Origin of the sequence: Hydrogenophaga pseudoflava NBRC 102511 (assembly GCF_001592285.1) — a bacterium.
GTDB classification, from domain to species: Bacteria; Pseudomonadota; Gammaproteobacteria; order Burkholderiales; family Burkholderiaceae_C; genus Hydrogenophaga; species Hydrogenophaga pseudoflava.
Genome location: NZ_BCWQ01000014.1, coordinates 53,732 through 160,671 on the forward strand (window position 1 = coordinate 53,732; position 106,940 = coordinate 160,671).

Annotated in this window: 103 protein-coding genes and 2 tRNA genes (1 of these 105 cut by a window edge); 48 read left to right on the forward strand and 57 right to left on the reverse strand. The window is 68.2% G+C overall.

The window, feature by feature from the left end; all coding sequences use genetic code 11:
• On the reverse strand, positions 1-76 hold the 5' end (the start) of the coding sequence (locus HPS01S_RS16875) for a glycoside hydrolase family 24 protein (RefSeq protein ID WP_079364527.1). 644 nt of this gene lie to the left of the window's left edge; only the first 76 of its 720 coding nucleotides appear in the window; the start codon lies at positions 74-76; its stop codon lies off the left edge, out of view.
• A gap of 39 nt (positions 77-115) precedes the next feature.
• On the opposite strand from HPS01S_RS16875, the gene HPS01S_RS16880 reads away from it, so the two are divergent.
• Entirely contained in the window at positions 116-1,111 is a 996-nt protein-coding gene (locus HPS01S_RS16880; protein ID WP_255284235.1) for a calcium/sodium antiporter, read from the forward strand.
• Positions 1,112-1,126: 15 nt separating this feature from the next.
• On the opposite strand, the gene HPS01S_RS16885 is transcribed toward HPS01S_RS16880, so the two are convergent.
• Positions 1,127-2,047, reverse strand: a complete 921-nt coding sequence (locus tag HPS01S_RS16885) for an SDR family oxidoreductase (RefSeq protein WP_066158594.1) — start codon at positions 2,045-2,047, stop codon at positions 1,127-1,129.
• An 89-nt stretch (positions 2,048-2,136) separates the two neighbouring features.
• Between HPS01S_RS16885 and HPS01S_RS16890 the strand changes: the two genes are divergently transcribed.
• Entirely contained in the window at positions 2,137-3,165 is a 1,029-nt protein-coding gene (locus tag HPS01S_RS16890; RefSeq protein WP_066158597.1) for a CDP-6-deoxy-delta-3,4-glucoseen reductase, read from the forward strand.
• On the forward strand, positions 3,162-4,136 hold the full coding sequence (locus HPS01S_RS16895; RefSeq protein ID WP_066158601.1) for a Bug family tripartite tricarboxylate transporter substrate binding protein: 975 nt from the start codon (positions 3,162-3,164) through the stop codon (positions 4,134-4,136). Before HPS01S_RS16890 ends, HPS01S_RS16895 begins: the two co-directional genes overlap by 4 nt.
• Here HPS01S_RS16895 and HPS01S_RS16900 read toward each other — a convergent pair whose 3' ends face one another.
• Genes HPS01S_RS16900 through HPS01S_RS16920 form a run of 5 tightly spaced genes read right to left on the reverse strand, consistent with a single transcriptional unit; the run spans position 4,137 to position 8,192 of the window.
• Positions 4,137-4,745, reverse strand: a complete 609-nt coding sequence (locus tag HPS01S_RS16900; protein ID WP_084397461.1) for an SCO family protein — start codon at positions 4,743-4,745, stop codon at positions 4,137-4,139.
• A gap of 14 nt (positions 4,746-4,759) precedes the next feature.
• On the reverse strand, positions 4,760-5,662 hold the full coding sequence (gene cyoE / locus HPS01S_RS16905; RefSeq protein WP_066158603.1) for a heme o synthase: 903 nt from the start codon (positions 5,660-5,662) through the stop codon (positions 4,760-4,762).
• On the reverse strand, positions 5,659-6,804 hold the full coding sequence (locus tag HPS01S_RS16910; RefSeq protein WP_066158604.1) for a COX15/CtaA family protein: 1,146 nt from the start codon (positions 6,802-6,804) through the stop codon (positions 5,659-5,661). The genes cyoE and HPS01S_RS16910 overlap by 4 nt, the downstream gene beginning before the upstream one ends.
• 1 nt (position 6,805) lies before the next feature.
• Positions 6,806-7,471 (reverse strand): SCO family protein, encoded by a 666-nt coding sequence (locus tag HPS01S_RS16915; RefSeq protein ID WP_066158606.1) that lies wholly within the window; start codon positions 7,469-7,471, stop codon positions 6,806-6,808.
• On the reverse strand, positions 7,452-8,192 hold the full coding sequence (locus tag HPS01S_RS16920; protein WP_066158608.1) for an SURF1 family protein: 741 nt from the start codon (positions 8,190-8,192) through the stop codon (positions 7,452-7,454). The genes HPS01S_RS16915 and HPS01S_RS16920 overlap by 20 nt, the downstream gene beginning before the upstream one ends.
• Before the next feature lie 40 nt (positions 8,193-8,232).
• On the opposite strand from HPS01S_RS16920, the gene HPS01S_RS16925 reads away from it, so the two are divergent.
• A complete protein-coding gene (locus HPS01S_RS16925; protein WP_066158612.1) occupies positions 8,233-8,466 on the forward strand; it encodes a twin transmembrane helix small protein in 234 nt (77 codons plus the stop codon).
• Positions 8,467-8,547: 81 nt separating this feature from the next.
• Here the strand turns inward: HPS01S_RS16925 and HPS01S_RS16930 are convergent, their stop codons facing one another.
• The 8 genes from HPS01S_RS16930 to HPS01S_RS16960 form a co-directional block, all read right to left on the reverse strand.
• On the reverse strand, positions 8,548-9,429 hold the full coding sequence (locus HPS01S_RS16930) for a cytochrome c oxidase subunit 3 (RefSeq protein WP_066158614.1): 882 nt from the start codon (positions 9,427-9,429) through the stop codon (positions 8,548-8,550).
• Positions 9,430-9,491: 62 nt separating this feature from the next.
• Positions 9,492-9,701, reverse strand: a complete 210-nt coding sequence (locus HPS01S_RS16935) for a DUF2970 domain-containing protein (RefSeq protein WP_066158616.1) — start codon at positions 9,699-9,701, stop codon at positions 9,492-9,494.
• The gene (locus tag HPS01S_RS16940; protein WP_066158618.1) at positions 9,698-10,309 is read right to left on the reverse strand and encodes a cytochrome c oxidase assembly protein; all 612 of its coding nucleotides are present in this window, start codon (positions 10,307-10,309) and stop codon (positions 9,698-9,700) included. The genes HPS01S_RS16935 and HPS01S_RS16940 overlap by 4 nt, the downstream gene beginning before the upstream one ends.
• A 21-nt stretch (positions 10,310-10,330) precedes the next feature.
• A complete protein-coding gene (locus HPS01S_RS22045) occupies positions 10,331-10,444 on the reverse strand; it encodes a cytochrome oxidase small assembly protein (protein WP_218008599.1) in 114 nt (37 codons plus the stop codon).
• A gap of 8 nt (positions 10,445-10,452) precedes the next feature.
• Positions 10,453-12,072, reverse strand: a complete 1,620-nt coding sequence (gene ctaD, locus HPS01S_RS16945; protein ID WP_066158620.1) for a cytochrome c oxidase subunit I — start codon at positions 12,070-12,072, stop codon at positions 10,453-10,455.
• A gap of 40 nt (positions 12,073-12,112) precedes the next feature.
• A complete protein-coding gene (gene coxB, locus HPS01S_RS16950) occupies positions 12,113-13,300 on the reverse strand; it encodes a cytochrome c oxidase subunit II (RefSeq protein WP_066158622.1) in 1,188 nt (395 codons plus the stop codon).
• Between the two features lie 88 nt (positions 13,301-13,388).
• The gene (locus HPS01S_RS16955; RefSeq protein ID WP_066158624.1) at positions 13,389-13,874 is read right to left on the reverse strand and encodes a DUF2244 domain-containing protein; all 486 of its coding nucleotides are present in this window, start codon (positions 13,872-13,874) and stop codon (positions 13,389-13,391) included.
• Positions 13,875-14,031: 157 nt separating this feature from the next.
• Entirely contained in the window at positions 14,032-14,937 is a 906-nt protein-coding gene (locus HPS01S_RS16960) for a hypothetical protein (RefSeq protein ID WP_066158625.1), read from the reverse strand.
• 288 nt (positions 14,938-15,225) lie between these two features.
• Between HPS01S_RS16960 and HPS01S_RS16965 the strand changes: the two genes are divergently transcribed.
• The 3 genes from HPS01S_RS16965 to HPS01S_RS16975 all read left to right on the forward strand — a co-directional run bounded on the left by HPS01S_RS16965 (position 15,226) and on the right by HPS01S_RS16975 (position 16,787).
• The gene (locus HPS01S_RS16965; RefSeq protein WP_255284236.1) at positions 15,226-15,741 is read left to right on the forward strand and encodes a ComF family protein; all 516 of its coding nucleotides are present in this window, start codon (positions 15,226-15,228) and stop codon (positions 15,739-15,741) included.
• A gap of 94 nt (positions 15,742-15,835) precedes the next feature.
• Positions 15,836-16,309, forward strand: coding sequence for a tRNA (uridine(34)/cytosine(34)/5-carboxymethylaminomethyluridine(34)-2'-O)-methyltransferase TrmL (gene trmL / locus HPS01S_RS16970; RefSeq protein ID WP_066158875.1), 474 nt, complete (start codon positions 15,836-15,838; stop codon positions 16,307-16,309).
• Between the two features lie 154 nt (positions 16,310-16,463).
• Positions 16,464-16,787 (forward strand): hypothetical protein, encoded by a 324-nt coding sequence (locus HPS01S_RS16975; protein ID WP_066158628.1) that lies wholly within the window; start codon positions 16,464-16,466, stop codon positions 16,785-16,787.
• Between the two features lie 7 nt (positions 16,788-16,794).
• Here the strand turns inward: HPS01S_RS16975 and HPS01S_RS16980 are convergent, their stop codons facing one another.
• The 4 genes from HPS01S_RS16980 to pcaF form a co-directional block, all read right to left on the reverse strand.
• Complete coding sequence (locus HPS01S_RS16980; RefSeq protein WP_066158631.1) at positions 16,795-17,250, reverse strand: MaoC family dehydratase; 456 nt, start codon at positions 17,248-17,250, stop codon at positions 16,795-16,797.
• A 66-nt stretch (positions 17,251-17,316) separates the two neighbouring features.
• Positions 17,317-17,934: an AAA family ATPase gene (locus tag HPS01S_RS16985; protein WP_066158633.1), complete on the reverse strand. Its 618-nt coding sequence runs from the start codon at positions 17,932-17,934 to the stop codon at positions 17,317-17,319.
• A gap of 30 nt (positions 17,935-17,964) precedes the next feature.
• Entirely contained in the window at positions 17,965-18,729 is a 765-nt protein-coding gene (locus HPS01S_RS16990; RefSeq protein WP_066158636.1) for a sulfite exporter TauE/SafE family protein, read from the reverse strand.
• A complete protein-coding gene (pcaF, locus tag HPS01S_RS16995; protein ID WP_066158639.1) occupies positions 18,726-19,928 on the reverse strand; it encodes a 3-oxoadipyl-CoA thiolase in 1,203 nt (400 codons plus the stop codon). Before pcaF ends, HPS01S_RS16990 begins: the two co-directional genes overlap by 4 nt.
• Before the next feature lie 38 nt (positions 19,929-19,966).
• On the opposite strand from pcaF, the gene HPS01S_RS17000 reads away from it, so the two are divergent.
• On the forward strand, positions 19,967-20,404 hold the full coding sequence (locus HPS01S_RS17000) for a DUF1841 family protein (RefSeq protein ID WP_066158643.1): 438 nt from the start codon (positions 19,967-19,969) through the stop codon (positions 20,402-20,404).
• Between the two features lie 47 nt (positions 20,405-20,451).
• Here HPS01S_RS17000 and HPS01S_RS17005 read toward each other — a convergent pair whose 3' ends face one another.
• On the reverse strand, positions 20,452-21,120 hold the full coding sequence (locus HPS01S_RS17005; protein WP_066158645.1) for a c-type cytochrome: 669 nt from the start codon (positions 21,118-21,120) through the stop codon (positions 20,452-20,454).
• A 127-nt stretch (positions 21,121-21,247) separates the two neighbouring features.
• Between HPS01S_RS17005 and HPS01S_RS17010 the strand changes: the two genes are divergently transcribed.
• The 5 genes from HPS01S_RS17010 (at position 21,248) to HPS01S_RS17030 (ending at position 29,268) form a co-directional block, all read left to right on the forward strand.
• The gene (locus HPS01S_RS17010; protein ID WP_066158648.1) at positions 21,248-22,102 is read left to right on the forward strand and encodes an AAA family ATPase; all 855 of its coding nucleotides are present in this window, start codon (positions 21,248-21,250) and stop codon (positions 22,100-22,102) included.
• A gap of 28 nt (positions 22,103-22,130) precedes the next feature.
• Positions 22,131-23,318, forward strand: a complete 1,188-nt coding sequence (locus HPS01S_RS17015; RefSeq protein ID WP_066158651.1) for a vWA domain-containing protein — start codon at positions 22,131-22,133, stop codon at positions 23,316-23,318.
• 6 nt (positions 23,319-23,324) lie between these two features.
• Entirely contained in the window at positions 23,325-25,253 is a 1,929-nt protein-coding gene (locus tag HPS01S_RS17020) for an autotransporter assembly complex protein TamA (protein ID WP_084397465.1), read from the forward strand.
• A complete protein-coding gene (locus tag HPS01S_RS17025) occupies positions 25,253-29,152 on the forward strand; it encodes a translocation/assembly module TamB domain-containing protein (RefSeq protein ID WP_066158657.1) in 3,900 nt (1,299 codons plus the stop codon). The genes HPS01S_RS17020 and HPS01S_RS17025 overlap by 1 nt, the downstream gene beginning before the upstream one ends.
• A gap of 41 nt (positions 29,153-29,193) precedes the next feature.
• Positions 29,194-29,268, forward strand: a tRNA-Arg gene (locus tag HPS01S_RS17030).
• 1 nt (position 29,269) lies between these two features.
• Here HPS01S_RS17030 and HPS01S_RS17035 read toward each other — a convergent pair.
• Positions 29,270-30,880: an ABC transporter permease gene (locus tag HPS01S_RS17035; protein WP_066158660.1), complete on the reverse strand. Its 1,611-nt coding sequence runs from the start codon at positions 30,878-30,880 to the stop codon at positions 29,270-29,272.
• A 34-nt stretch (positions 30,881-30,914) separates the two neighbouring features.
• Here HPS01S_RS17035 and HPS01S_RS17040 point away from each other — a divergent pair, with 34 nt between their 5' ends.
• Positions 30,915-32,021 (forward strand): ABC transporter ATP-binding protein, encoded by a 1,107-nt coding sequence (locus HPS01S_RS17040; RefSeq protein ID WP_066158666.1) that lies wholly within the window; start codon positions 30,915-30,917, stop codon positions 32,019-32,021.
• A 7-nt stretch (positions 32,022-32,028) separates the two neighbouring features.
• On the forward strand, positions 32,029-32,697 hold the full coding sequence (gene pcp, locus HPS01S_RS17045; RefSeq protein WP_066158669.1) for a pyroglutamyl-peptidase I: 669 nt from the start codon (positions 32,029-32,031) through the stop codon (positions 32,695-32,697).
• Positions 32,698-32,709: 12 nt separating this feature from the next.
• Here pcp and HPS01S_RS17050 read toward each other — a convergent pair whose 3' ends face one another.
• From HPS01S_RS17050 to HPS01S_RS17075, 6 genes are all read right to left on the reverse strand, one after another.
• A complete protein-coding gene (locus HPS01S_RS17050; RefSeq protein WP_218016608.1) occupies positions 32,710-34,095 on the reverse strand; it encodes a PepSY-associated TM helix domain-containing protein in 1,386 nt (461 codons plus the stop codon).
• Between the two features lie 17 nt (positions 34,096-34,112).
• Positions 34,113-34,748 (reverse strand): cyclic nucleotide-binding domain-containing protein, encoded by a 636-nt coding sequence (locus HPS01S_RS17055; RefSeq protein ID WP_066158674.1) that lies wholly within the window; start codon positions 34,746-34,748, stop codon positions 34,113-34,115.
• A gap of 81 nt (positions 34,749-34,829) precedes the next feature.
• Positions 34,830-35,237, reverse strand: a complete 408-nt coding sequence (locus HPS01S_RS17060) for a DUF2946 family protein (protein ID WP_066158678.1) — start codon at positions 35,235-35,237, stop codon at positions 34,830-34,832.
• 21 nt (positions 35,238-35,258) lie between these two features.
• Positions 35,259-35,738, reverse strand: coding sequence for a copper chaperone PCu(A)C (locus HPS01S_RS17065; RefSeq protein ID WP_066158680.1), 480 nt, complete (start codon positions 35,736-35,738; stop codon positions 35,259-35,261).
• A gap of 41 nt (positions 35,739-35,779) precedes the next feature.
• Positions 35,780-36,394, reverse strand: coding sequence for an SCO family protein (locus HPS01S_RS17070; protein WP_084397467.1), 615 nt, complete (start codon positions 36,392-36,394; stop codon positions 35,780-35,782).
• Positions 36,395-36,499: 105 nt separating this feature from the next.
• Complete coding sequence (locus tag HPS01S_RS17075) at positions 36,500-36,895, reverse strand: DUF2946 domain-containing protein (protein ID WP_066158686.1); 396 nt, start codon at positions 36,893-36,895, stop codon at positions 36,500-36,502.
• Positions 36,896-36,992: 97 nt separating this feature from the next.
• On the opposite strand from HPS01S_RS17075, the gene HPS01S_RS17080 reads away from it, so the two are divergent.
• On the forward strand, positions 36,993-37,637 hold the full coding sequence (locus HPS01S_RS17080; RefSeq protein WP_066158691.1) for a glutathione S-transferase family protein: 645 nt from the start codon (positions 36,993-36,995) through the stop codon (positions 37,635-37,637).
• Positions 37,638-37,646: 9 nt separating this feature from the next.
• On the opposite strand, the gene HPS01S_RS17085 is transcribed toward HPS01S_RS17080, so the two are convergent.
• Genes HPS01S_RS17085 through HPS01S_RS17115 form a run of 7 tightly spaced genes read right to left on the reverse strand, consistent with a single transcriptional unit; the run spans position 37,647 to position 43,320 of the window.
• Positions 37,647-38,399: a lysophospholipid acyltransferase family protein gene (locus HPS01S_RS17085; protein ID WP_066158699.1), complete on the reverse strand. Its 753-nt coding sequence runs from the start codon at positions 38,397-38,399 to the stop codon at positions 37,647-37,649.
• A complete protein-coding gene (locus tag HPS01S_RS17090) occupies positions 38,396-39,733 on the reverse strand; it encodes a dihydroorotase (RefSeq protein ID WP_066158702.1) in 1,338 nt (445 codons plus the stop codon). The genes HPS01S_RS17085 and HPS01S_RS17090 overlap by 4 nt, the downstream gene beginning before the upstream one ends.
• Complete coding sequence (gene hisC, locus HPS01S_RS17095) at positions 39,730-40,860, reverse strand: histidinol-phosphate transaminase (protein ID WP_066158709.1); 1,131 nt, start codon at positions 40,858-40,860, stop codon at positions 39,730-39,732. Before hisC ends, HPS01S_RS17090 begins: the two co-directional genes overlap by 4 nt.
• Positions 40,857-41,813, reverse strand: coding sequence for an aspartate carbamoyltransferase catalytic subunit (locus HPS01S_RS17100; RefSeq protein ID WP_066158712.1), 957 nt, complete (start codon positions 41,811-41,813; stop codon positions 40,857-40,859). Before HPS01S_RS17100 ends, hisC begins: the two co-directional genes overlap by 4 nt.
• Before the next feature lies 1 nt (position 41,814).
• Positions 41,815-42,327 carry a bifunctional pyr operon transcriptional regulator/uracil phosphoribosyltransferase PyrR gene (gene pyrR, locus HPS01S_RS17105; protein ID WP_066158878.1) on the reverse strand — a complete coding sequence of 171 codons (513 nt, stop codon included), beginning with the start codon at positions 42,325-42,327 and terminating at the stop codon, positions 41,815-41,817.
• Positions 42,327-42,746: a Holliday junction resolvase RuvX gene (gene ruvX / locus HPS01S_RS17110; RefSeq protein ID WP_066158714.1), complete on the reverse strand. Its 420-nt coding sequence runs from the start codon at positions 42,744-42,746 to the stop codon at positions 42,327-42,329. Before ruvX ends, pyrR begins: the two co-directional genes overlap by 1 nt.
• The gene (locus tag HPS01S_RS17115; RefSeq protein ID WP_066158717.1) at positions 42,730-43,320 is read right to left on the reverse strand and encodes a YqgE/AlgH family protein; all 591 of its coding nucleotides are present in this window, start codon (positions 43,318-43,320) and stop codon (positions 42,730-42,732) included. The genes ruvX and HPS01S_RS17115 overlap by 17 nt, the downstream gene beginning before the upstream one ends.
• 55 nt (positions 43,321-43,375) lie before the next feature.
• Between HPS01S_RS17115 and HPS01S_RS17120 the strand changes: the two genes are divergently transcribed.
• Positions 43,376-44,851, forward strand: a complete 1,476-nt coding sequence (locus HPS01S_RS17120; protein WP_066158720.1) for a cryptochrome/photolyase family protein — start codon at positions 43,376-43,378, stop codon at positions 44,849-44,851.
• Positions 44,852-44,869: 18 nt separating this feature from the next.
• Here the strand turns inward: HPS01S_RS17120 and HPS01S_RS17125 are convergent, their stop codons facing one another.
• The 6 genes from HPS01S_RS17125 to HPS01S_RS17150 all read right to left on the reverse strand — a co-directional run bounded on the left by HPS01S_RS17125 (position 44,870) and on the right by HPS01S_RS17150 (position 54,943).
• The gene (locus tag HPS01S_RS17125; RefSeq protein ID WP_066158722.1) at positions 44,870-50,989 is read right to left on the reverse strand and encodes a hybrid sensor histidine kinase/response regulator; all 6,120 of its coding nucleotides are present in this window, start codon (positions 50,987-50,989) and stop codon (positions 44,870-44,872) included.
• Between the two features lie 23 nt (positions 50,990-51,012).
• On the reverse strand, positions 51,013-53,268 hold the full coding sequence (locus HPS01S_RS17130; RefSeq protein WP_066158725.1) for a methyl-accepting chemotaxis protein: 2,256 nt from the start codon (positions 53,266-53,268) through the stop codon (positions 51,013-51,015).
• A 96-nt stretch (positions 53,269-53,364) separates the two neighbouring features.
• On the reverse strand, positions 53,365-53,904 hold the full coding sequence (locus HPS01S_RS17135; RefSeq protein WP_066158728.1) for a chemotaxis protein CheW: 540 nt from the start codon (positions 53,902-53,904) through the stop codon (positions 53,365-53,367).
• Between the two features lie 28 nt (positions 53,905-53,932).
• Entirely contained in the window at positions 53,933-54,298 is a 366-nt protein-coding gene (locus HPS01S_RS17140; protein ID WP_066158730.1) for a response regulator, read from the reverse strand.
• Positions 54,298-54,750, reverse strand: a complete 453-nt coding sequence (locus tag HPS01S_RS17145) for a response regulator (RefSeq protein ID WP_371836602.1) — start codon at positions 54,748-54,750, stop codon at positions 54,298-54,300. Before HPS01S_RS17145 ends, HPS01S_RS17140 begins: the two co-directional genes overlap by 1 nt.
• Before the next feature lie 19 nt (positions 54,751-54,769).
• Complete coding sequence (locus tag HPS01S_RS17150; RefSeq protein ID WP_066158881.1) at positions 54,770-54,943, reverse strand: rubredoxin; 174 nt, start codon at positions 54,941-54,943, stop codon at positions 54,770-54,772.
• 127 nt (positions 54,944-55,070) lie between these two features.
• Here HPS01S_RS17150 and thiD point away from each other — a divergent pair, with 127 nt between their 5' ends.
• Together thiD and hemL are read left to right on the forward strand one after the other, a co-directional pair.
• Positions 55,071-56,021: a bifunctional hydroxymethylpyrimidine kinase/phosphomethylpyrimidine kinase gene (gene thiD / locus HPS01S_RS17155; protein ID WP_066158735.1), complete on the forward strand. Its 951-nt coding sequence runs from the start codon at positions 55,071-55,073 to the stop codon at positions 56,019-56,021.
• A 7-nt stretch (positions 56,022-56,028) separates the two neighbouring features.
• The gene (hemL, locus tag HPS01S_RS17160) at positions 56,029-57,327 is read left to right on the forward strand and encodes a glutamate-1-semialdehyde 2,1-aminomutase (RefSeq protein WP_066158738.1); all 1,299 of its coding nucleotides are present in this window, start codon (positions 56,029-56,031) and stop codon (positions 57,325-57,327) included.
• A 28-nt stretch (positions 57,328-57,355) separates the two neighbouring features.
• Here hemL and HPS01S_RS17165 read toward each other — a convergent pair whose 3' ends face one another.
• The 7 genes from HPS01S_RS17165 to dusB form a co-directional block, all read right to left on the reverse strand.
• Positions 57,356-58,351: an SGNH/GDSL hydrolase family protein gene (locus tag HPS01S_RS17165; RefSeq protein WP_066158741.1), complete on the reverse strand. Its 996-nt coding sequence runs from the start codon at positions 58,349-58,351 to the stop codon at positions 57,356-57,358.
• Between the two features lie 4 nt (positions 58,352-58,355).
• Positions 58,356-60,191 carry a carbamoyltransferase family protein gene (locus tag HPS01S_RS17170; RefSeq protein WP_066158744.1) on the reverse strand — a complete coding sequence of 612 codons (1,836 nt, stop codon included), beginning with the start codon at positions 60,189-60,191 and terminating at the stop codon, positions 58,356-58,358.
• A 3-nt stretch (positions 60,192-60,194) separates the two neighbouring features.
• Positions 60,195-60,347 (reverse strand): DUF5989 family protein, encoded by a 153-nt coding sequence (locus tag HPS01S_RS21985; protein WP_165961648.1) that lies wholly within the window; start codon positions 60,345-60,347, stop codon positions 60,195-60,197.
• 8 nt (positions 60,348-60,355) lie between these two features.
• A complete protein-coding gene (locus HPS01S_RS17175; RefSeq protein ID WP_133155864.1) occupies positions 60,356-60,772 on the reverse strand; it encodes an SxtJ family membrane protein in 417 nt (138 codons plus the stop codon).
• 151 nt (positions 60,773-60,923) lie between these two features.
• The gene (purH, locus tag HPS01S_RS17180) at positions 60,924-62,522 is read right to left on the reverse strand and encodes a bifunctional phosphoribosylaminoimidazolecarboxamide formyltransferase/IMP cyclohydrolase (protein ID WP_066158747.1); all 1,599 of its coding nucleotides are present in this window, start codon (positions 62,520-62,522) and stop codon (positions 60,924-60,926) included.
• Positions 62,523-62,559: 37 nt separating this feature from the next.
• Positions 62,560-62,796, reverse strand: a complete 237-nt coding sequence (locus tag HPS01S_RS17185) for a helix-turn-helix domain-containing protein (protein WP_066158749.1) — start codon at positions 62,794-62,796, stop codon at positions 62,560-62,562.
• Entirely contained in the window at positions 62,793-63,833 is a 1,041-nt protein-coding gene (gene dusB / locus HPS01S_RS17190; protein WP_066158751.1) for a tRNA dihydrouridine synthase DusB, read from the reverse strand. Before dusB ends, HPS01S_RS17185 begins: the two co-directional genes overlap by 4 nt.
• A 143-nt stretch (positions 63,834-63,976) precedes the next feature.
• Between dusB and HPS01S_RS17195 the strand changes: the two genes are divergently transcribed.
• Both HPS01S_RS17195 and HPS01S_RS17200 read left to right on the forward strand, forming a co-directional pair.
• Positions 63,977-64,459, forward strand: coding sequence for a YqaA family protein (locus HPS01S_RS17195; protein ID WP_066158753.1), 483 nt, complete (start codon positions 63,977-63,979; stop codon positions 64,457-64,459).
• A gap of 33 nt (positions 64,460-64,492) precedes the next feature.
• Positions 64,493-65,665, forward strand: coding sequence for an MFS transporter (locus HPS01S_RS17200; RefSeq protein ID WP_066158757.1), 1,173 nt, complete (start codon positions 64,493-64,495; stop codon positions 65,663-65,665).
• Here HPS01S_RS17200 and HPS01S_RS17205 read toward each other — a convergent pair.
• Both HPS01S_RS17205 and ychF read right to left on the reverse strand, forming a co-directional pair.
• Positions 65,650-66,423, reverse strand: coding sequence for an RNA pseudouridine synthase (locus HPS01S_RS17205; RefSeq protein ID WP_066158760.1), 774 nt, complete (start codon positions 66,421-66,423; stop codon positions 65,650-65,652). The genes HPS01S_RS17200 and HPS01S_RS17205 overlap by 16 nt on opposite strands.
• Before the next feature lie 8 nt (positions 66,424-66,431).
• Complete coding sequence (gene ychF, locus HPS01S_RS17210) at positions 66,432-67,523, reverse strand: redox-regulated ATPase YchF (RefSeq protein WP_066158763.1); 1,092 nt, start codon at positions 67,521-67,523, stop codon at positions 66,432-66,434.
• Positions 67,524-67,589: 66 nt separating this feature from the next.
• Between ychF and HPS01S_RS17215 the strand changes: the two genes are divergently transcribed.
• From HPS01S_RS17215 to HPS01S_RS17230, 4 genes are all read left to right on the forward strand, one after another.
• A complete protein-coding gene (locus tag HPS01S_RS17215; protein WP_066158766.1) occupies positions 67,590-68,303 on the forward strand; it encodes a nucleotidyltransferase family protein in 714 nt (237 codons plus the stop codon).
• Between the two features lie 135 nt (positions 68,304-68,438).
• On the forward strand, positions 68,439-68,909 hold the full coding sequence (locus HPS01S_RS17220; protein WP_066158769.1) for a (2Fe-2S)-binding protein: 471 nt from the start codon (positions 68,439-68,441) through the stop codon (positions 68,907-68,909).
• Positions 68,906-70,969, forward strand: coding sequence for a xanthine dehydrogenase family protein molybdopterin-binding subunit (locus HPS01S_RS17225; protein WP_066158772.1), 2,064 nt, complete (start codon positions 68,906-68,908; stop codon positions 70,967-70,969). Before HPS01S_RS17220 ends, HPS01S_RS17225 begins: the two co-directional genes overlap by 4 nt.
• Positions 70,966-71,889, forward strand: a complete 924-nt coding sequence (locus HPS01S_RS17230) for a helix-turn-helix transcriptional regulator (protein WP_066158774.1) — start codon at positions 70,966-70,968, stop codon at positions 71,887-71,889. The genes HPS01S_RS17225 and HPS01S_RS17230 overlap by 4 nt, the downstream gene beginning before the upstream one ends.
• 17 nt (positions 71,890-71,906) lie before the next feature.
• Here the strand turns inward: HPS01S_RS17230 and HPS01S_RS17235 are convergent, their stop codons facing one another.
• Positions 71,907-72,812: an MOSC domain-containing protein gene (locus HPS01S_RS17235; RefSeq protein ID WP_066158777.1), complete on the reverse strand. Its 906-nt coding sequence runs from the start codon at positions 72,810-72,812 to the stop codon at positions 71,907-71,909.
• A gap of 33 nt (positions 72,813-72,845) precedes the next feature.
• Here HPS01S_RS17235 and HPS01S_RS17240 point away from each other — a divergent pair, with 33 nt between their 5' ends.
• From HPS01S_RS17240 to HPS01S_RS17255, 4 genes are read left to right on the forward strand one after another with little or no spacing between them, the layout of a single operon-like run.
• On the forward strand, positions 72,846-74,006 hold the full coding sequence (locus HPS01S_RS17240; protein WP_066158780.1) for an FAD-dependent monooxygenase: 1,161 nt from the start codon (positions 72,846-72,848) through the stop codon (positions 74,004-74,006).
• A gap of 44 nt (positions 74,007-74,050) precedes the next feature.
• Positions 74,051-74,764: a DsbC family protein gene (locus HPS01S_RS17245; protein ID WP_066158783.1), complete on the forward strand. Its 714-nt coding sequence runs from the start codon at positions 74,051-74,053 to the stop codon at positions 74,762-74,764.
• A gap of 29 nt (positions 74,765-74,793) precedes the next feature.
• Positions 74,794-75,267: a DUF3429 domain-containing protein gene (locus HPS01S_RS17250; protein WP_066158786.1), complete on the forward strand. Its 474-nt coding sequence runs from the start codon at positions 74,794-74,796 to the stop codon at positions 75,265-75,267.
• The gene (locus HPS01S_RS17255) at positions 75,264-77,075 is read left to right on the forward strand and encodes a M61 family metallopeptidase (RefSeq protein WP_066158789.1); all 1,812 of its coding nucleotides are present in this window, start codon (positions 75,264-75,266) and stop codon (positions 77,073-77,075) included. The genes HPS01S_RS17250 and HPS01S_RS17255 overlap by 4 nt, the downstream gene beginning before the upstream one ends.
• A gap of 16 nt (positions 77,076-77,091) precedes the next feature.
• Here the strand turns inward: HPS01S_RS17255 and HPS01S_RS17260 are convergent, their stop codons facing one another.
• Positions 77,092-77,652 (reverse strand): hypothetical protein, encoded by a 561-nt coding sequence (locus HPS01S_RS17260; protein ID WP_066158792.1) that lies wholly within the window; start codon positions 77,650-77,652, stop codon positions 77,092-77,094.
• 452 nt (positions 77,653-78,104) lie between these two features.
• Here HPS01S_RS17260 and HPS01S_RS17265 point away from each other — a divergent pair, with 452 nt between their 5' ends.
• Complete coding sequence (locus tag HPS01S_RS17265) at positions 78,105-80,072, forward strand: ELWxxDGT repeat protein (RefSeq protein ID WP_165961647.1); 1,968 nt, start codon at positions 78,105-78,107, stop codon at positions 80,070-80,072.
• Between the two features lie 129 nt (positions 80,073-80,201).
• On the opposite strand, the gene paaK is transcribed toward HPS01S_RS17265, so the two are convergent.
• Genes paaK through HPS01S_RS17280 form a run of 3 tightly spaced genes read right to left on the reverse strand, consistent with a single transcriptional unit; the run spans position 80,202 to position 82,743 of the window.
• Positions 80,202-81,497: a phenylacetate--CoA ligase PaaK gene (paaK, locus tag HPS01S_RS17270; protein ID WP_066158796.1), complete on the reverse strand. Its 1,296-nt coding sequence runs from the start codon at positions 81,495-81,497 to the stop codon at positions 80,202-80,204.
• Positions 81,494-81,934, reverse strand: a complete 441-nt coding sequence (gene paaI / locus HPS01S_RS17275; protein ID WP_079364478.1) for a hydroxyphenylacetyl-CoA thioesterase PaaI — start codon at positions 81,932-81,934, stop codon at positions 81,494-81,496. Before paaI ends, paaK begins: the two co-directional genes overlap by 4 nt.
• Before the next feature lie 2 nt (positions 81,935-81,936).
• Positions 81,937-82,743, reverse strand: coding sequence for an enoyl-CoA hydratase-related protein (locus HPS01S_RS17280; RefSeq protein WP_079364477.1), 807 nt, complete (start codon positions 82,741-82,743; stop codon positions 81,937-81,939).
• 152 nt (positions 82,744-82,895) lie between these two features.
• Here HPS01S_RS17280 and HPS01S_RS17285 point away from each other — a divergent pair, with 152 nt between their 5' ends.
• The 11 genes from HPS01S_RS17285 (at position 82,896) to mdoH (ending at position 95,043) form a co-directional block, all read left to right on the forward strand.
• Positions 82,896-83,684, forward strand: a complete 789-nt coding sequence (locus tag HPS01S_RS17285) for an enoyl-CoA hydratase (RefSeq protein WP_066158806.1) — start codon at positions 82,896-82,898, stop codon at positions 83,682-83,684.
• A gap of 76 nt (positions 83,685-83,760) precedes the next feature.
• On the forward strand, positions 83,761-85,179 hold the full coding sequence (locus HPS01S_RS17290) for a vWA domain-containing protein (RefSeq protein WP_066158808.1): 1,419 nt from the start codon (positions 83,761-83,763) through the stop codon (positions 85,177-85,179).
• 36 nt (positions 85,180-85,215) lie between these two features.
• Positions 85,216-85,292 (forward strand) — tRNA-Met (locus HPS01S_RS17295).
• 75 nt (positions 85,293-85,367) lie between these two features.
• On the forward strand, positions 85,368-85,928 hold the full coding sequence (locus HPS01S_RS17300) for a YaeQ family protein (protein ID WP_066158810.1): 561 nt from the start codon (positions 85,368-85,370) through the stop codon (positions 85,926-85,928).
• Between the two features lie 81 nt (positions 85,929-86,009).
• Complete coding sequence (locus HPS01S_RS17305; protein ID WP_066158813.1) at positions 86,010-86,369, forward strand: hypothetical protein; 360 nt, start codon at positions 86,010-86,012, stop codon at positions 86,367-86,369.
• Positions 86,370-86,490: 121 nt separating this feature from the next.
• The gene (gene miaB / locus HPS01S_RS17310; RefSeq protein ID WP_066158816.1) at positions 86,491-87,834 is read left to right on the forward strand and encodes a tRNA (N6-isopentenyl adenosine(37)-C2)-methylthiotransferase MiaB; all 1,344 of its coding nucleotides are present in this window, start codon (positions 86,491-86,493) and stop codon (positions 87,832-87,834) included.
• A 4-nt stretch (positions 87,835-87,838) separates the two neighbouring features.
• A complete protein-coding gene (locus HPS01S_RS17315) occupies positions 87,839-89,257 on the forward strand; it encodes a HAMP domain-containing sensor histidine kinase (RefSeq protein WP_066158819.1) in 1,419 nt (472 codons plus the stop codon).
• Positions 89,247-89,936: a hypothetical protein gene (locus HPS01S_RS17320; protein ID WP_066158822.1), complete on the forward strand. Its 690-nt coding sequence runs from the start codon at positions 89,247-89,249 to the stop codon at positions 89,934-89,936. The genes HPS01S_RS17315 and HPS01S_RS17320 overlap by 11 nt, the downstream gene beginning before the upstream one ends.
• Positions 89,933-91,330, forward strand: a complete 1,398-nt coding sequence (locus HPS01S_RS17325) for a sigma 54-interacting transcriptional regulator (protein WP_066158825.1) — start codon at positions 89,933-89,935, stop codon at positions 91,328-91,330. The genes HPS01S_RS17320 and HPS01S_RS17325 overlap by 4 nt, the downstream gene beginning before the upstream one ends.
• Before the next feature lie 189 nt (positions 91,331-91,519).
• A complete protein-coding gene (locus HPS01S_RS17330; RefSeq protein ID WP_084397473.1) occupies positions 91,520-93,088 on the forward strand; it encodes a glucan biosynthesis protein G in 1,569 nt (522 codons plus the stop codon).
• Positions 93,061-95,043 (forward strand): glucans biosynthesis glucosyltransferase MdoH, encoded by a 1,983-nt coding sequence (gene mdoH, locus HPS01S_RS17335; RefSeq protein WP_066158832.1) that lies wholly within the window; start codon positions 93,061-93,063, stop codon positions 95,041-95,043. The genes HPS01S_RS17330 and mdoH overlap by 28 nt, the downstream gene beginning before the upstream one ends.
• Before the next feature lie 49 nt (positions 95,044-95,092).
• Here the strand turns inward: mdoH and HPS01S_RS17340 are convergent, their stop codons facing one another.
• Complete coding sequence (locus HPS01S_RS17340; protein ID WP_066158834.1) at positions 95,093-95,719, reverse strand: hypothetical protein; 627 nt, start codon at positions 95,717-95,719, stop codon at positions 95,093-95,095.
• A gap of 46 nt (positions 95,720-95,765) precedes the next feature.
• Positions 95,766-97,136, reverse strand: a complete 1,371-nt coding sequence (gene ffh, locus HPS01S_RS17345) for a signal recognition particle protein (RefSeq protein ID WP_066158836.1) — start codon at positions 97,134-97,136, stop codon at positions 95,766-95,768.
• A 149-nt stretch (positions 97,137-97,285) separates the two neighbouring features.
• Here ffh and HPS01S_RS17350 point away from each other — a divergent pair, with 149 nt between their 5' ends.
• The 7 genes from HPS01S_RS17350 to HPS01S_RS17380 all read left to right on the forward strand — a co-directional run bounded on the left by HPS01S_RS17350 (position 97,286) and on the right by HPS01S_RS17380 (position 106,709).
• The gene (locus HPS01S_RS17350; RefSeq protein WP_066158837.1) at positions 97,286-98,089 is read left to right on the forward strand and encodes a cytochrome C assembly family protein; all 804 of its coding nucleotides are present in this window, start codon (positions 97,286-97,288) and stop codon (positions 98,087-98,089) included.
• Between the two features lie 4 nt (positions 98,090-98,093).
• Complete coding sequence (locus HPS01S_RS17355; protein ID WP_066158839.1) at positions 98,094-98,330, forward strand: PP0621 family protein; 237 nt, start codon at positions 98,094-98,096, stop codon at positions 98,328-98,330.
• Between the two features lie 27 nt (positions 98,331-98,357).
• Positions 98,358-100,151: a sensor histidine kinase gene (locus HPS01S_RS17360; RefSeq protein WP_084397475.1), complete on the forward strand. Its 1,794-nt coding sequence runs from the start codon at positions 98,358-98,360 to the stop codon at positions 100,149-100,151.
• A gap of 6 nt (positions 100,152-100,157) precedes the next feature.
• On the forward strand, positions 100,158-101,639 hold the full coding sequence (locus HPS01S_RS17365) for a sigma-54-dependent transcriptional regulator (protein ID WP_066158841.1): 1,482 nt from the start codon (positions 100,158-100,160) through the stop codon (positions 101,637-101,639).
• Positions 101,620-102,240: a 1,6-anhydro-N-acetylmuramyl-L-alanine amidase AmpD gene (gene ampD / locus HPS01S_RS17370; RefSeq protein ID WP_066158844.1), complete on the forward strand. Its 621-nt coding sequence runs from the start codon at positions 101,620-101,622 to the stop codon at positions 102,238-102,240. Before HPS01S_RS17365 ends, ampD begins: the two co-directional genes overlap by 20 nt.
• Before the next feature lie 332 nt (positions 102,241-102,572).
• Positions 102,573-105,419 carry a ribonucleoside-diphosphate reductase subunit alpha gene (locus HPS01S_RS17375; protein WP_255284237.1) on the forward strand — a complete coding sequence of 949 codons (2,847 nt, stop codon included), beginning with the start codon at positions 102,573-102,575 and terminating at the stop codon, positions 105,417-105,419.
• Between the two features lie 141 nt (positions 105,420-105,560).
• Entirely contained in the window at positions 105,561-106,709 is a 1,149-nt protein-coding gene (locus tag HPS01S_RS17380; RefSeq protein WP_066158849.1) for a ribonucleotide-diphosphate reductase subunit beta, read from the forward strand.
• Positions 106,710-106,724: 15 nt separating this feature from the next.
• On the opposite strand, the gene HPS01S_RS22050 is transcribed toward HPS01S_RS17380, so the two are convergent.
• Positions 106,725-106,940, reverse strand: a 216-nt coding sequence (locus tag HPS01S_RS22050; protein WP_218016609.1) for a hypothetical protein, incomplete at its 5' end; no start/stop codon positions are given.

Sequence of the window (106,940 nt, forward strand, 5' to 3'; positions counted from 1 at the left end):
GCCCCAGTCGGGCGCGCCAGGGTGAACCCCAGAAGTCGCGCTGGTGCGAAGGCCGTTGGTTCAGGTCGTGCGACATGGGGTCGGTGGGTGCAGGGTGGCGCTGAGACAATGGGCATTGTCCAACACCCACACCAAGCCCATGCTGCTGCCCGTTGCCGCCGTGATCGCCGGACTGCTATTGCTGATCTGGAGCGCCGACCGCTTCGTCGAGGGTGCCTCCGCGACCGCCCAGCACTTCGCGGTGCCGCCCCTGCTGGTGGGCATGGTCATCGTGGGCTTTGGAACCTCGGCACCGGAACTGGTGGTGTCCGTCATTGCGGCCACACAGGGCAACCCGGCGCTGGCGCTGGGCAACGCCTGGGGATCGAACATCGTCAACATGGGCCTGATCCTGGGCGTGACCGCACTGATCGCGCCGATCCAGGTGCGGTCGGTGGTGCTGCGCAAGGAACTGCCCTTGCTCATGGCGGTGACCGCGCTCTCGGCCCTGCTGGTCTGGGACCTGACCCTCTCGCGCGCCAACGCGCTGGTGCTGCTGGCGGCGTTTGCGGCGCTGATGGTCTGGTCCATCCGCGAAGCCCGCACCCATGGCGACGACGCGCTGGCGCAGGAGACCGCCAGCGAGCTGAAAGCGGGCGCCCTGCCGCTGCCGCGCGCCCTGCTGTGGCTGGTTCTGGGGCTGGTGGTGCTGGTGGCCAGCTCGCGCCTGCTGGTCTGGGGCGCGGTGGAGATCGCCCAGAACCTGGGCATCAGCGACCTCGTGATCGGCCTGACCGTGGTGGCCATCGGCACCTCGCTGCCCGAACTGGCGTCCTGCGTGGCGGCCGCGCGCAAGGGCGAAGACGACATCGCCTTGGGCAACGTGCTGGGCTCGGGTCTGTTCAACACGCTGGCGGTGGTGGGCTTGGCGGGCACCATCGCGCCCATGGACGTGGAATCGGCCGCGCTCACGCGCGACCTGCCGGTGATGGCGGGCCTGACGGTGCTCCTTTGGAAGATGGGCCGCGGCTGGCGTAGGCCTGGGCGCATCAACCGCTGGGAGGCGGGCGGTCTGCTCGGTGTCTACGGGGCCTACACGCTCTGGCTGCTCTGGACCATGGGGCCACGCTGACGGCGCTGTGAAATTTCAGCCGCGCAGGCCCTGCGCCACCGTGGGGTAGCGCAGCCGCAGGCCCAGCTCGGTCTTCATGCGCCGGTTGTGCAGGCGGCGCGACTCGCTCATGAAGCTCAGCAGCACCATCGGCAGCTGGTCGCCCGCGGCGTCGCGCGCAACGCGCGGCGGCCGGGGCAGGCCGTACAGATCGGCCGCGAAGTCGAAGTAGTCGCCCATCTTCAGCTCGGTGTCGTCCACCACGTTGATGGTGCGCCGGGGCTTGCCGCGCCAGAGCGCCAGCACGCAGGCGCGCGCCAGGTCGTCGGCGTGGATGTGGTTGGTGTAGACGTCGTCCTCGGGCCGGAGCACCGGTGTGCCGCGGCGCAAGCGCTCCTGCGGCGTGCCGCCCGCCCGGTCGGGCGCGTAGATGCCCGGGATGCGCAGCACGCTGCTGCGCACGCCCAGCGCGCGCGCCAGCCAGTGCACCGAGGCCTCGGCGTCGACCCGTCGCCAGGCGCGCGGGGTCAGCGGCCGGGTGGGCGCCGACTCGTCCACCCAGCGGCCCTCGCAGTTGCCATACACCCCGGTCGTGGAACCATAGACCAGGGCGCTCGGAGGCGACCGCCGCGCCAGTGTCCGCACCAGGGACCGGGTCCTCGCGTCGGCCTGCCAGTCGGCCTGTCCTTCGGACGGCGGTGGCGCCAGGTGTAGCACGCGTGTGGCCAGGCCGGCCAGCCGCTGCAGGTCGGCCGGCCGGTCCAGGTTGCCGATCAGGGGCGTGATGCCTTGGCCACGCAAGGCGCCGGCATTGTCAGGGTTGGAGGTCAGCGCCAGCAGACGGACGCGCCGCCCGCCACCGAGCTCGCGCGCGGCGCGCTGGCCCACGTCACCGCAGCCGATGATGAGCACCCGTTCGCGGCGGAAACGGGCTGGAAGGGCACCAAGAAATGTCATGGATTCGAATTTGGGAAAATGGCGGGTTGCCTGCGGGGGCGCCCGCGGTTCAGCGCCCGTTCATCCAAACCACTGTAGCCTGATTCACCATGACCTTCAGCATCACCGTCCAGCCCAGCGGCCGACAGTTCAGCGCCGAATCCGGCGAAGCCATTCTCGCGGCCGGCATCCGCCAGGGCATCGGCCTGCCCTACGGCTGCAAGGACGGCGCCTGCGGCTCCTGCAAGTGCAAGCTCGTCAGCGGCAGCGTCGCCCACGGCCCGCACCAGGCCAAGGCCCTGAGCGCAGAAGAGGAAGCCTCCGGCTACATCCTCACCTGCTGCGGCGTCGCGCAGAGCGACGTGGTGCTCGAGTCGCGCCAGGTCACCGAAGCGGGCGCGTTCCCGATCAAGAAAATGCCGGTGCGCGTGATCAGCCTGGAACGCGCCTCGCACGACGTGATCGTGATGAAGCTGCAGCTGCCTGCGGCCGACACCTTCCAGTACCACGCCGGCCAGTACGTCGAGTTCCTGCTGCGCGACGGCGACCGCCGCAGCTACTCGATGGCCAACGCACCGCACACCCAGGCCGCGGGCCCGCAGGTCGAACTGCACATCCGCCACATGCCCGGCGGCAAGTTCACCGACCATGTGTTCGGAGCCATGAAGGAAAAGGACATCCTGCGCGTCGAAGGGCCCTACGGCGGCTTCTACCTGCGCGAGGACAGCGACAAGCCCATGGTGCTGCTGGCCTCGGGCACCGGCTTCGCGCCCATCAAGGCCATCATCGAACACATGCGCCACAAGGGCATCACGCGGCCGGCCACGCTCTACTGGGGCGGCCGCCGTCCGGCCGACCTGTACCAGTCGGCCTGGATCGAGGAGCAGCTGGCCACCATGCCCCACCTGCGCTATGTGCCGGTGATCTCCGATGCGCTGCCCGAAGATGCCTGGACCGGCCGCACGGGCTTCGTGCACCGCGCAGTGCTGGAAGACACGCCCGACCTCTCGGGTCACGAGGTGTACGCCTGTGGTGCGCCGATCGTGGTGGAGTCGGCCAAGCGCGACTACCTGGCCGCCGGCCTGCCCGAAGAAGCGTTCTACGCCGACTCGTTCACCAGCGCCAAGGACAAGCTGTGAGCACCCGCCGCCACATCATTGCACTCGCCGCCACCGCGGCCCTCGCGCTCCCTGCGCTGTCGATGGCGCAGGCCGACAAGCCCACCCGCATCATCGTTCCGTTTGGCGCCGGCGGCCCGATCGACGTGACCGCACGCATCCTGGCGGAGGCGGTCAAGGACTCGCTGGGCACGGTGATCGTGGAAAACCGGCCCGGTGCCGGCGGCAACATCGGCGTCAGCGCCGTGGCCAGGGCCGCGCCCGACGGCCACACGCTGGGCATCGCGACCACCGCATCGCACGGCATCAACCCCTGGCTGTTCAGCAAGCTGCCCTACGACCCCGCCAAGGATTTCGCCCCGGTCACGCAGATGCTGCGCGTGCCCAATGTGCTGGTGATGAACGCCGACACGGCGCAGCGGCTGAACATCCGCAGCCTGCCCGATCTTGTCCGCTACGCCAAGGCCAACCCCGGCAAGCTCAACTACGGGTCGGGCGGCAACGGCAGCGCCGGTCACCTGGCGGGCGAGCTGCTGAAACACCAGGCCGGCATCTTCGCGGTTCATATCCCTTACAACGGTGGCAACCCGGCGCAGCTGGCCCTGCTGTCGGGGCAGGTGGATTTCAACATCGACAACCTGGCCACCGCCGCCGCCAACATCCGCGCCGGCAAGCTGCGCGCCCTGGCCGTGACCACGGCACAGCGCAGCGCCATGCTGCCGGAAGTGCCGCCGATGGCCGAGACCCTGCCCGGCTTTGAAGTGGACACCTGGTGGGGGCTGATCGCGCCGGCGGGCACTCCGGCCGAGACCGTGCGCAAGCTCAACAGCGCGTTCACTGCCGCGCTCGGCACGCCAGAGGTCAAGGCCCAGTTCGCGCGCCTGCTGGCCGAACCGGCGCCCAGCACGCCTCAGGCGTTCGAAGCCTTCCTGCAGAAAGAGCGCGGCAAGTACGAGCGCATGGTCAAGCTCAGCGGCGCCCAGGTCGACTGATCAGACCCCGGCCTCGGCCAGCAGCTTCTTCAGGTCGCCGGCAAGCGCCGGCGCGCCGCTGCCATAGCGGTGGTACAGCCGCAGGCGTCCCTGGGTGTCGTAGACGTAGCTGCCCGCCGAGTGGTCCATGGTGTAGCTGGTGGGTGTCTTGCCGTCGACCTTCTTGTAGTAGATGCGGAAGCTCTTGGCGACCTCGGGCAGCTTGTCCGGCTGCGCGTAGAGCGCAAGAAACGTGGGGTCGAAGCTGCCCATGTACTCCTTCATGATCTCCGGCGTGTCCCGCTCCGGGTCGACGCTGACGAACAGGCCCTGCAGCTTGTCCCCGTCCGCCCCCAGCAGCTGTTTGGCCTGCGCCATCTCGCTCATCGAGGTCGGGCACACGTCCGGGCATTGGGTGTAGCCGAAGAAGATCACCACCACCTTGCCCTTGAAGTCCGCCAGCGTCCGCGGCTGACCGTTGTGGTCGGTCAGCGAGAAGCCAGTGGCGTAGTCCGCACCCGTGATGTCGATGCCCGAGAAGCCGGAGGCGGTGGCGTCCGCGGGTTTGTCGGAGCAGGCGGCCAGCAGGGTGCTGCACAGGGCCAGGGAAATCAGATGCCGACGTTTCATGGCGGGAGGGTGTTTCAGATGTAGTGGTCGATCAGCATCGCGGCGAACAGCAGCGACAGGTGCCAGAGCGAAAAGCGGAAGGTCTTGCGGGCGAGCGCGTCCGAATAGTTGCGCCACAGGGCCCAGGCGTAGCCGCAGAACCCGACGCTCAGCGCCAGTGCGGCCACCAGGTAAACCCAGCCGCTCATGCGCATGATGAAGGGCATCAGGCAGGCGGCGAACAGCACGAAGGTGTAGAGCAGGATCTGCAGCCGCGTGAACTCCGAACCATGGGTGACCGGCAGCATGGGCAGACCGGACTTGCGGTAGTCCTCGACGCGGTAGAGCGCCAGCGCCCAGAAGTGCGGCGGCGTCCAGAGGAAGATGATCAGGAACAGGATCAGCGCTTCGGGCGCGACCACGCCGGTCATCGCGGCCCAGCCCAGCACCGGCGGCATGGCACCGGACGCCCCGCCGATCACGATGTTCTGCGGCGTCAGCGGCTTGAGGATGACGGTGTAGATCACCGCATAGCCCACGAAGGTGGCGAAGGTCAGCCACATGGTCAGCGGGTTGACCCACAGGTACAGGATGGCCGAGCCGAGCGCACACAGCACGGCCGAGAACGTCAGCGTCCGCACATTGCCCAGCTCGCCCTTGGCGGTGGGCCGCCAGGCGGTGCGGCGCATCTTGGCGTCGATCTGCTGCTCGACCACGCAGTTGAAGGCTGCGGCCGCACCGGCCACCAGCCAGATGCCCAGGCAGGCCAGCGCGGCCGTCTGCACCTGGGCCCAGCTGGGCAGCCCGGGCACGGCCAGCACCATGCCGATAAGGGCGCAGAAGACGATCAGCTGGATGACGCGTGGCTTGGTCAGCGCGTGGTATTGGCGCCAGACCGAGGGCATGGTCGGGGCCAGGGAAGTGGGCGCGGTGCTCATGGGGAGGTGCGTGGAACGGTGAGCGCGGGCGCGCCCACGGAAGAAGGTGCGGTACGGGTGCCTGCCAGCAGCCCGGTCATCACGACCACCAGCGCGGCCGCGCCACCGGTGTGGCCGACGGCGGACAGCAGCGGCCAGTCCAGCACCACATTGCTCAGGCCGGTCGCCAGCTGCAGACCCGCCAGGGCCAGCAGCCAACGCGCCGATGGGCGCGCGCCCGGCCGGGACCAGAGTTGCCAGGCCAGCCCCACGAGGGCGGCGAGCACGAGGTAGGCGCACAGACGGTGCACGTAATGGATGCCGGTCAGCGCGGCAAAGGTGATGGGCTGGCCATCGGCGTTCATGCCCAGCTCGCGCCAGACCGTGAATCCTTCGCTCAGGTTCATCGGCGGCCACCATCCGCCCTGGCAGGTGGGGAAGGTGTCGCAGGCCAGCACCGCGTAGTTGGTGCTGACCCAGCCGCCCAGCGCAATCTGCAGCCACAGCAGCGCGTACACCAGCAGCAGGGCCCCGCGGGCCGGCCGGCCCAGCATCAGCGGCGCATGCCCCTGTACGCCCAGGTCGTAGGCCACCGACTGGGCCCTCAGCAGGGCCAGCAGCACCATGCCCCCGAGCAGGTGCAGGGTGACGATGGCCGGGAACAGCTTCATGGTCACGGTCAGCGCGCCGAAGGCCCCCTGCAGACAGACCCAGAACAGGGTCAGCCAGGCCCATGCCGGGGAAATGCTCAGGCGCCGGCGCTCCATCCAGCTGGTCACCGCGAGCACCAGGATCAGCACCCCGACCGCCGTGGCGAGGTAGCGGTGGATCATCTCCACCCACGCCTTGCTGTGCGTGACCGGCCCGGTGGGCATGGCCTGCTGCGCCGCCGAGATGGAGGCGTGCGCCCCCACCGGACTGGCGCTGCCGTAACAGCCCGGCCAGTCCGGGCAGCCCAGGCCGGAGTCGGTCAGCCGCGTGAAGGCGCCGAACAGCACCAGGTCAAAGGTCAGGAACAGGGTCAGCAGGGTCAGCGCGCGCAGGCGCTGCGCGCCGCTCGCGCGGCGGTGGCGCAGCCACACCCAGGCCAACGGCCCCAGGGCGATCACCGCCCCCAGGAGCATGAGGCGCAGGGCGGGCGACAGGTCGTACAGCTCGCCCATGTCAGCGCCCGGCCTTGTCCCAGAACGCCGACGCGCGCAGCAGACGATCGAGGTCGCGCTTGACCTGCTTCGGATCGGCTTGCACCGGGAAGCGCATCATCCAGTTGCCGATGGGATCGACCACATACAGGTGGTCCTCCAGGCGCTGGCCCGCCGCGGGCTGCAGCCAGGTCGCCAGAGCGGCTGCGTCGACGTGCAGCACGGTCGCCGCCGCCGTCGCCTGCTTCAAGGGTTCGGACAGTGCGGGCGAGCCGGTGCGCAGCCACACCCAGTCCAGCCGGTCCTTGTCCTTGCCCAGGGTTTCGCGCAGCTGCCGCTGCAGGAACAGGTGCTTCTGGCAGGCATCGTCGCAGGCGGAGTCGGCGACGCTGATGAACAGCCACTGGTTCTTCAGCTGGGTCAGCGGCACCAGCCGGCCGCTGGGGTCGGTACCCACCAGATCGGGCAGCGGGCGCTGCGGGTCGATCAGTTCGCCATAGTTGCGGCGGCCTTCGGGCCGGATCACGTAATAGGTGAAGTACGACGCGATCACCGGCGAAGCGCACACCAGCAGAAGCAGCAGCATCTTCCAGCGCCCGGCCCGGGTGGCGGCGCTGGTGTCCGGCGCATCGGCCTTGGGCAGGCTGTGCACCGTCAGGGTCAGGGGTTCATCGGGGGTCTTGGCCATGAAGCGTGCGTCGGCGACGGGGAGAAATCAGTTGGAACCAGGCGTACAGCCCGGCGGCGACCGCACTCATGGCGAACCACTGGGCGGCGTAGGCGTGGTGCTTGTGAGCAGCGGATTCGAAGCGCGGCCACTCGCGGAGCAGGCCTTCGGGCGAGGCGCCGGTCTGCAACACCGACATCGGCAGCAGCGCCAGCCCGGTGTCCCTGGCCAGCGACTCGATGTCGAGATTTTGCCGGATGCGCCCCTGCTCCGCTGCGCCCAGCTCGAACAGCCGGCTGGGCGGTGGGGCCAGGCGTCCCGTGACCTCCACTTCGTCCGGCGGGGTGGGGACATCGGGCACCTGCGACCGGTCCTGGAAGTTGCGGGGCACCCAGCCGCGCTGCACCAGCAGCGCGCGCCCGTCACCCGAGAGTCTGAGCGGCGTGACCAGGATGAAGCCGCTGCGCCCGGCCATGGGCCGGTTGTCCAGAAACACGCTGGCCTCCGGCACCCACTGCCCCTTGAGCCGGACCATGCGGTGCAGCAGCGGCTCGAAAGCCCCGTTGGCGGAGAGCACCGCGGCGCCGTCCAGTTCCGCCATCGCCCCCCGCTCGGCGATGCCGGTCTCCAGGGCCTGCTTCTGGGCGGCGCGCGCGAGCTGCCACACACCCAGCGATGCCGTGAGCGCGACCGTGCCGGCGGCGGCGATGGTCACGGTCCAGAAGCGGGTGCGAGGTGTCATGGAAGGCAATGAAGAACTGGGAGCGGCGGATAATCCCCGCATGACCTATCTTGTGATTGTGGCGTTTGTGGCCATCCTCGGCAGCCTGGCGGCGGCGCTGGTGTTCATGATGCGCGGCGGCGGCCAGGGCGACGACACCGGATCCCGCCGCAAAAACCCCATGGCCAAGGCTCTGGCCTTCCGCGTCGGCTTCTCCATCCTGCTGTTCGTCGTGGTGCTGCTCAGCTACTGGATGGGCTGGATCCAGCCCACCGGCCTGCCGCTTCGGGGTTGAAGGGCCGGCACACCGGGTCCAAAAAAACGGCGCCTTCCGGCGCCGTTTTCTCTGGGACGGGCGGCGAGGCCGCCCAGTGCGTCACATCCAGTACACGAGGATGTAGAGGCCCAGCCAGACCACGTCCACGAAGTGCCAGTACCAGGCCGCACCTTCGAAGCCGAAATGCTTCTGGGCGGTGAAATGGCCCTTCTGCAGGCGCAGGGTGATGAACAGCAGCATCAGCATGCCGACGAACACGTGGAAGCCGTGGAAGCCGGTCAGCATGAAGAAGGTCGAACCGAAGATGCCCGACGACAGCTTGAGGTTCAGGTCGCCATAGGCGTGGGCGTACTCGTAGCCCTGCACGAACAGGAACACCAGACCCAGGATCACCGTCATCCACATGAAGGCGATGGTCTTGCCGCGGTTGCCCGCCTGCAGGGCGTGGTGGGCGATGGTCAGCGTCACGCCAGAGGTCAGCAGCAGCGCGGTGTTGATCGTGGGCAGCCAGAACGGGCCCATGGTCTGGAACGGCTCGACGATGCCGGCCGGCGAGGCGGTGGCACCGACCTGGCGGCTCGGCCAGACGGACGTGAAGTCGGGCCACAGCAGGGCGTTCTCGATGTTGCCCAGCGCTGGCACCGAGTGGGTGCGGGCCCACCACAGCGCGGTGAAGAACGCACCGAAGAACATCACTTCCGAGAAGATGAACCAGCTCATGCTCCAGCGGTAGGAGAGGTCGATCTTCCGGCCGTACAGACCACCCTCGCTCTCGGTCACCGCATCACGGAACCACTGGAACAGCACCACCAGCCAGAAGGCCAGGCCAAAAGCCAGCGAATACATGCCCCAGGCGGCACCGTTGATCCACTGACCTGCACCAAGAATCACGAAGAACAGGCCGACGGCCGCCATCACCGGGTGACGGGAGGGTCCGGGGACGAAGTAATAAGGCGTCGTGCCGTGGGTTGCTGCTGACATGCTCGCTCCTCAGTGCTTTCGCTGGTATGAATGAATAAAACTGTTTGATTCGGATGACTGGTTCAGCCAGCCACCCAGTTCACGATCAGGATCAGGATGCCGACAAACGCCAGGGCCATCAACACCCCCACCACCATCAGGTGGATCGGGTTGAGGCGGGCGATGTCGCGCTGATAGTCGGCCTGGCGACGGATTCCCAGAAAGCCCCAGAGCACCGCCTTCACGGTGTCCATGACCGAGCCCTTGCGTTTGTGGACCGGGGGCGTGCTCACACGGCCCCCTGACTGGTCACGGCCACAGACGCCGGCGCGCGACCGACCATGCCTTGCGGCGCCGCGGGCACCTTGCCGCCCACCTCGAAGAAGGTGTAGGACAGCGTGATGGTCGTCACGTCCTTGGGCAGCTTCGGATCGATCACGAAGGCCACCGGCCACTCCTTCTTCTCACCAGGCGCAAGGGTGTACTGCGTGAAGCAGAAACACTCGAGCTTGTTGAAATGGGAGGCCGCCTGCGTCGGTGCGTAGCTGGGAATAGCCTGTGCCGCCATGGTGCGGTTCTGAATGTTCTGGAACTCGTAGAGCACCGTGGTCAGCTCACCCGGATGCACCTGCAGTGTCCGGACGGCCGGCTTGAAGTGCCAGGGCCCGCGTGCGTTGACATCGAACTCCACCGTGATGGTGCGCGACCTGTCGACCTGGGTGTTGAGCACCTTGGGCTGGGCACCGGGCACCGTGCGCTCGGTCAGCGCGAGGACATTGATGCCCGTGGCTTCACAGATGGCCTTGTACAGCGGCACCAGCGCATACCCGAAGGCGAACATGCCCAGCGTGATCACGCCGAGCTTGCCCACCATCTTCAGGTTCTCTCGTTTCAGACCCATCGAATGCTCTCCCGGAACGGCTCAGCCGCCCAGCAGCACGATCTTGCCGACGAAGCCCAGGAAGAACACCAGCGCCACCGAGGCCAGGATGAGGCCCAGGCGCTGGTTCTGTTTTTTCTGTTCGTTCGAGGTCATGGACGTGCTCAGCCGATCACCTTGGTGGCGGTGGCGTCCAGCTTTGGCGGGTTTTCAAAGGTGTGGAAAGGCGCCGGGGACGGCACTTCCCACTCCAGGCCTTCGGCGCCATCCCAGGGCTTCTGAACCGCCTTGGGGCCGACGCCGCGCATCGCGGGGACGATCACGAACAGGAAGAAGTACACCTGAGCCAGACCGAAGGCGAAAGCACCGACAGAGGCGATGGCGTTGAAGTCGGCGAACTGCATCGGGTAGTCGGCGTAGCGACGCGGCATGCCGGCCAGACCCAGGAAGTGCATCGGGAAGAAGGTGATATTGAAGGAGATCATCGACCACCAGAAGTGCAGCTTGCCACGGCCTTCGCTGTACATCACACCGGTCCACTTGGGCAACCAGTAGTAGATGCCAGCGAACATGGCGAACAGCGAACCGGCCACCAGCACATAGTGGAAGTGGGCCACCACGTAGTAGGTGTCCTGGAAGTTGATATCGATCGGCGCCATCGACAGGATCAGGCCGGTGAAACCGCCGATGGTGAACACGAAGATGAAGCCGACAGCCCACAGCATGGGCGTCTCGAAGGTCATCGAGCCCTTCCACATGGTCGCGATCCAGTTGAAGATCTTCACGCCCGTGGGCACGGCGATCAGCATGGTGCTGTACATGAAGAACAGCTGACCCGTCACCGGCATGCCGGTGGTGAACATGTGGTGGGCCCACACGACGAAGGACAGGATGGCGATGGAGCCGGTGGCGTACACCATGGAGGCGTAGCCAAACAGCTTCTTGCGCGCGAAGGCGGGCACGACCTGGCTCACGATGCCGAAGGCCGGCAGGATCATGATGTAGACCTCCGGATGGCCGAAGAACCAGAAGATGTGCTGGTACATCACCGGGTCACCGCCGCCGGCGGGGTTGAAGAAACTGGTGCCAAAGTGGCGGTCGGTCAGCGTCATGGTGATGGCGCCGGCCAGCACGGGCATCACGGCGATCAGCAGGTAGGCGGTGATCAGCCAGGTCCAGCAGAACATGGGCATCTTCATCAGCGTCATGCCGGGAGCGCGCATGTTCAGGATGGTCACGATGATGTTGATCGAGCCCATGATGGACGAGGCACCCAGGATGTGCATGGCGAAGATGCCGGCATCCATCGAGGGCCCCATCTGCAGGGTCAGCGGCGCGTAGAGCGTCCAGCCGGCGGCCGGGGCGCCGCCGGGCATGAAGAACGAGGCCACCAGCATGATCGCTGCCGGGATCATCAGCCAGAAGCTGAAGTTGTTCATGCGCGCGAACGCCATGTCGGACGCGCCGATCTGCAGCGGGATCATCCAGTTCGCGAAGCCCACGAAGGCCGGCATGATGGCGCCGAACACCATGATGAGGCCGTGCATGGTGGTGAGCTGGTTGAACAGCTCGGGATTGACCAGCTGCAGGCCGGGCTGGAACAGTTCGGCGCGGATCAGCAGGGCCAGCACACCACCCACCATGAGCATGGTGAAGGCGAACAGCAGGTACAGCGTGCCAATGTCCTTGTGGTTGGTCGCGTAGACCCAACGGCGCCAGCCGGCGGGGGCGTGATGATCGTGGTCGTGCGCGTGAGCGTCGTGGGGATCCAGTACTGCACTCATGTTCTAGTCCTTGAGAATTTCAATCTGTTCTGGGTCCGCGTCACTTGCGGGCCGCGACGATGTCGGCGGGCTGCACGATCTGCTCGGTCTTGTTGGACCAGCTGTTCTTGGTGTAAGTGATCACCGCGGCGATCTCGGTGTCGGACAGCTGCTTCCAGGCAGGCATGGCACCGTTGTTGACACCATTGAGCAGAACAGCGATCTGCTTGGATTTGTCAGCGTCCAGCACGATGGGGGATGCATCGAGCGCCTTGATCGGACCGGCGCCCTTGCCATTGGCCTGGTGGCAGGCTGCGCAGTTGGCGGCATAGACCGACTCGCCGCGCTTGACCAGGTCGGCCAGGTTCCAGACCTTGGAGGGATCGTCTGCAGCAGCAGCCATCTTTTTCTTCTCGCCCTCGACCCACTGGGTGTACTCCTCGGCGGACACCACCTTGACGTGGATCGGCATGTAGGCGTGCTCCTTACCGCACAGCTCGGCGCACTGGCCATAGAAGTCGCCGGTCTTCTCGGCACGGAACCAGGTGTCGCGCACGAAGCCCGGAATGGCGTCCTGCTTGATGCCGAAAGCCGGCACCATGAAGGCGTGGATCACGTCGTTGGCGGTGGTGATGATGCGGACCTTCTTGCCCACGGGCACCACGAGCGGGTTGTCCACCTTCAGCAGGTAGTCGTCCGTGGCGGGCGGCTTGCCGCTGTTGGACATTTCACGGTGGCTGTTGTCCAGGGTGGAGAGGAAGCCGATGCCCTCGCCTTCACCCTTGATGTAGTCGTAGCCCCACTTCCACTGCATGCCCGTGACTTTGATGGTCAGGTCGCTGTTGGTGGTGTCCTTCTGGGCCACCAGCACCTTGGTGGCCGGCAGGGCCATGCCGATCACGATCAGCAGCGGCACGATGGTCCAGCCCAGCTCGACCCAGATCGGCTCGGGCAGCTCCTGCGACTTGTGCCCCACCGACTTCCGGTGCTTGAGGATGGAATAGAACATCACCCCGAACACCACCACGAAGATGACCGAGCAGATGGCCATCATGAACCAGTGCAGCCAGTGCTGCTCTTCTGCGATCTTGGTGGCAGGCGGTGCAAAGTTGAGCTGGTTGACCGCCGGACCACCGGGCAAGTCGTTCACCGCATGGGCCGCCTCGGCCAGCCAGACCGAGGAGCCCAGAATCCAGGCAGAAGTCGTCGCACGCAGGCCACCGGAACGCTGGCGCAGGAAATCACCCATCTGTCTTGTCGTACTCACGTTGAACGCCTCAAATATAAGTATTGATTTATATCAATCCAATTAGACCAAAAACACCCTGAACGCCCTCTCAGGGAATACCCACACCAGCTTCTTGCCCCCTCAGTGCACGCCTGATTTCCCGGGCCAGCACCGGCCGCAAATCGGCCCTCACATACCGCCCGACTTCCGCCGAACGCCCTCCGCCCCGCACCGACACCAGCGAACAGTGGCCGGACGGACCCTCCACGCGAATGGCATGGCCCGCAAACTCAATACGCGACAACCGGCCGGCGTTCTCCCGCTCCACCACCAGCCGACCACAGCTCACACAGATGTGCTCACCGTCGGTCGCATGCCGGGCGTAGACCAGAAACGCCACGCCAACCGCCACCAGCTCCACCAAGGAGAATGGCAAAACCATCCAGGCGCCGTGGGTCCAGAAGAACCCAGCCACCACCAGGGACAGCGCACTAAACAGCGCGTATATGGACCCCAGTTGCCGTGGCGTAACCGAACAGTTGCTCCTCAGTACCCAGTGAGTCCCGTCCGCGGTGACGCTTGCGAGGCGATACATGTTGTGTCTCCGACACAACCGGATGCGCCGGGAGCGTCCGACATGGGATTACGCCTGCCGAAGATTCGGCGTGCGGAGTTTGATTTATGTCAATTGTAGCGACCAGAAACCGCCCACCGCCCGCTGTACGGCATCTGGGGCGCGCCCTGGTAGCAGATCAGCCGCGCCGTTTTCGCAGCATGGCCCGCATCTCGTCCACCGAGACCGACTGGCTGTCCCCGGCCTGGGGTCGGGGCGCCGACTTGAACGCGTGCCCATAGTTGATCTCGAACCCCAGGGTCAGGCGCCCATGACCGTCGCGCGGCCCGTGCTGCTCGATGGCGGACTCGATGCGCGCGCGCCACCCGCGCCCCCGCAGCCCAGGAAACCGAGCCGCTCCCAGGTTGCGGCCAAAGCTGCGCAACTCGTCCAGCATGGCCGCCGCACTGCTGTAGGTCAGCGTGATGCGCTCCATGTCCATCACGGGCTCGGCGAAGCCCGCCTGCACCAGCATGTCACCCCAGTCGTGCATGTCGGTGAAGCTGTGGGCGGGTGATGGCCAGCCCTGGCCCTGGTAAATGCCCCGCAGCTCGCTCAGGCTGTCGGGTCCCAGGCAGGAGAACATCAGAAATCCGCCGACATCGATGTGCCCGTGCCAGCGACGCAGCAGGGCCTGGGGGCGGGGCTCCTGGTGCAGCACCATATTGGCCCACAGCATCGCCACCCGGGTGTCTGCGGTGGCCACAGCGGGTGCGCTGGACTTGCCCCAGCCCAGGAGCGACCGGAGCGACCGGCCGGCCCCGCCCTGCAAGCGCTCGGTCACGCGCAGGTCCTCCGCAAACACCAGGCAGCGGGCATTCGGCAATCGCGCAGCCAGGCTGCGATGCGCCTCCAGTCCGCCCATCAACGGCTCCCAGTGCAACCAGCTGGCCGGCTGCTCCCGGAACCACTGAAGGCGGTCAATCATGCGCCGGGCCACCTCCTCGTGCAGCCAGGGGCTGGCCGCATGCGAGCGAAGCAGCCAGCGCCGCGCTGCGACGGGATCAAGCCCGGGTACGGGCGATTCTTCGGTGGGGTGGGTCACAGAGGTCTGTTGACAGGGGTGGCGGCCGGCTGGCGAAGGCGCGCCAGTATATTGGCCCGCATGGGAGTTCTGACCGCTTTGCTGCACCGGATACCCGGGCTGCCCTCCATCTGCCAGGTCTGCGGCAGCTGGCCGGCAGCGCCGATCTGCCCGGCGTGTTGCCAGCGCCATGCGCCGCCCCTCGGTCGCTGCCAGCGCTGCGCCAGGCCGCTGCCTGACGATGCTGCGCTGTGTGGCGAATGCCTGACGGCCACAGGGCCATCCCCCGTGCAGAGGTGCCTGACCGCCGTGGACTACCGGTTCCCGTGGAACGGGTTTATTGGCCGGTTCAAGTTTCGCAACGAACCGGGCTGGGCCGGCCCGCTCGGGGACCTGATGGTGCAATCCGCCTCCAGGCAGGACTTCCTTGCGCCCGACATGTTGCTGGTGCCGGTGCCCGTGACACCAGCGCGACTGGCCGAGCGGGGCTACAACCAGGCTTGGGAGCTGTGCCGAGTAATCGGTCGGCGCACCGGCCTCCAGACCATGGCGGAGGCCTTGGTGCGCCTGGGTGACACGTCGGACCAGCACCGCCTCACGCGCGCGCAGCGACTGGTCAATCTGCGAGGCGCATTCGTGGTCCACCCCCTCGTGGTATCAAGGCTGGCAGAAAAGCGGGTGGTCCTTGTTGACGACGTGCGCACCACGGGCGCTACCTTGCATCATGCAGGACTGGCGCTTCGCCATGCCGGCGCCACCGAGGTTCGGGCCCTGGTTTTGGCGCGAACGCCACAGGCGGCACAAGACGGGGAGACTGGTCGATGACACCGCTCCATATGCGCTTATGATCGCGCCCACCAAGGGGGTAGAAGACAAGGCCGGCCCACCGGTCACCGCGTTGAAGGCAGCGCCTCGCCCCATGTTCCACGTTGTCCTGGTCACACCGCAGATCCCGCCCAACACGGGCAATGTGATCCGCCTGTGCGCCAACACGGGATGCCATCTGCATCTGATCGAGCCCCTGGGTTTCTCGATGGACGACAAGCAGATGCGCCGGGCCGGACTGGACTATCACGAATACGCCAGTGTCCAGCGCCACCCCTCATGGACACAGTTCCTCGACACCGCCCAACCGGTTCGCGAGCGCATGTTCGCCCTCACCACCCGGGGACAGGGCCAGGCCTATGCCCAGCGCTTCATGCCCGGCGACTGGCTGGTCTTCGGCTGCGAGACCGAGGGGCTGCCAACCAGCGTGCGCGAGCACTTCGCCGCAGAACGGCAGTTGCGGCTTCCCATGCTGGAAGGCCAACGCAGCCTCAATCTTTCCAACGCCGTGGCGGTGCTTGTTTACGAAGCGTGGCGCCAACAGGGATTCGGAGCAAGAAAACCGTGATGCATATCACTTCTTTGCTGAGGGACGCACCCCACATTTGGGGGTTGCGGTCAACCACAATACGCGGGTTCGTTCATCCGCCGCATCATGCGGTACATATCCCCTTGCTGTATCGTGTAGACGTCCTGCCCCTGCGGGCAGCCCGGAGGTTTTTTTGATTGCGACGCTGACCAGGCTCTTCAAAGGCAAGGCTGCGCCCGGCAAGGGGGCCAAGGCCGTGCCGAGCCTGAAAGATCTTCAGGTCATCCGGTCTGCCCTGCTGCAGACCGTGGCGGACTGCGACGGCATCTCCGTGCACCGGTTGCGGCACAAGATCGAGCAAACGCAGACCGTGCAGGATCTCTGGTTGCTGCGCAACGACGCCTACCAGCTCATTTCCCAAGCCACCAGCCAGACGGTGGCGGCCGAGCGGATCAACGCCCTCCTTGCGGTTTTCGAAGGCTGGGTCGACGCCCGTCAGCTGGGACGTATCCGCTGAGCGACGCTCAGGGATAGCGCCGCACCAAGGCTTCGGCCACACACACCGGCTTCTCGGCCCCTTCGCGCTCAACGGCCACCGACCAGGCCATCTGCAGGCCATTGCCTTCGATCGGGGTGGCCGTCAACAGCGTCATGCGCGCCCGCAGGCGACTGCCCACCGGGACGGGTGAGGTGAAGCGCACCTTGTTCAGTCCGTAGTTCACCCCCATGCCGCCCTGCCGGATTTCGAACGCCGAGTCGAAAAACACGGGCAGCAGCGACAGGGTAAGGAAGCCGTGCGCGATCGGTGCACCGAAGGGGCCCGCACGCGCGCGCTCCACGTCCACATGGATCCACTGGTGGTCACCGGTCGCGTCGGCGAAGCGGTTGACCTGCTCCTGGGTCACGGTGACCCAGTCGCTGGTGGCCACTTCCTGACCCACACAGGCCGCAAGTTCGTCGAGGGTGTCAAAGCTTCTCATGGAGGCCGACTCTAGGTCCAGGACCCTGAAAGGCACTGTCGGCACCGCGACAGCGCCGGACCGGGTTCAGCGGTCCAGCCAGTCGCAGATGCCGCGCCACTGCTCCAGGTCTTTTTCCACACGGCTGGGCGCCACATCGAACAGCGTGAGCCCGCGCGCGGCGAGGTGGATGTAGTTCTGCGTGTCGCGCAGGTAGCCCAGAACCGGCAGCCCCAGCCCATCGACAAACTCGTGCAGCTTGTCGGCCGCAATCGTGCGGGCATCGACCCGCATGCCGACGATGCCCACCTGCAGATGCCCCGCGTGCTTGGACTGAGCGAGCTCGTCAAGAAACGCGCGCGTGGCGTAGATGTCGAAGATGCTCGGCTGCAGCGGCACCAGCACCTTGTCGGCATGTTTGAGCGCTTCCTTACACAGCGATCCGTGCAGGCCGGCGGGCGTGTCCAGCACCACATGGGTCGTCCCTTTGGGCGGCTTGCCCACATGGTCGCCCGACACTTCCCACGAGCGGATCGGGCGGGCGGCCGCAGGGCGCAGGCTCAGCCAGAGCGCGGACGACTGCTGGCGGTCGGCGTCGCCCAGCATCACGGCGTGGCCGCGGCTGGCCAGGTAGCCGGCCACGTTGGTCGACAGGGTGGACTTGCCCACCCCTCCCTTCGGATTTGCGATCACCACCACCGGCATACGGACCTCCTCGGGTGCATGGAACGCCGGCTATGTTAACGGGCGTGCATCCCAGAGCAGCTTCACCGCGGTCAGGAACATGCCGGTATAGACCATGCGGTAGAACAGCGCCTGGTTGATGCGGTGCGCGATGCGCACACCCACCCACACCCCGATCGGCGCGAATGGCAGCAATGCCAGCGAGGTGGCCATGTTGCGCCAGTCCAGCAGGCCCAGCCAGGCGTACGGAATCCACTTGGACAGGTTTATGAAGAAGAAGAAAAAGGCCATGGTGCCTGTGAACAGCACCGGCCGGAGCTTCAGCGGAATCACATAGGCATTGATCGGGGGCCCGCCCGCGTGGGCGATGAAACTGGTGAAGCCGGACGTGGCTGTCAGGATCGCGCCCAGCCATTTCGGCGGTGGCGGGCTGTCGGCGCGGGGCGGAAACAGCAGGCGCTGCGCCAGGAACAGCAGCGTCACCAGCCCCACCACCCCGGCCACCACCCGGGCGTCCAGGACGCGGAACAACACGGTGCCCAGGACGATGCCGGCCAGGCCGAACGGCAGCAGGAATTTCAGCAGTGCCCGGTCCACATCCTTGCGAAAGGCCGCCATGCCCAGCAGGTCCATCACCAGCAGCACCGGCATCAGGATCGCCGCCGCCTGCGGCACTGTGACCGCCAGCGCCATCATGGGCACAGCCAGCGAACCGAAGCCCGCACCGAAGCCGCTCTTGCTCACGCCCAGCAGCAGCACCGCCGGGATCGAGACCGCGTAGAAGAACGGATCGGTGATCAGCGGCAGCGCGCTCACACGCGCTCGACTATCAGCGCAATGCCCTGGCCCACGCCGATGCACATGGTGCACAGCGCGTAGCGTCCGCCGGTGGCGTGCAGGCGGTTGACCGCCGTGGTGGCCAGGCGCGCGCCGCTGGCGCCCAGCGGGTGGCCCAGCGCGATGGCGCCGCCCCAGGCGTTCACGCGCTCGTCGTCGTCCTTGAGCCCCAGCAGGCGCAGGACAGCCAGGCCCTGGGCCGCAAAGGCTTCGTTGAGTTCGATCACGTCGATCTGCTCCAGCGTCAGCCCGGTCTGGGCCAGCACCTTCTGCGTGGCCGGCGCAGGGCCGATGCCCATGATGCGCGGCGCCACCCCGGCCGTGGCCATGCCGACGATGCGGGCCTTGGGCGTCAGGCCGTTCTTCGCGGCCGTGGCCTCGTCGGCCAGCAGCAGCGCACAGGCGCCGTCGTTGACACCGCTGGCGTTGCCGGCCGTCACCGTGCCGTCGGGCCGCACCACGCCCTTGAGTTTGGCCAGCGCTTCCAGGCTGGTCTCTCGCGGGTGTTCATCGGTGTCGACCACCACCGCATCGCCCTTCTTCTGCGGAATGCTCACAGGGCAGATCTCGCGCGCCAAGTGCCCGGCCTTGATCGCCGCCACCGCGCGCATCTGGCTGGCCAGGGCCATGCGGTCCTGGGCTTCGCGCTCGATCTTGAAATCGGTCGCCACGTTCTCAGCCGTCTCGGGCATGGAGTCGACGCCGTACTTCTCCTTCATCAGCTTGTTGACGAAGCGCCAGCCGATGGTGGTGTCGTAGACCGCGTTGGCGCGGCTGAAGGCGCTCTCGGCCTTGGGCATCACGAACGGCGCGCGGCTCATGCTCTCCACGCCGCCGGCGATCATCAGCCCCGCTTCGCCGGCCTTGATGGCGCGTGCCGCCGTGCCCACCGCGTCCAGCCCCGAGCCGCACAGGCGGTTGATGGTGGCACCCGGCACCTCCAGCTGCAGCCCCGCCAGCAGGCTGCTCATGTGGGCGACGTTGCGGTTGTCTTCACCGGCCTGGTTGGCACAGCCGAACAGCACATCGGTGACAGCGGCCCAGTCCACCGAAGGATTGCGCGCCATCAACGCTCTGAGGGGAATCGCACCGAGGTCGTCGGTGCGCACGGAGGACAGGGCGCCGCCGTAGCGGCCGAAGGGGGTGCGGATGGCGTCGCAGATGAATGCCTGTGGCATGGTGTGTCTCCTCGAAAAACATGCAGGATAATGCATCCATGTTCAGTCCGTCCCAAGCCGATGTCCGGCGCTTCTTCTGTGCCGTGCACGCCAAACAACAGTCCGGCGAGGCCATGGAGGCCATCGAGATGCTGGCCGGCCAGTGGATCGCCGAGCACCCGGAGTACCACGCCGCGCTCTCGGATGTCGACGCGGCGCTGGCGCAGATGGGCACCCCCGGCGACGGTGGGCAGGAGAACCCGTTCCTGCACCTGTCCATGCACCTGTCGATCAGCGAGCAGTGCAGCATCGACCAGCCCCCGGGCATCCGCCAAGCGGTGGAGCTGCTGACCGCGCGCCGCGGCGACCTGCACGCCGCCCACCACGAGGTGATGGAGTGCCTGGGCCGCATGATCTGGGAGAGCCAGCGCTCGGGCCGCCCGCCGGACGGGCAGGCCTACATCGACCAGGTGCGGCGTCGCGCCACCCAGGACTGAAACAAAAAAGCCGCTCGATGAGCGGCTTTTTCATGGGAAGTCAGAGGTCAGCGGAAGCGCGACTGCGGCACCGTCTGCAGGTCGCCGTCCAGCGAACCCAGGTACTTGGCGATCTCGCGCATCTCGGCGGGCTTGAACTGCTTGGCAATGCCGGCCATCACGCCGTTGGAGCGACCGACCACGTTGTTGCCCTCGACCGTGTAGGACTTGAGCGCGACGTAGAGGTAGTCCGAATGCTGGCCGGCGATCTTGGGGTAGCTCGGATCGATGGGCTTGGCGAAGTTGGCGCCGTGGCAGGAGGCGCAGGCACCCTTCTGGATCAGTGCGGCGGCGGCTGCACTCGCGGTCTTGGGTGTCTCCGCGGGCGCGGCGCCAGCTTGTGCCGAATAGAACGCGGCCAGATCGGCCATGTCCTGCTCGCTCAGCGAACCGGCGATGCCGCGCATGGAAGGGTGCTTGCGGTCGCCCTTCTTGTAGGCGGTCAGCGCGGAGACGATGTACTTGTCGGACTGACCCGAGATCTTGGGAACCTTGTGGATCTCGGGGAAGCTGTTCTGGTAGCCCTTGATGCCGTGGCAACCAATGCACATTTCAGCTTTCTTCTGGCCGGCCTCAGCCGAGCCGGTCACACCTTGCGCCTGGGCAGCCGAAACCGCTGCAAGAAGGGTCGCAGCGGCGACAACAGTACGGGCGAACGTAGGCAGCGGATGGGTCATTTTGCAAGCACAATGAAGTGAACGATTGATAAAAATCAACAGACGATTATATAGACTTGACCATCAATAACGGCTTATTGATAACCCTGACCCACAGGCCCATCCACCGCCCTTCTCCGCCCCCTCCATGAAGTTCCAAGGCTCTGAAAACTACGTCGCCACCCAGGACCTGATGCTGGCCGTGAACGCCGCCATCACGCTCAAACGCCCGCTGCTCGTCAAGGGCGAACCAGGCACCGGCAAGACCATGCTGGCCGAGGAGGTGGCGCAGGCGCTGGACATGCCGCTGCTGCAGTGGCACATCAAGTCCACCACCAAGGCACAGCAGGGCCTCTACGAGTACGACGCGGTGAACCGCCTGCGCGACAGCCAGCTAAACACCGCCGACAGCGCCGAGCGCGTCAAGGACATCCGCAACTACATCGTGCAGGGTGTGCTGTGGCAGGCCTTCACCGCCGACCAGCCGGTCGCCCTGCTGATCGATGAAATCGACAAGGCCGACATCGAGTTCCCCAACGACCTGCTGCGCGAACTCGACCGCATGGAGTTCTACTGCTACGAAACGCGCGAACTCATCAAGGCCAAACACCGGCCGCTGGTGTTCATCACCTCGAACAACGAAAAGGAACTGCCCGACGCCTTCCTGCGCCGCTGCTTCTTCCACTACATCAAGTTCCCCGATGCCGACACGATGAAGAAGATCGTGGACGTGCACTTCCCCACGCTCAAGGACGAGCTGCTGACCGCGGCGATGAAGACGTTCTACGACGTGCGCAACCTGCCGGGCCTGAAGAAGAAGCCATCCACCAGCGAACTGCTGGACTGGCTCAAGCTGCTGATGGCCGAAGACATCCCGCTCGAAGCGCTGCAGAGCGCCGACAACAAGGTGTCGATCCCGCCGCTGGTGGGCGCCTTGCTCAAGAACGAGCAGGACACGACGCTGTTCGAAAAGCTGGTGTTCATGAACCAAAGGAACCGGTGAGCCCCCTGCTCATCGACGGAGGTCCGTCATGCTGATCGACTTCTTCTACACCCTGCGCGCGGCCAAGCTGCCGGTGTCGGTCAAGGAGTACCTGACCCTGCTCGAGGCGCTCAAGGCGGACGTGGTCGGGCCGACCAACCCGGACGCCTGCACCATGGACGACTTCTATTTCCTGGCCCGCACCGCGCTGGTCAAGGACGAGAAGCACTTCGACAAGTTCGACCGCGCCTTCGCCGCCTACTTCAAGGGCGTGGAGATGATCGCGGACTTCAGCAAGCCGATTCCCGCCGACTGGCTGCGTCAGGAGATGGAACGCCTGCTGACCGACGAGCAGATCGCCAACGCGCCCAAGATGGATTGGGACGAACTGATGGAGACGCTGAAGAAGCGGCTCGAAGAACAGAAGGAGCGTCACGAAGGCGGCAACAAGTGGATCGGCACCGGTGGCACCTCACCCTTCGGCCACAGCGGCAAGAACCCGCAGGGCATCCGCATTGGCGGCAAGGGCGGCAACAAGTCGGCGGTGAAGGTGTGGGACCAGCGCGCCTACCGCGACTACGACGACACGCAGGAACTGGGCACGCGCAACATCAAGGTCGCGCTGCGGCGCCTGCGCAAGTTCGCGCGCGAGGGCCACGACCTGGAGCTGGACCTGCCCGACACCATCCGCGCCACCGCCGCCAACGCCGGCTGGCTGGACATCAAGATGATCCCGGAGCGGCACAACAACGTGAAGGTGCTGCTGCTGATGGACGTGGGCGGCACGATGGACGAACACATCCAGCGTGTCGAGGAGCTGTTTTCCGCCGTCAAGGCCGAGTTCAAGCACCTGGAGTTCTATTACTTCCACAACTGCGTCTACGACTTCATGTGGAAGAACAACAAGCGCCGCTACGCCGAGAAGTTCCCGACATGGGACATCATCCGCAAGTACAACAAGGACTACAAACTGATCTTCGTGGGCGACGCCACCATGAGCCCGTACGAGATCCTGCAACCCGGCGGCAGCGTGGAATACAACAACGAAGAAGCGGGTGCGGAGTGGTTACAACGGCTCACACACGCGTTCCCGAAATTTGCCTGGATCAACCCGGAACCTCAGGGCGTGTGGCAGTATCGACAGAGCATCAGCATCGTCCAGCAACTCGTGGGGCAGCGCATGTTCCCGCTGACCCTCAAGGGGCTGGAGGACACGATGAGAATGCTCTCGAAATAAGCCTGCATGACCCTCACCTCCCGGCGCCGTGTGGCTTCCACACGGCTTTTTTGTCTGTTGTCGCTGCTGCTCCTGGGCATACCGCTGCAGGCGGCGGAGCCCGACCCGGGCAGCGCCCCAGAAGCCAGCGACACCCGCGGCGAGCCCGAACGTTTTGCGATTACGCTGCAGGCGCCGCCAGACCTGCAGGCCTTCTTGTCGCGCCACATCGAGCTGCAGCGCTACCGCCACCTGCCGGACCTGGACAGCGGTGAACTCGACCGACTGCTGCTCGCGGCACCCGACAACCTGCGGCAGTTGCTGGGCACGCAAGGCTTCTTTTCGCCGGAGGTGGAGGTCACCCGCCGGCCCGGCAGCGCACCGCTGGGCGACGTGCAGATCCGCATCGAACCCGGCCCGCCCACCCAGGTGGCGTCCTCGGCGGTCTATTTCAGCGGCGACATTGCCCGCCACGCCGAGGCCGAAAACCAGCGCGAGGCGGTGCGCCAACGCGGTCAGCAGGCGGTGGGGCAACCCTTCTCGCAGGCGGCCTGGGACCGCACCAAATCCGACACCCTGCGACTGCTCACCGCGGAGCGCTACCCGCGCGCGCGCATCGCCAACAGCTTGAGCGACATCGACGCCACCGGCCACGCCGCGCACTGGCACATCGAACTCGACTCCGGCGCGCCGGTGAAGATCGGCGAGGTGCAGGTGGAGGGCGCCGAGCGCTACGACCCGCGCACGGTCGAGCGCCTGGTGTGGCTGGCCGGCCTGCGGCCCGGCACCGACTACAGCCTGTCGCGGCTGCAGGACGCGCAGCAGCACATCGCCGACACCGGCTACTACAGCTCGGTGTTCGCCTACGTGGACCTGGACGCTGCCGGTGAGGCCGACGCCCCGGCGCCGGTGGTGGTGCAGGTGCGCGAAGCGCCGCTCAAGAAGGTGGTGCTGGGCATCGGCGGCAGCACCAACAACGGCCCGCGCCTCTCGGCCGAACACCAGCACCTGCGCATGCCCTTCCTGGGCTGGCAGGCGCGCAGCAAGCTGCAGCTGGAGCGCCACGACCAGCTGCTGTCCACCGACTGGAGCGCGCCGGTGGAGGACGATGGCTGGCACTGGCTGACGGGCGGACGCCTGGCGCGGCAGACCGATGGCGACAACACCGTCTCCAGCCTGCGGCTGAGCCTGGGCAAGGCGCAAAACAGCCCGCGCATGGACCGGCGCTACTTCGTGCAATACGACCGCGCGCGAACCGTGAACACCGCGCTCGCCAGCCTCTCGTCCGACGGCAACGAGGCCGCCGTCTCGGTCAATTACGGCTGGACCTGGCGCCGCTTCGACCAGCTGCCCTTTCCCCAGAGCGGCTACGGCCTGGGCCTGACGCTGGGCGCCGGCACCACGCTTGGCAGTGAGCGCAAACCGTTCCTGAGCACGCAGGCGCGCTGGCTGGGCTACTGGCCGCTGGACCGCGGGCTCGGCGCCTGGACCGCCACCGCTGAAACGCGCGAGCCCACCACTGCCCCGCCGCCCAGCCGCCTCGGTCGGCTGGCCCTTCGGCTGCAGGGTGGCGCACTGCTGGCCGACAGCACCGCCCGCATTCCCGACACGCAGCTGTTCCTCACCGGGGGCGACAACACGGTGCGCGGCTACGGCCTGCGCGACATCGGTGTGCCCCAGGCCGATGGCAGCGTCGCGCCGGGGCGCTACATGGCGGTGGCCAGCTTCGAATGGCAGCGCCCGATCTGGCGCGGCGGCGTGCGCACCGACTGGGAAAGCGTGCTGTTTGCCGACGCGGGCATCGTGACCAACCAGCCCTCGCACACCAGCCCCAAGGTGGGCGTGGGCGCCGGGCTGCGATACAACAGCCCGGTGGGCCCGCTGCAGCTGGACCTGGCCTATGGCCTGGGGCCCAAGCGCCTGCGCGTCCACCTCAACGTGGGGTTCAGTTTCTGATGCGCGCGCTTCGGACCGGGCTGTGGCTGGCGGGCGGCGCGCTGGGTCTGCTGCTCGCGGCGGTGGTCGCGCTCTGGCTATGGGCCGGCACGCCCGGTTCGCTCGCGCAGGCACTGGCCTGGGCCGGACGCTGGACCCAGGAGGCGGACGCTTCGCCGGGCCGCCTGCAGACCGACAACGTCGAAGGCAGCCTGCGCGGCGGCGGGCGCATCGGCAGCCTGCGCTGGTCGCAGGACGGCCTCACGGTGCAGGCCGAGGGCGTGGCGCTGCAATGGGGCGACGCGCTGTGGACCGACGCGCTGCAAGGCCGGGGCCTGCACATCCCGTCGCTGGCCATCCGCAGCCTGCGGGTGGACGACCAGCGCCCTCCCACGCCGAGCGAGCCACTGGCAGACCTGAGCCTGCCCCTGCCGCTGCCGCTGAGCCTGGGCTTTTCGCTGCAGCGTTTCGAGCTCACGGGCCGGCAGGCGCTGAGCGCCACGGACATCGCCGGGCACTACCGCTACGCCGCGCTGTCCACGCCCATGGACGAACCCGCCCTGCCCGACACGCCGGGCGTGACCGCCGCGCACCGCCTGCGCCTCGATTCGCTGCAGTGGGCCGACGGGCGCTACCGCGGGCAGCTCAACCTGGGCGCGCAGGCCCCGCTGCCCCTGGCGCTGGCGCTGCAGGGCGAGGTGCAGGGCCGCGTGCCCGACGGGCCTGCGCTGCAGCTGCAGGCCCAGGCGCGCGCCAACGGCACGCTGGCCGGTGTGGGCGCCGCGCTCGACATCAGCGCCCAGGCCCAACCCGCGGACGGCGCCACCGGCCCGGACGCCACCACCCTGTCGCTCACCGCCCGCGTGCTGCCCTGGGCCGACCAGCCCCTGCACAGCGCCGACGTGAACGCGCGCGCCCTCAACCTCGCCATGCTCTGGCCAACCGCGCCGGTGACAGCGCTGAGCGGGCAGCTGCAGGCGCAGCCCGAAGGCGACGGCTGGCGCGCCAGGGTGCAGCTCACCAACGCCCGCGAGCAGCCCGCCGACCAGCAGGGCCTGCCGCTGCAGCAGCTGCAGGCCGAGGTGCTGCAGAGCGGCGGGCGCTGGACCGTGCGCGGGCTGCAGGCGCGGCTGGGCGGCGGCACCCTGCAAGGCCAGGCCTCGTTCACAGCGGGCCCTGCTGGCCAGGGGGCATCGGCCCTCACCGACTGGCAAGGCGAACTGCAGGTCCAGGGTGTGCAGTCCACGCGGCTCTGGAGCACGCTGCCGCCCGGCGTGCTCGACGGCAAGGCCAGCGCGCGCGCCGCCCCCTCACCCGCACCTGCCGGCGCCGTCGACCTGCAGGCGCAGCTGGGCGCGGCGGGCGCGCGGCTGCAGGGCCAGGGCCGGCTGGAGCCGGCTCAGCGCAGCCTGCAGGGCCGCTGGGGTCTGGAGCTGCCCGGGGCGCGGCTGGACTGGGACGGCCAGGCCGGCCACGCCAGCGGACAAGGCGACCTGCGCGCGCGGCTGGACAACACGCCCCGCCTGCTCGACTGGGTGCGCGGCCTGCGCAGCCTGCCGGTGTGGAGCGCATCGGCACGCGACATGCTGGCCTCGCTCGACCGGCTGCGCGTCGACAACGGCGGCAGCGCCCGGGTGCAGTGGTCGGGCGGGCTGGCCGCGCTGGGCTGGCCGGCACCGGCTGCGGCGTCCACATCCCCATCAGCGCCGGTGACCCCGGTGGCACCACCCCGGCTGCAGGCCACGCTGAACCTGCCCGGCCTCGGCTGGCAGGGCGGCGACGGCGCCGCACCGCTGCGCATCGAAGGCCTGGCGCTGAGCGCCGCCGGCCCGCTGGACGCCCTCGCGCTCAACGCGGCCGGCAGCGCCACCACCGCCGGCTGGCGGCTGGGCCTAGACGCGGGAGGGCAGCTGGGCGTGGCCTCCACGGGCGGCCGGCTCGACCTGTCCCGCCTGCAGCTGCGCCTGAACCCCGAGACGGCATCGGCCCGCACGCCCGGCTGGCGGCTGGACAGCACCACGCCGCTGCGGCTGGGGTGGACCATCGACCCGGCCAACGGCCTGGCGCTGGACGCGGGCACCGGCGCGCTGGCGCTCAGCCCCCTGCCCGGCACCGCGGCCGCCCCCCAGACCCCGCTCACCCTAGACTGGCAGCGCCTGGTCTGGCAGGCCCAGACGCTGGACACCCGGGGCCGGCTGCAGGGCCTGTCGCTGCCCTGGCTGGAGTCGTTCGCGGCCCTGGGGCCCGCGCCGTCCCCGCTGGCCTCGAACGGCCTGGCCGGCGACCTGGTGCTCGACGGCGACTGGGACCTGCGCCTGCCCACGAACCCGTCCGCCCCGTTCACCCTGGCGGCCAGCCTGCAGCGGCGCAGCGGCGACCTGCGATGGAACGGCGGCAACGGCAGCCCGGACGCGCCCCTGTCGGCCGGTGTGCGGGACGCGAGGCTGAGCCTGAACGTGCAGGACCGGCGGCTGCAGGCGCTGCTGCGCTGGGACACCGAGCGCCTGGGCCAGGCCAGCGCCGACCTCGCCAGCACGCTCGGCAGCGGCACCGGCGACAGCACCGACCCGCTCGAACGCTGGTGGCCCGCCAGCGCCCCGCTCAGCGGCTCGGCCCAGGTGCGGCTGCCGCAGGTGGGGGTGTGGTCGCTGCTGGCGCCGCCCGGCTGGCGCATGCAGGGCACGCTCAGCGCCGACGCCCGCCTGGGCGGCACGCGCGGATCGCCCGCATGGAGCGGCAGCCTGCAGGCCGACGAGCTGGCCCTGCGCTCCGTCGTCGATGGCATCGCCTTCACCAACGGGCAGCTCCGCGCCACCCTCGCGGGCGAGCGCATCCGCGTCGACCGCTTCAGCCTGCAGGGCCCGGGCGGCGCGGCCAGCGGCGGCACGCTGGAGGCCAGCGGCCAGGCCGAGTGGCGCAGCGTGCCCGGCAGCCTGCTGCGCCAGCCCTACATCGAGCTGAAGGCCCAGGCGCAGCGCCTGCGCATCTCCAGCCGCCCCGACCGCCGCCTCACGCTGTCGGGCGACGCCAATGCCACGCTGGACGGCCGCCTGCTGCAGCTGCGCGGCCAGCTCAAGGCCGACTCGGCGCTGTTCATCCTGCCCGACGAGAGCACGCCCAGCCTGGGCGACGACGTGGTGGTGCGCAGCACGCGCGACCTGCCCGTGCCCGAAGGCACCGGCCAGCGCGTGTTGCCGGACGTCTCGGTCGCGCTGGACCTGGGGCCGCAGTTCGAGGTGCGTGGCCAGGGTCTGGACGCGCGTCTGGAGGGGCAGCTCAGCCTGCGCGCCACGCCCGCCCTGCCGACGCCGCGCGTGCTGGGCGAGGTGCGCACCGTCAACGGCACCTTCCGCGCCTACGACCAGAATCTGCGCATCGAGTCGGGCGTGCTGCGCTTCACCGGCCCCTACGACGACCCGGCGCTGGACATCCGCGCCGTGCGCGTGCTGCCCGAAAACACCAACCAGCGCGTGGGGGTGCAGCTCAGCGGCAACGCCCAGGCCCCGCGCGTGGCCCTGTTCGCCGACCCGGACCTGCCCGACGGCGACAAGCTGGCCTGGCTGGTGCTCGGTCGCCCGGCCTCGGCCGCCGGGGCGCAGGCCTTCGTGCTGCAGCAGGCGGCGCGGCGCCTGCTCTCCAGCGGTGGCGAGCCGCTGGACGGTGCGCTGGCGCGCACGCTGGGCATCGACGAGATCGGCTTCTCCGGCTCGGGCACCAGCGCCGACGGCACCACCACCGGGGCGGCGCTCACGCTGGGCAAGCGCCTCTCCAGCGACCTCTACCTGAGCTACGAACAGAGCCTGGCCGGCGCCATGAGCACGGTCTCGATCCTGTACGACCTCTCGCGCCGCCTGACCCTGCGCGCACGCGCCGGCACCGAGAACGCGATCGACCTGATCTTCACCCACCGCTACGACTGAAAACCCCCCGGGCGCCGCACATACAATGCGGGCTCTCTCAAGCCGCCATAGTTCAATGGATAGAACGAGCGCCTCCTAAGCGCTAGATACAGGTTCGATTCCTGTTGGTGGTACCAGTCACCGCTGGCGCAACGTACGCGAGAGCATGATCACCGGCACCAGGCCCACCAGCACCAGCGTCAGGGCTGGCAAGGCCGCCTCCCCCAGGCGCTCGTCGCGCGCCAGCTGGTAGGCCACCACCGCCAGGGTGTCGCTGTTGAAGGGCCGCAGCACCAGGGTGGCCGGCAGTTCCTTCATCACGTCCACAAACACCAGCAGCGCCGCCGCCGCCGTCGTGCGCCGCAGCAGCGGCCAGTGCACGCGGGCGGCCAGCGCAGCGCCGGTGGTGCCGAGCATGCGGGCCGAGTCGTCCAGGCTGGCCGGGATGCGCGCATAGCCGCTCTGCGCCGATTGCAGGGCCACCGCCGTGAAGCGAACCAGGTAGGCCCAGACGATGCCCATCACGGTGGCGGTCACCCAGTAGCCGATGCTGCCATCGGGAAAGGCCTTCTGCGCCCAGCCCACCGGCAGCAGCAGGCCGACCACGATCACCGCGCCCGGCACCGCATAGCCCAGCCCCGCCAGTTGCACCACACCCCGTGTCAGCGGACCGGGCCGGGTGCGCACGGCAAACGCCAGCACCAGGGCCAGCACCGTGGCCGCCGCCGCGCTGATGGCGGCCAGGCGCACGCTGTTGCCGGCCCACTGCACGAACGAGGTCCAGGGCAGTTCTTCCCAGCCGCCGATCAGCGGGCGCAGCATGAACAGCACCGGCAGCACGAAACCAAACAGAATGGGCAGCGCGCAGGCCAGCCAGGCCAGCGCGGACCGCCCGCCCGACAGCGGCACCGGCTGCGCGTCGGCGCTGCCGGCGCGCTGGCCGCGCAGCGAGGCAAAGCGCATGCGCTGCTGCGCGCGCCGCTCCAGCCACAGCAGCAGCGCCACCAGCGCCAGCAGCATGGTGGCCAGCTGCGCCGCCGCCAGCGGCATGTCCATGGACAGCCAGGCCTTGTAGATGCCGGCGGTGAAGGTCTGGATGCCGAAGTAGCTGGCCACGCCGAAGTCGGCCAGCGTCTCCATCAGTGCCAGCGCCACCCCCGCCGCCACCGCCGGGCGCGCCAGCGGCAGCGCCACCTCGCGGATGCGGCGCGACAGCGGCGCGCCCAGCAGGCGGGCAGCTTCCATCAGCTGCGCCGCGCGCTCGGTCAGTGCCGTGCGCGCCAGCAGGTAGACATAGGGGTAAAGCGAGAAGGTGAAGACCCAGACCGCGCCCGGCGTGTTGCGGATCTCGGGGAACACCCGCCCGCGCAGGCCGAAGCTCTCGCGCATCCAGACCTGGAGCGGGCCGCTGAACTGCAGGAAGTCGGTGTAGGCGTAGGCCACCACATAGGCCGGCATGGCCAGCGGCAGCAGCAGCGCCCACTCGAACACGCGCCGCCCGGGGAAGTCGAACAGGGTGACGGCGCTGGCGGTGGCCATGCCCACCACCGCGACACCCAGCGCCACGCTCAGGCACAGCACCACCGACGTGACGGTGTAGTCCGGCAGCACGGTGCGCGACATTTCCGCGAGCACCTCGCGCGCCGCGGCGTCGAACTGGGACCAGGACGCCAGCAGCGCCAGCACCGGCAGGGTCAGCGCCAGGGCCAGCAGCAGCAGACCAACGGTGGAGGAAATGCGGGACAACACAAATGAGAATTGTAGTTATCTACAATGGACCACCATGTTCCTCCAGGTCAGCCAGCTCAGCGTCAAGTACTCCGGCTCGTCCCACCCCGCAGTGGACGGCGTGTCGCTCGGCCTTCGTGCGGGCGACATCGGCGTGCTGATCGGGCCCTCGGGCTGCGGCAAGACCACGCTGCTGCGCGCGGTCGCCGGACTGGAACGTGCGCACGCCGGCAGCATCACGCTGGAGCGCGAAACCGTCAGCGACGGCTCGCTGCACGTGCCCGCCGAGCGGCGACGCATCGGCATGGTGTTCCAGGACTACGCGCTGTTCCCCCACCTCGACGTCGGCCGCAACGTGGCCTTCGGCATCGCCAAACTGCCGCGCGCCGAACGCGAGCAGCGCGTGGCCGAGGTGCTGGCGCTGGTCGGGCTGGACGGCATGCAGGCGCGCTACCCGCACGAGCTCTCCGGCGGCCAGCAGCAGCGCGTGGCCCTGGCCCGCGCCCTGGCACCGCACCCCCGGCTGCTGCTGCTGGATGAACCATTCTCCAACCTCGACGTCGACCTGCGCGAGCGGCTGGCGCACGAGGTGCGCGGCATCCTCAAGGCCGCCGGCGCCACCGCCCTCTTCGTCACCCACGACCAGCTGGAAGCCTTCGCCATCGGCGACCTGATCGGCGTCATGCACCAGGGTCACCTGCACCAGTGGGACGACGCCTATGCGCTCTACCACCGGCCCGCCACGCGCTTCGTGGCCGAGTTCATCGGCCACGGCGTGTTCGCGCCGGCACAGATCCAGCAGGTGGCCGGCGAGGTGATCGTGCAGACGCCCATGGGCGCGCTGCTGGATGTCGAGGAATGCCCGCTGCCCTCGGCCTACGAGGCCGGGCTGTGCGACGTGCTGCTGCGCGCCGACGACATCGTGCACGACGACGAGGCGCCGGTGAAGGCGCAGATCGTGCGCAAGGCCTTCCGCGGCTCCGAGTTCCTCTACACGCTGCGCCTGTCCAGCGGTGAGACGCTGATGACGCACGTGCCCTCGCACCACAACCACGCGGTGGGCGAGTGGATCGGCATCCGGGCCGAGGTCGACCACGTGGTCACCTTCGAGCGCGGCGCCACGGCGACCACGCCGCCCGCGCCGGGCGTGCACCTGCGCTGAGGCCCCGGTGGCGGGTGCCCGGACCACGCCGTCCATCCTGCTCACCGGCTTCGAGCCGTTCGGTGGCGAACGCCTCAACCCCAGCGCGCTCGTCGCGCAGGCCCTGCACGGCCAGCACATCGGCGGCCGGCCGGTGACCTCTCTGGTGCTGCCCTGTGTGTTCGGTGACGCCATCGCCGCACTGGAGCAGGAGCTGGCGGCTCAGCGACCCGCCCTGGTGCTCTGCCTCGGACAGGCCGGCGGACGCGAAGGCGTGACGGTGGAGCGCATCGCCGTCAACCGGGACGACGCGCGCATCCCGGACAACGCGGGCGCGCAGCCGCTGGACCGTGCGGTGCTGCCAGGCGCACCGGCGGCCTACTTCAGCCGCCTGCCGGTCAAGGCCCTGGTGGCGGCGCTGCAGGCCAAGGACGTGCCGGCGGCTGAGTCGCTGAGCGCCGGCAGCTTCGTCTGCAACCACCTGTTCTATGGCCTGATGCACGCCCTGCGGCGCCGCCGCAGCGTGCAGGCCGGCTTCGTGCACCTGCCCTGGCTGCCCGAGCAGGTCGCGGAGCGCCCCAGGGCCTTCGCGCTCCCGCTGGACACCCAGGTGCACGCCGTGCAGCACCTGCTGGCCACAGCGTTGCAGTGGCGAGGCCGGGGCGACCTGCAGCGCGTGGGCGGCGCGCTGGACTGATCCCGCTCCGCTTCAGTTCAGGCGCTGCTTGAGCGCCGGGATGCGCGAAATCAGCAAGCCGTCCAGCAGCAGCACCGCCACCAGCACCGCGCCCGAGAGCGGGAACGCCAGCGCCACCGCCAGCATCACCACCGCACCGGTTTTCCAGAGCGCGGCGTCGGCGGGTGCGCGCGGCGCCACCAGACGACCGGCGTTCGCGGGCCGGCGCTTCCACCACATCACGATGCCGCTGACGCACAGGAAGAGCACCGCCAGGCAGAACAGCACGTTGGCCCAGGCGCTCCACAGGCCCATGTCGCCCTGGTGCAGCGCGATGCCCACGGCCATGAGCTTGGCCATGGGCGAGTAGTCGGCGAATGCAGCTTCGGCCAGCACGCGGCCGGTGTACTGGTCCAGGTGCACGAAGCGGTCGCCGGTCGGGTCGCTCAGGTCGCCGCTCATGCTGTCGGCGCTGATGCTGTAGACGCCGGTGTCGTCCCGCGGCACGGCGATGTGGAACTGTCCGCTGAAACCGATGGAGCGCGCGTAGGCGTCGACCGTGTCGAGGTCGACCGGCTGGCCGTCTGGGATGCCCGGCCGGCCGGCGCTGGAGCCGGAAGCCGGCATCGGCGTCTGCTCCAGCCCCCAGGGCACTTCCTTCAGGCCCGGGGTGGCGAGCGCCGCGTGCGTCGCGTCGGACTTCGGCACGTCGTCCCACTTGGCGGCGGGGAAGCTGCCCCAGGGCTGCACGAAATGGCCACCCCAGATGCCCGCCCAGGCCAGCCCCGTCAGAAGGAAGAAGGCCAGCACCAGGCCGACCCAGAAGGCCACGCTCACGTGCAGCGACTTCCAGGCGCTGCGGCCCCTGGCCGAGAGGTCGGGCAGCAGCACCCGGGTCCAGCCCTGCCCGCCGCGCGGCCAGGCCATGTAGGCACCGGTGACGATGAGCACGATGCCCAGGCCGGCGGCGATCTCGATCAGCCGGTCGCCCAGGTCACCGAGCAGAAGCGTGCCGTGGATCTTCTCGGCCCAGGCGAACACGGTGTGCTCCTTGTCCACGTTGCGCAGCAGCTCGCCGGTGTAGGGGTTGACGGCCACGGCCTCGTCGCGCCCGTCCACCGTCACCACGAACCAGGCCGGCCGCGTCTCGGACTTCGGCGCCACGACCTCCTTGAGCTGCGCGCCGGGCCGCTGGGCCAGCACCGCCTGCGCCATCGTGCCGACGGGGGCGGTGGTGGCCTGCGGCTGCACGTCGATGTTCATGCCCAGGCGGTGCTGGAAGCCGGTGAAGAACACCATCACCAGGCCGGTGACGGCCAGCATGGTGAGGAAGGGCACGACGTAGAGGCCGGCGTAGAAGTGCCAGCGCCAGGCCAGCATGTGGAACTGGCCCAGCGTCGGGGGGGTGGTGGGTGGCATGGGGGTTTTCTGAAGGTTCATGACAGGGCGCCGATGGCCATAGACGGCGACACCCAGGGCGCGAACCCGGTCGGCGCGACCGGGGGCAGCGGGTGGACGCGGGCCGGGCCGCTCTTGCGGCGGCGCGGCGGCAGCAGCTGGGCCAGACCGCGGCACACGGTTTCGGCCTTGGCGTCCACCATCTGGGCCAGCTCGCGCAGGGCAGGCAGGGCCGAGCGCAGCGCGTCCGCACGCGCCTCGTCGGCCGCCTGTGCGCCCTGCCAGGGCAGGCCGAGCAGCTGGAGCAGGCAGGCCAGCCGGGACAGCACGTTGCCGGTGCGCAGCGTGGCCATGTCCTGGGTGCGCATCTGCTGCTGGAACAGGGCCTCGCGCAGCAGGGCCTCGCGTTCGGTCTCGGTGGTCACCGGCACCGGGGCCAGCCGGCAGTCGGTGAAGGCAATGGCGGTGAACTGGTAGGGCTGGTCACACAGCGACTCGACGCCCACCAGATCGCCCGGCAGGGCGATCAGCACCGGCAGGCGGGACGGGCCGCTCTCGCGGTCCAGGCGCACCGTGCCGTCGAGCACGCGCCACAGGCCACCGGTGGCACCGGCCTTGAAAAGGGGGTCTTGACCGGCGCACAGGCGCACCGGTTCTTTCACAGGGTTCGACATGGCAACTCCAGAAACGGACTTCACGAGGCCGAGTGCATCGGTGCACCGCGGCCGACGAGGCGGGACAGGCCCGCCGGTGAATCAGCCCTGGAGCGGCGGGCCGCGCGCGGCGGCGCGGGGCGCCTCGGCGGACCGGAGATCGGTGGAGAAGAAGAACGGTGTGGGCCAGCTCGCCACCACCGCGGGCAGCGCGGGCCAACCGGGCAGCAGGGGCGCAAAGCGTTCGGCGGCCAGCGTGCAGTGGCCACACAGATCCAGCGCGCCCGGACGCTCACCGTCGGGGCCGGCGGCCGGATCGCGACCCAGCTCGCTCGCCAGCACCCACTGCATGCCCTGCGCGGTGCAGAGCTCGACCCAGTCCTGCCCGTCCTGCGGCGGCCCGGCCGCGAGCGCGCGCGAGACCGCAGGCGCCAGCGTGGCCAGCAGCAGGGCGGCCAGCAGCCAGCCCGACAGTCGCCGGGCCAGGTGGTGCCAGGACAGGAGGGTCATCGGGCGAACAGGCTCAGGACATCAGTGCTTGTGCTCGGTGGCCGGTGCGGGCTTGCTGCCCATGGCGGCCGGAGTCGCCAGCGGCTTGGCCGGGGCCTTGACCTCGACGGTTTCGCGCTTGCCGTCCTTGCCTTCGAACACCAGCGTCACCGGCACCACGTCGCCCTCCTTCACCTGGGCCTTCAGGTCCAGCAGCATCACGTGGTAGCCGCCAGGCTTGAGCTCGACCGCCTTGCCGGCCGGCAGCGCCAGGCCGGGGATCTGGCGCATCTTCATCACGTTGTTGTCCATCGCCATCTCATGGATCTCGACCACGCCGGCCACCGGCGACTGGGCCTCGACCAGCTTGCTGTCGGCCTTGGCGGTGAGCTGCATGAAGGCGCCGGTGGCCTTCTGCTGGGCCACGGTCGCGCGGACCCAGGGGTCCTTGATCTCGACCGAGGACTGTGCAAAGGCGCTGGCCGACGCGGCGATGAGGGCGATGCTGATGAGGTGTTTCATGGGGACTCCTTGGGGTTGAAAAAAAGTTGGGGGAAAAGGGATCAGGACGCCGGGGCATCCAGCAGCGCGCGGACATCGGCGGTGTAGTCATCGGCGGTTTGTTCGTGCCGCAGCGCCACGCGGATGCGGCCCTGGCGGTCGAACAGGTAGCTCAGCGCCGTGTGGTCCATGGTGTAGCTGCTGCCGGTGGGCACCTTCTTGTAGAAAGCGCGGAAGTCCTTCGCGGTCTGCGCGATCTGCTCGGCATTGCCGGTCAGGGCCAGGAAGCTGGGGTGGAAGGCGGCCATGTACTCGCGCAGCAGCTCAGGCGTGTCGCGCTCCGGGTCCACGGTCACGAAGACCACCTGCAGATCGCCGGCCCGGGGGCCCAGCCGCTCCATCACCGCCGCGGCGCGCGTGAGCGCCGTCGGACAGACATCGGGGCACTGCACGAAGCCGAAGTACAGCATCACGACCCGGCCCTGGAAGTCGGCCAGGGTGCGGGTCTGCCCGTTGAAGTCGGTCAGCGAAAAACCGCGGGCGTAGTCGGCCCCGGTGATGTCGATGCCCTTGAACGAGGGCGTCGCCGGTTGGCCACCAGGGGACAGCCGGTCACAGCCCGACAGCAGACCGGCGGCACCGGCTGCGAGCCACAGCAGGCTCTGTCGACGGCTCATGGCGCGTGAAAACAGCGAAGAGGAAACGGACGCGAGAGGCATGGCACCCCCGAAAAACGGACAACACAGGCGCACTCCCGCAGGAGCGCGCCACGGCGCGGGTTTTCAGAGGCTCAGCGGAGGCGCCCGGGAACGGGCGGTCGCCCAGACCGTGTCGGTCAGGGGGGCGCGGTAGAACGCCGAAGGCTGTTCGGCCAGCGGGGCGGGCAGCATGGCCACGGCCTCCACCGGGGGCAGGCCGCTGGCGCCACCGTGCAGGGTGCACCAGGGGCAGTGCGGGCTGGCATCAGAGCCAGCGGGCTGGCCATCGATCTTCTGCGCCAGTTCGCCGGTGTCGGCCTGGACCCAGACCATGCCGGTGGTGGTGCAGATTTCCAGCCAGTCGGCGCGGTCGCTGCCGCCCATCCGGGCCTGTGCGATGGTCGGCGCGAGCGCACCCAGCAGCATGGCCACAAGGGCCAGCCAGGCGGCAAAACGGCGACGCAGGCGCAGGAAAGACATCGCGCGATGTTAACAGCGCGGTCCTGTGGGCGACGCATCCCGGAACCCGCGGCCCCTACGATGCCGCTGTTCGCCCAACCTCCAGGAGACACACCCCATGCTCACCCTCTGCGGCTTCTCGGCCAGCAACTACTACAACAAGGTCAAGCTCGCCCTGCTCGAAAAAGACGTCCCTTTCCAGGAAGAACTGGTCTGGGTCGGCCAGACCGACCGGGCGGCCAGCCCGCTGGGCAAGGTGCCCTACCTGAAGACCGACGAAGGCCCGCTGTGCGAGTCGACCGTGATCCTCGAATACCTGGAAGCGAAGTACCCGCAGCACCCGCTGCTGCCGGCAGACCCGTTCGCCGCGGCCAAGGCGCGCGAACTGCTGCGCTTCATCGAGCTGCACCTGGAGCTGGTGGCGCGCAACCTCTACCCCGAGGCCTTCTTCGGCGGCAAGATCAGCGACGCGGCCAAGGAGAAGACGGCCCAGCAGCTGGAGAAGAACGTGGCCGCGTTCGCCACGCTGGCGGGCTTCCCGTCCTTCATCGGCGGCGCCGAATTCACGCTGGCCGATGTGGGCGCCGCGGTGCACCTGCCGCTGGTCAGCAGCGCCAGCAAGATCATCTATGGCAAGGACGTGCTGGCGGACCTGCCGGTGCGCGACTACCTCAGGCGCATCGGTGAACGCCCTGCGGTGCAGAAGGTCAACGCCGACCGCAAGGCCAACACCGAACTGATGCTGGCGCGCGCGAAAGCGTAGTCAGAAAAATCAGCCCTCGCGCAGTGCGGTCACCGCATCGCGCAGGTTCTGCGCCCAGGTGCGTCGGTCGCGGCCCTGGGCGCGCTGTGGTTCGCCGTAGTGCACCACCGCCACCACGTCGGTGGCGCGCAGTGTGTTCCACAGCGACTGCAGCAGCGTGGTATCGCCGATGAACAGCGGCGCGTCGTGACGCCGACCGTGCACCGGATCGACATAGCTCAGCCCCACCGGCAGCACCGGCGCTTCGGCCGCGATCGCGGCCTGGATCAGGTTGGCGTGGAAGGGCAGCAGGGTCTGGCCGTCGCCGGTCGTGCCCTCGGGAAACACCGCCAGGATGTCACCGCCGCGCAGATGTTCGGCCATCTTGTGCACCACGCGCATGGCGTCGCGCCGGCTCTCGCGTTCGATGTAGAGCGTGCCCGCGCCGGTCACCAGCGCACCGATCACCGGCCAGGCCTTGACGTCGGCCTTGGACACGAAGTGCGACGGCCGCGCCGCGTTCATCACCAGAATGTCGAGCCAAGAAATGTGGTTGGCCACCACCAGCAGGGGGCCGTGCACCGGCGGCGTGCCGCGCACCTGCAGCGTGACGCCCAGGATGCCCAGCATCTGGCGGGTCCACTCGCGCACCAGCAGGTCGGTCGCCTCGGGCGTCAGCTTTCCGAATTCGCTGCGGATGGTCCACAGGCCGCGCAGCACATGGCCCAGGGCGCGCAGGATGCGCCACCCCGCAGCCAGGGCCGAGCGCCGCCGGCCGCTCACGCCGCGGCCCGCGCCGCCTCGTAGGCCACCTGGCCGGCCACCAGCGTGGCGCGCACACGCACCGGCATCTCGTGGCCCTCGAACGGCGTGTGCTTGCCCTGGCTGCGCAGGGCGGCCGGCTCCACCGCCCAGCTGGCGTTGGGGTCGAACAGGCAGAGGTCGGCCGCGCCGCCCACGCTGATCTGCCCCACGCTGTGCTGCAGCGTGCCCAGTGCGCCCCCCAGCACCGCCTGCGGGCCGCTGGTGAGCACGGCCAGCGCCTGCATCAGGCCCAGGCCATCCTGCTGCGCCCATTTGGCCGCCAGGCCCAGCAGCAGCTCCACCGCGGTGGCACCGGGCTCGGCCTCGGCGAAGGGCAGCACCTTGGCGTCGGCGTCCACCGGGTTGTGGTCGGACACCAGGGCGTCGATGGTGCCGTCGGCCAGGCCGGCGCGCAGCGCTTCGCGGTCGCGCTGCTGGCGCAGCGGCGGCTGCAGGCGGGCGCGGCTGTCGTAGAAGCCGATGTCCACGTCGGTCAGGTGCAGGTTGTGCACACTCACGTCGCAGCTGACCGGCAGGCCCTCGGCCTTGGCCTGGCGCACCAGGGCCAGGCCAGCGGCGCTGCTGATGCGGCACAGGTGCACGTGCACGCCCTTCTCGCCCGCCGCCTTGGCCGCGCCGTGCACACCGCGCAGCAGCTCGAACAGGGTGTGCAGCGCGATGGTTTCGGCCGCGGCCGGCACGCCGGCCAGGCCCATGCGCGTGGCCAGCGGGCCGCTCGCGGCCACGCCCTTGCCGAGCCAGAAGTCCTGTGGGCGCAGCCACACGGTGTAGCCGAAGGTGGCGGCGTACTGCAGCGCGCGCTGCAGCACCTGCGCGTTCACGATGGGCACCTCGGCCTGGCCGAAGCCGATGCAGCCGGACTCGGTGAGCTCGGCCATCTCGGTCAGCACCTCGCCCTGGAGGCCTCGCGTGAGCGCGCCCAGCGGGAACACGCGCGACTGGTGCAGCTTCTCGGCGCGGAACTTGAGCATATCCACCAGGCCCGGTTCGTCGAGCACCGGGTCGGTGTCGGGCGGGCAGACCAGCGACGTGACACCGCCGGCCACGGCCGCGGCCATTTCGCTCTCCAGCATGCCGGCATGCTCCTGGCCGGGCTCGCGCAGGCGCACAGCCAGATCAACCAGGCCAGGCGCGACCACCAGACCCGAGGCGTCGATGGTGCGGTTGGCATGGAAGTCGGGCGCGATTTTGCCGATGGCGATGATGCGGCCCGCCGCAATCGCGATGTCGGCCAGCTCGTCGCGGCCGCTGGCCGGGTCCATGACGCGGCCGTTCTGGATCAGGATCTTCATGGTGTGCCTATCGGTGCGGAGATCGGTGCCCCGGCGGAAGAGGACGTGGACAGGATGTGCCGCAGCGCATCGACCAGGGCCTCGCACTCGGCCTGGGTGCCGATGGTGATGCGCAGGTGGTTGTCGATGCGGGGCTGCTTGAAGTGGCGCACGAGGATGCGGCGCTCGCGCAGGGCGCTGAACAGGTCGGCCGCGCGCGCGCTGGTGTGGCGCACGAACAGGAAGTTGGCGCTCGACGGCAGGCAGTCGAAACCCAGGCCGTCGAACTGCTGTTCCAGCCACTGGCGGCTGGCGGCAATGCGCGCCGACAGCGCCTGCAGGTGCCCGTCGTCCTCGATGGCGGCTTGTGCACCGGCCAGCGCCAGCCGGTCCAGCGGGTAGGAGTTGAAGCTGTCCTTGACCACGTGCAGCGCCTCGATCAGCGAGGTGTGGCCCATGGCAAAACCGACGCGCAGCCCGGCCAGAGCGGCCGACTTCGACAGCGTGCGCACCACCAGCAGCTGCGGGAAACGATTGATCAGCGCCACGGCGCTCTCCGCGCCGAAGTCCACATAGGCTTCGTCGATGACCACCACCGAGCCCGGGTTGCTTTCGAGCAGCTGGGTCAGTTCGGACAGAGAGAGAGCGATGCCCGTCGGGGCGTTCGGGTTGGGCAGCACGATGCCGCCGTTGCCGCGCCGGTAGTCGGCCACGCGCACGCGGAAGGCATCGTCCAGAGGGATCGGCTGCGGCTCGATGCCGTAGAGCGCGCAGTACACCGGGTAGAACGAGTAGCTGACGTCCGGGAACAGCACAGGCCGGCCGTGGCGCAGCAGGGCGCAGAACGCGTGGGCCAGCACCTCGTCGGAGCCGTTGCCGACGAACACCTGCTCGGGCGTCAGCCCGAAACGCTTCGCGATGGTCTGACGCAGCGACAACGCGGTCGGGTCGGGGTAGAGGCGCAGGCGTTCGTCAGCTGCATCACGCACCGCGTCGAGCACGCGCGGCGACGGCGAGTACGGGCACTCGTTGGTGTTGAGCTTGATCCAGCCCGCGCCCTGCGGCTGTTCGCCGGGCACGTAGGCGTGCAGCCCGCGCACCGCGGGGCTCCAGAGCGCACGCGCAGCAGCCTCTTTCCTAGAGCTCATGCCTCGTTCCCGGCCACGATACCCAGCACGGCCATGCGGACGGCGATGCCGAAGGTCACCTGCGGCAGGATCACGCTCTGCGGTCCGTCGACCACGGCGGACTCGATCTCGACGCCGCGGTTGATCGGCCCCGGGTGCATGACGATGGCGTCCGGCTTGGCCCAGCGCAGGCGCTCGGTGGTCAGACCGAAGCTCTTGAAGTACTCCTGGCTCGATGGCAGCAGGGCGCCGCTCATGCGCTCGTTCTGCAACCGCAGGGTGATCACCACGTCGCAGTCCTTGATGCCTTCTTCCAGCGTGTGGCAAACCCGCACACCCAGATGCGAGAGGTCGCTGGGCACCAGGGTGCGCGGGCCGACCACGCGCACGTCGGGGCAGCCCAGCGTGGTGAGCGCGTGGATGTCTGAGCGCGCCACGCGCGAGTGCAGCACGTCGCCGACGATGGCCACCGAGAGCTTGGTGAAGTCCTTCTTGTAGTGCCGGATGGTGTACATGTCCAGCAGGCCCTGCGTGGGGTGCGCGTGGCGGCCGTCGCCGGCATTGACGACGTGCACGTGCGGGGCCACATGCTGGGCGATGAGATAGGGCGCTCCCGATTCGCTGTGGCGCACCACGAAGATGTCGGCCGCCATGGCCGACAGGTTGGCGATGGTGTCCAGCAGCGACTCGCCCTTGGCGGTGGAGCTGCGCGCGATGTCCAGCGTGTAGACGTCGGCCGACAGGCGCGTGGCCGCGATGTCGAAGGTGGTACGGGTGCGGGTGCTGTTCTCGAAGAACAGGTTGAACACGCTCTTGCCGCGCAGCAGCGGCACCTTCTTGACCTCGCGGTCGCTCACGCTCACGAAGCTCGACGCAGTGTCGAGGATGTGCGTGAGGATGTCGCGCGGGAGGCCTTCGGTGGAGAGCAGGTGGATCAGCTCGCCGTTCTTGTTCAGCTGGGGGTTGCGTGGCACGTCAGTTTTCCTTGGTTTCCAGCACGAATCGGAAGCGCCCCTCGCTGTCGCGCGCCAGCTCCAGCAACTGGTTGGCGGGCAGGGTCAGGGTGGCGGCGCAGACATTGGCCTGGATGGGCAGCTCGCGACCGCCGCGGTCGACCAGCACCGCCAGTTGCACGCTCGCGGGGCGGCCGTAGTCGAACAGCTCGTTGATCACCGCGCGCAGGGTGCGGCCGGTGTAGAGCACGTCGTCGATCAGCACCACGTTCGCACCGTCCACTTCATAGGGCAGCACGGTCTGAGCCGAGATCGACAGGCCGCGCTGCGCGAAGTCGTCGCGGTGCATGGACGAGGAGATCACACCGGCGTCGCCGGGCAGGCCCAAGTCGCGCTGCAGGCGCTCGGCCAGCCAGGCACCGCCCGAGGTGATGCCGGCCAGCACCACCGGTTGCGGGGTGGCGGCAATCAGCGCCTGGACGCCTTCGCGAAGTTCAGCATAGAGCAGCTCGGCGTCGAGCTGGATGTTTTGGATCACGGCAGGCTCCTCAGAAACTGTTCCAGGATGATGCAGGCGCTGGCCGCATCGGCGTCCTTGGCCCCAAGTGCGTGGGCCTCGGTGGTCGAGTAGCGTTCGTCGACCTCGTACACCGGCAGGCCGTGGCGGCCGCGCAGCCGGCGTGCGAACTTCTGTGCGCGCAAGGTGTTCTCGTGGGGGGCGCCGTCGGGGTGGAACGGCACGCCGACGACGAGGGCGTCGGGCTGCCACTCCTTGATGCGCTCGGCGAGCTTCGCGAAGCGCGCGTCGCCTTCGGCGGCGATGGTGGCCTGCGGCGTGGCTGTGCGGGTCAGGCGGTTGCCGCTGGCCACACCGGTGCGCTTGAGTCCGAAGTCAAAGGCCAGAAAGGTCTGGCAGGCGGCCGGCACGTCCATGGCGTCAGGCGTGTCCGGCATCGGGGGACAGCATCCAGGGCGCCAGACCCAGCAGGCCCATCGCCTTCTCATAGCGTTGCGACACCGGCGTGTCGAAAATCAGCGCTGGGTCGGCGGCCACCGTGAGCCAGCTGTTTTCGGTGATCTCGGATTCGAGCTGTCCCTCTCCCCAGGACGCGTAGCCCAGCGAGACAAACACCTTGCGTGGACCCGCGCCCGAGGCGATGGCTTCGAGCACATCGCGCGAGGTCGTCATCTCCAGCCCGCCGGGAATGGACAGCGTGGAGGCGTAGACCGACTCGCCTTCACCCGCGTCGATGGCTTCGTGAAGCACGAAACCGCGCTCGGTCTGCACGGGACCGCCCTGGAACACGGGCTGATCGCGCAGATCGTCGCGCCCCAGCACCAGGTCGACCTTGGCGAACAGTCCGGGCAGCAGGATGTCGGAAGGCTTGTTGATCACGAGTCCGAGCGCGCCGCGCTCGCTGTGTTCGCACATGAACACCACGCTGCGGCCGAACAGCTCGTCGTTCAGCCCGGGCATTGCAATCAGGAAGTGATTGGTGAGATTGATCGGGGCAGAATCCGCAGTCATGGCGCAATTTTAAGCGGCGGCCCGTGCCCGCCCCGCCGTCACCGAGCAGCCCCCGATGACACGCTACGACAGAGGACTGATGTGGTTCCGGCGCGACCTGCGGGTGCAGGACAACGCCGCCCTGCACCACGCGCTCAAACACTGCCGCCAGGTCTGGTGCGTGTTCGTGTTCGACACGGAGATCCTCGACCCGCTGCCGCGCGCCGACCGGCGGGTGGAGTTCATCCACGCCAGCGTGCTCGAACTCGATGCCGGGCTGCGCGCCCTGGGCGCCCGGCACGGCCGCGAGCGCACCGGCCTCATCGTGCGGCACGCGGCCGCGCGCGAAGACATCCCGCGGCTGGCCCGGCAGCTGCATGTGCAAGCGGTGTTCACCAACCACGACGACGAGCCCGCAGCCCTGGCCCGCGATGCCCAGGTGCTGGGCGCGCTGGCACACGCCGGCGTCATGCTGCACAGCCACAAGGACCATGTGATCTTCGAACGCCGCGAGGTGCTGACCCAGGCCGGCCAGCCGTTCGGCGTGTTCACGCCCTACAAGAACGCCTGGCTGCGCAAGATCGAGCCCTTCTTTCTCAAGGCCTATCCCGTCGACAAGTACGCACCGGCCCTCGCTCCACTGCCCGATGCGATGGATGGGCCGCTGCCCCGGATGTCTGATCTGGACTTCGAGACCACCAACCTGTCGAAGCTGCCCATGCCCACCGGCGCCAGCGGTGCACAGACCCTGCTGGCGGATTTCATGGACCGCATCGAACGCTACGACACGGCGCGCGACTTTCCGGCGGTCAAGGGCCCCAGCTACCTGAGCGTGCACCTGCGCTTCGGTACGGTGTCGGTGCGCCAGCTGGCTTCGCTGGCCTGGCAGATGCATCTGCAGGGCATGAAGGGTGCCAGCACCTGGCTGTCGGAGCTGATCTGGCGCGACTTCTACCACCAGATCCTGGCCAACTTTCCACACGTGGTCGGCAACGCATTCCGACCCGAGTACGACAAGGTGCGCTTCGAACATGGCAAGCACGCCCAGACCCTGTTCGCGGCCTGGTGCGAGGGCCGCACCGGCTACCCGCTGGTGGACGCGGCCATGGCCCAGATCAACCAGACCGGCTACATGCACAACCGGCTGCGCATGGTGGTGGCCAGCTTCCTGGTGAAGGACCTGGGCATCGACTGGCGCTGGGGCGAGCGCTACTTCGCCGAGAAGCTGATCGACTTCGACCTGGCCGCCAACAACGGCGGCTGGCAGTGGGCGGCCTCGACCGGCTGCGACGCCCAGCCCTGGTTCCGCATCTTCAACCCGGTGACGCAGAGCGAGAAGTTCGACCCCCAGGGCAAGTTCATCCGCCGCTACCTGCCGCAGCTGGCGGGGTTGTCCGACGCGGCGATCCACGCCCCCTGGAAGGCGCCCGAACTGGAACTGGTGGCGGCGGATGTGCGCTTGGGCCAGAACTACCCGAACCCGATCGTCGACCACGCCATCGCCCGCGAGCGCACGCTGGAGCGCTACGCAGTGGTCAAGCGCTGCCCCTGATCACCAGGCGACCAGTGGTCAGGCGTTGGCTGAGGCCTGCGCGTAGTTCGCCACCAGGGCCAGCAGCTCGTCTTCCGAGTAGGGCTTGCCCAGGTAGTGGTCCACGCCCAGCTCGCGGGCGTGCTCGCGGTGCTTCTCCGCGATGCGCGACGTGATCATGATCACCGGCAGGTCGGACAGGCGCGGATCGTTGCGGATGTTGCGCACCAGGTCGAAACCGTCCATGCGCGGCATCTCGATGTCCGACAGCACCACGGTCGGGCGCTCCTGCTGCAGGCGCTCCAGTGCCTGCAGGCCATCGGCCGCCAGCGTCACGCGGTAGCCTTCGCGCTGCAGCAGGCGCTGCGTCACGCGGCGCACCGTGATCGAGTCGTCGACCACCAGCACCAGCGGCACGGCACTGACCGCCGCCTCGACCGGCAGCTCGGGAGCGCCTTCGGACGACGCCGCGTCGCGGTGCAGCCGGCCCTCGATCCAGGGTTGCACCTGGTCACCGTACACCGTGGCCAGCGCCACCGGGTTGTAGATCAGCGCCACAGCGCCAGACGCCAGAACCGACATGCCGGCCAGACCGGGCAGGCGCGAGAGCTGCGGACCGAGGTTCTTCACCACGACTTCCTGGTTGCCCAGCACCTCGTCCACGTGCATCGCCACGCGCTGCGCCGCACTTCGGAAGATCACCACCGGCAGCGTGCGGGTCTGTGTTTCCTGCGATTGCGGTGTCGACTGGAGCAGAGCCCCTGCCCAGTAGAACGGCACCTCCTCGCCGCCGACCATGAGCGTCTTTCTGGCGTACGCCTGCGCCAGCTCGTCGGCGCTGACACGGCGAACCAGTTCGACCTGCGTCGACGGCACACCGACCGTCAGTTCACCCGCACGCAGCATCACCACCTGCGTGACGGCGGTGGTCAGCGGCAGCACCAGCTTGAAGCTGCTGCCCTGCCCCGCGTGGGTGTGGGTCTCGATGCGGCCACCGAGCGCCACCACGTCGTTGCGGACCACGTCCATGCCAACACCGCGCCCCGCCAGCGAGGACACCTCGGCAGCCGTGCTCAGGCCAGGGGTGTAGATCAGCTGCGCAGCTTCGTCGTCGGACAACACCGCGTCGGCGGGCACCAGCCCCTGGGCCAGGGCTTTTTCGCGCAGACGCGCCAGATCGATGCCCGCGCCGTCGTCCTCGAACGTCACCGAGACGTCGTTGAGCTCCTGCGCCAGCCGGATCTCGATGTGACCCTCGGCGGGCTTGCCCTTTTCAAGCCGGCGCTCGGGCGATTCGATGCCATGCACGACGCTGTTGCGCAGCAGGTGTTCGAACGCCGCCGTCATCCGGTCCAGCACGCCGCGGTCCATTTCAATGTGACCGGCCGTGATGTCCAGCCGCACCTGCTTGCCCGTCTCCTTCGAGGCCTGGCGCACCACGCGGTACAGGCGCTCGGAAATGCCTTCGAACTCCACCATGCGGGTGCGCAGCAGGTCGCGTTGCAACTCGCGGGTCTGGCGCCCCTGCGCGACCAGCCCGTCCTCGGTCGCTTCGACCGCACGCTGCAGATTGCGCTGCACCGTGGCCACGTCGTTGACCGACTCGGCCATCATGCGGGTCAGTTCCTGTACGCGCGTGAAACGGTCGAATTCCAGCGGGTCGAACGCGAGTTCGGCATCGCGCGCCTGCGCCAGGCGCGACTGCATCTGCGTTTCGGCCTGCAGTTCGATGTCGCGCAGCTGATGGCGCAAACGGTCGAGGTTGCCCGTCAGGTCCTTGAGCGAGCCGCGCAGGGTCACCAGCTGGGACTCCATGCGCGAGCGGGTGATCATGACCTCACCGGTCTGGTTCATCAGGCGGTCCAGCAACTCCGGACGGACCCGGACGGCGGCTCCTGCACGTTGTGGCACCGGCACCGGCGCCTGCTGAAGAGACAGGCCACTCAGTCCGGCACCCTGAGGCACCGCCACCGAAGCAGCGGCTTCCGACGAGACCACAGCCTCCCCGGAACCCACCACAACCTCGTCCTCGACCGTGATCGACAGTGGTGGCTCGGCGGCTTGCTCCGGCGCGGTCTGCACCACGCCATGAGAGGCGGGATCGGTGCTGCGGAGCAGGTCGAAGCGGGCGCACAGGGCGTCGTAGGCGGACTGCAGGGGCTCCAGCTCCCCGGTCTGCGGGGTGTCGGTGCCCAGGCGTTCAACCGAGGTTTCCATCCGGTGCGCCATTTCGCCCAGACGCAACGCGCCTGCGAGCCGGGCGCTGCCTTTGAGCGTGTGCAGGTTGCGAAGCACCTCGGCGCGTGCACTGCCGTTGTCCGGTCGCGCGATCCACTGGCGCAGGGCACCACCCAGCAGGGGCAGCAACTCCTGTGCTTCGTCGGAGAAGATCGGGAACAGGTCCACATCGATCGTGTCCATCGCATCGATGTCGTCGTCGATGTCCTGGACAGGCCCCCTGGGTTCGTCCATTTCTGACAAGGGCGACAGCGTCGTGTCGTCGTCCGCCAGTACAAGCGACTCGGCGTCGAGGACCTCGGGTGCCACGTGCAGCGGCTCTTCGTCCACCACCACGACAGGCTCCACGCTGTCGACCGGCGTCCCGGTGTCGATGGACGACGCATCCCATTGCGTGTTCAGTTCGTTGTCCAGCGATGGCTCATCGGTCGTGGGCTCGCTGACTGCGTCCGACTCGGTTGGCGTGGGCAGGTGCAGCAACGCCTCCAGACCCGCCAGCAGCTCGGGATTGGGTTCCTTGTAGAAACCCGCCGCAAACTGGTGCAGCAGGCGGCGGATGTCCTCGGCGGCGGCCACGAAAAGCTGTGCCTGCGCATCGGTCGCCGGCTGGCCCGCGCGCTGGTGCGAACCGACCAGCGCCAATGCGTGCTCCAACGCCCGTGCAATATCCGACAGGGGCTGGAAGCCCACCGTCGCTGAGCTTCCTGCCAGCGAATGTGCCAGCGCCTCGGCCTGCTCGGGCAGACGTTCGTGCTGCTCCAGCGACCACTCGGACAGCGCCACACCCAGCCGACGCGACCATTCATCCGCCTCGTTGAGATAGACGTTGTAGAGACGGATGCCGATGCGCAGCGGTCCGATGGCGCGGGTCTGCTCGTCGAGCATCTCGTCCGTCACGGCACCGGAAGGCACGGCGATGTCTGCGGCTTCCTCACCCACGTCGACGTCCGGTGCCTCATCGTCCTCAGCAGGTCCCGAGGCGCTCATGGGCTCTTCCACCAGCACCGGCTCTGGCGTCGGCATCGCCACTGCGTCGAGCTCAATCACCTGCACGCTGTCGGGCTCGGCCGGATTGAACAGCGCAGCAGGCATGGAATCCTGCAAGTCCTGCGCCTGTGGAAGCTCCGCCTCCAGATCGAGAGAGATCTCGTCGAAGATGGATGGATTCTCGTCTGCGGGGTCCACCTGCGCGGGAGATTCCGCATCCTCACCACCCGCTCCGGACTCGACCGGATCAACGAGCGATGCATGCTCCGACGGCACAGGCTCGGGAAGATCAAGCTCCATCACCAGGGCGTCGCCAGACTCCTGTGCGCCCACGCCCAGGTCCACCGCAGGCGCGTCATCCGTTTCGACCTCGATCGACACCACCGGTTCTTCGGCCGCCGGCTCGGTCAGTTCAACAACCTCGACAGCTTCCACCGCCGACTCTGGCAGGGTACCCTCCAGCGGCAGGTGTTCCCGCCGATCGCGCCAAGCCTGGGCGCTGTTGCGGAAGGGCTGGGCCTTCCAGTGCGCGTCCTGGTTCTGGTCGATGTCCTCCACCCAGCGGCCCAGCTCGGTCATGGCTTCCTGCGCCAGCGACAGCAGCGCCGGCTCGGCGGGCCGCTGCTCGGCCAACACCGAGTTGAGAACCTGTTCCATCGCCCAGGCGGCTTCGCCAAACTCACCCAGCCCCACCATCCGGGAGCTGCCCTTGAGGGTGTGGAACGCACGGCGCAGAATCGTGAGCTGCTCCAGCTGACCGGGTTCGTGGCGCAGCGCCTTGAGCGCGGCCAGTCCGTTGCCCACCACTTCACGACCTTCCTCCAGGAAGATGTCGCGCAGATCGTCTTCGCCATCGTCATCGGGCGGCGTGCTGACCGGGGCCACCTGCGCCACAGGCACCGCCGGGACGCCCGACTGGGCCAATCCCACCAGTGCCTGGGCACCGGCCACGGCGTCGCTGCCGACCACGGCCTGGGCTGCCTCGCGCGCGGCGCGTGCCACACCTTCCTGTTCGGCCAGCGATGCCTGGTCGGCGAGAGAATCGAGCTGTTCGCTCAGTTCGGCCAAGTCCACATTGTTCTGGGCGCCTTCGACCACGCGCTGGACGTCCTGGCTCAGCGTTTCAGCTGCGTGCTGCGAAGGAAGGGACACCGGCACTTCCGGAGCCATCCGCCCCATGAGCGGCCGGAGCTCGCCCGCCTGGTCGTCGAACACGAACAGCTTCTTCGCCAGCGCTGGCTGGTAGTTGAGCATGTCCACGAGGAAACTCAGGGCGCTGAGGTTGTTGCCCAGCTGCTGGAAGGTTCCGGCCTCTCGGGCCATGTCCTCGTCGATTTCGGTGTCCAGGATTTGCTCGACCGTCGCGCGCATGCGGGAGACGGTCTGCACCGCCTGTTCAAGGCCCAGCACAGAGAGCACGCCGCGCATCTGCACCAGCTGGGACACTGCCACGTGCAGCCCCGCCTTTTCCTTCGGCGCCCGGAAGAACTGGTCCAGCGACTTCTCCGCCTCGCCCAGCGCCACCTTCAGTTCGCCGACCACGCTGCCCAGCGTCTGGCGATCGCTAACGCGGCGGTAGAGCTGCTCCATCCACGGTTCGAGGGGCTGGGCAGACTCGCCCGCCAGCACCCTCTCCAGACGCTCGGCCAGCAACTGGGTGCGGTCGGTCAGTGTTGCATCGTTGGGATCAAAATCGTCGAACGCCGCTTCCAGGTACAGGGTGGTGGTCGCGACCTCCATTGACAACTCGGGCTTGACGTTCCCGGGTGAGCGCGCCACGTGCTCGGCCGCCTTGACGAGCGAGCGGGCCAGTCCGGTGCTGGCCGGATGCAGCTTGAGCAGCGACTCGCCGATCAGGGTGTACTGGTCGAGCACCGACCGCGCACGACTTAGGTCGCCACCCGCCAGCAGCGACCACGACTCCTTGCCCGCATTGATCCGCTTGCGGGCCTGCACCAGCAACGCGGGGTCGAAACGCCCCAACGTGGCCTGGCTGTAGTCCACCGGCGCGGCATCGCTGAGACCGAACGCCGCGCGCACCGCTTCGAGATGAGGCGCCGGTGTGCCCGGCACAGGACGCGCCTGGGCACAGAAGAACAGGAGGTCGTGCAACAGCGTCTCGGACACATCGGCGCGCGCACCACCTTGCACCAGACCGGCCAGCTGCAGCAGGATGCGGGAGGCCGCCCTCTTTGCATAGACATCTGGCACGAGAAGGTTCTGCGACAAACCCTCGAAATAGGCCGCGGCTGTTCGCCAGAACGTGACCGCACGGGGTTGCTGCGCACCAGCGGCCAGGCTGGCACACATGCGCGAGAGTTGCGTCGAGGCAGCACGGCTGTTGGTCTTGACCACCAGCAGCACGAGCCGATCGAACAGCGAGCGCACCTGTGGATCCACCTTCATCGGCGGCACCCCGGCAGGCGCTGGCGCCTCCACCCCCCGCCGGTCAAACGACCACAGGTCGGCCGGATGGACGCGCTCGGCACCCGCCAGCTCCTGCACCTCGCGGTACTGGCTGAACAGCGCCACCGGCGGCACCGGCTTGCCGTTCAGCACCGCCTCGAGGTACTCGATCAGGGCGAAGCTCGCGCGCTCGACCTTGCCCGCCGCCTCATCGGTGCAACTGAGCGGGCGCTGCACGAACCGCTGGACTGCCGCCTCCATGCCCCGCAGCACCTGCGCCGGGGCCGCGAGACCGACCACCTCGAGCGCACCCACCGCCTGGTGAAGCTGCTGCCGGGCCACACGCAAGGCCCCGGGGTCGACCGCTTCCAGGTCGCTGTGGCGCGCCTGCTCGGACTCCCGGATGAACCGCCGGATGGCCTTGTTGGCACCCTCCAGCGACTTGCGCAACTCCTCAAACACCCAGGCCAGCGGCCCCAGGTCGTTGAGAGGCGTATCGGTCGGGGCGTGGTCTTGGGTATCGAGCATGTTGGGTCAGGCCTGACGGCCGATCAGGCGATCTTGAATCGGGCCACCGACTGCCTCAGTTCCTCGGCCATGGAGGACAGCTCACGCACCTGCGCGGCGGTCGAACGCGTACCTTCACCGGTCTGCTCGGTCACCGCGAAAATGTGCTGGATGTTGCCGGCCACTTCGTTGGCAGACTCGGCTTCGCGTAGCGTGGCGCTGGAGATCTGCTCGATCAGCTCGGCCAGACGGCGCGACACGCGGTCGATCTCGGACAGGGCGGTACCGGCGTTGTCGGACAGCTTGGCCCCTTCCACCACACCCTGCGTGGAGCGCTCCATGGCGGCCACCGCGTCCTGCGTGTCGGTCTGAATCGCCTTCACCAGCGCAGCAATCTGGCGTGTGGCATCTGCGGAGCGTTCGGCCAGGCGCTGCACTTCTTCCGCCACCACCGAGAAGCCGCGACCGGCTTCACCGGCGGACGCGGCCTGGATGGCGGCGTTCAGGGCCAGCACGTTGGTCTGTTCGGTAATGTCGGAAATCAGCTCGGTGATTTCACCAATCTCCTGCGACGACTCGCCCAGCCGCTTGATGCGCTTGGAGGTTTCCTGGATCTGGTCGCGGATGGCGTTCATACCACCGATGGCGTCCTGCACAGCCTGCAGACCGGACTCTGCGGCTTGCAGAGACGAGCGGGCCACACGAGCCGATTCCTGCGCTTGTCCGGAGACGTCGTTGATGCGCTGCGCCATGTCTAGCACCGACTGGCCGGTTTCGCGGATTTCGCGCAGCTGTTCCGTGGACGCGGCCAGCAGTTCGGTCGAGGTGCTCTCCACCGCCGACGTCGTCTGGGCCACCCGTGTTGCAGTGGCTTGCACGTTGCCCACCAGCGATCGCAGTTCTTCCACCGTGTAGTTCACCGAGTCGGCAATGGCACCGGTGATGTCTTCCGTCACCGTGGCTTCCTGCGTTAGATCGCCTTCGGCCACCGTCTGCAGTTCGTTCATCAGCCGCAGAATGGCGGCCTGGTTGGCATCATTGACGCGCTTGGCGTCCTGCTGTTGCGCTTCGGCCGCCACACGCTGGCTTTCTGCGATCAGCTGACGCTGGCGGCTTTCGAGCAACTGGACATACGCCAGCGCCGCGCCACAGGCCAGCGCAAACAGCGCCGACGCCACCATGGCGAACAGCTCACCCCCGCCCAGACCGGAGGCGGCAGACAGCTGGCTCTGAAGGCTCTCGAGACCCGTCCGCAACGGCTCGCTGTCGCCGATCACGCCGGCCTGCGCCTCGCGGGCCGCCACCAGACCTTGCAGGTTGCCCAGAATGGCACCAGCGTCGGTGCGGGTTTGCTCGTACAGCTTCAGCAGGGCTTCCAGCCGCTCGCGGATCTGAGGATCGGTGGTGGACTTCAGGCGCAGCTCGGCGCTGCCGTTGAGCAGGCCTTCAGCGATTTCCTTGAAGGTGTTCAGGTCCTTGCCCAGCAGGAACACGGCCTCGGGGCTCACGCCTTCCATGGTCAGGAACTCGTTCGCCGATTTGCCGATGCGCTGCGTCAGCATCACCAACTGGCCTGCCGCCGAGATCTCGGTCGGGGGAGCGCCAAGTTGCAGCTTCAGAGAAGAGACTGTTTCAGCGATTTCCAGGAGGTCGGACGACTGGCGGTTGATGGAGCGAAGCGCGTCACCCACCTGGGTCAGGATCTTTTGCTGAGACAGCACCACGCCGGCATTGCGCTCGGCGGAATCCACCTTGGGCAGCAACTCGCCCAGCAACCCCTCAAACTCGGGGCCCAGAGGGCTCAGTCCCAGTGCATCATCACCCTGCTTGAAGCCACGCACGTTGCGAGACAGCACGTCGGCACTGTCCTTCACTTCAGCGAAGGCAGCCGGGTTGCCAATCAGGGCCTGGGACACACTCTTGGCCAGCCGCTGCGACTGCATCAGTGCCTGACCGCTGGCAGCCACTTGCTGACCCACTTTCTCGGTCTTGTTCAGCACGAAGAACACCACCGCCGTCAACAGCACCACCGCAAACAACAGCAAGGTGCCCAGGGTACGACGATGCTGCTCCGCGCTCCGCCGACCAAGCACCGGCAGGCTGAGCACCCCAAGCTCCAGGTCGGCTGGCTCCGGACCATCGGAGCTCAGGCGACTCTCCGCAAAATCTGCATCGTTGCGCGACTCATCTAGCCGCTCGGCAGCGATGCGGGCCACGTCCTGTTCGGCGAGGTCGCTCAGATCGGGATCGTCGGCCCCGTTCTTGCGGAACATCCCCTGGATTCGATCAAGCATGGCCATGAAACAACCTTCCAACAGAAAAGACGGGATCCATCGGGATCCGCTCACACGTTATTGATGACGACCTGCCACCCGTGCACCGCATGGCGATGCACATCAGGCCGCGATGGCGAGAAACTCCGGGTCATGGGACAGCGCCTGAAGGTTCAGCTCCTGCCACTCCTGACCATCCTTGTCGGTGAAACGGCGGGCGTACCAAGCGGGCGCCTGTGCATCCCGTTCCATCACAGACGCAAACATGGAGGGGTTGCGCAGCCCCAGCAGGCGGTCGATCCACAGAACGGCGTTCACACCCAGCGCGGAGTGCAGACTCACCAGTCGCGACTCTGATGTCACACGGTCAGACACCCTGGCGGCGGAAGCCGCTGCGAGCCGCCCGGACAGCAGAGCCAGATCGACCACGCCGTGCAGACCACCCCGAAGACTGGCCACCCCGGCGTACCACCGCTTGGTGTACGGCACTGTCTGCAGGCTGGTCCACGGAAAGATTTCGCCCGACTGAACCAGCGGTACCAGGAAACGCCCGCCGCCGGCCTCCAAAGCAAGCCAGGATGCCGAGGCCCCCTCGGTTCTGGCTGCGGTCAGGCGCTCCGCGAGGCGCACCTGAAGGTCTTTGAGGGATTGACGGTTGGCCATGCGTTCAGTCGTTCGCCCGGTTGCCGCGTCAACCGAGAGCCCGGATCTTGGAGATCAGTTCTTCTGCGTTGACTGGCTTGGTCACGTAGTCGCGTGCACCCTGGCGCATTCCCCAGACGCGGTCCGTCTCTTGGTTCTTGCTGGTGCACATGATGATGGGAATATCAGAGTATTGGGGGTCGCGGGTGATGGCCCGCGTCAGCTGAAATCCATTCTGACCGGGCATCACCACGTCCATCAGAATCAGTTCCGGCTTTTCCTCCCCGAGCCGACGAAAGGCCTCTTCCGCATTCTCAGCGGTTCGCACCTTGTAGCCATTTTTCACCAATAGATCGGACAGAACCATGAGCTCGGTCTTGGAATCGTCCACAACGAGAATCTTCTGAATCGGCATCATGCGGCTCCGGTGAGGTGGGCGCCAAACTGCTGCACGGCCTGCAGCAGCTGGTCTTTGGTAAACGGTTTGGTGAGGTATTCCTGCGAGCCGACCATGCGGCCCCGCGCCTTGTCGAACACGCCATCTTTGGACGACAGCATCACGACCGGAATGTTGGCGAATCGGGCGTTGCGCTTGATGATCGCGCAGGTCTGGTACCCGTCCAGCCGCGGCATCAGGATGTCGCAGAACACGATGTCGGGCAGGTAGTCGTTGATTTTGGCCAGCGCATCAAAACCATCCTCTGCCAGCAGCACCTCGTGCCCGCCCTGCTTGAGAAAGATTTCTGCACTGCGACGGATGGTGTTGCTGTCGTCGACCACCAGAACTTTGAATGTGGGCGTCGGATTCACTGCTGGTCGCTCCTGTATGGTGTGGAGGGAGGGTGACGGGGTGCCAGCCTGCAGCATACGCCGAGGCGCAGGCTCGTCAGATCTGGACCATCTCGAAGTCTTCCTTGCGGGCGCCACACTCGGGGCATGTCCAGTTCATCGGAACATCCGCCCACGCGGTTCCCGGTGCGATACCGTGCTCGGGTGAGCCTGCGGCCTCGTCGTAAATCCACCCGCAGATCAGGCACATCCAAGTCTTGGTTTCGGTCATGTCAGCGAAGGCATTGTCATAGAATCCGGTCATTGTATCGAGCCACGGAGGGCCGCCGCTGAGCTCGCGCTGGTGGAAATCCCCAAGGCGCCAGATACCGATTTACGCGTAACACGCTGCGTTCACAATGCCCCAAAACCCCGCCCCTCCCCTGCCCGCCAACGCAGTGGAGCCTGGTGAAACTTCGCTGCCATGCGTCATGGTTTTCAACGCCAACGACCCCAGCGGAGCCGGTGGACTGGCGGCGGACATCACAGCCATGTCCAGCGCCTCTGCCCATGTGCTGGCGGTGGTGACGGGCTCCTACATCCGGGACACCTCCGAAATCCACGACCACATCGCTTTTGACGAAGAAGCCGTCGCCGACCAGGCCCGCTGTGCGCTCGAAGACATGCCGGTCAAGGCCTTCAAGGTCGGTTTCGTCGGCAACCCGGAAAATCTCAGCGCGATCGCCGGCATCACCACCGACTACGCCGATGTCCCGGTGGTCACCTACATGCCCGACCTCTCGTGGTGGGACGAACTCGCCATCGAGACCTATCTCGACGCCTGTGTCGAGCTGCTGCTGCCACAGACCACCGTGCTGGTCGGCAACCACAGCACCCTTTGCCGCTGGCTTCTGCCCGAGTGGGAGGGCGACCGTCCTCCCAACGCCCGCGAGGTGGCCCGGGCGGCGGCGGTGCATGGCGTGCCCTACACCCTGGTGACTGGCTTCAACGCCGCCGACCAGTACCTTGAGAGCCACCTGGCCAGCCCGGAGGCCGTGCTGGCCACCGCTCGCTACGAGCGCTTTGAGGCGACCTTCGGCGGCGCGGGCGACACGCTGTCCGCCGCGCTGTGCGCCCTGATCGCCGCCGGCGCCGACCTGCAATCGGCCTGCGCAGAGGCACTGACCTATCTGGACCAGTGTCTGGACGCCGGGTTCCAGCCCGGCATGGGTCATGCCGTTCCCGACCGGCTGTTCTGGGCGCACGAGGACGAGGGCGACGAGGCCCCCGAAGGCGCCGCCGGCGAAACGCCTTCGCCGGACAGCCAGCTGGACGCCGACGACTTTCCCCTGGACACCACCAAGCACTGAACCATCCATGAGCGACCGCAACCTTGATCTCTTCGAACGCGCCAAGCAGCTGATCCCCGGCGGCGTGAACTCCCCGGTGCGCGCCTTCCGCGCGGTCGGCGGCACGCCGCGCTTCGTGCAGCGCGCACAGGGCGCCTATTTCTGGGACGCCAACGGCCAGCGGTACATCGACTACATCGGCTCCTGGGGCCCGATGATCCTGGGCCATGGCCACCCTGCCGTGCTCGAAGCGGTGCAGAAGGCGGCCACAGAAGGTTTCTCCTTCGGCGCACCCACCGAGCGCGAAGTCGAACTGGCCGAAGAGATCGTCAAGCTGGTGCCCAGCCTTGAGATGGTGCGCCTGGTGAGCTCCGGCACCGAGGCCGGCATGAGCACCATCCGGCTGGCCCGCGGCGCCACCGGGCGCAAGACCATCATCAAGTTCGAAGGCTGCTACCACGGCCACGCCGACGCCCTGCTGGTCAAGGCCGGCTCGGGCCTGGCCACTTTCGGCAACCCCACCAGCGCCGGCGTGCCGCCCGAGGTGGTGCAGCACACCCTGGTGCTCGAATACAACAACGTGGCACAGATCGAGGCCGCGTTCGCCGAGCACGGCGCCGACATCGCCTGCGTGATCATCGAGCCGATCGCGGGCAACATGAACTTTGTGCGCGCCAGCGTGCCGTTCGTCAAGCGCATTCGCGAGCTGTGCACCCAGCACAGCGCACTGTTCGTGTTCGATGAGGTGATGACGGGCTTCCGCGTCGGTCTGGGCAGCGCGCAAGGCCACTACGCGTCGCTGATTCCCGGCTTTGAACCCGACATGACAGTGATGGGCAAGGTGATCGGTGGCGGCATGCCGCTGGCGGCCTTCGGTGGCAAACGCGCGGTAATGGAACACCTCGCTCCGCTGGGTGGTGTCTACCAGGCAGGCACGCTATCGGGCAACCCCGTGGCCACGGCCTGCGGTCTGGCCACGCTGAAAGAAATCCAGAAGCCCGGTTTCTTCGAAGCCCTGTCGGCCACCACCCGCTCGCTGGTGGATGGTCTGAAGGCCGCGGCTGATGCCGAAGGTGTTCCGTTCAGCGTGGACTGCCAGGGCGGCATGTTCGGCTTCTTCCTGATGCCCGAATTGCCGCAGAACTACGCCACCGTGATGAAGACCGAGGGCGCGAAGTTCAACGCCCTGTTCCACGGTCTGCTGGACCGGGGCGTGTACATCGCGCCCGCCCTGTACGAAGCAGGCTTTGTGAGCGCGGCGCACACCGCGGACGACATCGCGGCCACAGTCGCGGCGGCGCGCGAAGTGTTCGCCTCACTCCGGTAAATGGTCTCGCTGTTCCCCCGCGGTTGCGTCAGGGCGCGGGGGACTTGAGGCCGTCGGTGATCAGGGGCGAGAGGATCTGCGCCAGGTGCTCGTGCCCCTGGGGGTTGAGGTGGTCGTCGATGCGGTAGTAGTCCGAGCGCTTCAGCAGGGCCTGGCTGTCCAGCACCACCACGTCCAGACCGGGCGCATGCTGTGACAGGGCCGCTTCGAATGTGCTCTTGAAGCCGGGGTGGTTGAAGCCGTAGCCACTGGACTCGAACACGATGAGCTTCTTGCCTTCGAGCACTGGGCGGTAGCGCGCGACGATCTTGGCGAAGTTGTCCGCCTCCCAGGGCATGTTGCGCGCCAGGCTGCGCGCCTCGAACCGGGCCCGGCTCTTGTAGTCACCCTTGTAGATCGCATGCGCCAAGTCCAGCACCGGAGCGATGGGGCCGCGCGCTTTGTTGTCGTGGTAGCGGGCCTGCATGTGCAGCCAGCGCGAGTGGACCTGCCGCAGGAACTCCTCCCGCGTGCTCTCCACCGCCCGCTTGTTCTCGTCGGCGTCGTTGTTGCAGTACTGGAGGACCACCACCTTCGCTCCACCCGAATAGGCCTTGAGCGACTCCAGCTCGCGCAGGGTGGCGTAAGAGGAAATGCCGAGATTCTTGGTCCGGAGGTGGTAGCGGCTTCGGAGGACCTCCGGGAACGACTCGGCGTCCTTGACGCCGAAGCCCTGGGTGTGCGAGTCCCCGATCAGCACCACATCGGAAGGCGCCCTGGTGTCGGCGTTGCGAAAGCCCTCTTCGTCGAACGTCATCACCGTCTGGTATTCCAGATTGTTGAGGACGCATGGCCCGGGCTTGGCCTTGTAGCCGTACCCTTCGTCGGTCCACCGCATGCAGGGCGTTTCCAGGTTGCGCCACGACGCCAGGTACACATCCTGGACCAGGGACGTGCCCAGCACGAGGTACAGACCACCGCCCACAAGGGCCAGGAAGGGGCTCAGCAGCACGAGGTAGAACACCAGCCGCTTGCCAGCGGACAAGGTTTCAGTCGAGTTCGTAGGCATTGCGGTAGTCCCTCAACAGCGCAGGGTTCTGGTCTTCCTTGCGCATCACACAGTTGCCCACGGCCAGAAACTCGATGCCCGTGCCCATCAGGCAGTGAAAAGCGTCTTCGGGGGTGCAGACGATCGGCTCGCCCCGGACGTTGAACGAGGTGTTGACCAGCACCGGGCAGCCTGTCAGCTCCTTGAACCGTGAGATCAGGCGGTGGTAGCGCGGATTCGTGTCGGCGTGGACCGTCTGGATGCGCGCCGAGTAGTCAACGTGCGTGATGGCGGGAATCGACGAGCGCGGGACATTGAGCTTGTCGATGCCGAACAGCTTCTGCTGCTCTGCCGTCATGGGCGACTGCCGCTCCTTGGCCACGTCGGCCACCATCAGCATGTAGGGGCTGTCCACGTCGATGTCGAACCAGTCCTGCACATCTTCGCGCAGCACGCTGGGTGCGAATGGCCGGAAGGACTCCCGGTACTTGACCTTCAGGTTGAGCTGTTTCTGCACCGAGGGGGAGCGGGGGTCGGCCAGAATCGACCGGCCGCCCAGTGCCCGGGGACCAAACTCCATGCGGCCCTGGTGCCAGCCCACGGCGCAGCCGCGGGCCAGCGCGTCGGCGGTGGCGTCGATCAGGGCGTCGTCGTCCAGTGTGGTGAAGACCGCTCCGGCCCGGCGCAGGCGGGCCTCGATATCGTCCTGCGCGAAGGCCGGGCCCAGGTACGAGCCGCTCATGGTGTCGCCAGGTCCCACGGACCTGGGCTGGCCCAGCAGGATGTGGTGGGCGCCCAGCGCCGCGCCGATCGCGCCACCCGCATCGCCCGATGCGGGCTGCACCCAGATGTGGTCGAAGACCCGCTCGCGCAGCAGCTTGCCGTTGGCCACGCAGTTGAGCGCCACGCCGCCGGCCAGGCACAGGTTGCGCTGCCCGGTGCTCTTGCGAATGCCCTTCGCCAGCTTGATCACCACCTCTTCGGTGACCGCCTGGACCGAGGCCGCCAGGTCCATCTCGCGCTGAGTGAGCTGGGCCTCGGCCTTGCGTGCCGGCCCGCCAAACAGCTCGTCGAACCGGCTGTTGGTCATGGTCAGGCCGGTGCAGTAGTCGAAATAGGCCATGTTCAGCCGGAACGAGCCGTCTTCGCGCAGGTCGATCAGGTGTTCCTTGATCTTGTCGGCGAAGCGCGGCTCGCCATAGGGCGCCAGGCCCATGACCTTGTATTCGCCGGAGTTGACCTTGAAGCCCGTGTAGTGGGTGAAGGCCGAGTACAGCAGACCCAGGGAATGAGGAAAGTGGATCTCCCGGTGGATGTCCAGGCTGTTGCCCCGACCGATCGCCAGCGAGGTAGTGGTCCACTCACCCACGCCGTCCATCGTCAGCACCGCGGCCTCTTCAAACGGCGAAGGGAAAAACGCCGACGCCGCGTGGCTGTGGTGGTGTTCTGAAAACAGCAGCCTCGACGACCAGTCGACCCCCTGGTCCAACTGCTCCTGAAGCTCGCGCACCAGGACACTCTTCTGGAACAGCTTGTCCTTGATCCACACCGGCAGCGAGGTGGCAAAGCTCTGAAACCCGCGGGGCGCAAACGCCAGGTAGGTTTCCAGCAGGCGCTCGAACTTCAGGAAGGGTTTGTCGTAGAACACCACGTGGTCGATGTCCGCCGCCCCGAGCGAGGCTTCGGCCAGGCAGTACCGGATCGCCTGCAGCGGAAAGCCGGCGTCGTGCTTCTTGCGGGTGAACCGCTCTTCCTGGGCCGCTGCCACGATGCGTCCGTCCTGCACCAGACAGGCCGCCGAGTCGTGGTAGTAGGCGGAGATACCGATGATGTTCATCGTTCAGAACAGCGTGTAGATCAGGGGCGCGATGACCGAGGTCTCTGCGGCGATCAGCAGCAGGCCCAGCAGCACCACGATGACGATGATGGGCGCGAGCCACACTTTTTTGCGCGTGCGCAGGAACGCCCACAACTCCTTGACGATCTCCAGCATGTCCGACCTCAGAACTGATGTTTGAACGATTCGGGGCGGGGACCCGGCGGTTGCCGGTCCACCCAGTACGAGCGCGCGGAGGCGTCCAGACGCAGCTTCAGTGCGTCCCGCCCCCGCAGGCGCATCACCCATGCAACAGGGGTGATGAGAACGAAGAACATGAGGCCGAACACGAGCGGATTCACCACCCGGCCCATCAGTCTGCCCAGTCCCATCCAGGCCTTGCTGAGGGGAGTCAGCTTGCGCGGAGCCCACAGGGCCAGAGCCCCCATGCACAAGGCGCCGACCACCGCGGCCACGCTCCAGCCGATGACCGCGTGACGGGTCTGCGCAATCACGGCACCAGCCACACACACCGCCATGACCAGGAGGCCGAACGAGCGGTTGAACGAATCGGAAGGGGCGAAGGACGAAGCAGAGCGCATGGCAGGACTTGTGGGTCACGGGGCCGGGCCGGTCTGGCGCTCAACACCCCGTCACGACGGGTGCTGCGTTTGTATCTGCTGCGACTTATCTTGCTCTTAACAACGCAAAAGGGCTCCGAAGAGCCCTTTTGCGTTCAGTCGGGACCGCGCCTCAGTGGCGGAAGTGGCGCACCCCCGTGAACACCATCGCCACACCGCGCTCATTCGCCGCATCAATGACCTCCTGATCGCGCATCGAACCGCCCGGCTGAGCCACGCAGGTCGCGCCCGCGTCCACCACCACGTCCAGACCGTCGCGGAACGGGAAGAAGGCGTCGCTCGCGACGACCGTGCCTTGCAGGCTCAGCTTCGCAGCCTCTGCCTTGATGCTGGCGATGCGGGCGGAATCGAGGCGGCTCATCTGGCCCGCGCCCACGCCCATGGTCATGCCGTTCTTGCAGAACACGATGGCATTGGACTTCACGTACTTCGCCACCTTCCAGGCGAACAGCAGGTCCTGCAGCTCTTCGGACGTGGGCTGCTTGACTGTGACCACCTTGAGGTCGGCCAGCGCCAGCTCGTGGTTGTCCGCGGTCTGCAGCAGCAGGCCCGAACCCACGCGCTTGGCGTCCATGGCGTTGCGGCCCTGGTCCCAGGCGCTGGCGCCGCCCTTGGGCATGGCGATCTTCATCAGGCGCACATTGACCTTGGGCTTGAAGATCTCCAGCGCTTCGGCCGTGAAGTCGGGTGCCATCAGCACCTCGACGAACTGCTTGACCACAGCCTCGGCCGCGGCCTTGTCCACCGTGCGGTTGAAGGCGATGATGCCGCCGAAGGCGCTGGTCGGGTCGGTCTGGAAGGCCTTGGCGTAGGCCTCGTGCGCATCCTTGCCGACGGCCACGCCGCAGGGGTTGGCGTGCTTGACGATCACGCAGGCCGGTGCCTCGAAGCTCTTGACGCATTCCCAGGCGGCGTCGGCATCGGCGATGTTGTTGTAGGACAGTTCCTTGCCCTGCAATTGAACGCCGGTGACCAGCGAGCCGGGGGCCGGGTACAGGTCGCGGTACAGCGCGGCCTGCTGGTGGCTGTTCTCGCCGTAGCGCAGGTCCTGCACCTTGATGAACTGGCCGTTGGACTGGCCGGGGAACAGGTTGCGCGCCGGCACATAGCTTTCGGCCAGCTTCTCTTCTTCAAACGTCACCGACGACAGGTAGTCGCTGATGGCACCGTCGTACTGGGCGATGCGGTTGAAAGCCGCGACCGACAGCGCGAAGCGCAGCTTGTCGGAGAGCTTGCCAGCAGCCTTGAGTTCGGCGATCACGGCCTCGTACTGGCCGGCGTCGGTGACCACGCCCACGTCCTTCCAGTTCTTGGCGGCGCTGCGCACCATGGCCGGGCCGCCGATGTCGATGTTCTCGATCGCGTCGGCCAGGGTGCAGCCGGCCTTGGCCACGGTGGCCTCGAACGGGTAGAGGTTGACCACCAGCAGGTCGATGGTCTCGATGCCTTGCTCCTTCAGCGCGGCCATGTGCTCGGGCAGCTCACGCCGGGCCAGCAGGCCGCCGTGCACCTTGGGGTGCAGGGTCTTGACGCGGCCGTCCAGCATTTCGGGGAAGTTCGTGACCTCGGCCACTTCGGTGACGGGCAGGCCCTTGTCGGACAGCAGCTTGGCCGTGCCGCCGGTGGAGAGAAGGGTCACGCCGAGGCTGTGAAGGGCCTGGGCAAATTCGACGATGCCGGTCTTGTCGGAGACGGAGAGAAGTGCGCGCATGGGGTGGGGTCGGGAAGTTTGAAAAACGGGGGATCGTTCAGTCGATCAGCTTGTGTTCGAGCAGCTTCTTGCGCAGCGTGTTGCGATTGAGCCCCAGCCATTGCGCGGCGCGCGACTGGTTGTTCTGCGACTGCTGCATCACGACTTCGAGCAAGGGCTTCTCGACCGCCTTGACCAGCATGTCGTGCAGGCCGGCCGGGTCGGTGCCGTCGAGGTCGCGGAAATAGCTTTCGATGCTGGCACGCACACAGTCGTGCAGGTTGTGGTTGCTCATGCTGCCAGTTTCCAGTCTTCTCGGGTGTGGTTGTCTTCTTGCTGGCCGGCCATGGCCCAGGCGTCCAGGCTGTCGCGCACGCAGTCCAGCTGCGCCTGGGCGGTCGTGAGCACGTTGACGCGCTGGCGGAACGTCGCGGCCTCGCCCGCGGGCAGGGGCAGCGCCTGGGCATACCAGCCCAGGTGCTTGCGCGCGCTGCGCACGCCGGTGTACTCGCCGTACAGGCTGTAGTGATCTTCCAGGTGATCGAGCAGCCAGGCCTTGACTTCCATCAGGTCGGGCGCCGGCAGCTCCTGGCCGGTCGCCAGGAAGTGCGCAATCTCGCGGAAGATCCAGGGCCGGCCCTGGGCCGCGCGGCCGATCATGATCGCGTCGGCGCCGGTGTGGCGCAACACCTCGACCGCCTTGTGCGGGCTGTCGATGTCGCCGTTGGCGACCACGGGAATGCGCACCGTGCGCTTGATCGCGGCCACGGTGTCGTGTTCGGCCAGGCCACGATAGCCCTGCTCGCGTGTGCGGCCGTGCACCGTCAGCATCTGCACGCCCGCGGCTTCGGCGGCCTTCGCGATCACGGGCGCGTTCTTCACGTCGGCGCACCAGCCGGTGCGCATCTTGAGCGTGACCGGCACGCCGTGCGGCGCGGCCGCCTCGACCACCGCCTCGACGATCTGCAGTGCCAGCACCTCGTCCTGCATCAGGGCCGAGCCGGCCCACTTGTTGCAGACCTTCTTGGCCGGGCAGCCCATGTTGATGTCGATGATCTGCGCGCCGCGGTCGATGTTGTAGCGCGCGGCGTCGGCCATCATCTGCGCGTCGGTGCCGGCGATCTGCACCGCGATGGGGCCGGGCTCGCCGCTGTGGTCGGCGCGGCGCGAGGTCTTGAGACTGTCCTGCAGATCGGGCCGGCTGGTGACCATCTCGCTGACCGCATACCCTGCACCCAGCCGCTTGCACAGTTTGCGGAACGGCCGGTCCGTCACCCCCGCCATGGGCGCAACGAACAGGGCATTCGGCAGGGTGTACGGACCCAGTTGCATGGCGATGGGAGAATGGTCTGGAGGGTGGGTGTCGCGGCGAAGGCGGCGTCGCCCGCGCGAAGGGGATGCGCATTGTATCTGCCTGTTTTTTCAGCAGACGATATCCCGACCACCGGTTGCACCTTGATACCCACACCCCGCACATGTCCGACTGGCTGAGTTCCCTGTTGCACTGGCTGGCCATGCCCGAGGCCGGCCTGGGCGCCCTGCTGGTGGTGTCCTTCGTGTCGGCCACGCTGCTGCCGGTCGGTTCGGAAGCCGCCTTGTTCGGCCTGCTCAAGCTCAACCCGGAGCTGTTCTGGCCGGCCATCGCGGTGGCCACGGTGGGCAACACCGCAGGCGGCGCGCTCAACTGGTTCATCGGCGCCGGCGCCCACCGGGTGGTCGACCGGGCGCGCCACAAGTCCACCGAACTGCACGCGCTGGACTGGCTGCAGCGCTTCGGCCCCAAGGCCTGCGTGATGGCCTGGCTGCCAGTGATCGGCGACCCGCTGTGCGCGGTGGCGGGCTGGCTGCGCTTTCCGTTCTGGCCTTGTGTCGCGTGGATGGCCGTGGGCAAGCTGCTGCGCTACATCGTGCTCACGGCCTTGCTGCTGTGGGTGTTCCCGGGGGGACTGTCGTTCTGACCGACAGCCCCACCCGCCCGCGATACTGCACCGATGTCCACCCCGTCTCACCATGCGCGCCCGCCGTCCGCCCTCTGGGCGCTGATGACCGGCAACTTCGTGATCGGCACCGGCGTGATGGCGGTGCCGGGCACCCTGACCGACATCAGCCAGTCGCTGAACGTGTCGATCCCTCAGGCCGGCCAGCTGATCACCGCGGCGGCCATCATGATGGGCCTGGGCGCACCGCTGTTCGCCACCCTGGTCGCCGGCTGGGACCGGCGCCGCCTGCTCACCCTGACCCTGCTCTGGTACGCGCTGCTGATGGGACTGAGCGCCCTCGCTCCCGGCTACCTGAGTCTGCTGCCGCTGCGCGTGCTGGCGGTGGTGGCGCCAGCCGTCTTCACCCCGCAGGCGGCCGCCTGCATCGGCCTGCTGGTGCCCGAGGCGCAGCGCGGGCGCGCCATTTCCTTCGTGTTCCTGGGATGGTCGGTGGCCTCGGTGCTGGGCATGCCGCTGTCGGCCTGGATCGGCGGCGTGCTGGGCTGGCGCTGGGCATTCGCGCTGGTCGCGGTGCTGGCCGTCGGCAGCGCCGCCTGGGTCTGGCGCGCCATGCCCGACGGCGTGCGGCCGGCGGCCCTGTCACGGGCCGCCTGGGGCCAGACGCTGGGGTCGGCGCCGCTGGTGCTGGCGCTGGGTGTCACCCTGCTGTCCGCGTTCGGACAGTTCATCCTGTTCGCGTACTTCGCGCCCTATCTGCAGCAGACGCTGTCGGCCAGCGCTGCGGTGCTCTCGATGCTGTTCCTGTGGTTCGGTGCCTTCGGCCTGTTCGGCAACATCGCGCTCACCCGCTGGGTCGACCGGCTGGGCGCTCCGCGTGCCGTCCAGATTTCCCTGCTGCTGATGGCCACCAGCCTCATGTTCTGGCCCCTCGGTCATGCGGGGCTGGTGGCGCAGGCCCTGGTGATGGTGCCCTGGGCGCTGGGCTGCTTCGCCAGCAACTCGGCCCAGCAGGCGCGCCTGGTGCACTTGTCTCCAGTGCTGGCGCCGGCGTCCGTGGCGCTCAACACCTCGGCGATATACGCCGGCCAGGGACTGGGCGCCGCGCTGGGCGGCGCGCTGATTGCGCAAGGCCACATGCTGCGGCTGCACTGGGTCGGGCTGGCGCTGATGCTGCTGGCCATGGGCCTGAGCGCTCGCGCCTCGAAGGCTCAGAAGCGTTCGTAAGGCATCAGGTAGCGCCACTGCCCCACCGGCAGCCCGGCCAGGGCGATGCGGCCCAGCCGCAGACGCCGCAAGCCGGTGAGCTGCAGGCCGGCGCGTTCGCACAGGTGTGGAACCTGTCCGGGCCGGTTGCCCTTGATCGCCAGCCGCAGCCGAAACTCGCTCTGCCAGCTGGCGCGCGCCGTCGGCACCGCCCAGCCGTCGAAGAACGCGGGCTTGCCCAGCGACCGGAGCACCTCGTCGCGCCGCGCCTCGTCTTCCAGCGCCGGATCGGCCGCCACCTCGGCCAGCCATTCGTGCTCCAGCTGGGTGGCGTCGTCGGTCATCTTGCGCGCCACGCCGGGGTTCTGGGTGAACACCATCAGGCCGCTGGCCAGCTCGCCCAGTGGCGCCACCGCCAGCAGCTTGTGGCGGTGCGCCTTGAGCGGGCGCACGCCCGAACGGTCGCCGGCAAAGCGCAGCTCCGGGGTGAACCAGCGCGCAGCGATGTCGTCGGGGAGAAGCGGTGCCTCGGGCAGGACATGCCCCGCCGGCTTGTGCCAGATCAGCGTCACAGAGGCCAGCGATTCGAGCTTGGCCTTCGGATCGAGGGTGACCACCTGTTCGTCACGCACCCGCTCCATGGGTTCTTCAACCACCACGCCATCGACCCGCACCCAGCCGCCGGCGATGTAACGCTCGGCGTCGCCGCGCGAGCAGGGCAGCTGCGCGGCCAGGCGTTTGGCCAGGCGTTGCGGTTCGGGCCGGCCGGTGTCGGACATGTCAGAGATTAGGACGAGAACAGGAAGTTCATCACGTCGCCGTCCTTGACGACGTAGTCCTTGCCCTCGGCGCGCATCTTGCCGGCATCCTTCGCGCCCTGCTCGCCCTTGTAGGCGATGAAGTCGTCGAAGGCAATGGTCTGGGCGCGGATGTAGCCCTTCTCGAAGTCGGTGTGGATCACGCCGGCCGCCTGCGGGCCGGTGTCGCCGACGTGGATGGTCCAGGCGCGCACTTCCTTCACGCCGGCGGTGAAGTAGGTCTGCAGGCCCAGCAGCTTGTAGGCGGCGCGGATCAGGCGGTTCAGGCCCGGCTCGTCCTGGCCCAGTTCCTTGAGGAATTCCAGCCGGTCGGCGTCGTCCATCTCGGAGAGTTCGGCCTCGATCTTGGCGCAGATGGCGACCACGGGCGCGTTCTGCTTCTCGGCGAAGGCCTTGAGGCGGTCCAGGAAGGGGTTGTTCTCGAAACCGTCCTCCGACACGTTGGCCACGAACATGGCCGGCTTGGCGGTGATCAGGAAGAACTGCTTGAGCTGGGCGCGCTCTTCCTTGCTGAAGTCGATGGTGCGCACCGGCTGGGTGTCGTTGAGTGCGGTCTGGCACTTCTCAAGGATGGCCAGCTGCTTGATGGCCTCCTTGTCCCCGGCGCGCGCCACCTTGCTGATGCGGTGGATGGCTTTCTCCACCGAAGCCAGGTCGGCCAGGCAGAGCTCGGTCTGGATGACCTCGATATCGGCGATCGGGTCGACCTTGTTGGCGACGTGGATCACGTTCGGGTCTTCGAAGCAGCGCACCACGTTGACGATGGCGTCGGTCTCGCGGATGTGGGCCAGGAACTTGTTGCCCAGGCCTTCGCCGGTGCTGGCACCGGCCACCAGGCCGGCGATGTCCACGAACTCCACGATGGCCGGCACCACGCGCTCGGGCTGGACGATCTCGGCCAGCTGGGCCAGGCGCGGATCGGGCACTTCCACCACGCCGGTGTTGGGCTCGATGGTGCAGAAGGGGTAGTTTTCAGCGGCGATGCCGGCCTTGGTCAGGGCGTTGAAAAGAGTGGACTTGCCGACGTTGGGCAGGCCGACGATGCCGCATTGGAGACTCATGGAATACCTCGAAAAATCAACCCGAAAGTGTAAGCGACGGGCCTGAAACGGTTAATCTGGACGCCCATGGCCATCCCCGCAACGTCCCCCTTGCCACACCACCCGCCACCCCCGCGCATCGGCGCGGTGCTGCTGGCGGCTGGGTCGGCCTCGCGCATGGGCCACCAACCCAAGTGCCTGCTGGAACTGGACGGGGTGCCGCTGATCCGGCGCCTGCTGACCGCGCTTTCGGGCGCGGGTGCGGACGAGCTGGTGGTAGTGCTGGGCCACTACGCCGACCGCATCGAACCGGTGGTACGCGACTTCCCGGTCACGCTGGCGCACAACCCCGACCCGGACGCAGGCCAGATCTCGTCGCTGCGGCTGGGCCTGCAGGCGCTGCCCGGCCAGATCGACGCCGTGCTGGTGGCCCTGGCCGACCAGCCCCTGATCCATTCGCAGGACATCCGCGACCTGATCGGCGCCTACCGGATGCGGCCCGCCGACACCGAGGTCGTGCAGCCCACGGTGGACGGCCTGCCCGGCAACCCGGTGGTGTTCAGCCAGACAGTGCGCGAACAGATCCTGGCCAGCGAGGCGCGCGTGGGCTGCAGGCAATGGCAGCAGGCCCACCCGCAGGCCGTGCACCGCTGGGCCACCACCAACACGCGCTACCGGACCGACGTGGACAGCCCGGACGACATCGAGTCGCTGGCCGCGCGCACCGGCCAGCGACTGCGCTGGCCAGCCGGTCCGCTGGTCGAAGCACCGTTGCCAACCCGGCACCCCACCGCCTCATAGGCAGCCTCGGCATCCATGTGATCCGCTCCGCCCTGGAGCGGCCTTCTGCGTCGGCGCGGGCGTGGCGCGATTGTTCAAGACCGCACCGGCCTGTGTGCGGCACATTGCACGCGTGTTCACCACGCGGAGACCCTCATGCAGATCCAGGTCAACCACAGCGTCCGGGAGGTCCCGCCCGACTGGCAGGACGAAAGCTTGCTGGTGGTGCTGCGCGAGGCGCTGGGCCTCACCGGCACCCGGTTCGGCTGCGGCGCGGGCCAGTGCGGCGCCTGCACGGTGCTGATCGACGGCCAGCCGCGACGCGCCTGCCTCACGCCGGTGGTGGCGGTGGGTGCCTCCCGCGTGGAGACCATCGAAGGCCTGGCAGCCTCGGACGGTGACCTGCACCCGGTGCAGCAGGCCTGGCTGGACCAGGCCACGCCGCAGTGCGGCTACTGCCAGTCGGGGCAGATCATGGCCACCGTGGCGCTGCTGCGGCAGCGCCCTTCGCCGAACGCGGCGGACATCGACGCGGCCCTGTCCGGCAACCTCTGCCGCTGCGGCACCCAGCAGCGCATCCGGGCCTCGGTGCAGCGCGCCGCGCAGACCCTGCGGGGTGGGCAATGAAGCGGCGGCAGCTCCTGCAGGCCGGGGGTGTGCTGGCCGTGGGCTTTGTCGCCGGCTGCGCCATCCCCGTGATCCCCAAACGCCCGGCGGCGGCCTACGACGATGCCCTGGGCTGGGTCCGCCACGCCAACGGCCGCTACGAGCTGCTGCTGCCGCGCGCCGAGATGGGCCAGAACATCGCCACCGCGCTCAAGCAGGTGGCCTGCGAGGAACTCGGCGTGGACTGGGACCGCGTCACCCTGCGGCTGCCGCACACCCAGGACATACCCCGCGTGCGCGCCACCGTGGGCAGCGAATCGGTCAAGGACTTCGCGCTGCCGCTCGCGCAGGCCTGCGCCACGCTGCGCGACGCACTCGCGGCCGGCCACACCACGGGCGTGCGCAGCGCCGAGCCCCGACCGATGAACGAGCTGCGCGCGTTCCGGTCCGGCGCCCGCCTCGTGGGCCGGCGCGTGCCGCTGGAACAGGGGCGCGCCATCGTCACCGGCGCCCCGCTGTACGCGGCCGACGTGCGCCTGCCCGGCATGGTGTTCGGCCGGGTGCTGCGCGCCCCGGTTTCCGCCGACCGGCCGTCGCGGCTGGCGGGCTGGAACGAGGCCGCGGCGCGCGCCGTGCCGGGGTTCGTGGCCCTCGTGCAGGACGAGCGCCTGATGCAGCGGCTCAGTCCGGGGCTGGGCATCGTGGCGCGCACCCCCGGGACGCTGGACCGGATCGAGGCCGCGCTGGCACCCCGCTGGCAGCACGACGACGCGTTCGAGCAGGCCGACATCGACCGGCTGATCGACATCGACCGGCACCTGGCCGGCGGCAGGCTGGGGAACCAGATCCACGACGACGCCATCGACCGCAGCGCTGCCTGGGACCTGGAGCTGCGCATCGACACGCCGCTGGCGGCGCACAACGCCATCGAGCCGCGCGCCGCGGTGGCCGCGAAGGGCGCGGACGGCGTGCTGGAGGTCTGGGCCGGCACGCAGGACGCGTTCTATGTGCGCGATGTGATCGCGCGCAGCCTCGGGCTGGACGAGGCGGGCGTGCGCGTGCAGGCGTGCCGCATTGGCGGCGCGTTCGGCGGCCGCACCCTGTGCACGGTGGAGCTGGAGGCCGCGGTGCTGGCCCATGTCACCGGCGCGCCCGTCAAGGTCCAGTGGACGCGCGCCCAGGAGTACCGGCAGGGCTTCCACCGCCCGCCGTCGAGCCACCGCATCCGCGCCCGTGTGCGCAACGGCGAGCTGGTCGACTGGTGGCACGCGTTCTCGAGCAGCCACATCCTGTTCACCAACGCCGGCATGCCGGTCTGGATGCAGCGTCTGGCCGACCTGGTGGGCGACCGCGGCGTGGCGCGCGGCGCCGACCTGCCCTACCGCGCCCAGCGCCGCCGCACCGAGTTCGCGGTGACGCGGCTGCCGGTGTTCACCGGCCCCTGGCGCGGCCTGGGCGCCGGCCCCAACGCGCTGGCCATCGAGTCGGCCATCGACGAGTGCGCCCGTCTGGCCGACGCCGACCCGGTGGCGTTCCGGCTGCGCCACATCGGTGACCCGCGCCTGGCCCGGGTGCTGCGCACCGTGGTCGACGGCGTGCCGGCGCCGACACCCGCCGCCGGGAGCGACCGCGTCGGACGCGGCGTGGCCTGCGGCACCTACAAGGCCAGCAGCCACGCCGCCGTGCTCGCGGAGGTGCGCGTGGCGCCCGACGGCACGGTGGTGGTGACCCGGCTGCGCTGCGCCCACGACTGCGGCACCGTGATCAACCCCGACCAGGTGCGTGCGCAGTGCGAAGGCAACCTGGTCTGGGGCCTGGGCATGGTGCTGCACGACGGCCTGAAGGCGGCCGGCTCGCGCATCGCCGCCGGCAGCCTGGGCGAGGCGCCGGTGCCGAGCCTGCGCGACACTCCGCCCATGGACATCGTGCTGATCGACGACGACGGCCCGCCCGCCGGGGCCGGTGAAACCGCCATCGTGGCCGCGGCCGGCGCCATTGCCAACGCCATCCGCGATGCGACCGGCGTGCGCCTCACCCGCTTTCCCCTGCAACCCTCGCTGCTGGCCAGGCGCGGCCCATGAACGACTTCGCCTCGGCCGCAATGCTCCGGCTGGTGGCCCATGGCCTGCGGCGCCAGGGCCTTCGCCCGCCGCCGCCCGTGGCGGCGCAGCAGGGGCGTGTGGCGCTGGACGACAAGCGCGCCCTGCTGGCCGGGCTGTGGCCGTCGATCGGACCGGCGGGCCTGGCGCGCATCGGCGACGCGATCCGGGAGCTGCCCGAAGAACCCACGCTGCGGGCGCTGGTGCTTGCGACGGACCCCTGGGACCTGCTGGCGCGGTGGCAGCGGCTGGAGCGCTTCGTCCATTCCCGGCACCGCACCCGCGTGGAGGCCGAAGGCCCCGGTCGCGTGCGGTTGCAGCACCTGTCCCTGTCGCCCGGCCAGCGGCCCACGGCGGCCGAGGACGTGCTGGTGTTCGGCCTGCTGGTCGCCCTGTGTGAGCGGGTGGCGGGGCGGCCAGTGCAGGCCCGCCCGGCGGGCGGCCGGCACTGGCTGCGGCGGGACGGCCAATGGCGCGACGGCCCCTGGCCCGAATCCCTGCACACCTGGGAGCTGCGCTGGGACGCCGCGGATGTGGCCGGGGACCCGCACCCACCCGTGGCCCACCCGGCGTCCGGCGACCGCTGGCTGGAGGCCTTGCACGCCGCCCTGCGTGCCGACCCCGGACGTCCATGGCGGGTGGACGACCTGGCCCGCAGCTGTGCGCTGTCGGCCCGCAGCCTGCAGCGCCACCTGGCCCGGCGGCAGCTGAGCTTCTCCGGCCTGCTGACCGCCACCCGGGTGCAGTGTGCGGCGGACCTGCTCACCACCAGCGGTCTGTCGGTGGCCGAGGTGGGCTACCACTGCGGCTTCGCCGACCAGCCGCACTTTTCACGGCAGTTCCGGCAATCCACCGCCATGACACCGGCCCGCTACCGGGCGCAGTTCGCCCGCGCCGGCTGAGCGGCGCCGGGCCGCCGTCAGTCGAACTGCCAGTCGGCGCCCACGGCCTGCCCGACCTTCAGCACCAGCCCGTCGCCCTGCAGCACGATCGCGTTCATGCCGAAGGTGATGGCGCCGTTCAGGCGCGGGTCCTGCCGGTAGGCCTGCAGGGCGTCGCTGACCGCGGGGGTCGAGGTAGCGGTGGCCGGGTCGATGTTCGGGATCGGGCAGCGCGCGCAGGGCTTGACGTTTTCCAGCGCAGCCACGCCGCCCTCGGTCTGCACGCGCCAGCCGGCGATGCGGTCCTCGTCGTGCGGTTCCACGTCCGACAGCACGATGTTCGGCCGGAAGCGCCGCAGGTCCACCGGCGCCTCGCCCGCGGTCGCCAGCCGGGCATTCAGTTCGTCCAGCGAGGCCGTGCTCGCCACCAGCACGCCGAAGCCGTCGGCGAACTGCGTCACAGATTCGCGGCCGCCGGTCCATTTCTGGCTGCACAGGCGCCGCACCTCCGGATCGAAGCGCACCAGGCGCAGCTGTTTCAGATCCTGAGGCGCGTCCGGCCCCAGAAAGTCACTGAACCACTGCGCCGCCAGATCGCCCATGTCCCAGGCGTCGACCTCGTCGTCCCAGACCCGCACGCGGCGCGGCGACTCCACGCCATCCAGCGACAGGTGCAGCGCCAGCATGCCCGGCGCGCGCAGCACCAGCTGGTCGAGCTTGAACGCGGGCTGGATCAGCGCCATGCGCGGCAGCTCGCGCTGGGTCACGAACCCGCCCTGCGCATCCACCACCATCCAGGCGCGGTCCCATTCGAGGCCGGTCGGCGTGAGCAGCGCCTGTTCCAGCGGCACGCCCGCGCAGGACTTGACGGGGTAGACCCAGAGCTGGGCGATGCGGGCCTGGACGTCGGCGGCGGCCACAGGGGACTCGGTGAGGGTGTTCATGCCCGGATTGTGGCCTGCTCCTAAAATCCCCGGATGGCTCTCCCCTCCCCGTCTCCGGCCGCCGCGCGGCGTTTTGATGTGTGCATCCGTGGCGCCGGCGTGGTCGGGCAGACCCTGGCCCTGCTGCTGGCGCGCGAGCGCCTGAAGGTGGCGCTGGTGGCTTCTCCCCGCCCCCCTGCCGCCGCCCCCGACGTTCGGGCCTATGCCCTCAACACCAGCGCCCGCGCCCTGCTGCAGTCGCTGCGGGCCTGGCCCGAAGACGGCGACGCCGGGCCCGCGGCCGTGACGCCCGTCAGCCGCATGGAGGTGCACGGCGACGACGGCGGCGACCTCCATTTCTCGGCCGCCGACCAGGGCGTGGAGGCGCTGACCTGGATCGTCGACGTGCCGGCGCTGGAAAAGCGCCTGGCCGATGCCATCGGCTTCCAGGGTGGCATCGAGCGTGTGAACGAACCCGTGCCGGCGGCGCTGACCGTGGTCTGCGAAGGCAAGCGCAGCGCCACCCGCGAGGAACTGGGCCTGGAATTCGACGTCCGGCCCTACCCCCACAAGGCGGTGGCGGCCCGCCTGACCACCGAACAGCCCCATGGCGGCGTCGCGCGCCAGTGGTTCGCCCGTGGAGAAATCCTCGCCCTGCTGCCGCTGGACGGTGCGCAGGGGAACTCCGTGGCGCTGGTCTGGTCTGTCCCTGCTCAGCAATCCGAAGAATGGCTGGCCGCCGATCCCCAGGCGCTGGCGCAGGCGGTGCAGGAACGCTGCGGTTCGGCGCTGGGCGGCATGCAGCTGCAGGGTCCGGCCCAGGCCTGGCCACTGGAACTGTCCCGCGCCCGGCGCTGGATCGCGCAGACGGCCCAGGGCAGCGTGGCGCTGGCCGGTGACGCGGCCCACGCCATGCACCCGCTGGCCGGTCAGGGCCTGAACGTCGGCCTGGCCGACGCGGCAGAGCTGGCGCGCGTGGTCCACGAGCGCGAGTTCTGGCGCGAACTGGGCGACCTCAAGCTGCTGCGCCGCTACGAGCGCGCGCGACAGGCCGAGGTGGGCACCATGGGCTGGCTGACCGATGGCCTGTTCGGGCTGTTCGGCCAGACCGACAGCCGCGTGCAGGCGCTGCGCAACTGGGGCATGAGCGGCGTCGACCGTCTCGGACCGCTGAAACACTGGCTGGCCCGCAAGGCCATGGGCCAGACGGCCTGAACCGCTGTCGGCCCCCGATCAACCTTCACGCCACAGGCGAACCCATGAAATTCCTCACCACTTCCGCCATTGCGCTCGCCCTGGCCCTCGCCAGCCTGGGTGCCTTCGCGCAGGAAGCCACCATCCGCAAGAACCTGACCGAGCGCCTGCCCAAGCTGCCGCCCATCGACGAGATCAGCAAGACCCCGATGGAAGGCCTGTACGAGGTGCGCGTCAACCAGAGCGAGATCTTCTACACCGACGCGCAGGGCAACTTCCTGATCCAGGGCAACCTGATCGACGTGCGTGCCCAGGAAGACCTGACCGAAAAGCGCCAGGCCAAGCTGACCGAGATCGACTTCAAGGACCTGCCGATCAAGGACGCCTTCACCATCGTGCGCGGCAACGGCAAGCGCAAGGTGGCCGTGTTCGAAGACCCGAACTGCGGCTACTGCAAGCGCTTCGAGCGCGACCTGACCAAGATCGACAACGTCACCGTGCACGTCTTCCTCTACCCGATCCTGAGCCAGGACTCGGCCGACAAGTCGCGCAACATCTGGTGCGCCAAGGACAAGGGCAAGGCCTTCCTCGACTGGATGGTCAAGGACGTGACGCCAGCGGCCGCCAGCTGCGACACCGCCGCTCTGGCCCGCAACCTGGAGTTCGGCAAGAAGAACCGCATCACCGGCACGCCGACCCTGATCTTCGCCAACGGCACCCGCGTGCCGGGCGCCATCGGCGCCGACCGCGTCGAGAAGCTGCTGGCCGAAGCCAAGTAAAACGCCCTCAAGAAAACGCCGCCTCGCCGATGACCCTGCCTTTGCACGACCCCGACGACGCGGCGCTGGCCCGCACCCTGGGCCAGGCCGGTCTGATCCCCTTCGTCATGCTGGCGGCGCTGCTGTGGCTGGTGGACGTGGCCCTGCAGCCCTGGGTGGCGATCGCGCTGACCGGCTACGCGGCGCTGATCATCTCGTTCCTCGGCGGCATTCACTGGGGCATCGGCTGGCTCGGTGGCCGCCATGAACGTGGGCTGCCGCACGCCCCGCACCACCAGCGCAACCACTTCCTCTGGGGCATCGTGCCCTCGCTGCTGGCCTGGCCCGGGCTGCTGATGCCCGCCTTCGCGGGTCTGGCCTGGCTGGGCTTCGTGCTGATCATCTGCTACCTGGCCGACCGCACGCTTTACCGCCGCGCCGGCCTGGAGGCCTGGCTCACGCTGCGCTTCCGACTTTCCTCCATCGCAGCGCTGAGCTGCTTCATCGGCGCGGGAGCCCTGTGAGCCGCAACAAAACCACGACCCCTGGCCTGCGCTACCGCGTCGAGCCGCTGAGCCACCGCGCCCACCTGTTCGCCGTCACGCTGGACATCGACCGCCCGGCCAGGTCTCAGAAGCTCACGCTGCCGGTCTGGATTCCGGGCAGCTACCTGGTGCGCGAGTTTTCGCAGCACCTGCAGCACCTGAGCGCGACGCAGGGCGGCGAGGCGCTGGCGGTGAAACAGCTCGACAAGCACCGCTGGCAGGTGGACAACGACGGCCAGCGCACGCTCAGCCTGCGCTGGGAGGTCTACGCCTTCGACGCCTCGGTGCGCACCGCCTTCCTGGACGCCACGCGCGGCTTCTTCAACGCCACCTGCCTGTGCCTGATGGTGGCCGGCCGCGAGGACGAGTCGCACGCCATCGAGATCCAGCCGGGTGATGCGCCCGCCGGCTGGCAGGTCGCCACCGGCCTGAGCCCGGTGAAGGCCAACGAGCAGGGCTTCGGCACCTACTTGGCCCAGAACTACGACGAACTCGCCGACTGCCCGGTGGAGATGGGCACGTTCTGGAGCGGCGAGTTCAGCGCCTGCGGCGTGCCGCACCGCTTCGTGGTCAGCGGCGCGGGCGGCTGGTTCGACGGCCAGCGCCTGCTGGACGACACGCGCCGCATCTGCGAGGCACAGATCCGCTTCTGGCACGGCGACGGCCAGCCACCCTACGAACGCTACGTGTTCATGCTGCACGCCAGCGGCGAGGGCTACGGCGGGCTGGAACACCGCAACTCGACAGCCCTGATCGCGCAGCGCACGGATCTCCCTAAGACACGCGCCAAGGACGACAAACCCGCCGCGCTCAAGGCGACCGACGGCTACACCACGCTGCTGGGCCTGATCAGCCACGAGTACTTCCACACCTGGAACGTCAAGCGCCTGCGACCGGCCGAGTTCAAGCGCTACGACTACACGCGCGAGAACCACACCGAGCTGCTGTGGTTCTTCGAGGGCTTCACCAGCTACTACGACGACCTGTTCCTGCGCCGCGCCGGCCTGATCGACGACGCCACCTACCTGCAGCTGGTGACCAAGACCATCAACCAGGTGCAGCAGAGCCCGGGCCAGCGCGTGCAGAGCGTGGCCCAGGCCAGCTTCGACGCCTGGACGCGCTACTACCGCGTCGGAGAGAACACGCCCAACGCCACCATCAGCTACTACACCAAGGGCGCGCTGGTCGCGATGTGTCTGGACCTCACGCTGCGCGCCGAAGGCCGCGGCTCGCTGGACGAGGTGATGCGCGCGCTCTGGCATCGCACGCAGGGCGGGCCGATGCGCGAGTCCGACCTGTCCACGGTGCTGCGCCAGCTCGGCAAGCGCAGTTTCGCCGCCGAACTGGCCCAGTGGGTGCACGGCACGGCCGACCTGCCGGTGCTGGACCTGCTGGCGGCGGCCGGCGCCAAGGTGCACCGCGACAAGGCGCCGCTGGCGCAATCGCTGGGCCTGCGCGTTGCAGCCGACAGCAGTGGCCTGACGGTCAAGAACGTGCTGCGCGGCGGCGCGGGCGAGGCGGCCGGCCTGGCGGCGGGCGACGAGTGGCTGGGCGTGGAATTCGCCCCCGCGCGGCGCGGCCTGCCGGCCGAGGCCTGGCGCGTGCGCAAGCTCGACGAAGTGGCGGCCCTGCGCGGCACCCGCAGCGCGCTCACGGCCCTGGTTTCGCGCGACGGGCGGTTGCTGCGCTGCCCGCTGACCTGGCCCGCCGACGACACCGCCGTGCGGCTGACGGTCGAGGACGCTGCCCGCCTGGGCGACTGGCTGACCCGCTGCTCCACCGGCTGAGCAGCGCCCGGCCGCCTCAGTGGCGCGGCAGTTGCGGCACGATCTCCTGGTCGAACCGCTGCACCGTGGCCGCGCCCCGGTAGTTCTGCAGTGCTTCGCGCACGCGGGGCAGCTGGGCCTGCAACTCGGGCGCCGTCTTGCAGGACTCGACCTTGATCGCCGTCAGCTCGCCCATGGGTCCTGCGACATCGTTGATGAAACGGACCACCAGGCGGCGCGCGTCCAGGAAGGGCAGGGTTGGCGACACCGTTGCCGCGGGTGCAGCCGCGGCGGTGGAAGACGAGGCAGTGGACAACGCTGGCGCTGCGACCGGTGCAGGCGGGCTGTCGGCCAGCGGGGCAGTGCTGAGCGGCTGCCCATTCGGGTCATGGGGTGCGATCCAGCCGTGCTCCAGCAACTGCTCCAGCAAGGCCGCACCGCCGCCCAGGCCCGCCCCGAGCTTGTCGAGCTCGGCGACGTTGCGCTTGCCATCCACGAGGATCAGCATGGACCGCAGGCGGGGCCCGAGCTCCGGCGCCCGGCGCGCCATCGCATCCCGGCCTTTATCGGTCTTGACGAGCAGTGTGTTCTTGTCCATGAAACCCCAACAGATGGCAAGCAATGTAGCCACCGTGCTCCCAATCGAATAGCGGGGTTTAACCTGTAGCCCAAAGAATTACTTACGGCAGACTGACAAATTTCGCAAGCACGCCGCAGACATCACCTGGGCCGCCGGTCGACCACCTGTTTGGCCTTGCCCGAGCATTTTCCACTCGACCAGATCATCTTCAGGTCCACGTTTTTCAAGCTGGGCGGACATACTTCACGCCGCGCATCATCATCAGCAAGCTGCTGCGGCGGGTTCCGGCGAATCTCCCTGCCATAGTGACTTGTTTGTATTACATCAAGGGAAGCCAAATGTCACACACACCTGCGCAGCATCGGCCTGCTTGGCTGAGCCTGCTTGCGTTGGCCACCAGCGCTGCACTTTTGCTCAGCGCATGCGGGGGGGCCGCTGAGGGCGGGACCGCCAAGTCCGAAGACAGCGCCATGACCACCCCTGAAGAGTCATTGCAACGCCTGGAACAAGGATCTGCACTGAACACACAGGACCTTGAACATGCACGCCAGGAAGCAGCGTCAATCTCGCCCGACACACCACTCCGAGCTGGGCAGCCGGCCCCCTCAGCAGCCTACAAGTCCGGTTTGATCGCACAAAAAGCCAGCACCTTGCTGCTGCCGGTCTACCGCTTTTTCAACGCAGGCACGGGCACCCACTTCTACACCAGCGACCCCAGCGAGCGCGACTCTGTCATCGCCCACTTGCCCAGTTTCAGCTTCGAGGGCATGGCATTTTTTGCCGCCTCCAGTGCTTCGGCTGGATTGAAGCCGGTCTACCGCTTCCTCAACACGCAAAACGGCGTGCACTTCTACACCATCAGCGAGAGCGAGCGGGTACACATTGAAGCCAGCCTGCCTCAATACAGGCTGGAGGGCGTGGCCTTTTATGCCAGCCAGGTGGCGGGCGCAGGCTTCAAGCCGCTTTACCGCTTCTTCCGGTCCGGCTCGGGCACCCATTTCTACACCGCCAGCGACGCCGAACGGCAGCAAGTGCAGGCCGCGCAGAGTGACACCTACCGCTTCGAGGGAGTGGGCTACTACGTAATGAGTGAAGGCTTCAGCGTTGCTGCGTCGCGGATCTTTGTTGCAACCGATGGCAGCACCGGCTACGAACTTTGGTCCACCGATGGCACACAAGCAGGCACGACGTTGGTCAAAGACATCTTTACCGGAAGCCCAAGCGGCTATCCCTCAGAGTTCACGCAACTCAACGGGGTCTATATCTTCTCGGGCACCGACAGCACCCACGGCGCCGAACTTTGGAAAACCGACGGAACCACTACCGGCACGGTCATGCTGAAAGACATCAACCCCGGCATCTCGTACAGCGCCCCCATTCACTTCACATTGTTCGACGGAGCCTTGTACTTTCGGGCTCGCGACAGCATCCACGGCGAGCAGTTGTGGAAAACCGACGGAACGGAAGCGGGCACAGAGATGGTCACCGGCGCAGGCGCGGTCGCAACAGGCAACTACCCAACGCAGCTCACCGTATTCAACGGCGCCCTGTACTACCAAGCCTACGACAACACCAACGGCTTCGAACTGTGGAAAAGCGATGGCACTGCTGCTGGCACCGTGCTCGTCAAGGACATCAATCCCGGAGCTGTGGGCAGCTCTCCAGTTGACCTCAACGTGTTCAACGGTGCCCTTTACTTCAAGGCCCACAACGGCAGCAATGGCTATGAGCTTTGGAAAACCGATGGTACCGAAGCCGGTACGGTGTTGGTCAAAGACATCCACCCGGGAGCGAACGGCAGTCACCCTGCAGACTTCACGGTATTCGATGACGCTTTGTATTTCACAGCCTTCCAGAGCGACGATGACGTCGAGCTATGGAGAACCGATGGCACCGAAACCGGTACGGTGATGGTCAAGGACATCAACCCAGGGCTGTCGCGGAACGCGCCTGTCGAACCGACGGTCTTCAACGGCGCGCTCTACTTCATGGCCGACGACGGCAGCAACGGCTACGAATTGTGGAAATCCGATGGCACCGAAACCGGTACGGTGTTGGTCAAAGACATCCACCCAGGTTCGGGTGGCAGTTACCGCACCCCGTCCTGGTATTACAGCGGGGAGGTGCCGGGGTTCACGGTATTCAACGGTGCTCTCTACTTCTTGGCCAACGACGGCAACAGTGGCTATGAACTTTGGAAGTCCGACGGCACATCGGTGGGCACTACGATGGTCAAAGACATCTTTCCAGGGTCAGGCAGCAGCTCGCCCTATAGCTTCAGGGCGTTCAATGACGCACTGTTCTTTTCGGCCAACGATGGCATCCACGGCGTGGAACTGTGGACCACCGATGGCACGTCGGCGGGCACTTTCATGGTCAAAGACATTAACCCGAACGACGGCCCGATCGGAAGCTCGCACCCCAACCTTGGCTGGTAAAAGCAGACACACAAGCGGGCGCTTGAAGCGCCTCGCGTTGCTTCCAACACTTCAACACCGCAGCCCCTCTGGGTGAGCGGGACCGGCAGAACACGGACCTCGGACGCCGCCAGAGCGTGTCGGCTCGACTCAATGCTTGCGCAAATCCACCACCCGCTTGGCCTTGCCCTGGCTGCGCTCCACACCGCCTTCGGGCTGGAGCGACACCTCGACGCTGGAGCCGACGTAGACCTTGATCTCGTGCCGCAGCAGCTCGGCCGCCGCGCGCGCCTCGATGCTGTCCGGTGACAGCCCCGGCCGCGTCTCCACCGCCACCGTCAGGCAGTCCATGTGGTTCTCGCGCGTGAGCACGCACTGGTAATGCGCGGTCAGCTCGGGGCGCTTGAGGATCAGCTCCTCGATCTGGGTCGGGAACACGTTGACGCCGCGCACGATCATCATGTCGTCGCTGCGGCCGGTGATTTTTTCCATGCGGCGCATGGTGCGCGCGGTGCCGGGCAGCAGCCGTGTGAGGTCGCGCGTGCGGTAGCGGATGATGGGCAGCGCTTCCTTGGTCAGGCTGGTGAACACCAGCTCGCCCATCTCGCCGTCGGCCACCGGCTCGCCGGTCTCGGGGTTGATGATCTCGGGGTAGAAGTGGTCCTCCCAGATGGTCGGACCGTCCTTGGTCTCGACGCACTCGTTGGCCACGCCCGGCCCCATCACCTCCGACAGGCCGTAGATGTCCACGGCGTCGATGCGCATGCGGTGTTCGATCGCCAGCCGCATGTCGTTGGTCCACGGCTCGGCGCCGAAGATGCCGATGCGCAGGCTGCTCTCGCGCGGGTCGATGCCCTGGCGCTGGAACTCGTCGGCAATCGCCAGCATGTAGCTGGGCGTGACCATGATGATGTCGGGCCGGAAGTCCTGGATCAGCTGCACCTGGCGCTCGGTCTGGCCGCCGCCGAAGGGCACCACGGTCAGGCCCAGCTTCTCGGCGCCGTAGTGCGCGCCCAGGCCGCCGGTGAACAGGCCGTAGCCGTAGCTCACGTGCACCAGGTCGCCGGGCCGTGCGCCGCTGGCGCGGATGCTGCGCGCCACCACCGTCGCCCAGGTGTCGATGTCCTTGAGCGTGTAGCCGACCACGGTCGGCTTGCCGGTGGTGCCGCTGCTGGCGTGGATGCGCGCGCACTTCTCGCGCGGCACCGCGAACATGCCGAAGGGGTAGCTGTCGCGCAGGTCCTTCTTGGTGGTGAACGGAAACTTCGCGAGGTCGCTCAGGCTTTTGCAGTCGTCCGGGTGAACGCCGGCCTCGTCGAACTTGCGGCGGTAGACCGGCGAGTTCTGGTAGGCGTGGCGCAGCGTGGCCTGCAGGCGCTTGAGCTGCAGCGCGCGCAGCTCATCGACACTGGCCTTCTCGATCGGTTCGAGCGGAAAGTGGTTCATGCGCCTGCCTCCTCCGGAAACACCTGGCCGGGAATCACCGCGCTCTTGCCGCGGAACATGGCCACGACTTCGCCCTTCTGGTTGGTGACCTTCATGTCGTAGATGCCGTGCCGGCCCTGCAGGGTCTGCTCGACGCCTTCGCAGGTCAGCACATCGCCGGCGTGCGCCGGTTTGAGGAACTCGATGCTGCAGCCGGCGGCCACCGCGTTCTTGTTGTGGCTGTTGCAGGCGAAGGCGAAGGTCGAGTCGGCCAGGGTGAAGATGAAGCCGCCGTGGCAGATCTGGTGGCCGTTGAGGTGCAGCGGCTGCACGGCCATGCGGATCACCGCCCGGCCAGGCTCGACCGTCAGCAGCTCCATGCCCATGGTGTCCTTGCTCGCGACATCCACCGCAAACATGGTTTCGCCCACCTTGGTCGCTCGTTCTTGCGGCGTCATCCTCATTCCCCCTTGAACTGAGGCGCGCGCTTCTGACGGAACGCCATCACGCCTTCGATGTAATCGTGCGTCCTGCCCAAGGCCGACTGCGTGTCGCGCTCGGCGTCCAACTGCTCATCGAGCGTGCGGGTGGACGCGTCGCGCAGCAGCGCGCGGGTGGCGACCAGGGCCTTGGTGGGCATGGCCGCCAGCTTGCCGGCCAGCGCCAGCGCGGCTTCCAGCGGGTCGTCCTGCACGTCCCAGATCATTCCCCACTCCTTGGCCTGCGCGGCGGGGAGTTTGTCGCCCGTCATCGCCAGCGCCATGGCGCGCGCCAGGCCCAGCCGCTCCACCAGGAACCAGCTGCCGCCAGCGTCGGGGATCAGGCCGATCTTGCTGAAGGCCTGGATGAAGCTCGCGCCGGGCGCCGCGATGGCGATGTCGCAGGTCATGGCCAGTGAGGCGCCCGCGCCCGCCGCCACACCGTTGACCGCCGCGATCACCGGCATGCGCAGCGACTGGATGCGCCGCGCCGTCGGGTTGAAGGCCTGGTCGATCACCGGGCCGGGATCGGCGCGCTGCACCAGGTCCGGCCCGGGCTCGAAGTCGAACTCCGACAGGTCGGCGCCGGCGCAGAAGCCGCGCCCGGCCCCTGTGATGACCAGCGCCCGCACCGCCGGGTTGGCCTCGGCGCGGTCCAGCGCGGCCCACAGGTCGCGGTGCATCTGGCGCGTGAAGCTGTTGAGGGCGTCGGGCCGGTTGAGCGTGACCTGCGCCACGGCACCGTGTTCCATATAGAGAACGCTGCTGTCTTCTGGGGCGGCACTCATGAAAAGCTGTCTCCTGTCGTTCTTGAACGGGCCATTCTGTCATTAACCGACCCATCGGTCGGTTAATGTTTTCCCTTGGGTGCTGCACCCGAAAACGGGGCGGCTATAGTTGACGTTCACGTCAATCATCCCCCACCACCCGAGGACACACCATGAGCGAAAACGCCACCCCCGAACTGATCACCGTGCGCACCGAGGGCCGTGTCGGCATCGTGACGCTCAACCGCCCCAAGCAGCTCAACGCGCTGAACGACCAGCTGATGAACGAGCTGGGCGCCGCGCTCAAGGCCTTCGACAACGACGAGGGCATCGGCTGCATGATCGTCACCGGCAGCGAGAAGGCGTTTGCGGCCGGCGCCGACATCGGCGCGATGGCGAAATACAGTTTCGCCGACGTTTACAAGGGCGACTACATCACCCGCAACTGGGAAACCATCCGCAGCGTGCGCAAGCCGGTCATCGCGGCCGTCAGCGGCTTCGCCCTGGGCGGTGGCTGCGAGCTGGCCATGATGTGCGACTTCATCATCGCCGCCGACAACGCGAAGTTCGGCCAGCCCGAGATCAAGCTGGGCATCATCCCCGGCGCCGGCGGCACGCAGCGTCTGCCGCGCGCGGTCGGCAAGTCCAAGGCCATGGACATGGCCCTAACGGGCCGCATGATGGACGCCACCGAAGCCGAGCGCGCCGGTCTGGTCAGCCGCGTGGTGCCGCTGGACAAGCTGATGGACGAAGCCCTGGGCGCCGCGCTGCAGATCTGCGAGTTCTCGCTGCCCAGCGTGATGGCGGCCAAGGAATGCGTCAACCGCGCCTTCGAGGGCGGTCTGGCCGACGGCGTGATGTTCGAGCGCCGCATGTTCCACGCCCTGTTCGCCACCGAGGACCAGAAGGAAGGCATGGACGCGTTCGTGAACAAGCGCAAGGCGGTGTTCAAGCACGGCTGATTTTTTTCGCGGGGTTTAACCCCGTCCGGCCTGCCGGTTCGTTTCAGTGGCATCACCCACCTCCACGGAGTTCACGATGCCTCTCCAGAATCCCCGGCTGTCCCGCCTGCTGACCGCCCTGCTCGGCGGCCAGCTGCTGCTCTCCGGTATGCCCGTCACCGCACAGCCCACAGCGGCGGCGGCCCCGGCCGCTGCGGTATCCGCCCAGCCCGATTTCGCGCCGCCCGGCGCCACCCACTGCAAACGCCCGATGCGCACCCACGAGGTGGCCGGCCGGCCCGAGATCGCCGAACCCTCCGTGCGCTACAGCAAAACCCTGCCCCGCTCCCGCGCGGAGGTCACCACTCGCGACGCGGTGGCCAAGGCCGCATCACCCGCCGCCATGGCGATGGAAGCCGCGCCCGAAGCGATGGCGGTCGCGCCGGCCCTCTCGCCCGGCGGCGCGCGCCCCGACCGTGCTGCTGTCGTGACCGCCGGCATGGTCGATGACAACGCCGACTTCGCCGAGTACCTCGCCTTCCGCGCCCGCACGAACGTGCCCCACCAGGCGCGCGACATCAGCGAGCGCCACCTGCTCACGGTGCGGGACCGAGCCGGCCGCGGCGTGCCCGACGCGCAGGTGCAGGTGCGTTCGCCCCAGGGCGCGCTGCTGCGGGCGCGCACCGACCGCGCGGGCCGCGTCTGGCTACACCCGCGGTCCTTCGACCCGGCGCCGTCGACGCTGTACGAGGTCACGGCCACCCGGGGCGACCAGACCGCGCGCGGCCTGCTGCGCCGCGGCCAGAAGGACGCGCTGGAACTGCAGCTGGCTGGTACCGTCGCGCCCCAACGCGCCCGCCTGGACCTGGTGTTCCTGATCGACGCCACCGGCTCGATGGCCGACGAGATCCAGAAGCTCAAGAGCAGCCTGCACAGCATCGCCGCCGACGCCGCGCGCCTGCCCAGCCGCCCCGACCTGTGCTTCGGCCTGGTCGCCTACCGCGACACCACCGACCCCTTCGTGCTTCGCAGCCACGACTTCACCGACGACCTCGGCGCCTTCCAGAAAGTGCTCAACCAGCTGCAGGCCGACGGCGGCGGCGACTACCCCGAGGCCATGAGCGAGGCGCTGCACGAAACGGTGCACCGCCTGAGCTGGCGCGGCGAGGGCGCCACCCGCATGGTGGTGCTGCTGGCCGACGCGCCGCCCCAGCTCGGTCCCGAGCGGCCGCGCTACGACGCCGCGATGCAGGTGGCGCTGGGCAAGGGCATCAAGGTCTTCAGCGTCGGCGCCAGCGGCCTGGACCCGCAGGGCGAGTTCGTCCAGCGCCAGATCGCCCAGTACACCGGCGGCCGCTTCGTGTTCCTGACCTACGACCGCGCCGACGACCCGGCCAGCGGACCGGGCCGCGAGACGGTGCACGATGTGAAGAACTACTCGGTGGCCACTCTGGACCGGCTGATCGGCCGGCTGATCCGCGAGGAACTGGCCCCGCTGTCGCGCAAGGGGGCTTGAGCGCTTCGAAAAAATGGGCTTATAATGCTGGGCTTCGGCGATATAGCTCAGTTGGTTAGAGCGCAGCATTCATAATGCTGATGTCGGTGGTTCAAGTCCACCTATCGCCACCAGACAAGAAACCCCTGAAGACGCCGTTTTCAGGGGTTTTTTCTTGCCCGGCTTTCTCTTGCGACACCGGAGCGACCATGGCCATCAAGTCCACCATCTTCAAGGCGAATCTGCAGATCGCCGACATCGACCACGGCTACTACGCCGACCACGCGCTCACCCTGGCCCGCCACCCCAGCGAGACCGACGAGCGCATGATGGTCCGCCTGGTGGCAATGGCGCTGCAGGCGCACGAGCTGCAGGACACCTGCGGCGGCGACGGCACCCTGGCCTTCGGCGCCGGCCTGTCCGACCCGGACGACCCGGACGCCTCGCTCACCGACTTCACCGGCCGCAAACGAGTCTGGATCGAGGTCGGCCAGCCGGAAGACAAGCCGCTGTCCAAGGCCTGCAGCCAGGCCGACGCGGTCATCGTCTACGCCTTCAGCTCGGCGGCCGATGTGTGGTGGAAGGGCATCGAGAACAAGCTGACCCGCCTGGACAAGCTGCAGGTCTGGCGCCTGCCAACCGAAGTGGCGCCCGCGCTGGCGGCCATGGCCGAACGCAGCATGCAGCTGCAAGCCACGGTGCAGGACGGCGCGCTCACGCTGTCGAGCCACCTGGGCAGCGTGCACATCGAGCCCGTGCGCTGGAAATGACCGGCCACCGCACTGCGTGAGACAATCGGCGCCCGCGACGGCGACCGCCGCCGTGCCCCCTTCAGCCTCTGGATCTACACCATGAACCGCTGCCTTTCCCTCGCCACACGACGCACCGCCCTGGCCCTGGCCGGCGCCGGCCTGTGTGCGCTGACCTCCCTGGCGCAGGCACAGAACGCCCCGCGCAATTTCCCCGCCAGCGCCCTGCGCGGAACCCTGGTCGTGACCCAGCCGCCGGTCATCAGCATGGACGGCAAGGCCGCCCAGCTCTCGCCGGGCGCCCGCATCAAGGGCCCCGACAACCTGCTCGTCCTCTCCAGCGCCATCGTCGGCAAAGAGCTGCTGGTGAACTACACCGTCGAGCCCCACGGCATGGTCCACGACGTCTGGATCCTGACCGAAGCCGAAGCGGCCGAGAAGCGCAAACGCGCCGGCCAGTAACCCCCAACCAACCACTGCAGGGCCCCCGTCCAGCACACGCCATGGAACCGGCTTCGCCGGGCCACAGGCGTGGTCCCCCTTCCAGGGGGAAGCCGCGCCAGCGGCGCAGGGGGTGATTCCTATGTCTAAAAAAGTCTTCATCAAAACCTTCGGCTGCCAGATGAACGAGTACGACTCGGACAAGATGGCCGACGTGCTCGGCGCCGCCGAGGGCTTCGAAAAAACCCAGGACCCCGAAGAGGCGGACCTGATCCTGTTCAACACCTGCTCGGTGCGCGAGAAGGCGCAGGAGAAGGTGTTCAGCGACCTTGGCCGCGTCAAGCACCTCAAGAAGAAGGGTGTGCTGATCGGCGTGGGCGGCTGCGTGGCCAGCCAGGAGGGCGCCGAGATCATCAAGCGCGCGCCTTTCGTGGACGTGGTGTTCGGCCCGCAGACCCTGCACCGCCTGCCCGAGATGCTCAAGGCACGCGATCGGCTGAACCAGCCGCAGGTGGACATCAGCTTCCCCGAGATCGAGAAGTTCGACCACCTGCCGCCCGCGCGCGTCGAGGGTGCCTCGGCCTTCGTTTCCATCATGGAAGGCTGCAGCAAGTACTGCAGCTACTGCGTGGTGCCCTACACCCGCGGTGAAGAGGTCAGCCGCCCGTTCGAGGACGTGCTGGTCGAGGTGGCCGGCCTGGCCGATCAGGGCGTCAAGGAAGTGACGCTGCTGGGCCAGAACGTCAACGCCTACCGCGGCCAGATGGGCGACACGGAAGAGATCGCCGACTTCGCCATGCTGATCGAGTACGTGGCCGAGATTCCGGGTATCGAACGCATCCGCTACACCACCAGCCACCCCAACGAGTTCACCCAGCGCCTGATCGACACCTACGCCAAGGTACCGAAGCTGGTGAGCCACCTGCACCTGCCGGTGCAGCACGGCAGCGACCGCATCCTGATGGCCATGAAGCGTGGCTACACCGCCATGGAATACAAGAGCACGATCCGCAAGCTGCGCGCGATCCGGCCCGACCTGTCCATGAGCAGCGACTTCATCGTCGGCTTCCCGGGTGAGACGGAAGAAGACTTCCAGAAGATGATGAAGCTGATCACCGACGTCGGCTACGACAGCAGCTTCTCGTTCATCTTCAGCCCGCGCCCCGGCACGCCGGCGGCCAACCTGCCCGATGACACGCCGCACGAGGTCAAGCTCAAACGCCTGCAGCACCTGCAGGCGGTGCTGGAAGAGAACGTGCGCCGCATCAGCGCCAGCCGCGAAGGCACGGTGCAGCGCATCCTGGTCGAAGGCCCGTCGCGCAAGAACGCAGCCGAACTCATGGGCCGCACCGAGTGCAACCGCATCGTCAACTTCGACGGCGGCCCGAACAGCGCCCGCCTGATCGGCCAGATGATCGACGTGAAGATCACGCAGGCGCTGCCGCACTCCCTGCGCGGTGAAGTCCTGCTGCGCGAGCCTGCCTGAGCTCATGAAGTGGCTGCGCTTCTCGTTCCCGCAGCTGCTGCTGCTGGCGTTCCTGCTCATCGGCGCCTTGCTGGGGACCAGCGCGCTGCGCGCGCTGTTCACGCTGGAAAGCCTGATGGCGCAGAGCCGCGACGGTGCGACGCAGGCCATCGAACTGAGCACCGCGGCGCAGTCGCTGTCCGAACGCAGCGTGGCCATGGAGCGTTCGGCGCGCCAGTCGCTGGTGCTGCGCGACGCGCAGCTGCGTCAGCGCTTCGAGGAGGCCGCAGGCCAGGCGCGCGACATCCTGGTGCGGCTGCAGGACAACGAGGTCTCGCCCGACCTGGTGCGCAGCTGGCGCCAGCAGCTCGCTGACGTCACCACCCTGCTGGACGGCGAGCCCGAAACCGCGCTGGACCGCGAGCGCGAGGTGGCCCGCGCCTTCCGCGAACTGGACGGCCACAGCGCCGCCATCGCCCAGCAGGTGCAGGCCATCATCGGCGGCCGCAACGCCGCACTGCAGACGCGCTTCGAGCGCAACCGCCAGCAGCTGGCGGTGCAGGTGGGCGGCTCGATCGCGCTCGCGGTGGCGATGGCCTTCGGCTTCGGCATCTGGCTGGCGCGCCCGCTGCGCCGGCTGGAAAAGGCCATCGTTGGCCTGGGCGAGAACCGGCTGGACGTGCCGATCGAGGTGCCGGGCCCGCCCGACATCCGCAGCGTGGGCCAGCAGCTGGAGTGGCTGCGACTGCGCCTGACCGAGCTGGACGCCGACAAGGCGCGCTTCCTGCGCCACATCTCGCACGAACTCAAGACGCCGCTGGCCTCGCTGCACGAAGGCGTGGCCGTGCTCGGCGACGGCGTGGCCGGCTCGCTCAACCCCGACCAGGCCGAGGTGGTGCGCATCCTGCAGGGCAACACCCAGGCGCTGCAGCAGCAGATCGAGGCGCTGTTGCGCTTCAACGCCGCCGCCTTCGAGGCGCGCCAGCTTCGCCGCGAGTCCACCGACATGCGCGCGCTGGTGGAAAGCCAGGTCGAGGCGCAGCGCCTGCGCTGGCAGTCGCACCAGCTTGATGTGCAGGTCGAAGGACCCGCCGTGGTGCTGCCGGTCGACCGCGACAAAATGGCCTCGGCCATCGGCAACCTGCTGTCCAACGCGATCCGCTTCTCGCCCTTCGGCGGCCAGATCCGCGTGGCGCTGGCCACAACGGCCGGTCGTGTGCAGATCGACGTGCAGGACCAGGGCCCCGGGGTGGCGCCCGACGACCGGGGCCGCATCTTCGAGCCTTTCTACCGCGGCGAGCGGCAGCCCGCCGACGCGGTCAAGGGCACGGGCATCGGCCTGTCCATCGTGCACGAGTACATTCTGGCCCACGGCGGCCGCATCGAACTCCTGCCCGACGGCCCCGGCGCCCACTTCCGCATCGAACTTCCCCATGCATCCTGACCTCCGGCGACCGCGCCTGCGCCGCACCGCCACATCCCTCCGGACCTTGCCGGTGCTCTGCCTGGCGCTGGTGCTCGCCGCCTGCGCCACCCCGCCCGGGGCACCGGTCGACCTGCTCCCGCCACCGCCGTTGGCCGGCACCCCGGGGCCCGACCAGAGTCCGCAAGTGCTCATCCCGCCACCGCCGCCGCCCGAGCCGCCGGCCACCGCCCGCGGCACCGCGCCTGCCACGCCCGCCACACCGCCGGTCGCCACCTCGCCGCTCGCGGCGGCCCTGCTCTACGCCGACCGCCTGCGCACCATGGGCCCCGGCGAACTGGCGGCCGAACAGGCCCAGATCGGGGAACCCGGCGCCTCGGCCGAACGGCAGATGCATCTGGCCCTGGTGCTGTCGCAGACCCATGTGCCCGTCGACACCGCACGCGCGCTCGGCCTGCTGCAACGCGTCGCGGCCAGCAACGCGCCCGAGGCCATCGAGCTGCGCCCGCTGGCGCGGTTGCTGGCCGGGCGGCTGCACGAGGCGCGGCGGCTGGAAGACCAGGCCGACCGGCTGGCGCAGCAGCTGCGCGAATCGCAGCGTCGCATCGACGTGCTCAACGACCGGCTCGAAGCCATGCGCGCCATCGAGCGCAGCCTGACCCCGCGCGCGCCCGCGCCCGGTGCACGCCCTTTGCCATGACCACCAGCCCGGCCCGCGCCCGCCTGCTGGTCGTCGACGACGATGCCGACATGCTGCGGCTGCTGTCCATGCGGCTGGGCGCGGCGGGCTACCAGGTCACCGCCGTTGGCTCGGCCGAGGCGGCGCTCAGCCAGCTCGACATCGACCGCCCCCAGCTCGTGCTGTCCGACGTGCGCCTGCCGGGCAAGGACGGGCTGGCGCTGTTCGACGAGATCCGCAACCGCCACCCCTCGCTGCCGGTGATCCTGCTGACCGCCCACGGCACCATCCCCGACGCGGTGGAGGCCACGCGGCGCGGCGTGTTCACCTATCTGACCAAGCCCTACGAGGCCAAGGAGCTGCTGGAGCGCATCGCGCAGGCCCTGGCCCTGAGCGCGCCCACGCTGCCCGCCAGCCAGGCCGATGAAACCTGGCGCGCCGAGATCGTCAGCCGCTCCAGCCGCATGGCCGACCTGCTGGCCGAAGCCCGCCTGGTCGCGCAGGGCGATGCCAGCGTGCTGCTGCGCGGCGACAGCGGCACCGGCAAGGAGCTGATGGCGCGCGCCATCCACCGCGCCAGCCGGCGCGCGCGCAAGCCCTTCGTGGCGGTGAACTGCGGCGCGATTCCCGAGGCCCTGCTCGAATCCGAACTGTTCGGCCACATGAAGGGCGCCTTCACCGACGCCCACGCCAACCACAAAGGCCTGTTCCAGGCCGCCGACGGCGGCACCCTGCTGCTCGACGAGATCGGTGACATGCCCCCGGCGCTGCAGGTCAAGCTGCTGCGCGTGCTGCAGGAGAAGGCGGTGCGTCCGCTCGGCTCCAGCCAGTCGATCCCGGTGGACGTGCGCATCATCTCGGCCACCCACCGCGACCTGGAAACGGCGATGGCCCAGGGCCAGTTCCGCGAGGACCTCTACTACCGCCTCAACGTCGTGACGCTGCACCTGCCCACCCTGGCCGAGCGGCGTGAGGACATCCCGCTGCTGGCCAACCACTTCCTGGCGCAGCTGGCCGCGAAGTACGGCAAGCGCAGCTCGGGCTTTGCGCCAGAAGCCCTCAAGGCGCTGACCATGGCCAGCTGGCCGGGCAATGTGCGCCAGCTCTACAACGTGGTCGAACAGGTCTGCGCGCTCTCCACCACGCCGCTGGTCTCGCTGGCCCTGGTGCAGCGCGCGCTGCGCACGCCCTCGGTGGAGGTGCTGAGCTTCGCCGAGGCGCGCCAGCGCTTCGAGCGCGAGTACCTGGTGGGCCTGCTGAAGATGACCGACGGCAACGTGGCCGACGCGGCCCGGCTGGCGCAGCGCAACCGCACCGAGTTCTACCGCCTGCTGCAGAAGCACGCCCTGACCCCCGGGCTGTTCAAGAGCGACGCGGACGGCGGCGACGGCACAGACCCTGTCGCTGCTTTGTGACAAGCCAAAACCGTTGATTCACAACGGTTTTTTTTCTCCCCTGGCTGGCACTGTCGCCGAACAGCGACAAAAAGGGCCTGTGCGCGCCCCTTTTCCCGGCCAAAACCGGTGGTTTTTCCTGCCCTTCATCACAAGCCGTTGATTCGATTGGAAATTTTCGACCTGGCATAGGGTTTGCCCTTAAAGGGCATGCCTTGGTCCACCACTTCCCGTCATTCTTCTTCGCGCGCGCTCCGGCGAGGCCTGGGCGCGCTGCTGTTTGCATGCCTGGCCGCGGGCTGGAGCGCGGTTCAGGCGATGGACTGGAACGCCCTGGGCGAACTCGCCCGCCAGCGCGCCCAGACGCCGTTTCAACCGGTTGGCGACAAGCTGCCCGAGGACCTGGCCGCGCTCGACTACGACCAGATGCGGGACATCCGCTTCCGCACCGAGCGCTCGCTCTGGCGCGACCAGTCGCTGCCGTTCGAGGCCCAGTTCTTCCACCTCGGCCTCTACCAGAAGCGGGCGGTGCGCCTGCACGAGCTCGCGCCCGAGGGCGTGACCGACCTGCCCTACCGCAGCGCGGACTACAACATGGGCCGCAACACCGTCGACCCGACGGCCTGGGGCGACCTCGGGCACGCGGGCTTCCGCCTGCACTACCCACTGAACAACCCGGCCTACAAGGACGAACTGGTGGTGTTCCTGGGCGCCAGCTACTTCCGCGCGCTCGGCGCCGGCCAGCAGTACGGCCTGTCGGCGCGCGGCCTGGCCATCGACACCGTGGGCGGCCAGGGTGAGGAGTTCCCGCGCTTCACCGACTTCTGGCTGCAACGCCCGGCGCCCGGCGCCACCGAGGTCACCGTGCTGGCCCTGCTCGATTCCCCGCGCGCCAGCGGTGCCTACCGCTTCGTGATCCGTCCCGGCGCCAGCACCACCATGACCGTCACGTCCCGGCTGTTCCTGCGCGTGGGCGCCGGCCCCGTGAACACCCTGGGCCTGGCGCCGCTGACCAGCATGTTCCTGCACGGCGAGAACCAGCCCAACGACAACGATTTCCGCCCCGAGGTGCACGACTCCGACGGCCTGATGATGCACACCGGCGACGGCGAGTGGCTGTGGCGCCCGCTGCAGAACCCCGCCCAGATCTCGGTCAGCAGCTTCACCATGCGCCAGCCGCGCGGCTTCGGCCTGATGCAGCGCGACCGGCGCTTCGCCAGCTACGAGGACATCGAGGCCCGCTATGAGCGCCGGCCCAGCGCCTGGGTGCGCCCGCTGGGCGACTGGGGCGCAGGCCGGGTCGAGCTGGTGCAGCTGCGCACACCCGACGAGACCCACGACAACATCGTCGCCTACTGGGTGCCGGCCACGCTGCCGGCGCCCGGCCAGCCGCTGGACTTCGCCTACGAGCTGTCCTGGCAGGGCGAGGCCCAGCAGACCCCGCCGGGGGCCTGGGTGGTGCAGTCGCGCCGCGGCTACGGCTACACCAAGCTGAGCGCCAGCGAACAGCAGCGCCAGCCCCAGTTCGTGCTCGACTTCGCCGGCCCGGCGCTGGAAGCCCTGCCGGCCGATGCCGCCGTGCGCGCCGTCGCCAGCGCCGACGCCAACGGCCGCATCGTCGAAGCCCTGGCCTACCCCAACCCGACCCAGCGCGGCTGGCGCGTCACCCTGCGCGTCGAGCGGCTCGACCCGGCCCGTCCGGTCGAGCTGCGCGTCTTCCTCCAACACCAGAACGACACCCTGAGCGAAACATGGACACACGCCGTCTTGCCCGAGTGAGCGCGCCCCTGCACGCCCGCAGCCTGTTGCGCGAAGAGCGCCACCCCAACGCGGTGACCGCGCCACCGCTCAACCGCGGCTCCATGGCGCCGCGCCCCTGGCGCGGTTTCTGGAACGGCCTGGGTTCCGGCGTGCTGGCCACGGCCAGCCGCCTGCTGCCGCCCCGCGAGCCCCGCAGCGTCGTGCCCATGGCCGCATGGCAGCGCGCGGCCGAGCGCCGCCGCCTGGCCTTCCTGCTGCTCACCGTGGTGAGCACGGTGCTGGCCGCGGTGCTGTTCAGCGCCGCACACCCCTCCGGCAGCTCGCCCTGGCTGCAGAGCCTGTACACCGTGCTGTTCGTCGTGCTCTCCGTCTGGGTGGTGACCGGTTTCGTCACCGCGCTGATGGGCGCCTGGGTGATGCTGTTCGGCGACCGGCACTCGATCTCGGCGGCCTCGGTGCGCGACCACGCCATGAACCCCGAGGCGCGCACCGCCATCATCATGCCGATCTGCAACGAGGACGTGGCCACCGTGTTCGCCGGCTTGCGCGCCACCTGCGAGTCGCTGGCGTCCACCGGCCATGCGCGCCAGTTCGACGTCTTCGTGCTGTCCGACAGCAACGACGCCACGACCATCGCCGCAGAGCGCGAGGCCTGGGAGCAGCTGCGCGCCGCCCTGGTGTCGCAGCCCGGCCAGCCGGCCGTGGAGGTCTACTACCGTCTGCGCAAACGCCGCACCCACCGCAAGGCGGGCAACGTGGCCGACTTCTGCCGCCGCTGGGGCAAGGACTACCGCTACATGGTGGTGCTGGACGCCGACAGCGTGATGAGCGGCAGCTGCCTGGCCTCGCTGGTCAAGCTGATGGAAGCCCATCCCGACGCCGGCATCATCCAGACCGCCACCCAGGCCATCGGCCACCAGACGCTGCACGCCCGCGCCCAGCAGTTCGCCAGCCGCGTGACTGGCCGCCTGTTCACCCTGGGCATGCAGTTCTGGCAGCTCGGCGAGTCGCACTACTGGGGCCACAACGCCATCATCCGCATCGAGCCCTTCATGGAGCACTGCGCGCTGGCGCCCATCAAGGGCACGGGCGGCATGTCCGGCGGCATCATGAGCCACGACTTCGTCGAGGCCGCCCTGATGCGCCGCGCCGGCTACCACGTCTGGCTGGTCTCCGACCTCACCGGCAGCTACGAGCAGCAGCCGCCCGACCTGCTGTCCGAACTGCAGCGCGACCGCCGCTGGTGCCAGGGCAACCTGCAGAACGCGCGCCTGATCGCCGAGCCCGGCCTGCACCGCGTGCACCGCGCCATGTTCGCCATCGGCACCATGTCCTACCTCTCGGCCCCGATGTGGCTGGCCTTCCTGCTGCTGGGCATGGCCATGCTGGTCTCCGGCCCCAGCCTGCCCGACGCCTGGCAGGCCCTCCCCGGCAAGGCCGGCGGCCTCTGGGCCTGGACGCTGTGCCTGCTGTTCCTGCCGCGCGTGCTGGGTGTGCTGGCGGTGCTGCTCAAGGGCGAGCAGCGCAGCTATGGCGGCACCGGCCTTCTGCTCGGCAGCGCCGTGCTGGAAAGCGTGATGGCCGTGCTGCTGGCCCCCATCCGCATGGTGGGCCACTCCATCTTTGTGGTGGTCGCCATCACCGGCATCAAGCTGGAGTGGAAGTCGCCCCCCCGGGAAGCCGTGGGCGTGGCCTGGGGCGATGCGCTGGCGCGTCTGGCACCGGTGTCGCTGGCCGTCGCCTCGCTGCTGGCGCTGGCCAGCCTGATCAACCCCGACGCCCTGCCCTGGCTGCTGCCGGTGGCCCTGCCGCTGCTGCTGTCGGTGCCCGTCACGGTGCTGACCGGCCACGTGGGACTGGGCACCTGGGTGCGCAACCGCGGCGCGCTGCTGATCCCCGAAGAGTCGTGGTCACCCGCCGTGCTGCGCCGCGCCTGGCGCCACGCCAGCCGCCTGGCGCTGAAGGCCGCGTAAACCACACGCCTGCGAGTACCGCGAAGCCGCCCCACCCGGGCGGCTTTTTTCATGGCTTGGGCGGCTGGAGGTAGCGCTGGTCCGACCAGGTCGCCAGCCACTGCGGCACGAAGGCCACGAAGATGGCGCCGAACATGCCGGTCAGGAAGGCGTCGCCCCAGGCCATCAGCCAGCGCGCGACCAGGGACAGGTCACGGGCGGGCTCGCCGGCCAGCCACTGGAGGCCCTCCAACAGCAGGCCGGAGAGAAACACCGCGGCGGCTGTGCCCAGAAACGCACGGCCCAGGGTGTACACAAACAGGTTGGGCGGCAGCCAGCGCCGCATCACAGCGCCGATGCCCAGCGCCAGCGTGGCCGGCACCAGTCCGGTCCACACCCACTGCTGCAGCACCGCTGCCGGTTCAGCCTGGCCCACAACCCAGACCACGGCCGCGATGCCCGCCAGCACCAGCACCGCCAGCGGCCAGCCGAGCATCAGCACCAGCAGGCAGGCGCCCGAGAGCTGCACCTGCAGGCCCTGCGGCATCTTCTGCGGCAACAGCCACAACCAGGGCAGCAGCACCAGGGACGCGAGCGCCGGCGTGAACAGCGGACCGCGCAGCATGCGCCAGGGCCGCAGCCACAGGGCCACCGCCACGCAAAGCACCGCCATCGACAGGTTCAGGGCCGTCCACATGGGAGGCGAGTATGGGTGGGGGAGCGCGCGATCCGCTTGACTTCGGTCAACCCATGCCGGGCAGCTTGGGCATGCCCTTCATGCCGCCCATGCGCTTCATCATCTTCATCAGACCGCCGCCCTTCATCTTCTTCATCATGCCCTGCATCTGCTCGAACTCCTTGAGCAGGCGGTTGACTTCCTGGACGTGCACGCCGGCACCGGCGGCGATGCGGCGCTTGCGCGTGGCCTTGATGAGGTCCGGCTTGCTGCGCTCCTTAGGCGTCATGCTGCAGATGATGCCTTCCTTGCGCTTGATGTCCTTCTCGGCGCGGCTCAGGTCGGCCTCGCTGGCCTTGGCGGCCAGGTTGCCGGGCAGCTTGTCCATCAGGCTGGACAGGCCACCCATCTGCTTCATCTGCCGCAACTGGTCGAGAAAGTCGTTGAGGTCGAAGTCGCCACCGCTCTTGACCTTGGCCGCCAGCTTCTGCGCTGCCGCCATGTCCACGCCGGCGGTGACCTGCTCGACCAGGGCCACGATGTCGCCCATGCCCAGGATGCGGCCGGCGTGGCGCTCGGCGTCGAACACCTCCAGGCCGTCGATCTTCTCGCTCACACCGGCGAACTTGATCGGCGCACCCGTGACCTGACGCACCGACAGCGCCGCGCCGCCGCGCGAGTCGCCGTCCATCTTGGTCAGGATGATGCCGGTCAGCGGCAGCGCGTCCTTGAAGGCCTTGGCCGTGTTGACCGCGTCCTGGCCCTGCATGGCGTCGACCACGAACAGGGTTTCGACGGGGTTGAGCGCGCCGTGCAGTTCCTGGATCTCGCGCATCAGCGCTTCGTCGATGGCCAGGCGGCCGGCCGTGTCGACCAGCAGCACGTCGACATAGTGCTTCTTCGCGTAGTCGAGCGCGGCGCGGGCGATGTCCAGCGGCTTCTGGTCGGGTGAACTCGGGAACCACTCGGCCCCGGCCTGCGCCGTCACCGTCTTCAGCTGTTCAATGGCGGCCGGGCGGTAGACGTCGCCCGAGACCGTCAGCACCTTCTTCTTGCGCTTCTCGATCAGGTGCTTGGCCAGCTTGGCGGTGGTGGTCGTCTTACCCGCGCCCTGCAGACCGGCCATGAGGATCACCGCGGGCGGTTGGGCCGCCAGGTTGATGTCCGACACGCCGTCGCCCATGGTGGCCGCCAGCTCGCGGTTGACCACGCTGACCAGCACCTGGCCGGGTGTGAGCGAACCCACCACGTCCTGGCCCAGCGCCTTTTCCTTCACGCGGGCGATGAAGTCGCGCACCACCGGCAGCGCCACGTCGGCCTCCAGCAGGGCCATGCGCACCTCGCGCAGCATGTCGGTGACGTTGCTCTCGGTGATACGGGCCTGGCCCCGCATTTCCTTGACGATGCGTGACAGGCGGTCGGAAAGGGCTGAGGCCATGGTGCGGTGAGAAAGTGGGGGGTGGTGGCGGCGGAACGCCAGGGCCCGGTCGCGTGGCGGAACCGGCGGTTCGCACGGCCAAGACGCTTTAAACTCCAGTGGCGATTTTAGCCGCCCGCCCGCCGGCCACCGGCCTCCATTCCCCCGCCATGACCTTCCTGCCAGCCCTCACCTCCAACCCGCCCGCGGCGCTGCTGTCGGCGGTGGCGGCACTGGCGTATGCCTTTCTGGCCTGGGCGCATCCCCGGCTGAGCGAGCGGCAGACCCGCAATGTGCTCGCCACAGCGTGGGTGCTGCACCTGGTCGTGCTCGGCACGGCACTGATGGAAACGCCGGCCCGGTTCGGGTTCGCCCCAGCGCTGTCGGTGACGGCCTGGCTGGTGCTCACGGTCTACCTGATCGAGAGCCGTATGTACCCCCAGCTCAAGGCCCGCTGGACGCTGGCCGTGCTGGGCACCCTGGCCGTGCTGCTGGCACTGTTTTTCCCCGGCTCTCAATACCACGCCCTGCCCTCGAGCTGGATGCCGCTGCACTGGGCGCTGGGCATCGCGTCCTATGGCCTCATCGCCGCCGCGGTGGTGCACGCCTGGCTGATGCAGCGGGCCGACAAGGCGATGCGCATGGGCGACACCGGCGACACCGCCATGCCGCTGCTGACGCTGGAACGGCTGACCTTCCGTTTCGTGGCCGCGGGCTTCGTGCTGCTCACCGCGACCCTGCTGGTGGGTGCCTGGTTCTCCGAGCTGCTCAACCAGCGCTGGGTGTGGAACCACAAAACAGCCTTCTCGGCGCTGGCCTGGCTGACCATGGGCGTGCTGCTGCTCGGGCGCTGGCGGCTGGGCTGGCGCGGCCGGGTGGCCATCCGCATGCTCTACCTGGGGGCCGGATTCCTGCTGCTGGGTTATGCCGGCTCGCGTTTCGTGCTCGAAGTGGTGCTGCAGCGCGCCGGGTGACCCGATGAAATACCTGCTTGTCCTGCTGGTGCTGCTGTTCGCCTTCTGGATCTGGCGCAACAACCGCCAGACCGCAGAACGCGACGACACGCCCAAGCCCAGGGCACCGCGCGGCCCGGTGGCCATGATCGCCTGCACCCAGTGCGGCACCCATGTGCCCGAAGCAGAGGTCGTGCAGGGCACCCGGGGCCGGTACTGCTGCGCAGAACACCGCCGCCAGCACGAGGCCTCGGTGCGGTAATGCGCGACACGCGGCCACCGCCCTGACATGCCCAAGGAACCGTCCTCCCAGTTCGCCCCTTCCTGGTTTTCCACGCTGGAAGCCGGCAACAGCGCGCAGGACCGCCACCACCAGGTGCGGGCCTATGTGCGCCTGTGGCGCGCTTTCATGCGGGCCCGGGTGCTCATCGCCTTCGTGCTGCTGGCGCTGCAGGTGTTTCTGCTGAGCAGCCCGGGCGCCGGGCCATCGTGGCTGGTGGCGGTGTGCGCGCTGCACCTGAGTGCGGCGCTGGCCGTGCTGTTCTCTACCCGCCCCCCGGCCCCGGGACAGGCCTTGGGTGTTCAATGGCTGCTGACCATCGGGGTCGACCTGGCCGCCTTCGGCGTGCTGCAGTACTTCGAGCAGGCCGGCATCAACTACACGCCGCTGTTCGCCTTGCCCGTGCTGATGGCGGCCATCCTGGGCTCCATGACCCTGGCACTGGCCACCGCCGCCGTGGTGACGCTGTACCTGCTGGGCGAAGCGGCGATCAGCGCCCCGCTGCTCAGCGAGGTGTCGACTTCGCGCTTCCTGCAGTCTGGATTGACGGGCACCGGCTTTTTCCTGGTCGCCATCCTGGCCAGCCAGCTGGCGCAGCGGCTGGCACGCGAGGAGGCCCGCGCCCGCAGCAGCCAAGCCGCGGCCCGCGCACAGGCCCAGGTCAACGAACTGATCATCGAGAGCCTGAGCGAAGGGGTGCTGGTGGTCGACCGCCATGGTGTGGTGCGCAATGCCAATCCCGCGGCGCAGGGCATGCTCATGGGCGAGGCCTACCCCCATGCCGCCAAGCTGCTGCTGTCGGCGCGCTCCGGCTGGGAAGAGCTGGCGCGGCTGGTGGACCAGACCTTCCTGCGGGGCCAGGAGCTCGAATCCGAGGTCCGGGTGGACCTGGACGAACTCACCACCCACCGCCTGTTCGCGCGCACGCGGCTGACCAGCGCCCAGAGCGCCCGCCCCATCGAGCTCTGCGTGCTGTTCCTGGAAGACCTGCGCGAGGTCGAGGCGCGCGTGCGAACAGAAAAACTCGCCTCCATGGGCCGCATGTCGGCCGCGGTGGCGCACGAGATCCGCAACCCGCTGTCGGCGATCACGCAGGCCAATGCGCTGCTGGACGAAGAGGTCACCGAGGCCGGGCAGAAGCGCCTGACGCGCATGATCGACCAGAACGCGCAGCGCCTGGCCAAGATCGTGGACGACATCCTCAATGTGGCCCGTGCGCAGCCCAGCCAGGGCGAGACGGCGCCGGCCCTGCCCCTGGACCAGACGGTGCGCTACATCACCCACGAGTGGAACCGCGGGGCGCAGGCCCAGGGCGTTCTGGGCGTGCACCCGCACGCGCCAGGCGCGCACATCGCGTTCGACCCCGAGCACCTGAGGCGCCTGCTGATCAACCTGCTGGACAACGCCCTGCGCCACGCCAGCCGGCGCCCCTCATCGGTGCGGGTGATCACGCAGCCCAGCGGGTCGGACCGGGTGCGCATCTCGGTGTGGAGCGACAGCGCGCCGCTGGAGCCAGGCGTGCTCAAGCACCTGTTCGAACCCTTCTTTTCTTCCGAGAGCCGGTCCAGCGGACTGGGCCTGTACATCTGCCGGGAGCTGTGCGAGCGCTACGGCGCGCAGATCGCCTACCAGCGCAGCCGGCTCGACCAGAAGGAGGGCAACGAGTTCTACATCCTGGTCCCCACCCTGCAGGGCGGCGTGCGGGCCCCGGTCCAGCAGAGCCTGACCTATCCTCCGGGGGACTCGGTGCCCCCACCCTCGCGCCCGTCCACCAACGGACCACCGTCCCTGTCCACGCTCTGAGTGCCCATGTCCGCCTCCTCCACCGCCTGTGTGCTGGTCGTCGACGACGAACCGGACCTGCGCACCCTGTACGAACTCACCCTGTTGCGCGAAGGCCATGAGGTCGTGTCGGCGCCCGACCTCGCCCAGGCCCGGGAGTGGCTGGGCCAGCGGCGCTTCGATGTGCTGATCTCCGACATGCGCCTGCCCGACGGCCTGGGCCTGGAGCTGCTGCGCGAACTGGGCGAGCAGCAGCGCACCGAAAAGACCATCGTGATCACGGCCTACGGGTCGGCCGAAAACGCGGTCGAGGCGCTCAAGAGCGGGGCTTTCGACTACCTGACCAAGCCGGTGGACCTCAAGCAGCTGCGCGCCGCAGTGCAGGCCGCCCTGCACAGCCAGCGCCATCCGGCGGCCGGCGCGCCGCGCCGCGGCACGGTGAACGACCCCCCGCGCAGCGCTCCCCCGCCGCCGGCCGGCGTGCAGGCGCTGCGGCGCATCGTCGGCGCATCGGCGACCATGCAGCAGATCCGTCAGCGCATCGAAAAAGTGGCGACCAGCATGGCCCCGGTGCTGATCCTGGGCGAATCGGGCACCGGCAAGGAACTGGTGGCGCGGGCCGTGCACGAGTGCAGCCACCGCTCCGACGGACCGTTCGTGGCCGTCAACTGCGGGGCGATCCCGGACAACCTCATCGAGGCCGAGTTCTTTGGCGCGCGCAAAGGCGCCTACACCGGTGCCAGCCACGACCGGGAAGGCTACTTCCAGGCGGCCCGCGGCGGCACCCTGTTCCTCGACGAAATCGGCGACCTGCCGCTGGGCATGCAGGCCAAGCTGCTGCGCGTGATCCAGGAGCGGCGCGTGCGCCCGCTGGGTGGCGTGCAGGAAGAGGCGGTCGACGTCCGCCTGGTCAGCGCCACCCACAAGGACCTCGCCACCCTGGTCCGGGACGGTGACTTCCGGCAGGACCTGTTCTACCGGCTCAACGTGATCGGCCTGCGCACGCCGCCGCTGCGGGAACGGCGGGAAGACCTGCCCGGGCTGGTTGATGCCCTGCTGCACCGCATCTGCAGCGAAACCGGCCAGCCAACGCCCACACTCACCGCCGATGCCCTCGCCTGGCTGCAGGCGCGCGAGCTGCCGGGCAACGTCCGCGAGCTGGAGAACCTGCTGCAGCGCGCGCTCGCGCTGAGCTCCGGCAGCCAGTTGCAAGCGCAGGACTTCGCGGACCCGGGCGATGTGGACGCCGGCTTCACGGCCACCCGGCCGCCCAGCGAGCCGGTGGAGTCCACCGAGGCGCCCACCACCCAGCCCGACACCATCCCCGACGATCTGCAGAGTTACCTGGACGAGCAGGAGCGACAGGTCCTGCTCATGGCGCTCAAGGAATGCGACTACAACCGCACGGCCGCGGCCAACCGCCTGGGGCTCAACCTGCGGCAGATCCGCTACCGCATCCAGCGCCTGGGCATCACCATGCCGTCCGACGATGACGACAGCACCACCTGACACCGGCGACTGGTCGGGGGGCTGGCTGCGCACCGCGCAGCAGGTGCTCTCGCCCAACGCCAACGACCGCCCCGCGGGCGCCGTGGTCGACCTCATCGTCCTGCATTCGATCAGTCTGCCGCCCGGGCAATACGGCGGGCCGGAGGTCGAGCAGCTGTTCACCAACCGGCTCGACTGGTCGACCCACCCCTACTTCGAGCAGATCCGGGGGCTGGAGGTCTCGGCCCACTTTTTCGTGCGCCGCGACGGGCAGGTCGTGCAGTTCGTGGACGCGGACCGGCGCGCCTGGCACGCGGGGGTGTCGTGCTGGCGCGGCCGCGAGCGCTGCAACGACGACTCGATCGGCATCGAGCTGGAGGGCCTCGAAGGCCAGACCTTCGAGGATGCGCAGTACCGTGCGCTGGCCGACCTGTGCCGGCAACTGGCCGACCGCTACCCGATCACCCACATCGCCGGCCACGAGCACATCGCCCCCGGTCGCAAGCTCGACCCCGGCCCCGGTTTCGACTGGGCACGGTTGCAGCGCTGCCTGGCCTGGGACCATCGGTGCTTTCCCGAGTGTGTGATCGCCACATTCGATCCGGACGCCTCCACCGCCTGACCGGCGCCAACGTCGCTCCGCACATTGCCAGCAAAGACGCGGATTTCCGCGCGGAATCCGCACGAAATGCGCGTCGGCGCTCGGTTCCTGAGTCCAAGCCACGCACCGGCGCCGCACCACGCCAGGCCTGAACGCACCGCCTTTCCGATGGCTTTTTGCCAGACGAAAACCAGCATGCACTTTTTATCAAAACACTACCGGTAGTGGCTTGAACCACCACCAGACACCAGATATAGTGTGCGCCGCACCAGCCGAACCTTCGGCGCCACAACACAAACGAAAGAGGAACCATGCTGACCGCCACGCCCACAGCCTCCCCGAACGCCCCCCACATGCCCACCGGCAGCACCGGCCCTTCCGCCGAGCCCGCAGGCGCCTCCGTGCTGACCCAGTACCAGATCATCCGTCGCAATGGTGCGGTCGTGCCGTTCGAGCCGAGCAAGATCGCGGTGGCCATGATGAAGGCCTTCCTGGCGGTGCACGGCACCCAGGGCGCGGCGTCGGCCAGCGTGCGCGAGACCGTGGACGCGCTGACCCAGACGGTGGTGCGCGCACTGATGCGCTCGCGCCCCGGCGGCGGCACCTTCCACATCGAGGACGTGCAGGACCACGTCGAACTGGGCCTGATGCGCGGCGGCCACCACGAGGTCGCCCGAGCCTACGTGCTGTACCGCGAGCGCCGCGCGCAGGAACGCGCCCACCAGGCCGAAGCCGCCAAACCCGCCGAGGCCACGCTGCATGTGATGGACGGCGGTCAGCGTGTACCGCTGGACATCGCGCGCCTGCAGGGCCTGATCGAGGCCGCTTGTGCCAACCTGGGCCAGGACGTCAAGGCCGATCCCATCGTGGCAGAGACCAAGCGCAACCTGTACGACGGCGTGCCGATCGAGGAGGTCTACAAGGCCGCCATCCTGGCTGCGCGCACCCTGATTGAAAAGGACCCGGACTACACCTACGCCACCGCGCGCCTGCTGCTGCACACCGTGGTCAAGGAGGTGCTGGGCGAAGAGGTGCCGGCCGCACAAATGGGTGAGCGCTACGCCGACTACTTCCCGCAGGCGATCAAGAAGGGCGTGCAGAACGAGCTGCTGGACGAGAAGCTGCTGCAGTTCGACCTGGCCCGCCTGGGCGCCGCGCTCAAGCCCGAGCGCGACCTGCAGTTCGACTACCTGGGCCTGCAGACCCTGTACGACCGCTACTTCCTGCACGTGCGCAAGAGCCGCATCGAGCTGCCGCAGACCTTCTTCATGCGCGTGGCCATGGGCCTGGCACTCAACGAGATCGACCGCGAAGCGCGCGCCATCGAGTTCTACGAGGTGCTGTCCTCGTTCGACTTCATGTCGTCCACGCCAACCCTGTTCAACGCCGGCACGCTGCGTTCGCAGCTCTCCAGCTGCTACCTGACCACCGTGCCCGACGACCTGGACGGCATCTACGAGTCGATCAAGGAAAACGCGCTGCTGTCCAAGTTCGCCGGCGGCCTGGGCAACGACTGGACCCGCGTGCGCGCCCTGGGCGCCCACATCAAGGGCACGAACGGTGAATCGCAGGGCGTGGTGCCCTTCCTGAAGGTGGTCAACGACACCGCCGTCGCGGTGAACCAGGGCGGCAAGCGCAAGGGCGCGGTCTGCACCTACCTGGAAACCTGGCACCTGGACATTGAAGAATTCCTGGAGCTGCGCAAGAACACCGGCGACGACCGCCGCCGCACCCACGACATGAACACGGCGAACTGGATTCCCGACCTGTTCATGAAGCGCGTGATGGAAAAGGGCGAGTGGAGCCTGTTCTCGCCCAACAACGTGCCCGACCTGCACGACCTGTTCGGCGCCGACTTCGAGAAAGCCTACCTGGCCTACGAGGAGAAGGCTGCCCGCGGCGAGATCAAGCCCTACAAGAAGGTCTCGGCCACCGACCTGTGGCGCAAGATGCTGTCAATGCTGTTCGAGACCGGCCATCCCTGGATCACCTACAAGGACGCCTGCAACGTGCGCAGCCCGCAGCAGCACGCCGGCGTGGTGCACAGCTCCAACCTCTGCACCGAGATCACGCTCAACACCAGCGACACCGAGACCGCCGTCTGCAACCTCGGCTCGGTCAACCTGCACCGCCACCTCAGCAACGGCCAGCTCGACCACGCCAAGCTGCAGAAGACGATCAACACGGCGATGCGCATGCTCGACAACGTGATCGACATCAACTACTACGCGGTCAAGAAGGCGCGCGACTCCAACCTGCGCCACCGCCCGGTCGGCCTGGGCCTGATGGGCTTCCAGGACGCGCTGTACGAACTGCGCATTCCCTACGCCTCCAACGAGGCGGTCGAGTTCGCCGACCGCTCGATGGAAGCGATCTGCTACTACGCCTACTGGGCCTCGACCGAGCTGGCCCGCGAGCGCGGCCGCTACAGCAGCTACCGCGGCTCGCTGTGGGACCAGGGCATCCTGCCGCCCGACACGCTGGACCTGCTGGCGCGCGAGCGCGGCGGCTATGTGGACGTGGACCGCTCGGCCAGCCTGGACTGGGACGCGCTGCGCAAGAAGATCGCGCAGGACGGCATGCGCAACTCCAACTGCGTGGCCATCGCGCCGACCGCCACCATCTCCAACATCATCGGCGTGGACGCGTCCATCGAGCCCTGCTTCGGCAACCTGTCGGTCAAGTCCAACCTGTCGGGCGAGTTCACCGTCATCAACAGCTACCTGGTCAAGGACCTCAAGCGCCTGGGCCTGTGGGACGACGTGATGGTCATGGACCTCAAGCACTTCGACGGTTCGCTGCGCCCCATCGACCGTGTGCCGCAGGACGTGAAGGCGCTCTACGCCACCGCGTTCGAGGTGGAGCCAACGTGGCTGGTGGAAGCCGCCGCACGCCGCCAGAAGTGGATCGACCAGGCGCAGAGCCTGAACATCTACATGGCCGGCGCCTCGGGCAAGAAGCTCGACGAGACCTACAAGCTCGCCTGGCTGCGCGGTCTCAAGACCACCTACTACCTGCGCACCACCTCGGCCACGCACGCTGAAAAATCCACCGGTCGCACCGGCCAGCTCAACGCGGTGTCGGCCCATGGTGGCGAGCCTGCGATGAGCGCGGCACCTGCGGCTGCAATGGCCTCCGAGCCCGCTACCGACATCAAGTTCTGCGCGATCGACGACCCGGGCTGCGAAGCCTGCCAGTGATGCCTGCGCTCATGCGCGTGATGAAGGTGTCGCACCGTGTGCTTTTTCGATGCGACACCGCAACACAAAACATTCATCGCGCGCATGAGTCCTTTGCATTTCATGCCGACACTTCGATAATCCGCTGAATTGGACACCACCATGCTGACCTGGGACGAACAAGTCACTCCCTCCTCGAAGCCCGCTCTTCAAACATTGCCACCCACCTCATCGGGTGCGCAAGCTGCAGTGTCCTCCCCCGCTTCTTCCTCCGCCGTACACAGCAGCGAGCAACGCCGCGTGAACGTGGCCGACAAACGCATCATCAACGGCCAGACCGACGTCAACCAGCTGGTGCCGTTCAAGTACAAGTGGGCCTGGGAAAAGTACCTCGCCACCTGCGCCAACCATTGGATGCCGCAGGAAGTGAACATGAGCCGCGACATCGCGCTCTGGAAAGATCCGAACGGCCTGACCGAAGACGAGCGCCGCATCGTCAAGCGCAACCTCGGCTTCTTCGTCACCGCCGACTCGCTGGCCGCCAACAACATCACGCTGGGCACCTACCGCCACATCACGGCGCCCGAGTGCCGCCAGTTCCTGCTGCGCCAGGCGTTTGAAGAAGCCATCCACACCCACGCCTACCAGTACATCGTGGAGAGCCTGGGCCTGGACGAAGGTGAGATCTTCAACGCGTACCACGAGGTCTCGTCCATCCGCAACAAGGACGAGTTCCTGATCCCGTTCATCGACGCGATCATGGACCCGGCCTTCAAGACCGGCACGCCCGAAGCCGACCAGACACTGCTGAAGTCGCTGATCGTGTTTGCGTGCCTGATGGAAGGCCTGTTCTTCTACGTCGGCTTCACGCAGATCCTCGCACTGGGCCGCCAGAACAAGATGACCGGCGCCGCCGAGCAGTACCAGTACATCCTGCGCGACGAGTCCATGCACTGCAACTTCGGCATCGACCTGATCAACGCGATCAAGCTCGAGAACCCGATGCTGTGGACACCGCAGTTCAAGGCCGAGATCAAGGAGCTGTTCCTCAAGGCCGTGGACCTGGAATACCAGTACGCCGAAGACACCATGCCGCGCGGCGTGCTCGGGCTCAACGCCTCCATGTTCAAGGGCTACCTTCGCTACATCGCCAACCGCCGTGCCACGCAGATCGGCCTGGAGCCGCTGTTCCCGAACGAAGAGAACCCGTTCCCCTGGATGAGCGAGATGATCGATCTCAAGAAGGAACGCAATTTCTTCGAGACCCGCGTCATCGAATACCAGTCCGGCGGAGCGCTGTCCTGGGACTGATGCCTCATCCCATGCTCACCGAACCACAAAGCCCTGCCCCAGACGTTCCAGCGTCCGGGGCAGGGCTTTGTCACAAGATTCAAGGCCTTGGCGCCTTTCGTGGATGCATCCACGGCGCCAGGTCCCTGAATCACTTCCGCGGAGATTTGCCGCGCGAAGTGCTCTTTGCAACTTGATCAAGGAGAAAACAATGGCAACTGCGAAAAAAGCCCCGGCCAAAAAGGCCGCTGT

Coding starts and splice junctions, on each gene's coding strand:
- HPS01S_RS16885 (WP_066158594.1), bottom strand. CDS start 2,047: ATGACATTTCTTGGTGCCCTTCCAGCCCGTTTCCGCCGCGAACGGGTG.
- HPS01S_RS16890 (WP_066158597.1), top strand. CDS start 2,137: ATGACCTTCAGCATCACCGTCCAGCCCAGCGGCCGACAGTTCAGCGCC.
- HPS01S_RS16900 (WP_084397461.1), bottom strand. CDS start 4,745: ATGAAACGTCGGCATCTGATTTCCCTGGCCCTGTGCAGCACCCTGCTG.
- cyoE (WP_066158603.1), bottom strand. CDS start 5,662: ATGAGCACCGCGCCCACTTCCCTGGCCCCGACCATGCCCTCGGTCTGG.
- HPS01S_RS16910 (WP_066158604.1), bottom strand. CDS start 6,804: ATGGGCGAGCTGTACGACCTGTCGCCCGCCCTGCGCCTCATGCTCCTG.
- HPS01S_RS16915 (WP_066158606.1), bottom strand. CDS start 7,471: ATGGCCAAGACCCCCGATGAACCCCTGACCCTGACGGTGCACAGCCTG.
- HPS01S_RS16920 (WP_066158608.1), bottom strand. CDS start 8,192: ATGACACCTCGCACCCGCTTCTGGACCGTGACCATCGCCGCCGCCGGC.
- HPS01S_RS16925 (WP_066158612.1), top strand. CDS start 8,233: ATGACCTATCTTGTGATTGTGGCGTTTGTGGCCATCCTCGGCAGCCTG.
- HPS01S_RS16930 (WP_066158614.1), bottom strand. CDS start 9,429: ATGTCAGCAGCAACCCACGGCACGACGCCTTATTACTTCGTCCCCGGA.
- HPS01S_RS16940 (WP_066158618.1), bottom strand. CDS start 10,309: ATGGGTCTGAAACGAGAGAACCTGAAGATGGTGGGCAAGCTCGGCGTG.
- HPS01S_RS22045 (WP_218008599.1), bottom strand. CDS start 10,444: ATGACCTCGAACGAACAGAAAAAACAGAACCAGCGCCTGGGCCTCATC.
- ctaD (WP_066158620.1), bottom strand. CDS start 12,072: ATGAGTGCAGTACTGGATCCCCACGACGCTCACGCGCACGACCACGAT.
- coxB (WP_066158622.1), bottom strand. CDS start 13,300: ATGGGTGATTTCCTGCGCCAGCGTTCCGGTGGCCTGCGTGCGACGACT.
- HPS01S_RS16955 (WP_066158624.1), bottom strand. CDS start 13,874: ATGTATCGCCTCGCAAGCGTCACCGCGGACGGGACTCACTGGGTACTG.
- trmL (WP_066158875.1), top strand. CDS start 15,836: ATGTTCCACGTTGTCCTGGTCACACCGCAGATCCCGCCCAACACGGGC.
- HPS01S_RS16980 (WP_066158631.1), bottom strand. CDS start 17,250: ATGAGAAGCTTTGACACCCTCGACGAACTTGCGGCCTGTGTGGGTCAG.
- HPS01S_RS16985 (WP_066158633.1), bottom strand. CDS start 17,934: ATGCCGGTGGTGGTGATCGCAAATCCGAAGGGAGGGGTGGGCAAGTCC.
- pcaF (WP_066158639.1), bottom strand. CDS start 19,928: ATGCCACAGGCATTCATCTGCGACGCCATCCGCACCCCCTTCGGCCGC.
- HPS01S_RS17000 (WP_066158643.1), top strand. CDS start 19,967: ATGTTCAGTCCGTCCCAAGCCGATGTCCGGCGCTTCTTCTGTGCCGTG.
- HPS01S_RS17005 (WP_066158645.1), bottom strand. CDS start 21,120: ATGACCCATCCGCTGCCTACGTTCGCCCGTACTGTTGTCGCCGCTGCG.
- HPS01S_RS17010 (WP_066158648.1), top strand. CDS start 21,248: ATGAAGTTCCAAGGCTCTGAAAACTACGTCGCCACCCAGGACCTGATG.
- HPS01S_RS17015 (WP_066158651.1), top strand. CDS start 22,131: ATGCTGATCGACTTCTTCTACACCCTGCGCGCGGCCAAGCTGCCGGTG.
- HPS01S_RS17020 (WP_084397465.1), top strand. CDS start 23,325: ATGACCCTCACCTCCCGGCGCCGTGTGGCTTCCACACGGCTTTTTTGT.
- HPS01S_RS17025 (WP_066158657.1), top strand. CDS start 25,253: ATGCGCGCGCTTCGGACCGGGCTGTGGCTGGCGGGCGGCGCGCTGGGT.
- HPS01S_RS17040 (WP_066158666.1), top strand. CDS start 30,915: ATGTTCCTCCAGGTCAGCCAGCTCAGCGTCAAGTACTCCGGCTCGTCC.
- HPS01S_RS17050 (WP_218016608.1), bottom strand. CDS start 34,095: ATGCCACCCACCACCCCCCCGACGCTGGGCCAGTTCCACATGCTGGCC.
- HPS01S_RS17055 (WP_066158674.1), bottom strand. CDS start 34,748: ATGTCGAACCCTGTGAAAGAACCGGTGCGCCTGTGCGCCGGTCAAGAC.
- HPS01S_RS17060 (WP_066158678.1), bottom strand. CDS start 35,237: ATGACCCTCCTGTCCTGGCACCACCTGGCCCGGCGACTGTCGGGCTGG.
- HPS01S_RS17065 (WP_066158680.1), bottom strand. CDS start 35,738: ATGAAACACCTCATCAGCATCGCCCTCATCGCCGCGTCGGCCAGCGCC.
- HPS01S_RS17070 (WP_084397467.1), bottom strand. CDS start 36,394: ATGAGCCGTCGACAGAGCCTGCTGTGGCTCGCAGCCGGTGCCGCCGGT.
- HPS01S_RS17075 (WP_066158686.1), bottom strand. CDS start 36,895: ATGTCTTTCCTGCGCCTGCGTCGCCGTTTTGCCGCCTGGCTGGCCCTT.
- HPS01S_RS17080 (WP_066158691.1), top strand. CDS start 36,993: ATGCTCACCCTCTGCGGCTTCTCGGCCAGCAACTACTACAACAAGGTC.
- HPS01S_RS17090 (WP_066158702.1), bottom strand. CDS start 39,733: ATGAAGATCCTGATCCAGAACGGCCGCGTCATGGACCCGGCCAGCGGC.
- hisC (WP_066158709.1), bottom strand. CDS start 40,860: ATGAGCTCTAGGAAAGAGGCTGCTGCGCGTGCGCTCTGGAGCCCCGCG.
- ruvX (WP_066158714.1), bottom strand. CDS start 42,746: ATGCCGGACACGCCTGACGCCATGGACGTGCCGGCCGCCTGCCAGACC.
- HPS01S_RS17115 (WP_066158717.1), bottom strand. CDS start 43,320: ATGACTGCGGATTCTGCCCCGATCAATCTCACCAATCACTTCCTGATT.
- HPS01S_RS17120 (WP_066158720.1), top strand. CDS start 43,376: ATGACACGCTACGACAGAGGACTGATGTGGTTCCGGCGCGACCTGCGG.
- HPS01S_RS17125 (WP_066158722.1), bottom strand. CDS start 50,989: ATGCTCGATACCCAAGACCACGCCCCGACCGATACGCCTCTCAACGAC.
- HPS01S_RS17130 (WP_066158725.1), bottom strand. CDS start 53,268: ATGGCCATGCTTGATCGAATCCAGGGGATGTTCCGCAAGAACGGGGCC.
- HPS01S_RS17135 (WP_066158728.1), bottom strand. CDS start 53,904: ATGGCCAACCGTCAATCCCTCAAAGACCTTCAGGTGCGCCTCGCGGAG.
- HPS01S_RS17140 (WP_066158730.1), bottom strand. CDS start 54,298: ATGCCGATTCAGAAGATTCTCGTTGTGGACGATTCCAAGACCGAGCTC.
- HPS01S_RS17145 (WP_371836602.1), bottom strand. CDS start 54,750: ATGCTGCAGGCTGGCACCCCGTCACCCTCCCTCCACACCATACAGGAG.
- HPS01S_RS17150 (WP_066158881.1), bottom strand. CDS start 54,943: ATGACCGAAACCAAGACTTGGATGTGCCTGATCTGCGGGTGGATTTAC.
- thiD (WP_066158735.1), top strand. CDS start 55,071: ATGCCCCAAAACCCCGCCCCTCCCCTGCCCGCCAACGCAGTGGAGCCT.
- hemL (WP_066158738.1), top strand. CDS start 56,029: ATGAGCGACCGCAACCTTGATCTCTTCGAACGCGCCAAGCAGCTGATC.
- HPS01S_RS17170 (WP_066158744.1), bottom strand. CDS start 60,191: ATGAACATCATCGGTATCTCCGCCTACTACCACGACTCGGCGGCCTGT.
- HPS01S_RS21985 (WP_165961648.1), bottom strand. CDS start 60,347: ATGCTGGAGATCGTCAAGGAGTTGTGGGCGTTCCTGCGCACGCGCAAA.
- HPS01S_RS17175 (WP_133155864.1), bottom strand. CDS start 60,772: ATGCGCTCTGCTTCGTCCTTCGCCCCTTCCGATTCGTTCAACCGCTCG.
- purH (WP_066158747.1), bottom strand. CDS start 62,522: ATGCGCGCACTTCTCTCCGTCTCCGACAAGACCGGCATCGTCGAATTT.
- HPS01S_RS17185 (WP_066158749.1), bottom strand. CDS start 62,796: ATGAGCAACCACAACCTGCACGACTGTGTGCGTGCCAGCATCGAAAGC.
- dusB (WP_066158751.1), bottom strand. CDS start 63,833: ATGCAACTGGGTCCGTACACCCTGCCGAATGCCCTGTTCGTTGCGCCC.
- HPS01S_RS17195 (WP_066158753.1), top strand. CDS start 63,977: ATGTCCGACTGGCTGAGTTCCCTGTTGCACTGGCTGGCCATGCCCGAG.
- HPS01S_RS17200 (WP_066158757.1), top strand. CDS start 64,493: ATGTCCACCCCGTCTCACCATGCGCGCCCGCCGTCCGCCCTCTGGGCG.
- HPS01S_RS17205 (WP_066158760.1), bottom strand. CDS start 66,423: ATGTCCGACACCGGCCGGCCCGAACCGCAACGCCTGGCCAAACGCCTG.
- ychF (WP_066158763.1), bottom strand. CDS start 67,523: ATGAGTCTCCAATGCGGCATCGTCGGCCTGCCCAACGTCGGCAAGTCC.
- HPS01S_RS17215 (WP_066158766.1), top strand. CDS start 67,590: ATGGCCATCCCCGCAACGTCCCCCTTGCCACACCACCCGCCACCCCCG.
- HPS01S_RS17220 (WP_066158769.1), top strand. CDS start 68,439: ATGCAGATCCAGGTCAACCACAGCGTCCGGGAGGTCCCGCCCGACTGG.
- HPS01S_RS17225 (WP_066158772.1), top strand. CDS start 68,906: ATGAAGCGGCGGCAGCTCCTGCAGGCCGGGGGTGTGCTGGCCGTGGGC.
- HPS01S_RS17230 (WP_066158774.1), top strand. CDS start 70,966: ATGAACGACTTCGCCTCGGCCGCAATGCTCCGGCTGGTGGCCCATGGC.
- HPS01S_RS17235 (WP_066158777.1), bottom strand. CDS start 72,812: ATGAACACCCTCACCGAGTCCCCTGTGGCCGCCGCCGACGTCCAGGCC.
- HPS01S_RS17240 (WP_066158780.1), top strand. CDS start 72,846: ATGGCTCTCCCCTCCCCGTCTCCGGCCGCCGCGCGGCGTTTTGATGTG.
- HPS01S_RS17245 (WP_066158783.1), top strand. CDS start 74,051: ATGAAATTCCTCACCACTTCCGCCATTGCGCTCGCCCTGGCCCTCGCC.
- HPS01S_RS17250 (WP_066158786.1), top strand. CDS start 74,794: ATGACCCTGCCTTTGCACGACCCCGACGACGCGGCGCTGGCCCGCACC.
- HPS01S_RS17260 (WP_066158792.1), bottom strand. CDS start 77,652: ATGGACAAGAACACACTGCTCGTCAAGACCGATAAAGGCCGGGATGCG.
- HPS01S_RS17265 (WP_165961647.1), top strand. CDS start 78,105: ATGACCACCCCTGAAGAGTCATTGCAACGCCTGGAACAAGGATCTGCA.
- paaK (WP_066158796.1), bottom strand. CDS start 81,497: ATGAACCACTTTCCGCTCGAACCGATCGAGAAGGCCAGTGTCGATGAG.
- paaI (WP_079364478.1), bottom strand. CDS start 81,934: ATGACGCCGCAAGAACGAGCGACCAAGGTGGGCGAAACCATGTTTGCG.
- HPS01S_RS17280 (WP_079364477.1), bottom strand. CDS start 82,743: ATGAGTGCCGCCCCAGAAGACAGCAGCGTTCTCTATATGGAACACGGT.
- HPS01S_RS17285 (WP_066158806.1), top strand. CDS start 82,896: ATGAGCGAAAACGCCACCCCCGAACTGATCACCGTGCGCACCGAGGGC.
- HPS01S_RS17290 (WP_066158808.1), top strand. CDS start 83,761: ATGCCTCTCCAGAATCCCCGGCTGTCCCGCCTGCTGACCGCCCTGCTC.
- HPS01S_RS17300 (WP_066158810.1), top strand. CDS start 85,368: ATGGCCATCAAGTCCACCATCTTCAAGGCGAATCTGCAGATCGCCGAC.
- HPS01S_RS17305 (WP_066158813.1), top strand. CDS start 86,010: ATGAACCGCTGCCTTTCCCTCGCCACACGACGCACCGCCCTGGCCCTG.
- miaB (WP_066158816.1), top strand. CDS start 86,491: ATGTCTAAAAAAGTCTTCATCAAAACCTTCGGCTGCCAGATGAACGAG.
- HPS01S_RS17315 (WP_066158819.1), top strand. CDS start 87,839: ATGAAGTGGCTGCGCTTCTCGTTCCCGCAGCTGCTGCTGCTGGCGTTC.
- HPS01S_RS17320 (WP_066158822.1), top strand. CDS start 89,247: ATGCATCCTGACCTCCGGCGACCGCGCCTGCGCCGCACCGCCACATCC.
- HPS01S_RS17325 (WP_066158825.1), top strand. CDS start 89,933: ATGACCACCAGCCCGGCCCGCGCCCGCCTGCTGGTCGTCGACGACGAT.
- HPS01S_RS17330 (WP_084397473.1), top strand. CDS start 91,520: ATGCCTTGGTCCACCACTTCCCGTCATTCTTCTTCGCGCGCGCTCCGG.
- mdoH (WP_066158832.1), top strand. CDS start 93,061: ATGGACACACGCCGTCTTGCCCGAGTGAGCGCGCCCCTGCACGCCCGC.
- HPS01S_RS17340 (WP_066158834.1), bottom strand. CDS start 95,719: ATGTGGACGGCCCTGAACCTGTCGATGGCGGTGCTTTGCGTGGCGGTG.
- ffh (WP_066158836.1), bottom strand. CDS start 97,136: ATGGCCTCAGCCCTTTCCGACCGCCTGTCACGCATCGTCAAGGAAATG.
- HPS01S_RS17350 (WP_066158837.1), top strand. CDS start 97,286: ATGACCTTCCTGCCAGCCCTCACCTCCAACCCGCCCGCGGCGCTGCTG.
- HPS01S_RS17355 (WP_066158839.1), top strand. CDS start 98,094: ATGAAATACCTGCTTGTCCTGCTGGTGCTGCTGTTCGCCTTCTGGATC.
- HPS01S_RS17360 (WP_084397475.1), top strand. CDS start 98,358: ATGCCCAAGGAACCGTCCTCCCAGTTCGCCCCTTCCTGGTTTTCCACG.
- HPS01S_RS17365 (WP_066158841.1), top strand. CDS start 100,158: ATGTCCGCCTCCTCCACCGCCTGTGTGCTGGTCGTCGACGACGAACCG.
- ampD (WP_066158844.1), top strand. CDS start 101,620: ATGACGACAGCACCACCTGACACCGGCGACTGGTCGGGGGGCTGGCTG.
- HPS01S_RS17375 (WP_255284237.1), top strand. CDS start 102,573: ATGCCCACCGGCAGCACCGGCCCTTCCGCCGAGCCCGCAGGCGCCTCC.
- HPS01S_RS17380 (WP_066158849.1), top strand. CDS start 105,561: ATGCTGACCTGGGACGAACAAGTCACTCCCTCCTCGAAGCCCGCTCTT.